The organism is Streptacidiphilus jeojiensis (genome assembly GCF_042510965.1).
Lineage (GTDB): Bacteria > Actinomycetota > Actinomycetes > Streptomycetales > Streptomycetaceae > Streptacidiphilus > Streptacidiphilus jeojiensis.
On the sequence record NZ_JBEUKS010000014.1, the window covers coordinates 114,348 to 228,500 of the forward strand.

At 71.4% G+C, this 114,153-nt stretch carries 104 protein-coding genes, 2 tRNA genes and 4 pseudogenes (1 of these 110 cut by a window edge); 53 read left to right on the forward strand and 57 right to left on the reverse strand.

Features of this window, described 5'->3' with window-relative positions; genetic code table 11:
* The 5 genes from ABUW04_RS31970 to ABUW04_RS31990 form a co-directional block, all read right to left on the reverse strand.
* Positions 1–38: the 5' end (the start) of a hypothetical protein gene (locus ABUW04_RS31970; protein ID WP_380567974.1), read on the reverse strand. 616 nt of this gene lie to the left of the window's left edge; only the first 38 of its 654 coding nucleotides appear in the window; the start codon lies at positions 36–38; the stop codon falls past the left edge of the window.
* 19 nt (positions 39–57) lie between these two features.
* Positions 58–552 carry a hypothetical protein gene (locus ABUW04_RS31975; protein ID WP_380567975.1) on the reverse strand — a complete coding sequence of 165 codons (495 nt, stop codon included), beginning with the start codon at positions 550–552 and terminating at the stop codon, positions 58–60.
* Between the two features lie 172 nt (positions 553–724).
* Entirely contained in the window at positions 725–2,302 is a 1,578-nt protein-coding gene (locus ABUW04_RS31980) for a ParB/RepB/Spo0J family partition protein (RefSeq protein ID WP_380567977.1), read from the reverse strand.
* A gap of 413 nt (positions 2,303–2,715) precedes the next feature.
* Positions 2,716–3,441 (reverse strand): 2'-5' RNA ligase family protein, encoded by a 726-nt coding sequence (locus ABUW04_RS31985; RefSeq protein WP_380567979.1) that lies wholly within the window; start codon positions 3,439–3,441, stop codon positions 2,716–2,718.
* An 11-nt stretch (positions 3,442–3,452) separates the two neighbouring features.
* Positions 3,453–4,844, reverse strand: a complete 1,392-nt coding sequence (locus tag ABUW04_RS31990; RefSeq protein ID WP_380567980.1) for a helix-turn-helix domain-containing protein — start codon at positions 4,842–4,844, stop codon at positions 3,453–3,455.
* 225 nt (positions 4,845–5,069) lie between these two features.
* Between ABUW04_RS31990 and ABUW04_RS31995 the strand changes: the two genes are divergently transcribed.
* Entirely contained in the window at positions 5,070–5,669 is a 600-nt protein-coding gene (locus tag ABUW04_RS31995) for an HAD family hydrolase (protein WP_380567981.1), read from the forward strand.
* Here the strand turns inward: ABUW04_RS31995 and ABUW04_RS32000 are convergent.
* Positions 5,655–6,938, reverse strand: a complete 1,284-nt coding sequence (locus ABUW04_RS32000; RefSeq protein WP_380567982.1) for a helix-turn-helix domain-containing protein — start codon at positions 6,936–6,938, stop codon at positions 5,655–5,657. The genes ABUW04_RS31995 and ABUW04_RS32000 overlap by 15 nt on opposite strands.
* 556 nt (positions 6,939–7,494) lie before the next feature.
* Between ABUW04_RS32000 and ABUW04_RS32005 the strand changes: the two genes are divergently transcribed.
* The 16 genes from ABUW04_RS32005 to ABUW04_RS32080 all read left to right on the forward strand — a co-directional run bounded on the left by ABUW04_RS32005 (position 7,495) and on the right by ABUW04_RS32080 (position 22,401).
* The gene (locus tag ABUW04_RS32005) at positions 7,495–7,950 is read left to right on the forward strand and encodes an ATP-binding protein (protein ID WP_380567983.1); all 456 of its coding nucleotides are present in this window, start codon (positions 7,495–7,497) and stop codon (positions 7,948–7,950) included.
* An 82-nt stretch (positions 7,951–8,032) separates the two neighbouring features.
* Positions 8,033–8,512 carry a hypothetical protein gene (locus ABUW04_RS32010; RefSeq protein WP_380567984.1) on the forward strand — a complete coding sequence of 160 codons (480 nt, stop codon included), beginning with the start codon at positions 8,033–8,035 and terminating at the stop codon, positions 8,510–8,512.
* A gap of 162 nt (positions 8,513–8,674) precedes the next feature.
* Entirely contained in the window at positions 8,675–8,863 is a 189-nt protein-coding gene (locus tag ABUW04_RS32015; RefSeq protein WP_380567986.1) for a DUF5999 family protein, read from the forward strand.
* Positions 8,860–9,519, forward strand: a complete 660-nt coding sequence (locus ABUW04_RS32020; protein ID WP_380567987.1) for a hypothetical protein — start codon at positions 8,860–8,862, stop codon at positions 9,517–9,519. The genes ABUW04_RS32015 and ABUW04_RS32020 overlap by 4 nt, the downstream gene beginning before the upstream one ends.
* A complete protein-coding gene (locus ABUW04_RS32025; protein ID WP_380567988.1) occupies positions 9,516–10,241 on the forward strand; it encodes an HAD family hydrolase in 726 nt (241 codons plus the stop codon). The genes ABUW04_RS32020 and ABUW04_RS32025 overlap by 4 nt, the downstream gene beginning before the upstream one ends.
* A complete protein-coding gene (locus ABUW04_RS32030; protein ID WP_380567989.1) occupies positions 10,238–12,052 on the forward strand; it encodes a hypothetical protein in 1,815 nt (604 codons plus the stop codon). The genes ABUW04_RS32025 and ABUW04_RS32030 overlap by 4 nt, the downstream gene beginning before the upstream one ends.
* Positions 12,049–13,017, forward strand: a complete 969-nt coding sequence (locus tag ABUW04_RS32035; RefSeq protein ID WP_380567990.1) for a thymidylate synthase — start codon at positions 12,049–12,051, stop codon at positions 13,015–13,017. The genes ABUW04_RS32030 and ABUW04_RS32035 overlap by 4 nt, the downstream gene beginning before the upstream one ends.
* Positions 13,014–14,738, forward strand: coding sequence for a carbamoyltransferase family protein (locus ABUW04_RS32040; RefSeq protein ID WP_380567991.1), 1,725 nt, complete (start codon positions 13,014–13,016; stop codon positions 14,736–14,738). Before ABUW04_RS32035 ends, ABUW04_RS32040 begins: the two co-directional genes overlap by 4 nt.
* On the forward strand, positions 14,735–15,802 hold the full coding sequence (locus ABUW04_RS32045) for a glycosyltransferase family protein (RefSeq protein ID WP_380567993.1): 1,068 nt from the start codon (positions 14,735–14,737) through the stop codon (positions 15,800–15,802). Before ABUW04_RS32040 ends, ABUW04_RS32045 begins: the two co-directional genes overlap by 4 nt.
* Before the next feature lie 90 nt (positions 15,803–15,892).
* Entirely contained in the window at positions 15,893–16,396 is a 504-nt protein-coding gene (locus tag ABUW04_RS32050) for a topology modulation protein (RefSeq protein ID WP_380567994.1), read from the forward strand.
* A gap of 34 nt (positions 16,397–16,430) precedes the next feature.
* Complete coding sequence (locus ABUW04_RS32055) at positions 16,431–17,189, forward strand: phosphotransferase (protein WP_380567996.1); 759 nt, start codon at positions 16,431–16,433, stop codon at positions 17,187–17,189.
* Positions 17,186–17,830, forward strand: a complete 645-nt coding sequence (locus tag ABUW04_RS32060) for a histidine phosphatase family protein (RefSeq protein ID WP_380567997.1) — start codon at positions 17,186–17,188, stop codon at positions 17,828–17,830. Before ABUW04_RS32055 ends, ABUW04_RS32060 begins: the two co-directional genes overlap by 4 nt.
* Positions 17,827–18,666: an aminoglycoside phosphotransferase family protein gene (locus ABUW04_RS32065; RefSeq protein ID WP_380567998.1), complete on the forward strand. Its 840-nt coding sequence runs from the start codon at positions 17,827–17,829 to the stop codon at positions 18,664–18,666. The genes ABUW04_RS32060 and ABUW04_RS32065 overlap by 4 nt, the downstream gene beginning before the upstream one ends.
* 32 nt (positions 18,667–18,698) lie before the next feature.
* On the forward strand, positions 18,699–19,673 hold the full coding sequence (locus ABUW04_RS32070; protein ID WP_380567999.1) for an NAD-dependent epimerase/dehydratase family protein: 975 nt from the start codon (positions 18,699–18,701) through the stop codon (positions 19,671–19,673).
* Positions 19,670–20,425, forward strand: a complete 756-nt coding sequence (locus tag ABUW04_RS32075; RefSeq protein WP_380568000.1) for a 3-deoxy-manno-octulosonate cytidylyltransferase — start codon at positions 19,670–19,672, stop codon at positions 20,423–20,425. The genes ABUW04_RS32070 and ABUW04_RS32075 overlap by 4 nt, the downstream gene beginning before the upstream one ends.
* Positions 20,426–20,469: 44 nt before the next feature.
* Positions 20,470–22,401 (forward strand): ABC transporter ATP-binding protein, encoded by a 1,932-nt coding sequence (locus tag ABUW04_RS32080; protein ID WP_380568001.1) that lies wholly within the window; start codon positions 20,470–20,472, stop codon positions 22,399–22,401.
* Between the two features lie 512 nt (positions 22,402–22,913).
* Here ABUW04_RS32080 and ABUW04_RS32085 read toward each other — a convergent pair.
* Positions 22,914–23,561 carry a TetR/AcrR family transcriptional regulator gene (locus ABUW04_RS32085; protein ID WP_380568002.1) on the reverse strand — a complete coding sequence of 216 codons (648 nt, stop codon included), beginning with the start codon at positions 23,559–23,561 and terminating at the stop codon, positions 22,914–22,916.
* A gap of 42 nt (positions 23,562–23,603) precedes the next feature.
* Here ABUW04_RS32085 and ABUW04_RS32090 point away from each other — a divergent pair, with 42 nt between their 5' ends.
* The 6 genes from ABUW04_RS32090 (at position 23,604) to ABUW04_RS32115 (ending at position 29,291) form a co-directional block, all read left to right on the forward strand.
* On the forward strand, positions 23,604–24,764 hold the full coding sequence (locus ABUW04_RS32090) for an ABC transporter permease (RefSeq protein WP_380568003.1): 1,161 nt from the start codon (positions 23,604–23,606) through the stop codon (positions 24,762–24,764).
* Positions 24,761–25,657 (forward strand): ABC transporter ATP-binding protein, encoded by an 897-nt coding sequence (locus ABUW04_RS32095; protein WP_380568004.1) that lies wholly within the window; start codon positions 24,761–24,763, stop codon positions 25,655–25,657. The genes ABUW04_RS32090 and ABUW04_RS32095 overlap by 4 nt, the downstream gene beginning before the upstream one ends.
* Entirely contained in the window at positions 25,654–26,526 is an 873-nt protein-coding gene (locus tag ABUW04_RS32100) for an ABC transporter ATP-binding protein (RefSeq protein WP_380568005.1), read from the forward strand. The genes ABUW04_RS32095 and ABUW04_RS32100 overlap by 4 nt, the downstream gene beginning before the upstream one ends.
* Positions 26,527–26,878: 352 nt before the next feature.
* Positions 26,879–28,213 carry a DUF1254 domain-containing protein gene (locus ABUW04_RS32105; RefSeq protein WP_380568007.1) on the forward strand — a complete coding sequence of 445 codons (1,335 nt, stop codon included), beginning with the start codon at positions 26,879–26,881 and terminating at the stop codon, positions 28,211–28,213.
* On the forward strand, positions 28,206–28,883 hold the full coding sequence (locus tag ABUW04_RS32110) for a GAP family protein (protein ID WP_380568008.1): 678 nt from the start codon (positions 28,206–28,208) through the stop codon (positions 28,881–28,883). Before ABUW04_RS32105 ends, ABUW04_RS32110 begins: the two co-directional genes overlap by 8 nt.
* Positions 28,884–28,895: 12 nt before the next feature.
* A complete protein-coding gene (locus ABUW04_RS32115) occupies positions 28,896–29,291 on the forward strand; it encodes a hypothetical protein (RefSeq protein WP_380568009.1) in 396 nt (131 codons plus the stop codon).
* A 36-nt stretch (positions 29,292–29,327) separates the two neighbouring features.
* On the opposite strand, the gene ABUW04_RS32120 is transcribed toward ABUW04_RS32115, so the two are convergent.
* The 9 genes from ABUW04_RS32120 to ABUW04_RS32160 are packed head-to-tail and all read right to left on the reverse strand — an operon-like array spanning position 29,328 to position 39,171.
* The gene (locus ABUW04_RS32120; protein ID WP_380568010.1) at positions 29,328–29,603 is read right to left on the reverse strand and encodes a hypothetical protein; all 276 of its coding nucleotides are present in this window, start codon (positions 29,601–29,603) and stop codon (positions 29,328–29,330) included.
* 14 nt (positions 29,604–29,617) lie between these two features.
* A complete protein-coding gene (locus ABUW04_RS32125) occupies positions 29,618–30,658 on the reverse strand; it encodes a DnaB-like helicase N-terminal domain-containing protein (RefSeq protein ID WP_380568011.1) in 1,041 nt (346 codons plus the stop codon).
* A gap of 2 nt (positions 30,659–30,660) precedes the next feature.
* Positions 30,661–31,491 carry a hypothetical protein gene (locus ABUW04_RS32130; RefSeq protein WP_380568012.1) on the reverse strand — a complete coding sequence of 277 codons (831 nt, stop codon included), beginning with the start codon at positions 31,489–31,491 and terminating at the stop codon, positions 30,661–30,663.
* Positions 31,488–33,299, reverse strand: a complete 1,812-nt coding sequence (locus tag ABUW04_RS32135) for a type IV secretory system conjugative DNA transfer family protein (RefSeq protein WP_380568013.1) — start codon at positions 33,297–33,299, stop codon at positions 31,488–31,490. The genes ABUW04_RS32130 and ABUW04_RS32135 overlap by 4 nt, the downstream gene beginning before the upstream one ends.
* Positions 33,299–34,798 (reverse strand): VirB4 family type IV secretion system protein, encoded by a 1,500-nt coding sequence (locus ABUW04_RS32140; protein ID WP_380568014.1) that lies wholly within the window; start codon positions 34,796–34,798, stop codon positions 33,299–33,301. The genes ABUW04_RS32135 and ABUW04_RS32140 overlap by 1 nt, the downstream gene beginning before the upstream one ends.
* Positions 34,799–34,800: 2 nt before the next feature.
* Positions 34,801–36,351 carry an SCO6880 family protein gene (locus tag ABUW04_RS32145; protein WP_380568015.1) on the reverse strand — a complete coding sequence of 517 codons (1,551 nt, stop codon included), beginning with the start codon at positions 36,349–36,351 and terminating at the stop codon, positions 34,801–34,803.
* The gene (locus ABUW04_RS32150; RefSeq protein ID WP_380568016.1) at positions 36,348–38,048 is read right to left on the reverse strand and encodes a conjugal transfer protein TrbL family protein; all 1,701 of its coding nucleotides are present in this window, start codon (positions 38,046–38,048) and stop codon (positions 36,348–36,350) included. Before ABUW04_RS32150 ends, ABUW04_RS32145 begins: the two co-directional genes overlap by 4 nt.
* 35 nt (positions 38,049–38,083) lie before the next feature.
* Complete coding sequence (locus ABUW04_RS32155; protein WP_380568017.1) at positions 38,084–38,839, reverse strand: hypothetical protein; 756 nt, start codon at positions 38,837–38,839, stop codon at positions 38,084–38,086.
* Between the two features lie 17 nt (positions 38,840–38,856).
* The gene (locus ABUW04_RS32160) at positions 38,857–39,171 is read right to left on the reverse strand and encodes a hypothetical protein (RefSeq protein WP_370155383.1); all 315 of its coding nucleotides are present in this window, start codon (positions 39,169–39,171) and stop codon (positions 38,857–38,859) included.
* 241 nt (positions 39,172–39,412) lie between these two features.
* Here ABUW04_RS32160 and ABUW04_RS32165 point away from each other — a divergent pair, with 241 nt between their 5' ends.
* Together ABUW04_RS32165 and ABUW04_RS32170 are read left to right on the forward strand one after the other, a co-directional pair.
* Positions 39,413–39,946: a hypothetical protein gene (locus tag ABUW04_RS32165; protein ID WP_380568018.1), complete on the forward strand. Its 534-nt coding sequence runs from the start codon at positions 39,413–39,415 to the stop codon at positions 39,944–39,946.
* A gap of 357 nt (positions 39,947–40,303) precedes the next feature.
* Positions 40,304–41,335 (forward strand): NlpC/P60 family protein, encoded by a 1,032-nt coding sequence (locus ABUW04_RS32170; protein WP_380568019.1) that lies wholly within the window; start codon positions 40,304–40,306, stop codon positions 41,333–41,335.
* Positions 41,336–41,372: 37 nt separating this feature from the next.
* Here the strand turns inward: ABUW04_RS32170 and ABUW04_RS32175 are convergent, their stop codons facing one another.
* Positions 41,373–41,645, reverse strand: a complete 273-nt coding sequence (locus tag ABUW04_RS32175) for a DUF6087 family protein (RefSeq protein WP_380568020.1) — start codon at positions 41,643–41,645, stop codon at positions 41,373–41,375.
* An 85-nt stretch (positions 41,646–41,730) separates the two neighbouring features.
* On the opposite strand from ABUW04_RS32175, the gene ABUW04_RS32180 reads away from it, so the two are divergent.
* Entirely contained in the window at positions 41,731–41,973 is a 243-nt protein-coding gene (locus ABUW04_RS32180; RefSeq protein ID WP_380568021.1) for a hypothetical protein, read from the forward strand.
* A 91-nt stretch (positions 41,974–42,064) separates the two neighbouring features.
* Here the strand turns inward: ABUW04_RS32180 and ABUW04_RS32185 are convergent, their stop codons facing one another.
* Together ABUW04_RS32185 and ABUW04_RS32190 are read right to left on the reverse strand one after the other, a co-directional pair.
* Positions 42,065–42,325 carry a hypothetical protein gene (locus ABUW04_RS32185; protein ID WP_380568022.1) on the reverse strand — a complete coding sequence of 87 codons (261 nt, stop codon included), beginning with the start codon at positions 42,323–42,325 and terminating at the stop codon, positions 42,065–42,067.
* 342 nt (positions 42,326–42,667) lie between these two features.
* A complete protein-coding gene (locus ABUW04_RS32190; protein ID WP_380568023.1) occupies positions 42,668–42,865 on the reverse strand; it encodes a helix-turn-helix transcriptional regulator in 198 nt (65 codons plus the stop codon).
* A 290-nt stretch (positions 42,866–43,155) separates the two neighbouring features.
* Between ABUW04_RS32190 and ABUW04_RS32195 the strand changes: the two genes are divergently transcribed.
* Both ABUW04_RS32195 and ABUW04_RS32200 read left to right on the forward strand, forming a co-directional pair.
* Positions 43,156–43,800, forward strand: coding sequence for a helix-turn-helix domain-containing protein (locus ABUW04_RS32195; protein ID WP_380568024.1), 645 nt, complete (start codon positions 43,156–43,158; stop codon positions 43,798–43,800).
* A gap of 182 nt (positions 43,801–43,982) precedes the next feature.
* Positions 43,983–45,233, forward strand: a complete 1,251-nt coding sequence (locus tag ABUW04_RS32200) for a tyrosine-type recombinase/integrase (protein WP_380568025.1) — start codon at positions 43,983–43,985, stop codon at positions 45,231–45,233.
* A gap of 114 nt (positions 45,234–45,347) precedes the next feature.
* On the opposite strand, the gene ABUW04_RS32205 is transcribed toward ABUW04_RS32200, so the two are convergent.
* The 10 genes from ABUW04_RS32205 to ABUW04_RS32250 form a co-directional block, all read right to left on the reverse strand.
* A tRNA-Thr gene (locus ABUW04_RS32205) sits at positions 45,348–45,421 on the reverse strand.
* A 97-nt stretch (positions 45,422–45,518) separates the two neighbouring features.
* Positions 45,519–46,175, reverse strand: coding sequence for a leucine efflux protein LeuE (leuE, locus tag ABUW04_RS32210; RefSeq protein WP_380568026.1), 657 nt, complete (start codon positions 46,173–46,175; stop codon positions 45,519–45,521).
* A gap of 84 nt (positions 46,176–46,259) precedes the next feature.
* Positions 46,260–47,894: an alpha/beta hydrolase gene (locus ABUW04_RS32215; RefSeq protein ID WP_380568027.1), complete on the reverse strand. Its 1,635-nt coding sequence runs from the start codon at positions 47,892–47,894 to the stop codon at positions 46,260–46,262.
* A gap of 50 nt (positions 47,895–47,944) precedes the next feature.
* Positions 47,945–49,024, reverse strand: a complete 1,080-nt coding sequence (locus ABUW04_RS32220; protein WP_380568029.1) for a hypothetical protein — start codon at positions 49,022–49,024, stop codon at positions 47,945–47,947.
* 166 nt (positions 49,025–49,190) lie between these two features.
* Positions 49,191–50,423, reverse strand: coding sequence for a DNA polymerase III subunit delta' (locus ABUW04_RS32225; protein WP_030253947.1), 1,233 nt, complete (start codon positions 50,421–50,423; stop codon positions 49,191–49,193).
* A 78-nt stretch (positions 50,424–50,501) separates the two neighbouring features.
* Positions 50,502–54,020, reverse strand: coding sequence for a dTMP kinase (tmk, locus tag ABUW04_RS32230; protein ID WP_380568030.1), 3,519 nt, complete (start codon positions 54,018–54,020; stop codon positions 50,502–50,504).
* Between the two features lie 201 nt (positions 54,021–54,221).
* Positions 54,222–57,083 (reverse strand): type I DNA topoisomerase, encoded by a 2,862-nt coding sequence (topA, locus tag ABUW04_RS32235; protein WP_380568031.1) that lies wholly within the window; start codon positions 57,081–57,083, stop codon positions 54,222–54,224.
* Between the two features lie 463 nt (positions 57,084–57,546).
* A complete protein-coding gene (locus ABUW04_RS32240; RefSeq protein WP_157623733.1) occupies positions 57,547–57,966 on the reverse strand; it encodes a DUF3592 domain-containing protein in 420 nt (139 codons plus the stop codon).
* A gap of 146 nt (positions 57,967–58,112) precedes the next feature.
* A complete protein-coding gene (locus tag ABUW04_RS32245; protein WP_380568032.1) occupies positions 58,113–59,741 on the reverse strand; it encodes a DUF7059 domain-containing protein in 1,629 nt (542 codons plus the stop codon).
* Between the two features lie 25 nt (positions 59,742–59,766).
* The gene (locus tag ABUW04_RS32250; protein ID WP_380568033.1) at positions 59,767–60,525 is read right to left on the reverse strand and encodes a small secreted protein; all 759 of its coding nucleotides are present in this window, start codon (positions 60,523–60,525) and stop codon (positions 59,767–59,769) included.
* 219 nt (positions 60,526–60,744) lie between these two features.
* Here ABUW04_RS32250 and ABUW04_RS32255 point away from each other — a divergent pair, with 219 nt between their 5' ends.
* Positions 60,745–61,632, forward strand: coding sequence for an alpha/beta fold hydrolase (locus ABUW04_RS32255; protein WP_380568034.1), 888 nt, complete (start codon positions 60,745–60,747; stop codon positions 61,630–61,632).
* A gap of 42 nt (positions 61,633–61,674) precedes the next feature.
* Here the strand turns inward: ABUW04_RS32255 and ABUW04_RS32260 are convergent, their stop codons facing one another.
* From ABUW04_RS32260 to bldG, 3 genes are all read right to left on the reverse strand, one after another.
* Complete coding sequence (locus ABUW04_RS32260) at positions 61,675–64,122, reverse strand: sodium-translocating pyrophosphatase (RefSeq protein ID WP_084714156.1); 2,448 nt, start codon at positions 64,120–64,122, stop codon at positions 61,675–61,677.
* Positions 64,123–64,429: 307 nt separating this feature from the next.
* Positions 64,430–64,864: an ATP-binding protein gene (locus ABUW04_RS32265; RefSeq protein WP_030253932.1), complete on the reverse strand. Its 435-nt coding sequence runs from the start codon at positions 64,862–64,864 to the stop codon at positions 64,430–64,432.
* A 163-nt stretch (positions 64,865–65,027) separates the two neighbouring features.
* Positions 65,028–65,369, reverse strand: a complete 342-nt coding sequence (gene bldG / locus ABUW04_RS32270) for an anti-sigma factor antagonist BldG (RefSeq protein WP_030253930.1) — start codon at positions 65,367–65,369, stop codon at positions 65,028–65,030.
* Positions 65,370–65,571: 202 nt separating this feature from the next.
* Between bldG and ABUW04_RS32275 the strand changes: the two genes are divergently transcribed.
* A complete protein-coding gene (locus tag ABUW04_RS32275) occupies positions 65,572–67,935 on the forward strand; it encodes a DEAD/DEAH box helicase (protein WP_380568035.1) in 2,364 nt (787 codons plus the stop codon).
* A gap of 62 nt (positions 67,936–67,997) precedes the next feature.
* Here ABUW04_RS32275 and ABUW04_RS32280 read toward each other — a convergent pair.
* The 7 genes and pseudogenes from ABUW04_RS32280 to ssd form a co-directional block, all read right to left on the reverse strand.
* Positions 67,998–68,327 (reverse strand): annotated as a pseudogene (locus tag ABUW04_RS32280) (Rv3654c family TadE-like protein); the annotation flags it as partial.
* On the reverse strand, positions 68,327–68,716 hold the full coding sequence (locus tag ABUW04_RS32285) for a TadE family type IV pilus minor pilin (protein WP_380568036.1): 390 nt from the start codon (positions 68,714–68,716) through the stop codon (positions 68,327–68,329). The pseudogene ABUW04_RS32280 and the gene ABUW04_RS32285, both read right to left, overlap by 1 nt.
* Positions 68,706–68,900: a DUF4244 domain-containing protein gene (locus tag ABUW04_RS32290; protein WP_232242140.1), complete on the reverse strand. Its 195-nt coding sequence runs from the start codon at positions 68,898–68,900 to the stop codon at positions 68,706–68,708. Before ABUW04_RS32290 ends, ABUW04_RS32285 begins: the two co-directional genes overlap by 11 nt.
* 269 nt (positions 68,901–69,169) lie before the next feature.
* On the reverse strand, positions 69,170–69,955 hold the full coding sequence (locus ABUW04_RS32295) for a type II secretion system F family protein (RefSeq protein ID WP_380568037.1): 786 nt from the start codon (positions 69,953–69,955) through the stop codon (positions 69,170–69,172).
* A 23-nt stretch (positions 69,956–69,978) separates the two neighbouring features.
* Complete coding sequence (locus tag ABUW04_RS32300) at positions 69,979–70,950, reverse strand: type II secretion system F family protein (protein WP_380568038.1); 972 nt, start codon at positions 70,948–70,950, stop codon at positions 69,979–69,981.
* Positions 70,947–72,197: a TadA family conjugal transfer-associated ATPase gene (locus ABUW04_RS32305; RefSeq protein ID WP_380568039.1), complete on the reverse strand. Its 1,251-nt coding sequence runs from the start codon at positions 72,195–72,197 to the stop codon at positions 70,947–70,949. The genes ABUW04_RS32300 and ABUW04_RS32305 overlap by 4 nt, the downstream gene beginning before the upstream one ends.
* Positions 72,194–73,321, reverse strand: a complete 1,128-nt coding sequence (gene ssd, locus ABUW04_RS32310) for a septum site-determining protein Ssd (RefSeq protein ID WP_380568040.1) — start codon at positions 73,319–73,321, stop codon at positions 72,194–72,196. The genes ABUW04_RS32305 and ssd overlap by 4 nt, the downstream gene beginning before the upstream one ends.
* 448 nt (positions 73,322–73,769) lie before the next feature.
* Between ssd and ABUW04_RS32315 the strand changes: the two genes are divergently transcribed.
* Positions 73,770–74,633: an HAD family hydrolase gene (locus ABUW04_RS32315; protein ID WP_380523630.1), complete on the forward strand. Its 864-nt coding sequence runs from the start codon at positions 73,770–73,772 to the stop codon at positions 74,631–74,633.
* Between the two features lie 343 nt (positions 74,634–74,976).
* On the opposite strand, the gene ABUW04_RS32320 is transcribed toward ABUW04_RS32315, so the two are convergent.
* Positions 74,977–75,912, reverse strand: coding sequence for an oxidoreductase (locus ABUW04_RS32320; protein ID WP_380568041.1), 936 nt, complete (start codon positions 75,910–75,912; stop codon positions 74,977–74,979).
* 183 nt (positions 75,913–76,095) lie between these two features.
* Here ABUW04_RS32320 and ABUW04_RS32325 point away from each other — a divergent pair, with 183 nt between their 5' ends.
* The 6 genes from ABUW04_RS32325 (at position 76,096) to ABUW04_RS32350 (ending at position 82,982) form a co-directional block, all read left to right on the forward strand.
* Positions 76,096–77,076 carry an ATP-binding protein gene (locus ABUW04_RS32325; protein WP_380568042.1) on the forward strand — a complete coding sequence of 327 codons (981 nt, stop codon included), beginning with the start codon at positions 76,096–76,098 and terminating at the stop codon, positions 77,074–77,076.
* A gap of 124 nt (positions 77,077–77,200) precedes the next feature.
* Positions 77,201–77,869: a carbonic anhydrase gene (locus ABUW04_RS32330; protein WP_030253911.1), complete on the forward strand. Its 669-nt coding sequence runs from the start codon at positions 77,201–77,203 to the stop codon at positions 77,867–77,869.
* Positions 77,870–78,031: 162 nt separating this feature from the next.
* Complete coding sequence (gene acs / locus ABUW04_RS32335; RefSeq protein WP_380568043.1) at positions 78,032–80,017, forward strand: acetate--CoA ligase; 1,986 nt, start codon at positions 78,032–78,034, stop codon at positions 80,015–80,017.
* 123 nt (positions 80,018–80,140) lie between these two features.
* Positions 80,141–81,406 (forward strand): Na+/H+ antiporter NhaA, encoded by a 1,266-nt coding sequence (gene nhaA, locus ABUW04_RS32340; protein WP_380568044.1) that lies wholly within the window; start codon positions 80,141–80,143, stop codon positions 81,404–81,406.
* 101 nt (positions 81,407–81,507) lie between these two features.
* A complete protein-coding gene (locus tag ABUW04_RS32345) occupies positions 81,508–81,978 on the forward strand; it encodes a phage holin family protein (protein WP_380568045.1) in 471 nt (156 codons plus the stop codon).
* 47 nt (positions 81,979–82,025) lie between these two features.
* A complete protein-coding gene (locus ABUW04_RS32350; protein WP_084714147.1) occupies positions 82,026–82,982 on the forward strand; it encodes an alpha/beta fold hydrolase in 957 nt (318 codons plus the stop codon).
* A 395-nt stretch (positions 82,983–83,377) separates the two neighbouring features.
* On the opposite strand, the gene ABUW04_RS32355 is transcribed toward ABUW04_RS32350, so the two are convergent.
* The 4 genes from ABUW04_RS32355 to nth all read right to left on the reverse strand — a co-directional run bounded on the left by ABUW04_RS32355 (position 83,378) and on the right by nth (position 87,135).
* Complete coding sequence (locus ABUW04_RS32355; RefSeq protein ID WP_030253902.1) at positions 83,378–84,076, reverse strand: metal-dependent hydrolase; 699 nt, start codon at positions 84,074–84,076, stop codon at positions 83,378–83,380.
* A 145-nt stretch (positions 84,077–84,221) separates the two neighbouring features.
* Positions 84,222–85,400: a MarP family serine protease gene (locus ABUW04_RS32360; RefSeq protein WP_030253900.1), complete on the reverse strand. Its 1,179-nt coding sequence runs from the start codon at positions 85,398–85,400 to the stop codon at positions 84,222–84,224.
* Positions 85,401–85,489: 89 nt separating this feature from the next.
* Positions 85,490–86,212 carry an NUDIX hydrolase gene (locus tag ABUW04_RS32365; RefSeq protein WP_380568070.1) on the reverse strand — a complete coding sequence of 241 codons (723 nt, stop codon included), beginning with the start codon at positions 86,210–86,212 and terminating at the stop codon, positions 85,490–85,492.
* 95 nt (positions 86,213–86,307) lie between these two features.
* A complete protein-coding gene (gene nth / locus ABUW04_RS32370; protein ID WP_380568046.1) occupies positions 86,308–87,135 on the reverse strand; it encodes an endonuclease III in 828 nt (275 codons plus the stop codon).
* A 127-nt stretch (positions 87,136–87,262) separates the two neighbouring features.
* On the opposite strand from nth, the gene ABUW04_RS32375 reads away from it, so the two are divergent.
* The gene (locus ABUW04_RS32375; protein ID WP_380568047.1) at positions 87,263–88,198 is read left to right on the forward strand and encodes an adenosine kinase; all 936 of its coding nucleotides are present in this window, start codon (positions 87,263–87,265) and stop codon (positions 88,196–88,198) included.
* 18 nt (positions 88,199–88,216) lie between these two features.
* Here ABUW04_RS32375 and ABUW04_RS32380 read toward each other — a convergent pair whose 3' ends face one another.
* Positions 88,217–89,488, reverse strand: a complete 1,272-nt coding sequence (locus ABUW04_RS32380; protein WP_380568048.1) for an MFS transporter — start codon at positions 89,486–89,488, stop codon at positions 88,217–88,219.
* 186 nt (positions 89,489–89,674) lie between these two features.
* On the opposite strand from ABUW04_RS32380, the gene ABUW04_RS32385 reads away from it, so the two are divergent.
* The gene (locus tag ABUW04_RS32385) at positions 89,675–90,484 is read left to right on the forward strand and encodes a hypothetical protein (RefSeq protein ID WP_380568049.1); all 810 of its coding nucleotides are present in this window, start codon (positions 89,675–89,677) and stop codon (positions 90,482–90,484) included.
* Here ABUW04_RS32385 and ABUW04_RS32390 read toward each other — a convergent pair.
* Positions 90,414–90,770: a hypothetical protein gene (locus ABUW04_RS32390; RefSeq protein WP_380568050.1), complete on the reverse strand. Its 357-nt coding sequence runs from the start codon at positions 90,768–90,770 to the stop codon at positions 90,414–90,416. The genes ABUW04_RS32385 and ABUW04_RS32390 overlap by 71 nt on opposite strands.
* A gap of 42 nt (positions 90,771–90,812) precedes the next feature.
* Positions 90,813–91,646: an NAD(P)H-binding protein gene (locus ABUW04_RS32395; RefSeq protein WP_380568051.1), complete on the reverse strand. Its 834-nt coding sequence runs from the start codon at positions 91,644–91,646 to the stop codon at positions 90,813–90,815.
* 995 nt (positions 91,647–92,641) lie between these two features.
* On the opposite strand from ABUW04_RS32395, the gene ABUW04_RS32400 reads away from it, so the two are divergent.
* The gene (locus ABUW04_RS32400) at positions 92,642–93,775 is read left to right on the forward strand and encodes a glycoside hydrolase family 26 protein (protein ID WP_380568052.1); all 1,134 of its coding nucleotides are present in this window, start codon (positions 92,642–92,644) and stop codon (positions 93,773–93,775) included.
* Between the two features lie 188 nt (positions 93,776–93,963).
* Positions 93,964–94,638, forward strand: a complete 675-nt coding sequence (locus ABUW04_RS32405; RefSeq protein WP_030253884.1) for a Crp/Fnr family transcriptional regulator — start codon at positions 93,964–93,966, stop codon at positions 94,636–94,638.
* Between the two features lie 131 nt (positions 94,639–94,769).
* Here the strand turns inward: ABUW04_RS32405 and ABUW04_RS32410 are convergent.
* The 5 genes and pseudogenes from ABUW04_RS32410 to ABUW04_RS32430 all read right to left on the reverse strand — a co-directional run.
* A pseudogene (locus ABUW04_RS32410) lies at positions 94,770–94,865 on the reverse strand (MBL fold metallo-hydrolase); the annotation flags it as partial.
* 147 nt (positions 94,866–95,012) lie between these two features.
* A pseudogene (locus tag ABUW04_RS32415) lies at positions 95,013–95,480 on the reverse strand (MBL fold metallo-hydrolase); the annotation flags it as partial.
* Positions 95,481–95,554: 74 nt separating this feature from the next.
* The gene (locus ABUW04_RS32420) at positions 95,555–96,418 is read right to left on the reverse strand and encodes an NUDIX hydrolase (protein WP_380568053.1); all 864 of its coding nucleotides are present in this window, start codon (positions 96,416–96,418) and stop codon (positions 95,555–95,557) included.
* A gap of 84 nt (positions 96,419–96,502) precedes the next feature.
* Positions 96,503–96,970 carry a RidA family protein gene (locus ABUW04_RS32425; protein ID WP_030253878.1) on the reverse strand — a complete coding sequence of 156 codons (468 nt, stop codon included), beginning with the start codon at positions 96,968–96,970 and terminating at the stop codon, positions 96,503–96,505.
* The gene (locus ABUW04_RS32430; protein WP_157623729.1) at positions 96,970–97,134 is read right to left on the reverse strand and encodes a hypothetical protein; all 165 of its coding nucleotides are present in this window, start codon (positions 97,132–97,134) and stop codon (positions 96,970–96,972) included. The genes ABUW04_RS32425 and ABUW04_RS32430 overlap by 1 nt, the downstream gene beginning before the upstream one ends.
* A gap of 211 nt (positions 97,135–97,345) precedes the next feature.
* On the opposite strand from ABUW04_RS32430, the gene ABUW04_RS32435 reads away from it, so the two are divergent.
* Together ABUW04_RS32435 and ABUW04_RS32440 are read left to right on the forward strand one after the other, a co-directional pair.
* The gene (locus ABUW04_RS32435) at positions 97,346–98,422 is read left to right on the forward strand and encodes an ArsA-related P-loop ATPase (protein WP_380568055.1); all 1,077 of its coding nucleotides are present in this window, start codon (positions 97,346–97,348) and stop codon (positions 98,420–98,422) included.
* Positions 98,419–99,687 (forward strand): ArsA family ATPase, encoded by a 1,269-nt coding sequence (locus ABUW04_RS32440; RefSeq protein WP_380568056.1) that lies wholly within the window; start codon positions 98,419–98,421, stop codon positions 99,685–99,687. Before ABUW04_RS32435 ends, ABUW04_RS32440 begins: the two co-directional genes overlap by 4 nt.
* A gap of 180 nt (positions 99,688–99,867) precedes the next feature.
* On the opposite strand, the gene ABUW04_RS32445 is transcribed toward ABUW04_RS32440, so the two are convergent.
* Positions 99,868–100,185 (reverse strand): WhiB family transcriptional regulator, encoded by a 318-nt coding sequence (locus tag ABUW04_RS32445; protein WP_037595132.1) that lies wholly within the window; start codon positions 100,183–100,185, stop codon positions 99,868–99,870.
* A 379-nt stretch (positions 100,186–100,564) separates the two neighbouring features.
* Between ABUW04_RS32445 and ABUW04_RS32450 the strand changes: the two genes are divergently transcribed.
* Positions 100,565–102,868 carry a transglycosylase domain-containing protein gene (locus ABUW04_RS32450; RefSeq protein WP_380568057.1) on the forward strand — a complete coding sequence of 768 codons (2,304 nt, stop codon included), beginning with the start codon at positions 100,565–100,567 and terminating at the stop codon, positions 102,866–102,868.
* A 153-nt stretch (positions 102,869–103,021) separates the two neighbouring features.
* Here the strand turns inward: ABUW04_RS32450 and ABUW04_RS32455 are convergent, their stop codons facing one another.
* Positions 103,022–103,489, reverse strand: a complete 468-nt coding sequence (locus ABUW04_RS32455) for a GatB/YqeY domain-containing protein (RefSeq protein ID WP_134003158.1) — start codon at positions 103,487–103,489, stop codon at positions 103,022–103,024.
* 164 nt (positions 103,490–103,653) lie between these two features.
* Between ABUW04_RS32455 and ABUW04_RS32460 the strand changes: the two genes are divergently transcribed.
* A complete protein-coding gene (locus ABUW04_RS32460) occupies positions 103,654–104,601 on the forward strand; it encodes a metallophosphoesterase (protein ID WP_380568058.1) in 948 nt (315 codons plus the stop codon).
* A 66-nt stretch (positions 104,602–104,667) separates the two neighbouring features.
* On the opposite strand, the gene ABUW04_RS32465 is transcribed toward ABUW04_RS32460, so the two are convergent.
* Positions 104,668–105,585 (reverse strand): LysR family transcriptional regulator, encoded by a 918-nt coding sequence (locus ABUW04_RS32465; protein ID WP_030253866.1) that lies wholly within the window; start codon positions 105,583–105,585, stop codon positions 104,668–104,670.
* A gap of 129 nt (positions 105,586–105,714) precedes the next feature.
* Between ABUW04_RS32465 and ABUW04_RS32470 the strand changes: the two genes are divergently transcribed.
* The 7 genes and pseudogenes from ABUW04_RS32470 to gltX all read left to right on the forward strand — a co-directional run bounded on the left by ABUW04_RS32470 (position 105,715) and on the right by gltX (position 111,918).
* Complete coding sequence (locus tag ABUW04_RS32470; RefSeq protein ID WP_380568059.1) at positions 105,715–106,128, forward strand: nuclear transport factor 2 family protein; 414 nt, start codon at positions 105,715–105,717, stop codon at positions 106,126–106,128.
* Positions 106,129–106,180: 52 nt separating this feature from the next.
* Positions 106,181–107,101 carry a zinc-binding dehydrogenase gene (locus ABUW04_RS32475; RefSeq protein WP_380568060.1) on the forward strand — a complete coding sequence of 307 codons (921 nt, stop codon included), beginning with the start codon at positions 106,181–106,183 and terminating at the stop codon, positions 107,099–107,101.
* 77 nt (positions 107,102–107,178) lie between these two features.
* Positions 107,179–107,252, forward strand: a tRNA-Pro gene (locus tag ABUW04_RS32480).
* A 102-nt stretch (positions 107,253–107,354) separates the two neighbouring features.
* Positions 107,355–107,630: a hypothetical protein gene (locus ABUW04_RS32485; protein ID WP_380568061.1), complete on the forward strand. Its 276-nt coding sequence runs from the start codon at positions 107,355–107,357 to the stop codon at positions 107,628–107,630.
* Between the two features lie 276 nt (positions 107,631–107,906).
* A pseudogene (locus tag ABUW04_RS32490) lies at positions 107,907–109,313 on the forward strand (alkaline phosphatase family protein); the annotation flags it as partial.
* 705 nt (positions 109,314–110,018) lie between these two features.
* Positions 110,019–110,405, forward strand: coding sequence for a YncE family protein (locus ABUW04_RS32495; RefSeq protein ID WP_380568071.1), 387 nt, complete (start codon positions 110,019–110,021; stop codon positions 110,403–110,405).
* A gap of 148 nt (positions 110,406–110,553) precedes the next feature.
* Entirely contained in the window at positions 110,554–111,918 is a 1,365-nt protein-coding gene (gene gltX / locus ABUW04_RS32500; RefSeq protein WP_380568072.1) for a glutamate--tRNA ligase, read from the forward strand.
* A gap of 21 nt (positions 111,919–111,939) precedes the next feature.
* Here the strand turns inward: gltX and ABUW04_RS32505 are convergent, their stop codons facing one another.
* Positions 111,940–112,743, reverse strand: coding sequence for a L,D-transpeptidase family protein (locus ABUW04_RS32505; RefSeq protein ID WP_380568062.1), 804 nt, complete (start codon positions 112,741–112,743; stop codon positions 111,940–111,942).
* A gap of 130 nt (positions 112,744–112,873) precedes the next feature.
* On the reverse strand, positions 112,874–113,563 hold the full coding sequence (locus ABUW04_RS32510; protein ID WP_380568063.1) for a M24 family metallopeptidase: 690 nt from the start codon (positions 113,561–113,563) through the stop codon (positions 112,874–112,876).
* Positions 113,564–113,707: 144 nt separating this feature from the next.
* Here ABUW04_RS32510 and ABUW04_RS32515 point away from each other — a divergent pair, with 144 nt between their 5' ends.
* A complete protein-coding gene (locus ABUW04_RS32515; RefSeq protein WP_380568064.1) occupies positions 113,708–114,109 on the forward strand; it encodes a nucleotidyltransferase domain-containing protein in 402 nt (133 codons plus the stop codon).
* Positions 114,110–114,153: the final 44 nt, after the last annotated feature.

Below are 114,153 nucleotides of genomic sequence, written 5' to 3' on the forward strand. Positions count from 1 at the left end.
AGCTTACGCCCGGCAGGGGTGGTCAAGACGGTGAACACGGTGCCTCCTGGGTGGCGTTCAGGCCGCGACGCGCAGCGGCGGCGCTTCCGCCTGCGCAGCGGCGATGGAGGCGAGCGGGGGAAGTTCGGGCCAGATTCGGGCGGCGTGCCCGTAGGCCGTGGTCCAGGCGGATGCCTGGCTGATGACGGCGGCGTGGTCCGCCGCGATGATCAGCAGTCCGCCCAGCTGTACCCGGATCTGCGGTGCGCGGGTGGGGCTGGCCTCGGCGGTGAGGCAGTCAACCGAGGTGGTGACCTCCTCCGCGAAGTGCAGGTGCCCAGCGGTCACGCCTCCGGCGGCGGGGACGCGGCCGCCGCCGCCAGAGCTGTCGCCCTGGAACACCCGCGCGGCGAGGGAGAGCGCATCAGACCACGCGGTGTAGGCGGCGTAAGCGGGCTGGGGACAGGTGATCCGGATTCGTGCCGCTGGCATGGCGAGCAGGACGCTGCGGGCCATGCACACCGCCTCGACGGCGTGGCTCCCCTGGAGTTGGACGGCGAGGTCCGCGCGCACCCTTGGCGCAGGAGGTTCCGGGTGCTGAGGCTGAATGGGGTGGAGGTTGAACACTTCGACTCCGAGCGTGGTGGTGACCACGTCCCGGAGGGCTCTGGTCGGAGCCCCCGGGGCGTTCCGGTGATCGCGGCGGGGAGGGCCGGGGCGCTGATTGCGCCCCGGCCCGCTGCCCTTATGCGGCGATCGGCTCGTCAATCTCCGGGTACAGCTCCTCCAGGCTCACCACGTCGCCGGACTCGTCTTCCTCCGTCTCGTCGGCGGCTTCCACGTCCTCACTGCCCGTAGGTTCCGGCTCGGTGCTGGCCTCGGCGTCCTGGTCGCCATCGCCCTCGTCGTCCCACTCTTCCTCTTCCTCCGCGTTGGCTTCGGCCTCCTCTGCCTTGGCCTTTTCCTCCTGCTCCCGGAGGGTGTCCAGCAGCTCGGCTTCGGGGTCGCACAGGGTGTACCCAGCACCCTCCAGCACCTCGAACCACCAGATCACGTTCGGGCGGTGCACACTGCCCCACGCCTGCCCGACCAGGTCGATCTTTTCTTCCATCACTGCGGCTGCCATCGCCACCGCTGCGAGGGGCTGCCGCGCTTCGGCCATCCGGCCAACCTTGATCTTGAAGTCCTGGGCCTGGTCCTCCCCCGGCTTCGCCACCCCCAGGAAGTCCAGCGCCTTACTACGGGTCCGATCGGTCCTCTCGAAACCGAGAACGAAGAGGACTTCGAGCGAGGCCAGCAGCAAGCCCTTCGGCAGCTTCTTCGACTGGCAGAGCTTCTGGACGCCCTCCATCCGGAGTTCCCGGGCGATGGCCAGTGCCTGCCGCCGCTCCTCCTGCTGGCGCTTGGCCTCCTCGTTCCGGGCCGCGTCGGCGGCCTCCTCCTCCGGCGTCTTGTAGGTGTAGTAGGAGGTGACGGTGTGGCCGTACCGCTTCGGGTCACGGCAGATGAACAGCGGCTTGGGGTCGCTGTAGGCGTAGTTCTCGATGCAGGCGGCGTGACCGGGGCAGTCCGCGTGGGTATCCGGGGTGAACTTCTCACCGTCCGGGCCTTCGATCTGGTGGAGGTGGACCTCCTTGCCGCTGCTGTAGCTCAGTCCGATGGGCTTGGGCACCACCTGGACGCCGTCCTTGAGCAGCTTCGCCTTCATCTCGGCAAGCTGAATGTCCCGCTCGCGCTTCTTCTCCTCCTCCTTGAGCCGGTAGTCGAGCTTGTTCTTGCCCTGGGCGGCTGCCTCGCTGAGCCGCTTGTACGCCTTGGGGTCGCTCTCGAAGCTGCCCAAAGCCAGCGCGGTTTCCAGGTCCATCTGGCCTGAGTCCACCGCGTCCTTGGTGGTCTGCGGCATCTGGTGAAGCTTGAGGGAGGCGCGAACGGCCTCGCGCTTCTTGCCCACCTTCTTGGCGATCTCGCCTTCGCTCATGCCGAGATCCATCGCCAGCTGCGCGTACGCAGCGGCGATCTGACTCTCCGTCATGTCCTTGCGGTGGATGTTCTCGATCAGCTGCGCCACGATGCGGAGCGCGTCCGCGCCGAGGTCGTAGCGAACGATCACATCCACGGTGCGCTCGGCCTCGATCGCCGCAACGGTGCGACGGTTTCCGAGGATGACGGCGAGCCCGTCCTCATAGGGTGTCGCCACAACCGGCTGAACCAGGCCGTTCTCACGGATCGACTCCACGAGTTCGGCATCCAGGTCAGCGGGGCGGACATTGCTGGTCCTGATGAGTTCATTGGGGTCCACGTCCAGGATGAGGCGCTTGCTCACCGGGCTGGACTCCTGCCCGCCGTCGGTCTCAACGGGGTTGATTTCAGAGATAGTTGCAGTCAACGCATTCCTCCAGCGTGATCACCGTGGTCTCGTCTTGCTGGCGGGGGTGCCATCCCCTCCAGCAAGAACAATATTACAGTAACTGGGGTTCACGGTCAACTGGAAAGGTGCTCTGAGCTGGGCTTTTCCATGATCACTTACGAGTCGGCGGCGACGGCGGCCAGCCACCACCCTGCGCAGACCGGGAATGCCCCCGGCCCCCCGAGAGCAGTTCTAGGGGCAAGGCGGCGGGAGTCAAGGGCCAGCCGCAGGCTGGTCGCGCAGCGACGCGACGAAGGAGCGCCCTTGATGCCCGCCGGCGTTCCCGCACAATTCAGCGACAGGGGACCGGGCTCGATAGCTTCCGAACCTCAGGCGTCCGTTGGTCCAGCTTGCATCATCGGAATACGGTGCAGAAGATCCCAGGCGTACCGGCCGGGTTCACGCCTCAGCTCGACCAAGTCGACGTGAGCGATGGTGAGGTCGACCGGAGGCAACGCACGGAGGGTGGCCACGGTGTCGATCACTGGCTGCGCCGCGCCCTCGCCACGGCTGTAGGCCACGCCGAGGTGGGGCCGAAACCGGGCGGTCGGCTTTCCCCCCGGGAGACCCAGCTCGTCGTGCAGGGTGCTGAGAGTCGCGTGCAGGGCGATGACCGGCGGCCAAGGGGTGACGGAGTATCGGACGGCCCCTGCGGAGCCGGCCAGGGGGTGGGCGGTCAGCTCGAAGGCTGGGCCGACGCGGCCAGCAGCGATGCTGGCAAGTTTGTCAATCTCAGAGTCGCTGAGCTGGTCTCGCGATCCGGCGCGGGTCAGGGTGAGGTGCAGATCCGCAGTGTCGATCAGGTCGTAGTCGAGTGGCGCGAGCGCGCTCTGGATGTCGGCTGCGGACTTCGTCAGCACCGGGTCCTCATCGAACGTCAGCAGCCAGTAGATGATCCTCGTCTTGTCGGACCAGCCGGGGCGGCTCCAGTGATCTTTGGTCCGCGTGAGCTTGTCGAAGGCGTGCTGGTCCGAGGCGATGATCGCGGCGGGGGAGTCGCTGTCCGAGGGAGGGCTCGGGGGGAAGGCGGCCGGGTGGTAGGCGAGATCGGGCATCGGGGTCCTCGTCATGTGGTGAGCAGGCCGGCGGCAGGGGAGGAACGCCAGGTGGTGAGGGCGGCGGCGTAGTCGCGTACTGCTGAGTGCGTGGACCACGGGGCAGCTGCCTGGTGAAGCTCTTGCGCTCGTTGAAGCACGGAGCGAATCGGAGTGACCTCTCCTGCCCTGAGCGCTTGCCTACCCAACTCCATGGCCCGGTCGACGTCGGGGGACTTCCCGACCAGGCAGGCGGTCGCCTGGTCGAGCCGGACCAGCGCCCGGCTCCAGGCCGAGTCGGAGGAATCCACCAGGCCCTCGATCTGCGATGCGAGTTCGTTCACCTGTCCGGCGTCGCCGAGCGAGAGCCGGGCTGTGACGGCGTTGGCCAGCAGCCGGGCGTGTGAGTACGGCTCGTCGAGCGCGATGCAAGACGTCAGGCCACTGGGGAGTTCGTGCTGCGCGGCGAGGTCGAGGGCCTGCCGGATCGCCTTCTCTGCCCCGTAGCGGTTGTGTAGCCGCCCAAGTGCCCGTGCCCGGCCGTTGACCAGGAGCCGGATGCTCTGGGCGCTGGCCGGAGCGCGCGCGATGCCGGCCGCCGCAATAGCGTCCGCCTGGGCGTAGCTGCCCGCGTAGTACAGGGAGAGCGACCGAGTGCCCGCCACCCAGACCGCGAGGTTCGTGTCGCCGATCTCGTCGGCAAGCGCCGCGGCTTCGACCGCATACGCCTGGCTGGTCAAGAGGGGAGCACCCGCGTTGACGGCCATGTAGGCGAGCAGCGCCGAGACGCGCCCGGCCAGGTGCAGAAGATCGCGGCGGTCGTTGGCGCCGAGGCCGCGATCGGCGAGCAGCTGGTGGGAGAGCGCTCGGAGGCTCCGCGCCTCCGGGGCTAGTGCCTGGGGGCCGCGGGCCTCGTAGGACTCGACCAGGGCGATGATCGAGGAGTCCACGATCTCTGCGGCACCCATGATGGTTGCACCGGTCAGGGCACGTACCTGGGAGAAGACCTGTTGAGGATCATCCCAGCCACCTTCTGGCGGAGATGCAGCGAAGGCATGGGCCTCCAAGGTCACCTCCCTGGTCGGCTGCTTGCCGTCCAGCTTGCCGCGAGGCCGGGGAGACGGGCTGACGATTCTCCGTCTGTCCGCTTCGATTCTTCGTTTGTCCGCTTCGGCCTTGGCGAAGGGCCGGAACCGGGCCAGAATGCCGCCGGTGCGCAGTTCCTGGTCCATCTTGCCGGCGTGCTCGGCTGAGAGCAGTCGGTCGCCCTTCTCGATCTTCTCGACGGCGTCTGGACTGAGGCCGACTAAATCCCCCAGTTGTTTCGGGGTCAGGCCGCGCAGCTCGCGCCAATACCTGATCTCGGCGCCGAACCAGTCCACCGCCGACCGGTTGGGTTGAAGCGGTCGTCTCGGCTGCGGCACGATCCCCGTCCTTCGTATGCAGGCTGAGGCGCCAGAGCCGACTGGCCAGCAGCCTCGGCACTATTAGACCGTGCAGGCGGGAGGCAGGGAGCCACTTCGGACTTATGCGATCGGTTCAATCCCCACCACGCAGTGAGGGTTTCGGTGAGACGCACCAGAGAGCGGTTGGCAGTTGCCGCACCTGGATAGGCTTGCAGGATGGCGACGGCATCAAGGTTCCGCGGTGTGGTCTTCGACTTCTTCGGGGTCCTGACCTTCAACATGGTTGAGGTGATCTCGGGGTTCGAGGACCGGGAGAAGATTCGCCGGGGTACCTTCCTGAGGGCCTGGGCCGACGAGCGAGGGCAGGAGCTGTTCCGCCGCCTGGAGCTGGGAGAGATCAGCCAGGCGGACTGGAATGCCGGGTTCGCTGCCCTGATGGGGGTGGCCTCCGAGAACCTCCTCGCCCGGTACCTGCACGACGCTTTCCCTGCCCACCTCGTCCTGAAGGTGGCGAAGGAGGCCCGCGCCGCAGGTGTGCGGACGGCCGTGGTCTCTAACAGCCTCGGTCAGGAGCCGTACAACCCGTACGCCGGCTTCGACCTCGCTGGCTCCTTCGACGAGGTGGTGCTCTCGGCTGAGCACGGAGTGCGCAAGCCGGACCCGGCGATCTTCGAGCTGGTCCTTGACCGGCTCGGCCTCCGCCCTGGGGAGTGCCTGTTCGTCGACGACAGCGAGGTGAATCTTGTGGCAGCGCAGCGTCTGGGCTTCAGCACTCTGCACGCCCTGGATGAGCGGGTCGTCGCCGCGCAGCTCCGGGGTGCCCTCGGGCTACCCGATCTCTAGGAACTCGCGCACTCCTCGGTGCCCGGTGTGGGCGGCGAGCAGGGAGCGCAGGCTGGCGAGTTCGGAGGCCGAACGGGCGGAGTCCACGACCCCGAGGCACCGTGCGGCGTGCCATGCGCTGGCGACGGCGGCGTCCAGGTCGTGTCGGGCGAGGTGGGCCTCGGCGGCGCGGGCGAGGTAGATGGCATGGCTGCGCGGGTACTCGTCGTCCCCGGGGTAGGCGGCACCCATGGCCGCCTCGAAGCAGCGCAGGGCCTCGTCGGGGTCGCCGAGCTGTAGTGCGGAGGAGCCGGCGATCATCTCGATCTCGCCGTAGTCGACCCAGTACAAAGTCTTGGGATCGTCGTCGTGGACTCCCCGGTCCAGGGCCGCTCGGGCGATGGCGAGTTGGCGGGCGCACGCCTTGCCCTCGCCGGCCTTCGACAGGGCGCGGGCGGTGCGGGCGGCGAGCATGGCCTCCATCCGCGGGGTGGCCGTGTGCTTGACCTTCTCCCGGGCGGTCTCCAGCAGCGAGACGGCGCGCTGTGCCTGGTGCGGGGTGGAGTAGCACTGGATGGCGGCGAAGGAGAGCGCGTAGGCGCCGCTGAGCGGGTCGCCGGCGATGGCGGAGGCGCGCAGGGAGCCGTCGAAGTATCGCTGGGCCGTGCCGGGTCGGCCCTGGTCGAATGCGCTCCACGCCACCTGGCGTGCCGCCTCTGCGGCCATGCTGAACAACCGGTCCAGGGAGGTGCCGGAGTAGCGGCCCGTCTTGATCAGGGTGACGGTGTAGTGGAGTTCTCCGCGCGCGAGCCGGTGGACTTCTCCGCTGCCGAGTTCGTCGTCCAGACGGCGGAGATCATCCAGGCGTCCCTCGATCCGTGCGAGCTGCGCGGGATCGTCCGACGGGGATGGGAGCGGCGAGCCCGTGGGGATGGCCTTCTCCCAGTTGGCCGCTGACAGCGATAGTGCGATCCCGGATGTGAGGAAGCTCCGGCGGTCCACATTGCTCCCATTCACCAAGTCGGTCAGTACGGCGATGCCTCCGTCTCTGTTCCACGCCGTTTCCTTCGCGCCAGCGGCGGGCGTCGCCGCCAGCTCGGCGGCGAAAGTGCCGCCGGTGTGGAGGACGCGGTCGTAGGCGGCCACCACTTCCGGTGTGATCTTCCTGTTCCCGTTCTCCACGTTGCGCAGGTACGGCGCGGCGAAGCCGGCTTCGCGGGCGAAGGTCGACCAGGGCAGGCCCGAGGCCCGTCGGCGGTCGCGCATATCCTCGCGCAGTTGATCAGGCACAGGCACCCTCCTCCAGCCATGGGATCGGTCCTGGATCGCCCTAAGTCATTGTTCCCCGGCCGGTACCGGTGTGTGATCGATTCAAGCCAGAACGTGCAGGAACGCGGCCGAAGACCGCAGCCGACACAATCGAGAGGGCCGACCCATGGGATTCGCCTGCGGCCCTTCGGCGGTGACGCGGTTGCTGCTCAGCGGCACTCGGCACACGGTGAGGCGGCAGCGTGCCACTCCGGGTGCTGTCCGCTTCGCACCGGCTCCTGTCCGCTTCGAGCGCGAGCCCGCTGAGGGTTTCCGCTGGTGGCGCAGGTCTGGCCGTGCGCCGCCGAGCTGCTGAAGCGGACTGCTCGATCCGTCCGCTTGGGTACCGCCACTTTCGGCCTCGTCCAGCGCTTAATGGGACGGAGCCGCTGGCGGAGCCTTCCTGGCCCCAGCATCAACAACCCCGGAGAGGAGGAGCGCAGTGGGGACTTCCACAGCACTACTTGTCGAGGACATGACTATTGCGGCGAGTCGGCCACCGGCCCTGCCCATCCGCGACCGCCAGCATCTGAGGCTGGTGGCCAACGAGACGGCCCCGCGACTCACCCGGGCGCTGGCGGATCAGGCCCTCCAGCACTGGGGGGTGCCGCGCAGTGTCCGGCCGGATGTGCGGCTGGTGGTCATGGAGCTGGTGACGAACGTCCTCCGGCATGTCAAGGGCGGGGCGGACCGCATCCCGGTGTTCGACATCGCGCTCGACCTGCTTGCCGATTCCACAGGCGACGCCGCGGTGCGGGTGCTGGTGTTCGACGAAAGTGCGCAGATGCCGATCCGCCGGACGCCCGCACCCGGCGCGGAGGACAGCCGGGGGTTGCTCGTGGTGAGCGGCTTGACCAGGGACTGGGGCGCCTTCCCGCTGCCCGTTGCCGGTAAGGCGGTTTGGGCGGACATCGCTGTGGCCGCCGAGCCGCCGAGGAGCGGCACGGACGTGCGGATCGTGGCCCGGGTGCTCGGGGCGGTGAGGGACCTGTGACCGCACTCGCGGCGCGCACGGCGACCAGGTTCCCCGAGGCCGACGGCTTACCTGCGGACAACTCCGCTGAAGGAGAACGGTGATGATGCAGATCCAGACGTGGTTCTTCCCCGCCGACCGGACGAGCGGGCAGATCTTCGACGCGGTCAGCCGCCAACTGCGCCACTGGGGAGCCTCGCTGACCACGGAGCAGATGGAATGCCTCGCCGCGGTGATCGCGGTCCTTCGTCGCGCGGTCGTGGCGAGCACCCGCTTCGTCCAGATCGAGGTCACCGTCTCCTTGAATGCGGGCAACGCCGTCACCGTGGAGATGGTGGACCGCGCCAGCAACGAGCCGCCCTCCCAGTTGCTGGCGTCCCTCGACAGCAGCACGTGCCGGTGGGGGATGACGTCGAGGCCGAACGGTCCCGGCCGCGTGCTGTGGGCAGACGTGGAGCTGCGCGGCGCGTCTCGCGTCTCCGAAGCCGCGGTGCGACTGGCCCGCACCAGCCGCGGGCGGGCGCTGCGCAGAGCGCTGCCCGCCCCGCTGGAGCGCACCGCGCGGCGCTGGCTTGCCGCTTGAACTTCCCCGCGGCCGGTGAGATCTGCTCCCGGCAGCGGGGAGCTGCACCTCGGTCGGCCCTGAACTTCTGTCCTGGGCTCCCCCAGCCCGATCCGGGGCCGACCGAGCACCCCCTGTCCAGGCCAGCTTCCGCCCGCCTCCTCACGTCCTCGGAGTCTGATGATGTGCCAGCACAAGCCTGTTTGCCCGCCGGCCGGAAGCCCCGACCAGCAGGCCGCCGTCGCGGTCGTCAGCTACCCCGAGCAGGGATGGACGCTGCTGTGCAACGGGGTCCTGGTCTTCGAGGACACCGGCGCGGTACTGCCCGACGGACGCTGCCTGGACCCGGTCGGCCGCGGGGCTGCGGGATGAGCGGCAGGCCGACTGCGGTGCCGTTCATCACCGCCCGTGCGGGCGAGGACCCCAGCCGTGCACGCCTCGTGGCGCTGTCGGCCGGGCGCGGCATCGGCTACCAGGACGAGCACCCGGAGGACCGCGACGAGCGAGGCGTGCTCTGGGGCCGCGTCCCTCAACTGCCGATAGGCCGACCGCGGTGGAAGGACGTGCACCCCCAGCGCCAGCGGATCTGCATGGAGAGACTGCTGTGCCAGGTGTGCACCAGGCCGGCCGACCGCAACCACCAGGGCTGGCTGTTCCTGCGCGGGTCCTTGGAGAACACGGTCAGCGAAGGCGTCCTGACCGCGCAGCCGCCCCTGTGCCTGGCCCACGCGCTGCTGTCCGCAGAGCAGTGCCGCTACCTGGCCGACGGCTTCCAGGCGATGCGGGTGCTGCACCCGCTGCTGTTCGGGGTGCTGGGGACCTCCTACATCCTCGACCGCTTCGCTGAGCCGATGGCGCTGCCGCCGGGCGATCCCGTGCCGTACACGCACCCGCGAGTGCCATGGGTGCTTGCCAGCCAACTGGTCCGTTGCCTGCTCGGCGTCACCGACGTCGACCTGGAGCAGGAGTCCGCCCGCCCTCGCGTAGGGCTTCGCTACCCGGGTCCCGCAGAAGGAGCCCTCTCATGATCGACGCCACGAACATCCGCGTCACCATACCGACGGCCCGGCACGGCGACGGCCGACCGGTGAGCTGCCCGATCCCCGGTGCTCAGGTGCTGCTCCTGGACCTGGACGGCACGCTGGTCGACACCCTGCCGGTCATGCAGAGGGCCTGGTCGGCAGTACAGCAACGGCACAGCGTCGCGGTGCCCTTCGCGCACTACCGCCAGCACCTGGGTCGCCCGTTCGAGGAGATCCTTGACCTGCTGGGGGTCGGGCCGGCACCGGAGATCCACGCCACCTACGACGAGGCCGCCCTGGAGAACGCGGAGCTGGCCACCGTCTTCGACGGCGTGGAGGGGGTGCTGCGGGCTTTCGCCTCGGCGGGGTGGGTGCTGGGGGTGGTGACGTCCAAGCCGCTCCACCGGGCCTTGCCGCTGTTGGGGCGGCTCGGCACGCCGTTCGCCGTGGTGCGGGCGCTGGGGGACGGGCGCGGCAAGCCGGCCCCTGATCCGCTTCTGCGCGCGGTGCTGGAGCTGGGGGTCGACCCCGCCCAGGCGGTGTACGTCGGGGACATGGCGGTGGACCAGGAGGCAGCCGAGCGGGCGGGGATGCATTTCGTCCTGGCGGCCTGGGGCTACGGCGATCTGGGGGCGGTCCCGCCGCTGACCGCGCGCACTCCGGCCGACCTGCTGCACCTGCTGGAGCAGGCGGCCCCTTGCCCGACGGCTGCGGGGAGGCCGAGGTGAGCGCGGCGAGCGAGCTGTTCTGGCTCGGCGAGGCCGGTCATTCGGCGGGGCGTTGGGTGCTGGCCCGCCCGGGGGCCAGCCGGCGCAGGGGGGCGGTGAGCACGGCGGCGCTGGAGCAGCGCGGGGTGGACCGGGCGCTGGTGCGCCAGGTGACCGCCGAGCTGATGGGCCGCATGGAGGTGTCGGGCGCGCAGTTGCGCACTCCGGGCGGGGTGGGCTGGCTGGACGTGCACCATGTGCCGGTGCGGCGGCTGGTCGCCCAAGTGGTGCGCAAGCTGTTGCAGTTGGGGACGCACCCGGCGTTCGCGGCGGTCCCGGGAGCCGTTCGGCCGGTCGCCGGGGAGGCGCTGGTGACGACGCGGCGCGGCAGCGCGCGCGAGTACCGGTACTACACGGTCACCTGGTCCGCCGTGGCCTACCTGCTGGGGGGTTCGCTCCACAGGAACCACGTCTACGACGTCGGCCTTTCGAGATCCGACGCCATCGTCCCGGTGAGCGGCCCGGCGCAGGAGCGGGCAGCGGGGCCGGCGGAGGTGGTGGGTGTCTCGTGGTCGTCGCGTCACGCGGCGACGCTGGTGCCGGTGCTCGCCGAGGTGCGCCGCCGCGGCCACAGCACGGTGCTGCTGGACCTGGCGACGGACCCTGGCCAGCAGGTCCGGGCCGAGGCCGCGGGGCGAGTAGCGGCGGTGCCGGGTTGGAGGCTTCGAGTGCCCGGCGGGCCTGATGCCTGCCCCGAGGCGCCGACGGCCTGGGGCCGGGTTGCGACGGTGGCCGGCGTGCAGGTGTCGCTGGAGCGCCTGGAGTTCCTGGCGTCGCTGGTGGTCGGGCTGAGCGCCGGGTGCACGCAGCCGTCCTGGCGCGCGAGCGGTGAGGTCGAGGGCTGGCTGGAGCAGCAGCTCGCCGCCGCGCAGCCGTCGGCGGTGGTCGTCGCCAGCGACATCAACCCGCTGGGAGTGCTGGCGATCCGAGCCGCCGAGCGTGCCGGCGTGGCGGCGTTCAACGTCCAGCACGGCGCGTGGCTGCCCGGCAGCGTCTCGCGGCCGGCGCTGCTGGCCCGCTACCAGGTGGTGATGGGCGAGCGCGACGCCGTCCTCGCCAGGCAGTGGGTGGAGCGCCCGGACGCCGAGGTGCATGTCTTGGGCCAGCCGCGGTTCGACTCCTTGTCCGGAGCCGACCGCGAGGGGCAGCGGGCTTACCTCCTGGAACTGCTGCTGAGGGCGGGCTGGTTCGGGGTGCGCAGGGTGCTGGTGTTCGCCGCGCAGCCGGTCTCCCCTGGCCGGCTCCGGGAGCAGATCCAGGTGCTGGCTTCCGGTGTGCGGGCCGCGGGCGGCGGCTGGGGTCTGGTGGTGGCCCCGCATCCGGCGCAGGACGCGGACCTGGTGGAGCTTGCCGCCGCGGCCGGAGGGGTGCCGCTGGCGGTCGCGGATGCGGAGATCGGGGCGCGCGGCTGCCTGGCGGGGGCGGACGCGGTGGCCACGCTCGCCTCCACCTGCGGCCTGGAAGCGGTGCTGCTGAACATCCCGGTGCTGGAGCTCGCGTTGCCCGGGGCGGAAACCCTCGCCCTGGCCGAACAGGGCGCCGCCACGGCCTGCGCCACCGCGCAGCAGGTCACGGCCGCGCTGAATGCCGTCGAAGGCGGCAGCGGTGGTCCTGGCCGGGAAGCGCGCGAGGCGGTGTGCCGCTGGAGCGGCACCAGCGCCGCCGACATCGCCGAACTGATCATCGACCGCGCAACCCCTGGGGCGGCGACCACCGCCCCGGGCGAGTGCAGCCCGCACGCGCGGGCTGCGGAAGGAGTCCGTCCCTTATGACCACGAAGACCGCTGAGAGCGTCGCCGACCTGTTCGAGCAGGCGATCACCCTCGCCCGAGACGGCGACAAGGCCAGCCCGCGCGGCCTGCCCACCCGCGAGGCCCTGGGCGTGACGCTGCGGCTGACCCGGCCGCGCGCACGCCTGCTGCTGCCCGCCGCCGGCGGCGGCCGGGTGCTGAACACCGCGTTCGCCGCAGCCGAGTGCGTGTGGATCTTGTCCGGGTCGAACGACCCGTGGATCTACGACTACAACGCCCGCATGCGCCAGTACACCGACGAGGGGGTGCTGCGCGGCGCCTACGGTCCACGGATGCGCTCCTGGCGCGGTGAGGTCGACCAGCTCGCCCACGTGGTGGAGCTGCTGCGCCGCGACCCCGACTCGCGCCAGGCCGTGATCCAGCTCTACGACCCGCAGGCCGACGCGCCCGGCCACAAGGACATCCCCTGCACCCTGGGCTGGCGCTTCCAGTTGCGCCAGGGGCGGCTGCACATGGCCACCACCATGCGCAGCCAGGACGTCTGGACCGGGCTGCCGTACGACCTGTTCACCTTCACCGTGCTGCACGAGCTGGTGGCCGGCTGGCTCGGCGTGGAGCTGGGCGAGTACCGGCATCACGTGGACTCGCTGCACCTGTACGAGACCGATCTGGACCTGGCCGATGCCGCGCTGGGCAAGGTGGCCAGCCCGGAGATGGACTCCCTGGCCACCCCGTGGTCCGGCTTCGACGCGATGCTGGACCGGGTCAGCGGCTTCGAGCCCACCGTCCACCCGGCCTGGGACTCCTTCACCGCCGTGATGGCCGGCTACCGCTGCTGGAAGGAGGGCCGGTACGACAAGGCCCGCACCTTCGCCGCGCTGGCCACCGGGCCGATGCGGCAGGGGTTGGAGGCGTGGTTCGAGGAGCTGGAGCAGCGCCGACACCGCGGCACCCAGTCGGCGACCGCCGGGGCGGTGACGCGGTGAAGCCCCCGAACGTGGTGCTGGGCCTGTGCTCCTTCACCCACGACTCCTCCGCCGCACTGCTGGTCGACGGGCACCTGATCGGGTTCGTGGAGGAGGAGCGGCTGGTCGAGCGCAAGCACACCAAGGAGTTCCCGCAGCGCGCCGTCGAGTGGCTGCTGGGCGACGCCGGCCTGACGGCGGGCGAGGTGACGGCGGTCGGCTACAACTTCCGCCCCGGCGACTACCTGGCCGAACTGCCCCGGGCCTTGGCCATGGCCGCCGACCCGGTTCGCCGGGACCGGGCGGTGGCGCGGGCCGCCGGGTTCGCCAAGGTCGCCGCCCGCACCCGCCACCGGTTGAGGGAGATCGGGCAGCGGTTCCCGGCCGCGCGGGTGGTGGCGGTCAAGCACCACCGGGCACACCAGTTGGCGGCGTTCACCGCCTCCGGCTGGTCGTCCTCGGCGGTGCTGGTGGTGGACAGCCTGGGCGAGCGGCAGACCACCACCATCGCCCACGCCTGCAACGCCGAACAGCCCAGGTTGCGCCAGGTGCAGGCGGTCGACGACCCTGCCTCGCTGGGCTACGTCTACGGCGCGGTCACCGAGCACCTGGGCTGGCGGCGCGGCGACGAGGAGGGCACCGTGATGGCCCTGGCGGCGCTCGGCGACCCCGCTCGCTTCCGCTCCCTGTTCGCGCAGGCGCTGCCGCTGACCGACACCGGCTTCGCCGTGGACCCGGCGCTGTTCCCGGTGCGCGTGCTCACCTCCGGCTGGGCGCGGACCTCGCCAGCGTTCCGGCAGGCCACCTGCACCCCTCGCCGCGACCGGGAGCCGATCGAGCAGTTCCACCAGGACCTGGCCGCTGCCCTCCAGGAACGCACCGAGCAGGTGATGCTCCACCTGGCCCACCGGGCGAAGGCGCTGACCGGGTCGCGCAGGCTGTGCCTGGGCGGCGGGGTGGCCACCAACTGCGTGGCCGTCGGCCGGATCATCGACTCCGGCCTGTTCGAGGAGGTGTTCGTGCCGCCCGCCCCGGGCGACGCCGGCACCGCCCTCGGCGCCGCGGCAGCCGTCCACACCCGTGTGGACACCGCGCACCCGCTGACCGGGATTCGCGGAGCCTGCTACCTCGGCCCCTCCTACGGCGAGCAGGACATCGACCAGGCCCTGGCCGTCCACCCGCTGCTGGACGGCAAGCTCCTGGAGGAGGGCCACCTCGCCCGGTTCCTGGCAGAGCGACTGGCCTCCGGGATGGTGGTCGGGGTCTTCCGGGGCCGGGTCGAGGCCGGGCCGCGGGCGCTGGGCAACCGCTCCATCCTGGCCTCGCCGCTGCTGCCGAACGTGGTGGAGCGGCTGAACAAGGTGGTCAAGTTCCGCGAGCCGTTCCGCCCGTTCGCGCCGATGGTCACCGCCGAGCGCGCCGAGGAGTTCTTCGCGCTGGGCCAGCAGGCTCCGTTCATGTCGATGGCCGCCCGAGCCACCGAGACTGCCCGCACCCTGGTGCCCGCCGTAGTCCACACCAACGGCACCGCCCGCCTCCAGACCGTCACCGCGGACCAGAACCCCTTCATCCACGCGCTGCTGGAAGCGTTCGCCGAGATCACCGGCGTGCCGGTGCTGATCAACACCTCCCTCAACATCAAGGGCAAGCCGATGTGCGGCACCCCGCAGATGGCCCTGAACTGCCTGACCGAGTCCGGCCTGGACGCGCTGCTGCTCGAAGACCGGTGGGTGGTCCGATGAGGATCGGATACAGCTGCTGGGGATTCCTGGGCAACGGCATCACCGACACCCCCGACGGCGGACGCAGCCACCGCCGCCCCCTCCTCGACGCCCTCGCCGGCCACGGCCACGACCTGGTGCTGCTCCAGGCCGACCGCGACCGCGCCGAGGCCCACGACTCCGCGCCCGGGGAGGCGTTCCGCTTCGACCCGTCCGGGTTCCCTGCGCTGGACGCGCTGGTGCTGGAGTGGCGCTGGCCAATCGCCGGCCGCAACACCACCGTGTGCGGCTCGCCGGGCCACACCTGCGACCTGCACCGGCAAGAAGACCTCCTCGCCCACTACACCGCCGACCGGCAACTGACCACCATGGTGTGGGACAAGGACCGCAAGCTGCCCGCCGACAGCCACTGGCGCCGGGCACGGGCCGTCACCGTCTGCGAAGCATCGCTGACCGTGACCCCCGGCGCGCATCGCCTGCTCTTCCCCGCCGACGACCATTTGCTGGACGCCGCCGACCCACAGGGCCTGGCAGCCCTGCCGCGACCCATCACCCTGGCCTACGCCGGGAACCAGTACGAGCGCGACGCCGCGTTCTCCCGCTACTTCGCGCCCGCCGCTGCCGACGTCCACCACCAGGTCGCCGGGAAGTGGACCGACACCGACCGCTGGCCCGGCCTGCGCTTCACCGGCCGACTGCCGTTCAGCGAGGTCGACTCCCTGTATCGGCGCTCGCTGGCCACCGTGCTGCTGCTGCCCGAGCGCTACGCCGCGGCCGGGCAAATGACGCAGCGGATCTTCGAGGCGGTGCTGGCCGGCTGCCTGCCGCTGGCTCCGGCGGACATCGCCGGCGCGCACCTGTTCGTGCCCCGCCCGCTGATCGTCCGCTCCGGCGCCGACGTGCGGGAGAAGCTGGAGTGGCTGCGACAGATCGAAGGCACCGACGACCACGCCGAGCTGATCAGCGCCAGCCTGGACCGGCTGGAGCTGTTCCGCCTGAGCACCCAGGCCGCCACCCTCGACCGGCTGCTGCGCCGGCCCGCCGGGAACGCCGCCACAACGAGCCTGTGGCGGGTGACGGCATGAGGCCCCCGAACCAGCAGGCTCCGACCGCAGTTGTGCACATCGGGGCGAGTAGCCCTGCCGCCCCGTCCGACCCCGTTACCGTGGAGAACCGTGAACAAGGTCTCGATCGTCGGCTGCTCCGGCTCCGGCAAGTCCCACCTCGCCCGGCTGCTCGCCGAACGGCTGAACGCGCCGGTCACGCACCTGGACGCGGTGTTCTACGACGACGACTGGAACGAGCTGCCGAAGGAGAAGTTCGCCCAGAAGCAGCAGGAGCTGGTCGCCCAGCCGCGCTGGGTGATCGACGGGAACTACAACTCCACCCTGCCGATCCGGCTCGCGGCCTGCGACACCGTGGTGCTGATGGACGTCTCCACCCTGGCGTGCCTGCGCGGCCTGCTCGGACGCCAGCTCCGCCACGGCAGCGGCCACAAGGGCAACGGGGTGCACAACCGCATCCACTGGGGGCTGGTCAAGTACGTCCTGGGCTACCGCCGCAGCATGCGGCCCCGGGTACTGGCCAAGGTCCACGAGCACGCGCCGCACGCCCAGGTGGTGCTGCTGACCAGCCGACGAGGCGCCCAGCGCTGGCTGGCCCAGGTCACCCCCGGCTGACCCTTCGCCCCGCCGCCGGGACGGAGGCGGTCCGGTGAACCAGGTGCCGTTCACCAAGCAGTACCGCACCAAGGCAGAGCGCCAGACCGCGGAGCGCAACTACTACTGGCTCTGGAAAAAGGCCCCGGAGCTGGGGCTGCCGCTGCTGCTGAAGGTCAGCAACACCAGCCTGGACTTCGAGCCCCTGCCAGGACGCCACGCGCACCCCAGCGACCTGCCGCAGTTGGCCGCCCTGCTCGGCGGCGTCCACGGCCGGGCATGGGCGGTCGAGCTGCGCGGCGCCCGACTCGACCAGCCCTGGCGGACCGCCGACAGCCGGATACCGGACTACCTCCAGACCCGGCAGGAGGCGCTGCACCGCCGGGCCGAGAGCGGGTACCTGCCCCCCGACGGCTCGCTGCTGCGGCTCCTGCGCACGCTGGAGACCACCGCCACCGGGCCAGCGGCGTTCTACAAGGACAGCAACCCCCGCAACTTCCTGCTGACCACCGCCGGCGAGGTACGCACCGTCGACTTCGACGACCTCACCCTGGCCCCCTTCGGCTACGACCTGGCCAAGCTGCTGCACACCCTCGCCCTGGCCCACGGCCGCCTGTCCCCCGCACGCCTCCACACTGCCCGCGACGCCTACAACGCCGCCGCCAGCCGCTACGGCCCGGGACTGACCGTGAGCGAGGACGCCCTGGTGGCACACCTGCAACTGCACCAGGCCCTCACCGCGCCGTACCACGACCGCCCCCACTACCCGTATGCGCCGCGTCCGGCGCAACCCGCCTCCGGGAGCACCCCGTGATCGAGACCGAACTCGTCCTGCTGCGCCACGGCCAGGCCCAGTGCAACCGCGACGGCGTCGTCGGCGGCCCGCTCACCTGCACCGGCCTGACCGACCAGGGCACCATCCAGGTCGAACGCGCCGCGCGCCGCCTGGCTGCCGAACACGCCGAGCGCCCGTTCGACGTCCTGCTGGCCGGCCCGCGCCTGCGGCTGCGCCAGACCGGCCAACTCCTCGCGGACTCGCTCAACCTGCCGCTGACGATCGAGCCGGTCCTCGACGGCCCGGTGCACGGCGCCGCAGACGGCCACCCCTGGCGCACCGTCAAGGACCAGCACGGCGGCGGCCCCCACGCCCACCCCGACCAGCCCTGGGCCGAAGGCTCCGACACCTGGAACGGCTACCTCCACCGCGCCGGCCTCGCCTTCGACCAGCTCATCGAGCAGCACCGCGGCACGCGCGTCCTGCTGGCGGTCCACGGCGAAAGCGTCCAGGCCCTGCACACCCTGCTCCTCGGCCCGATCGACCAGGCCGCGGTCGGCTTCACCGTCGACCACGCCTCCCTCACCCGCTGGCAGCACCACCGCAACACCCGCGGCCAGCGGCGCTGGCTGCTGGAGCGGCACAACGACACCGCCCACGTGGGGGAGCCGCAGCCGTGACCGCCTCGCTGACCGACCCCCGCCTGGAACTGGCCCGCATCGTCGCTGGCGAGGTCACCGTCCACCCCGACCCGCGCCTGCCCGAGCGCATCCTGCACCTGACCGACGCCCAGGGCCGGGGCTTCTACGCCAAGCAGCACCAGCAGCCCGCCCGCTTCGCCCAGGAACTGCGCGCCTACGCCAACTGGTCGCACCACCTCGGCGCGAAAGTCCCCGCCCTCAAGGCCCACCACGAGGCCAGCCTCACCCTGCTCCTGAGCGAAGTGCCCGGCACCCCCGTCACCGCCCTGCCCTTGGACCACCCGGACCAGCCCCGGATCTACGAGGCAGCCGGCGCGGCCCTTCGCGCCCTGCACGCCGCCACCCTCACCCCGCCGGCGTCCGAACTCGGCCGACAGCTCGCGCTCCGGCTCACCGGCTGGGCCGACCGCGCCCACCAGGCCGGCCTGACCAGCGCCGCCGCCCGCGCGTTCCTGCACGCCGCCGCAGCCGACCTGGCCGAGGCCGAACTCGAAGCAGCCGCCTGCCACTTGGACTACCAACCCCGCAACTGGTGCTGGTCACCGGACACCGGGCTGGCGGTTGTCGACTTCGAGCACATGCGCCCCGACGCCCGCCTGCGCGACCTCGCCCGCCTGCACCACCGGCACTGGCCCACCGCCCCGCACCTGCGCGACGCCTTCCACCGCGGCTACGGCACACCCACCACCGCCGAGAGCGCCATCCTGCACACCTTCGGCGCCTACGAGGCCGCCACCGCCCTGGTCCGCGGACACGAGACCGGCGACCAGACCCTCCACGACTACGGCACCAACCTGCTCGAACGCCTCATGTGACCGCGCACCCACTACCCGAACGGAGACCGAACGTGAACACCAGCACCAGCCCCCGCAGGGTCGTCGTCACCGGAGCCGCCGGATTCATCGGCTCCCACCTGACCGACGCCCTGCTGAACAACGGCACCACCGTCATCGCCGTCGACAAGCGCGACCACAACGACCCAGCCGCCGCCGCCAACCTCGCCCCCCTGCACGGCCGCCCCGGCTACCACCCCGTCACCGCCGACCTGCGCGACTGCGCCCTGCAACCGCTCCTCCTGGACGCCGACGCCGTCTTCCACCTCGCCGGCATCCCCGGCGTCCGCCCCTCCTGGGGACCGCAGTTCAGCGAGTACATCGACGCCAACGTCCTGGCCACCCAGCGCCTGATGGACACCGCCACCGCGATGCGCGTGCCGCGGGTCGTCGTCGCCTCCTCCTCCAGCGTCTACGGCGTCACCGACGGCCTGCCCAGCATCGAGAGCGACCACCCCGCCCCCGCCTCCCCCTACGCGGTGACCAAACTCGCCGAGGAACAGCTCAGCCTGGCCCACGCCGCCCGGCACGGCAGCGCCACCACCGTCGTCGCCCTGCGGTACTTCACTGTCTACGGCCCCCGCCAGCGCCCCGACATGTTCATCCACCGCGCCCTGCACGCCGCCGCCACCGGCCAGCCCCTGCGCCTGTACGGCGACGGGCACCAGCGCCGTGACTTCACCTACGTCACCGACGCCGTGGCCGCCACCATCGCCGCCGCGACCACCGAGGAGGCCAACCTCGTCATCAACGTCGGCAGCAGCGCCAACACCTCCCTGCACGAGATCATCGCCCTGGCCGAACAGCTCACCGGACAGGCGATCGACCTCCAGGCCCAGGGCACCCGCGACGGCGACATCCCCAGCACCTGCGCCGACCGCACCCGCGCCAAGCAACTCCTCTCCTGGATGCCCATGACGGACCTGCGGACCGGCATGCGCGAGCAGCTCAACGCCCTGGTCGCCCGCCAGCAGCCGGCCGCCGCATGAGCGCCGCCCAGACGCCGGACCACCTGGCGATCATCCCCGCCCGCTGGGGCTCCACACGGTTCCCCGGCAAGCCCCTGGCCGACCTCGGCGGCCACCCCCTGTTCTGGCACGTCCACCAGCGCTGCCTCCGGGCCAAGCTCATCGTCGGCGCGGTCGTGGCCACCGACGACCCTCGCATCGTCAAGGCGTGCGAGACCTACGACGTGCCCTGTGTCCTGACCGGACCCTGCGCCACCGGCACCGACCGCGTCGCCCAGGCCGCCCAACAGCTCACCGCCGACGGCTACATCAACGTCCAGGGCGACGAACCCTTCATCGACCCCGGCGCCATCGACGCCGTCTCCTACGCCCTGGCCAACGACCCGCTGGGCGCCGACGCCGTCAACGCCTGCACCCCCATCGACCACCCTGACGACGTCAACGACCCGAACATCGTCAAGGCCGTCGGCGACAGCGAGAACAACGCCCTGATGTTCTCCCGCCTCCCCATCCCCTTCGCACGTGGACAGCACCCCGGATACCTGCGGCAACTCGGCCTCTACGCCATGACCGGCAGCGCCCTTCTCACTTTCGCGGAACTACCCCAAAGCCCTCTCGAACGGGCCGAATCTGTAGAGATGCTGCGCCTGATCGAACACGGACACCGGGTCCGGCTGCTGCGCACCCGCGACGGCGGCCCCGCCGTCGACACCCCCGCTGACCTCGACCAGGCCCGCCAGTACCTCCGGCAATGGGCCGAGCCCCACCTCTGACCGGACCTGTATCAGCTGCGTGCCCCAGGGAGAGGTAGAGAGCCGTGACGACGACGGTGACGGAGCAAGAGGAACCGCAAGAGCCCGAGGAGACGCCCGCTGCCGCGCAGAGCGAGGTGCTGCGGTGGGCGCACCCCGGCGGAGACAGCGACGAGATCCCCGAGCACATCAACCTGGGCGCGATGCGCCGGCGGCTGCCGCGGCTGGTGCGGACCTCGTTCGCGCTGGCGTGGCAGGTCGACCGGCGCCGGACCGCGTTGCTGATGTTCTGCCAACTGGCGTCGGGGCTACTGTCGGCGCTCGGTCTGTTCGTCACCACCAAGGCCCTCCAGAGTGTGATCGCCGCGGCCTCGCAGCCCTCGCGGCTGCATCAGGCTCTGCCGTCAGTGATCGTGCTGGCAGCGGCTGCCGGGGTGCGGGCGCTGCTGGGCATCGTGATCCAGGCCCAGTCGCAGCGCCTCTCGCCGCGCATGCAGCGCGAGGTCGGGCACCGGCTGTTGGCAGCCGGCACCCGCACCGAGATGGCCACCTACGACCGCCCCGGCTTCGCCGACAGCTACGACCAGGCCGAGCGCGGCGTCGACCAGGCGCAGATGGCGATCGGCCAGACCCAGAACCTGGTCTCCTCCACCGCCACCCTCGTCTCCGCCGCCGTCGTGGTCGGGACGCTCTACCCGCTGCTGCTCCCGCTGCTCGCCCTCGCCGCCGTACCGCAGATCGCCACCTCGCTGCGCGCGGAGCGGGTCACCTATGTGGCCAACGTCGCCACCTTCCGCGACCGGCGGGTGCTGTACCTCCTGCGCTGGTACATGGTCGCCAAGGACCAGGCCGACCAGATCCGCACCGACACTCTCGTCCCCTTCCTCCTCGGCCAGTACCGCGCCGCCGGCGAGCGGGTCGACCGCACCACCGACAAGGCCGTGTCCCAGCGCGCCCGCATCACGCTGACCGGTGCACTGGCCAGCGGCGGAGCCTCCGCAGTGCTCTGGGCGGCGCTGTGGCTGCTGCTGGACACCGGCCGCATCAGCACCGCCGTCGCCGGCACCGCCGTCTTCGCCCTGCGCAGCGCCTTCGGCGGACTTCAGGGCATCGTCGGCTTCGGCAGCGACCTGCTGCGCACCGGCTTCTACCTGGACGACGCAGAGCGCTTCGTCGAGCAGGCCCAGCGAGAACAGATCGGCGCGGTCCGCGGCACGATCAAGCCCGAGCGACCGCACTGCATCGAACTCAAGGACGTCACCTTCCGCTACCCCGGCTCGGAGAAGGCGACGCTGCACGGCATCAACTTCACCGTGCGCCGCGGCGAGGTCGTCGCCGTGGTCGGAGAGAACGGCAGCGGCAAGACCACCCTGATGAAGCTCCTGTGTGGGCTCAACCTGCCCACCACCGGCAACGTGACCTGGGACGGAACACCGTTGCAGGAGCTGGACGCCGACGCGGTGTGGCGACTGTGCAGCATCGTCCCGCAGGAGTTCGCCCGCTGGCCGCTGACCGCCCGCGACAACATCACCCTCGGCCAGCCCCGCCCCGACGGCGACGACGCCGTCCACCGTGCAGCGGAGGCCAGCGGCGCCGACGACGTCATCGCCACCCTACGCTCGGGCTTGGACACCCTCCTCGCCCGCGAGATGTGGGGCGGAGTCGCCCTGTCCTCCGGCCAGTGGCAGCGCCTCGCCGTCGCCCGCGCCGACCACCGCGACGCCGCGCTCATGGTCATGGACGAACCCACCAGCGACCTCGACGCCCGCGCCGAACACCGCATCTTCACCGGCCTGCGCGCCCTGGCCGCCGACCGCGCCATCGTGCTGGTCACCCACAACCTGACCAACACCGCCGTCGCCGACCGCATCGTCTGCATCGAACGCGGCCGCATCGTCCAACAGGGCACCTACCGCGCGCTGACCACCGAGCCCGGCTTGTTCCGCGACCTATGGCAGCTCCAGCAAGACCGGCACTTCGGCGCAGCGTCTTCCTAAAGGCGAGCCACCACATCCCCAAACTGTGGCCGGCTACGTGTTCATCGCCAGCCCGCGTCCTTCCCAGGCAACTTGCTGCGGCCCACGCTCCCAGAACCGAAGAGAGGCTAGTCACCTTGAGTCACTACACCATCGGGCTCGCTCAACGCGAAGGAACTGCGGGACCGATTGCGGACGCCGCAGCCGTCTACAAATCCCGTGGCACCGGCAGCACCGCCGTCCCGTGGTGGACGGGATGGGTCACGACCCGGACATCATCCGCTTGGCACCCATCCTCGCCGAGACTGCCGTCCGCGTCGGCGCGGCCCGTGGTGCACTGGCCGGAGCGCTGTCGGCCGGAGCGCTGGCTTTGTTCACGAGTGCCGACAGCAGTTGCTCACGAGATTGGTCAGCAGGCCGGGGCCTGGATTTTCGAACAGCCGAGGGCAGCGCTCGGGCAGGGCGTTGGCGTGACCTGAGTGCTACCCGCGCCTGTCCGGCCGGGCATGGCCACGGGCTGGTGGTGCCGGGGGCTATCGCGGTGGGGTGGGGAGGGGGTCGGTGAGGTAGTGCTGGAGGACGGGGGCGATGCAAGCGACGAGGTGGTCGACCTCGGCCTTGGCGAGGGGGGTGATGCCGAGGATGTGGCGGCCGATGGCCATGCCGATGAGCTGGCTGGCGACCAGGGAGATCCGCAGCTGGGGCTGGTCGCGGCCCATGGCGGCGACGACGGGGCCCACGAGGGCGGCGGTCATGAACTGGCCGAAGGCTTCGGTGGCCTCGGTGTCGGAGATGACCGAGCGGACCATGGCGGCGATCGGGGCGCGGGTGACGGGGTCCTGCCACAGGCCCAGGTACAGGCGGGCCAGGCGGTGGCCCATGTCTGCGGCGTCGGTGCGGATCAGGTCGGCGATCTGCTGGTGCAGGTTCGCCGGGACGTGCAGGGTGGCGACGAACAAATCGCGCTTGCTGCCGAAGTGGTGGATCACCAGCGCCGGGTTGACTCCGGCCTCGGCGGCGATGGCGCGCACCGTGGTGGCGCTGTAGGAGCCCTGCGCGAACTGGCGCCGCGCGGCCTTGAGGATCTGCTCGCGCGCGGGGCTGTGCCCGGTGCGGCTGCCCGCCGGACGCCCGACCCGCCGGGGCTGCGATGGAGGGGCCGGATGGGTGGATTCGTTCACCTGCTGAGCCTAACTTAATTAAACACTCGTTGTATTTATGCGATGGTCCCTCCTACTCTGGCCGCGCCCGCCGCAGGCCGCGGACGGGCGTCGACCGGCGGCACCGGTACGGGTGCCCGGAGCAAGGCGGTGGGCCCTGTGTGGGCGATGATCCTCAAGGAGTTCCTGGAACTGCGGCGTGACCGGCGGACGATGGCGATGATCATCGCGTTGCCCCTGCTGCTGCTGGTGGTCTTCGGCTACGCGGCCAACTTCCGGGTCACCGACGTGCCCACATACGTCTACGGCCCGCAGGCCAGCGCGGTGGCCGCCCAGCTCAAGGCCCCGTTCGACGTGAAGAAGGTCGACCCGGCCGGGACCGAGGCACAGGCCCGCGACGCGCTGCGCTCGCAGGACGCGGGCGCGGTGGTGCTGACCCCGGCGGCCGGCCAGAAGACCTCGACGGTGCTGATCGACGGCTCGAACCTGTTCTCCGCCCAGGCCGCCGCCTCGGCGTCGCTGGCCAGCAACGGGGTCCTCAAGCCGGACGTGCTCTACAACCCGCAGCTGAAGACCTCGTGGGTGATGGTGCCCGCCCTGGTCGGCATGATCATGGCGTTTATCGGCACGATCATCACCGCGATCGGGCTGGTGCGCGAGCGCCAGGCCGGAACGCTGGAGCAGCTGGCGGTGATGCCGTTCAAGGCGTCGGACGTGATCGTGGGCAAGATCGCCCCGTACTTCGTGCTGGCGGCCGTGGACATGGTCCTGGTCACCGTGCTGGGGTGCCTGCTGTTCGGGGTGCCGTTCACCGGCAACGCGGCGGTCCTCGCGCTGGGGGCGGCGCTGTTCCTGTTCACGGTGCTGGGGATCGGGGTGCTGATCTCCTCGGTCTCGCAGAACCAGGGCCAGGCCATGCAGATGGCGCTGCTGACCCTGATGCCGCAGATCCTGCTCTCCGGGATGATCTTCCCGCTGGCGGCGATGGCCCCGGGCGTGCGCTGGATCGGCTACCTGTTCCCGCTGACGTACTTCAACATGATCTCCAACGGCGTCATGCTCCGGAACGCGCCGATCAGCTCCCTGGCGCTGCCGCTGGGCGTGCTGGCGGGAATGGCCGTGCTGGTGTTCACCGCCGCGGTCCTGCGCTTCCGCCGCGACCTGGCCCCCGCCGCCCCCAAGGCCGCCGCCCGCAGGGCCGTCCCCGCCGGGAGCGCGCGATGACCCCCGCCCCGCACGGAGCCACCCCCTCCGGCTCCGCCAACCCGGCCACGGGCACAGGCGGGGGCGGGTGGGGTGCGTTCGAGGTCACCGTCGCGTTCGGCACCACCACCGCCCTGGACCGCACCACTTTGGCCGCGGTCCCGGGCGAGGTGGCCGCAGTGGTCGGAGGCGACGGCGCGGGCAAGACCACCCTGCTGCGGACCCTGGTGGGCCGCATCCGCCCCGCCACCGGCCGCGTCTCCAGCCCGCCCACCGTGGACTGCGGGTTCATGCCCACCGGCGCCTCCGGCGTCTGGCAGGACCTGACGGTCGAGGAGAACATCGCGTTCGTGGCCGCCGCCCACCACCTGGCCGGCACCGACCTGGACGCCCGCCGAACCGAACTGCTGCAAGCCGCCGGCCTGGAGCACGCCACCGACCGCCTGGCCGGGGCCCTGTCCGGGGGCATGCGGCAGAAGCTCGCGTTCTGCCTGGCCATCCTGCACCGCCCCCAGCTGCTGGTCCTGGACGAGCCCAGCACCGGCGTGGACCCCGTCTCCCGCGTGGACCTGTGGCGCCTGATCTCCCGGGCCGCCGCCGACGGCACCGCGGTCGTCATGGCCACCACCTACCTGGACGAAGCCGAACGCGCCTCCACCTGCCTGGTCCTGGACCAGGGCCGCACCCTGGCCACCGGCACCCCCGCCGACGTCCTGGCCCACGCCCCCGGCACCCTGACCACCGGCGACGCCCCCGCCGGACCACGCGAACTGTCCTGGCGCCGCGGACGGGCCACCCGCTCCTGGCACCCCGGCCCGCCACGCCCCGGCGAAGGCCCCGTTACCGCGGACATGGAAGACACCGTGATCGCCCTGACCCTCGCCGCCCAGCAGCAGTCGGAGACCCAGCCATGACCGACACCGTCCTGATCAGCTCCGACCAGGTCACCAAACGCTACGGCTCCTTCACCGCCTGCGACACGGTCACCATGGACGTGCGCCCCGGCGAGATCGTGGGCCTGCTCGGGGCCAACGGCGCGGGCAAGACCACCCTGATCCGCCTCCTGCTCGGCCTGGTCATCCCCACCGAGGGCAGCGTCGCCGCCTTCGGCACCACCCCCGACCGCACCACCCGCAGCCGCCTGGGCTACGTCCCCCAGGGCCTGGGACTGTGGCAGACCCTGACCGTCGCCGAGAACATCTCCTTCGCCTGCGCCGCCTTCCAAGCCCCCGCCCCCACCCTGGAACCCGCCCTGGCCGCCGTCGAGCACCGCCTCGTCGGCGAGATCGGCCTCGGACTGCAACGCCAGCTCGCGTTCACCATCGCCCTGGCCCACCACCCCGAACTCCTGGTCCTGGACGAACCCACCTCCGGCGTGGACCCCCTGGCCCGCGCCCGCCTGTGGGACGCCGTCCACGACCAGGCAGACCAAGGCACCGGCGTCCTGGTCACCACCCACTACATGCAAGAAGCCCAGCAGTGCGACCGCCTGATCCTCATGTCACGTGGACGCCGCGTCGCCACCGGCACCGAAGCAGAGATCATCGGCGACACCACCGCCTGCGAAGTCGAGACCCCCCGCTGGGCCGACGCCTTCGCCGCCCTCGACGCAGCCACCCTGCCCGTCACCCTCAACGGCACCCGCGTCCGCCTGGCCGACACCCCACCCGACACCGTCCACCAAGCCCTCACCAACGCCGGCATCAACGCCCGGGTCCGCGAAGTCCCCGCCACCCTCGAAGAGAAGATGACCGTCATCGACCGCCAACCCACCACCACCTAGCACCACCAACCGACACTCCCCCCAGCCAACCGGTCCGGCGCACCTACCAACCCCACCGCGCCGGACCGACTGTCGGACACAGGAACCAAACAACACGAACAGGCCCTGCCGCCCAAACTCGTGAACAGAGCCTGGCTTTGTTGCCGAGAGCGGGAGTCGTTGTGATGCGGCTTCGGGAGTCGCTGGGCGGCCGGGGGTGCCGTGTCAGTGAGTTTGGGTGTCGGTCGAGGGCTTGCCGTTCGGCATGTGCTGTGGCAGGGAGGGGCGGGCGTCGTCGGGCGGGGTCGCGGGAGCCTGCCTAGGATCTGACCGAGGGGCCAGATGATCATCCTGCTAGGTGAGGCGGCAGCGTATGAGCGGTGCGGGTCAGGATCTGGACGCGGTGCGGCGGACGGCGGCGCAGGGGTGGGTGTACGGGCATCCGTTGCTGGAGAACTACCGCACGATGTACGCCCAGGCCGTCGATGCCGCCGACCCGCGGTACGTGGGCGGCTTCGGGAGGTTCCGGCACTATCCGCAGCCGTCGCGTCCGCAGAACACCGACATCGTGACCCCGAACAACGACACCCCGTACTCGTGGTGCTGGCTGGACCTGCGGGCCGAGCCGTGGGTGGTGTCGGTGCCTGCGGTGGACCGCTACTACGTCCTGCCGTTCCACGACCTGGACACCACCTACGTCGGCTACATCGGCGCCCGCTCCACCGGCCAGCAGCCCGGCCACTACCTGATCGCAGGCCCCGGCTGGGACGGCGAGGTTCCCGCGGGAATCGACGGGGTCCTGCGTGCGGACACCCAGCTGCTGGGCTGCCTGGGCCGCACCTACCTGGCCGGCCTGAGCGAGAAGGACGTCACCGAGCTCAAGGCCATCCAGGACCAGTACCGGCTGCACCCGCTGTCCGCCTTCACCGGCGCCACCGCACCGCCGCCTGCCCCGGTGCCGGCGTGGCCGCGCTGGCGCGAGGAGGACAGCGACGGCATCGGCTTCCTCGCGGTGCTGGACTTCCTGCTCGGCTTCTTCCCCGTCCTGCCCTCGCAGCAGGACCTGCGCGAGCGCCTGGCCGCCCTGGGCGTCGACGGCACCGGCACCTTCGACCCAGCCGCACTCGACTCCCAGGTCCGAGCCGCGATCGAGGAGGGTCTGGCCCAGGGCCGCGCGCAGGTCGAGGACGCCAAGGCGCACGCGGAGGGCTCCACCGGCCTGTTCGGCACCCGCGATCAGCTGGGCGACAACTACGTGGCCCGGTGCGTAGGCGCGGACAAGGGCCTGTACGGGCTGCCCGAGGAGGAAGCCTGGTACGGCGGCTGGATCGCCGACAGCGCCGGCCACCGCCCCCCGAACGCCGCGACCCGCGACTACACCGTCCACTACCGGCCCGACCAGCTCCCCAAGGCCCGGTTCTTCTGGTCCGCCACCCTGTACCGGCTGCCCGAACGCCTGCTGGTCGACAACCCCATCGACCGCTACTCCATCGGCGACCGCACCCCCGGCCTGGTCTACGACCCCGACGGCGGCCTGACCCTCCACATCCAGCGGGACCGGCCCGCCGACCCCGACCAGGCCGCAAACTGGCTCCCCGCCCCGGACGGCCCGTTCACCGTCATCACCCGCGTCTACGGCCCCGACCCCGCCGTCCTGGACGGCAGCTGGCACCTACCTGACCTGACTGCCGGCCCCGACCGTGGGTGACGCGATCGGGCAGATGCTGCCCTCCGCCGTCGGCATCGCCATCAGCCCGCTGCCGCTGATCGCCGTCATCCTGATGCTCGCCACCCCGAACGGCCGAACCAACGGCATCGCCTTCGCCGCCGGCTGGACCGCCGCCCTGGCACTGACCACTGCGGCCCTGGTCCTGCTCGGCTCCGGAGCCGACGCCTCCAGCGGCGACGACACCCCGGCGACCTGGGCCAGCTGGCTCAAGCTCGCCCTGGGCCTGCTGTTCGCCCTGCTCGCCGTCAAGCAGTTCACCGGCCGCCCCCGAGACGGGCAAGAGACCCAGGCCCCGGGCTGGATGAAGGCCATCGACCAGTTCACCCCGGCCAAGGCCGCCGCGCTGTCCGCCGCACTCGCGGTGGCCAACCCGAAGAACCTGGTCCTGGTCGTCGGCGGAGCCCTCGCCATCGCCGGCAGCACCGCAGGCACCGGCGGCAAGACGGTCGCCGCCGTGCTGATGGTGCTGATCGCCTCGCTGTGCACCACCGTGCCGCTGGCCGTCTACCTCTCCGGCGGCCAGCGCGCCGCCACCACCCTGGACAGCTGGAAGGCATGGATGTCCGCCCACAACGCCGCCATCATGACCGTCGTCCTGGCCGTCCTGGGCGCCAAATACATCGGCGACGCCATCAGCGCCCTCACCTGACGCACCGTAGAGGTGACATCAACTCCCACGAACATCGGTCATCGGAAGCCCCTGGGCTGGCGACTGCCGTGCCTACCACTGCTGACCACCGATCACAACCTTGCCGCCTACCTGACCAAATCCGCCCGAGAGGCGGCCGAGGTGCCCGTGACAGCGCTGGCTGACTTCGCACAGATCACGCTCGGCCTGGCAATCCCTGCCACCGTCGGCGGCGTCTTCTTACGCGCCGGCGGCCAGTTGATCCTCACCAGCGACGGCATCCATGACTTCGTTTCCTCCGAGACGATCGAAGCTCTGGTCCGCGAGCACCACGCAGCTCCGCAGTCTCTGGCGGAGGCTCTTGTATCCGCCATCGAACCAGACGCCGATGGACAGCGCGATGACGCTACAGCCGTATTTGTCAGCTGATCAGTCTCGGCAAATGCGTGGCGTACCAGAGGTCGGCTACCTCGCCTTTCGCTTCACATTGGCATCCAACATCCGCATGGTCTCAGCTGCCGCATCGAGGCTGGCAATTAGCTCCTCGTCGTCGGCCAGAAACCACAGGTCGCGGTCGAGGAGCCACCATGCGCCCTTGTAGCGGACGAAGTCTCTGATGGTCGCACTGAGGTACTGCGCCCGGCCGCTGGCCAGGGCGTCGGTCATCGCTGTGGCCTTGATCTCCCGGACGCCGCCGGATGTCGAACCAGCGGTTGCTGCGGGAAGCGTGCTGTCGATCATGCTTGTGCTCCCCTTCACGGCCGGATCTTGGGCTGGGCTTCGACCGTCGGCTGTGCAGGTGGCACCTGCACAGCTGTGGGCATGGGCTGCTCTTGGAGCGCCTGCTCAGCACGCGCCCGGTGGCCTTCGGCTGCCGTGCCCGTGACGGGACTGACCTGCTCCCCCTGCTTCACGTCGGCGATGACGCGCGCAGCATCTACCGCCAGGTCAGCTCGAAGCGTGTCCACGAGCAGGTCACGGCCGATCTCGACGGCTGTGCCGACGACGACCTCTGTGGCCAGGAGGCTTGCGAGGTAGCCCTCCATCGTGGCGTCGTAGGTGGTTCCGTCGGCGCTGTACTGCCGGCTCAGCTCCCAGGCGACCGTCAGCTCGGTGACCGGTTCGCCCTGATCGGAGACGGTGACGATGGCCTCGTAGACTTCGCGCCGCGGACCGTCCTCGAAGGTGTCGGCCGTCAACCAGACCTCGACCTCTACAACCTGCTCTCGATTCTGCAGCAGGTCCGCCAGGACCTGGTCCTCTCGCCACTGCCGGCTGCCGACGATGGGGGTCGCTGCAACCTCCACGGCGACAGCACCAGCTGCGGAGGCGCGCACCTCGGTTTCGGCGGGTGCGAGCCGAGCGACGGCCTTCGCCAGCCGGTCCAGGTGGTCCAGGTGGTCATCGACTCCACGCAACGGCCCCGCACTGGCGGCTATCCGCTCGGCCTGCGCAGCCAGCTGCCTGCGGACGAAAGCCTCCTGCACCATCCGGGCGTACACCCCGAGGTCGGCTGCGTCAGGGCCGGTCGCAGCCAGGTCCCGCAGGTAGGCGGCATCGACTCCGGGCAGGTTGAGCCGTTCCGCGAGCCTGGAGGAGAAGTCGGCTTCTCGGCCGACGCCAGTCTGCGTGACCTGTTCGGCGAGGCCGTTGACGATGGCGGCGTAGGTGGGGTTGGTGAAGCGGTCCGGAGTGAGGACGCGGCGGTAGCCCTCGAACCAGGTGGGGTCGCGAAGGAGGGCGGAGACGAGAGCCTGCTCAGCCCGCTCGCTCAGGGAAGGGGTGGGGTGGGTCATCGTCAGTTCCTTGCGTCACGATCATGGTCTGCTCGGGCGTCCCCGAACAGCCCCTTGGCTGCCCGGCGGCGTTGAGTTGCTGCGGTCGCTGCCTCCATTGCCGCTGCGGAAGCGTCCAGCTTCTCCGCGAAGGCGGCGTCCGTCACCAGAACCCAGGTGTCCTCTCCCGCGTCCAGCCACCAGGCCCCCTCGTGCCGGACGTACTCGGGGATGGCGGGGCTGAGCACGCTGGCCGCCCCGGAGGCGAGTGCTGCCCGCATCGCTTCGGCGGGCATCGTGCCGGGTGCCCCTGCCAGTGCAGCGTTCTCGGTGGGCAGCATCTCCTTCGGGATGCCGAGAGCCGGGTCGGCTCCGTTCCACCTCTTCTGGAGCTCCTGGTCGTCCGCTGCCTTGGCGTACTCCTTGCGGTGCCCGGTACGGCAGTTGGACGCGTAGTAGCTGGCGGCGTTGGCCGTGACCACCCGCAGTTCGGTGTGCCAGTACCTCGCTGCCTGCCCGGCGGGCAGCTCGGAGCCGTATATCTCGAAGCGCCACACCATCAGGGCCCACAGCTCCTCGATCATGCCGGGGTGTTCCGCCCAGCATTCGGGGAGGCGGGACTCGACGGAGAGCTCGTAGCGGTCGTAGAGCCAGGTCACCCAATTGCAGAGCTTGGCCCAGTTGGCGGCGCGCTCACTGGGGCTCATGTCGTGCCACTCGACCAGGCCGCCGGCTGCGATCTTGCCGCGACCGGCAGACGACTGGGTGCGGGTGCGGGTGCGGGGCAGCTTGGGGCGGCGGACTCGGGGGTGCCCCTTGATCCGGCCGATGGGCTGGTAGTCGGTATCGGTCATGCTGCGGCCTCCTCAGCTGCCGCCTGCTGGCGATAGGCCCTGGCCCACTCGACGGACTTGGTGAAGTCGGCAGCGTCCTTGCCTTCGTAGTGGCGCTGCATGACGACCTTCGTCGCCGGGGTCGTGGCGTGGATGATCAGCGCTTCGCGCCGCTCCTCGTTGAGAGTGCGGATCTCGTCGGCTGTGACCGTCTTCCGGTCCTGGAGCGTGGTCTGCATAGTCGTGCCGTGGCTACCGGACTGGTAGGTCGTCAGCGCCTCGCGGTAGATACCGGCGAGCTGGCTGAAATCCTCTAGCTCCTTGCCGGCGAGACCGCCAAGGGCGATCTTCACGGTCGAAGCTCCCCAGATCATGTCCGCGCCCTCCTGGCCCCAGCGCTTGCGGAGCTGGGCCATGTTCTGGGCGATGGCGGTGATGAAGATGCCGGAGCCGCCCGCGAAGGAGAGCAGTTCAGGGAGATGCGGAAGCGGCGACACGTTCGCCACCTCATCGAGGATCATGCCGAGCGGCGGGTCGAGACGACCGCCGGGTGAGCGGTCGGCCAGCCGCTTCGCAGTCTCGGTGAACTCGTCGATGAAGGCGGTGATCAGCGGCGCCAGCGAGCGCGACTCCTGCTCCCCCACGAGAAGGTAGAGGGTGCCGTTGTCCTTGAGGAACGTCTCGATATCCAGTCCCTGGCCGGCGGCCGGGGCGAAGGTGGCGCGGGCCATCGGTGCGAACAGCGGCGTCAGCGCCGTCTGCACCGTGGCAAAGAGGTTCGCCCTGGTGTCGCCGGGGTTCCGGTAGAGGCTGTCCATCATGGCGGCAACCCCGTGCTCGGCCCGGTCCGAGTTGGCCAGCAGCTTGATGGGTTCCTCAATGCTGGGGTTGAAGCCCCAGGTCAGGACGTCGTCCATCGTGCGGCCGGTGAGGGCCGCCGCGTGCAGCCAGCCAGCCAGGAGGCTGGTGGCGGTCGCGCCGAAGAAGCCCGCTCCGCTGCTATCGGAGGTCTCGGACTTCCCGATCTGCACCATGAGGTCGGCCCGCTGCATGGCCTTGCCGAAGTCCTCGCAACCGGAGGTCGGGGACCACTGGGCGATGTCCGGCCAGTCCACCATTCCCGTGGGCACCATGACCGCTACCGGACCGGCAGCCCGGCGGCTCAGAGCGGTGGCGTCCAGGACGTCGCCGCGGAGGCTGGTGACGAGCGCCGGCCCCGTCCAGGCGTGCAGCCAGGGGATGATGATCTGGCTGGTCTTGCCCTGGCGCGGTGCCGCGAGCACCAGGACGCTGCTCTCCACAATTGCCCACAGGGCCAGGCCGGCCAACGTCCGCCCCAGGCTCACCGCGACGTCGGTGACCTTCATCTTTGTGCCGCGGAGGGAGGGCCGCACGGTCGGGCCTCGCCGCACGACGGCCTTCGCGGAGAGCGTTCGGGCCAGCTGGTTGTGCGAGGCGAAGCCGCGCACCGACCTGCTCCGGCGGCTGTTCCTGATCACCCAGGCTGCGGCCGTCGCCATCAGCGTCAGCACAAGGACCGCGGAGACGGCGAAGCCGACCTGTCCGGGCAGGTCACCCCGTGCTGCGACCGGCCACGCCTGCTTGGGTTCGGCCAGGTGCTGCGGCAGCTGCCGCGCGATGGCGAAGGCCGAGCCGAAGCTGACCGGTGGCCAAGCCGCGTGGGTCAGCAGCCCGGCGAGCTGGCCGGTGGCCCACGTACCCATCGTCACGGCGACCACCACGACGACCAGGACCACAATGAGGTAGTCCGCCGGGCCGTCCAGGATCGGTCGCCGTGCGACCGTGCTGTTGCTGGTGGAGGCTGCCATCAGACGGCCATGCGCTCGTTGGTGTAGTACAGCTGACGCTCCAGCGGGCTGAGCACCGTCTGCACGACGTGGCTGGAGGTCCGGCCGATCTTCCAGATGGCGCGGCCGATCTGCTCGCCACTCCAGGAGGCGATGTGCGCGCACTCGGTGTCGGTCAGTCCGATGGCGTCGCGGGTCATGGCCAGGGGGGCGGTGTCCTGGCGCAGGCAGATCCGGACGTCGCAGCTGGCGATGAGGTTCTTGGCGATGCTGACCTCTTCGCTGCCCTGCGCGCCGACGGCCTCGAAGTCGGCGAGACGGTGGGTGCTGAGGACCTGGATCGTCCCCTGAGCGCGGGAGAGTCGGAGGTCCGAGTCCAGCTTGCGGATCATCGCCGGGACGCGCATCGCCCGCCAGAGCTCGTCGCGGACGACCAGGCGGACCGGGCCACCGGGCTCGTCGATGGCTGCCTGGCCCCAGCTACTGACGCAGGCCAGGGTCATCGCCACGGTTTCGTCACCGCGGCCGTCGATGCGGCTGAGGTCCACCGTCTGGATCGGCGCGTTGAAGTCGGGGCGGACGGTGGTGGGCCGGTCGAACAGGCCGCTCAGGCTGCCGCGGACCATGTTGCCCAGGGCGTCTGCTGCTGGCCGGATCATCTCGCGCAGTTCGCTCACGTTGGCGTCGCGGACGCGCAGCTCCTCCGCCATTTCCGGCAGCGGGTCGCGCAGCAGCGCCCACACGTCGGGGATGGTGGGGTCCACCAGCTCGCTGTTTCCCACCGCCTGGCCGGAGGCGTGCTGGATGGCGAGGCTGAGCGCGGCCTCCTCGGTGGGGGTGAGGTCCCGCCCCAGGCGCATGACCAGCAGCGACGAGAGCAGGGTGATGCGGCGGCGGTGGATTTCGTCCAGGCGCTCGCGCAGCTCCTCCTTGTCCGTGGGCAGGTTGGCACCGAGGGGGCCGGCATCCAGCGGGTTCAAACGGGCGCGGAGGCCGGGGCCGAGTTCCACCGGGGAGACACCGAAGGCCCGTGCCAGCGGGGCGTACTCGTTCTTGATGTCGCCGAGGACGAAGGTGCGGACGCCGTACGCGGCCAGGCGCGTGGACAGCGCCTTGAGGGTCGCGGACTTGCCCGCGCCGGGGACTCCGGTCACGAGGATGTTGGGGTTGGTGATCAGTCCACGGTGCAGCCACTCGATCGGATGGCAGGAGAACGCGCCGCCGGCCAGGCAGTCAACACCCATGTAGACGCCCACCGGCGGAATCGACGCACCGTACAGCCAGGGGTAGAGCCCCTGGACCTGGCCGGTGCTGCCGCGGAACACCGGAACGGCGGGCATGACCGGGGCACGGCCTCCGTAGGGGCGAGCCCATCCGCGCCGCGGCGCGACCGGCTGCCGCCGTTCCTTGGCCCGCTTCGTGGTATCCGGTGCGGCAGTTGGCGCTGCGGGGGTGCCGAGGACCTGGCCGAGGTCGAAGGCAGGGAGGTCTGCGGCCTTCTTGCGGGTGAGGATGCTCATGGTCACCACCGCTTCTTCGGCAGGCCCATGCCGACCGGCAGGGCACCGCAGGCGAAGCCGACGTCCTGGGCGAACCACAGGCGCTGGAGTTCGATGCGGGCGCCGGAGGCGTCGGCCTCAAGCGCCGAGCAGGCGTCTTCGAGGTCGGCCGGGTCGGTGACGGTGACGGTGACGTAGGCGCTGAACCGCACCAGCCCGTGGCCGGCTGCCCGTTCGGCGTCCTGTGCCTCGGCGCGGTGCAGCGCCGCCTTTTCGTGCTCGGGAACGATCTGGCCGCTCTTGTGGCGCATGCTGACGGCCACGTGCCGAGCCGTGCGTTCCCGCATGACCTCGCGCTCGGCGGCGCGGGGCGTCAGGGGTTCGACGTGGAGCGAGAACGCGCGGCGGTGCTCGCCCTCCCCGAGCAGCGGAGCCAGTGCCGTCGAGTAGACCTTGTTCCGGGGCCACTCGGCGACCCAGTAGGTCACTGACTGCGCGCCGTCGTGGGAGTAGTAGGCGCGTGCGCTCTCAGCGGCGACCGGACCTGCGACACCGACGGAGACTCCGGGCTCAGCGGTCGGCTCCAGTCCGCGGACCGCCGCCGCGTTGGCCTTGGCCCGGCGTTCGGCGAGCATCCGCGCGCTGTGCGGGTCGAAGGCGGTACGCAGTACCTCGGCCAGGTCGCGGGGGGCGAGCCAGCCCTCCACCTGGAGGTCGGCGGAGCCGATCGAGGTGGTCAGCGCCCGCAGGTGGCGGACGAGGACGGCGGCGGCGCCAACGGTGCCGCCGCCTGCGTTCTTGATCGGGCCGGCTGCGCGGGCGGAGTCCATCGTGAACACGAGGTACGCCTCGCGCTGGGAGGTGGCCAGGGTGGCGGTGCCCAGCAGTGACGAGGTGATCTCGACTGCTGCGGCCGGGGCGGTGTCGGCGAGGTGGTCCTCGTGCCAACGGTGCAGCGCGGCCCCGGACTCGGGCACCAGCCGCTGGAGGGCCTGGACGCGGATGATCGGACTGCCCTCGGAGCACAGGCCGGAGAGCAGCTGCCCCCAGCCGGCCACGCGCTGGTCGCGGCGGCTGGAGTCCACCAAGCCGATGCCGGGGAAGCGGATGCGGGCAACCGCGCTGAACGTGCGGTCGGCCCGGTTGTGGATCACGGCCATGGTCTGGCCGTTGCCGGTGTCGGCTTCGAGGATGGTGAGCGGGGCGAGGATGCCCGGCAGGTCCATGCTCGGGCTGGCGTCGCCCCCGGCCTTGGTGGCGGGGTTGAACGGGCCGGAGAGGAAACGATTCTGCTGCCGGTTGCGGAGCAAGCTGAAACTCACGTAGGCGACCGCCCATTCATCTACGGTGCGTCCGGCGATCCGGACGTAGGCCAGAGCGACCAGGAGGAGGGAGAGGGGCCAGGTCACGAGCCCGGCTTGAAGTCGAGATGCCGCGAGTGGCCAGATGGCGAGGAGGACGCCGCCGCCGAGCATGGCCGCCCGCTGGGCGGACATGCCGAACATGAACGCCACCTTCTCCTGCTGCCAGCCGAAGTACGTGCGCGAGGTCGATGTGCTCTGAGTGTCGCTCACTTCGTTCCTCCTCCCTTGGGTGAGTTGGTGTCGGGTCCGCTGGGCCTCGGGCCAGGTGGCGGCGCGGTGCTGCTGGAACTGGGGCCAGCCGGGGGTGCTCCGGGCGCGGGCGGCGGTGTCGCCGGGGAGGCCGCGGGCGGTGCCCCGGCTGGTGCCGACCCTCCCGGGGTGGAGCCCGGGTTAGCGGCTGGTGCAGGAGGCTGTGCCTCCTGCGCTTCGGCGGGGCTGGGGCCGGACGTCGATTCCACGTCGGAGGGGACGACCGGCATCTCGATGGTGGGCGGGTCGGACGGTGCCGCCGACTCGCTCCCCGTGGCGTCTGGTTGCGGCGTCCCGGTGACCGGCAGTTCCGGAGTGCCCTCGGTGCGGGCCTGATGGTTCTCCTGGCCAGGTGCCTCTGCGGGCGGCTGGGGCGGTGTTCCGCCTGTCGGTCCCTGTGTGGCGGAACCGTCACCGCCACCGCTGGTACTGGGCAGGGGTGCCTGGTTGCCGTACCGGGAGACGTAGCCTGCCGGCTGGGCTCCGGGGGCGGCCTGCATTCCGGCGTGGCCGGCCATCTTGTCCATGCCGCCTGCAAGCGAGTTGACCGCTTGCTGGGCCAGACGGACGCCTGCCGCGGCGATCAGTCCGGCGGGGCCGGCTGCGGCAGCAGCACCGGTTGCCCCGGAAGCAGCACCAACTGCCTGCCCACCACCCGATACCGCCCCGGCGACCTGGCCGCCGCCCTTGCTGGCGAAGCTGCTCATGGTGCGGTCCGCGGCGGAGGAGCCGAACTCCTCCGGGGAAACGCCGGAGGGGCCGCCAGCGCCTTGGGCGCTGAGGCGGCCTCCCGCGAAGCCGAGCAGGGCACCGAGGCCCGCCCCGCCGCCAGCCTGGATGTTGGCGAAGGAGAAGAACCGGGCAATGGAGGGCCAGGCGAGTGCGGCGAGCAGCAGCACGAGCATCCCGGCGAGGGTGGTCTCCAGGTCCTGGGAGTCGCCTGCGAGGTTGAAGCCGAGCGCGAAGACCAGGGCCACGATGGGCTTGAGGATGATCAGCTGCACCGTGGAGGTGACCAGCTTGGACCACCACCCCTTGGTGCCTTCGGAGATCATGCCTGCGGCCGAGATCGGCGAGGTGGCGATCAGCACGGCGATGGCGGCGTTGCGGAGCAGCATCTCGAACCAGAGCACGACGGTCAGCAGGATGCCGAGGATGCCGAAGATCAGGAGCAGGCTGCCGCTGGTCTGGGGGTCCCAGGCGACGAGCTTTGCGATCTTGTCGCTGAATGCCTGTGTTCCGCCGAGGCTGTTGTCCACGATCCACTTCGTGAGCTCGTCGCTGGCTAGCAGGCAGGTGGAGGCGATGGACAGGGTGAGCATGAAGGCGAGCGCGGCCTTGCCGACTCCGACGATGCCGGTCGCCAGGGCGGAGCCGTCGTGCGTGACGGCGGTGCGGATCACCTGGCCGAGCAGCAGGAGGACCGCGACGAAGCTGGCCAGGCCCAGCGAGATGGCGTAGACGTTGCGCAGTCCGGTGGAGGTGAGGTCCACGTTCGGGATCGCCACGAACGCCTTGGCGAAGCTGGTCAGCACGGAGGTTGCGGCGTCCGCGAAGCTCTTGCAGATGCTGTCCCAGGCGCTGGAGACGATGCTGTCCACGCCGTCGCCGACGATCGGGCCGGCGACGCAGCTGATGGGGTCGGTGATGCAGGACATCTCTCATACCCCCGCGGTGGTGGTTCGGTGGTTCATCAGTGCTTGAGCTCCTGCCAGCCCTTCGCCGAGGCATCCGGGGAGTCCGGCTGGGCGGTCAGGTTGCTGTAGTTCGTGTTGTCGCTCGGGGCGAGGACGTGCCAGTCACCGGCGGACCAGTGCATGTCGAGGGGGTAGACCCCCATGCGCGTGGAGATGCCCTGGCCCGGCGAGCTCGTGGTGTAGGTCGCCAGGAGCAGCACCGTGGCGTCATCCGGGGTTGCGGATCGGACCTGATACTCAACGGGGGCCAGCACAACGGAGGCGCTGGCCGGGACCTGCCCGCTGGTGGGGAGGCCGAGCTGCTTGCGGGTGGCGGTCGGCCCCTGCGCCAGCTGCTGCGGGGCGTCGGACCAGGATGCGTCGGCGATCAGGCGGCCCACCGCGGCGGCCCGGTCGGGGTCGAGAGTGGAGCCAATCTGGCGCATGTACTCGACGCCGGCCGAAACCGCGCCCACGGTGGAGTGCGGGTAGCCCAGCCTGACTCCGTTGACCAGCTCGGTCCCCTGCACCAGTTGCAGGGCGCCGGTGAGGGCGGCCGATGCGCTGGGCGACGGAGTCAGCGTCGGGCTCTGCGACGTCGATGCGCCGGGGAGCGGGATCGCCGCCGGCGGGGTGTAGGTCTTCGGGGCGCGGGGGCCGAGCTGGGACTCGACCGCGACGCCCACCGCTACGGCGGCCAGGAGCGCAACGACGGCCGCCAGCAGACGCGGGAAGATCCGTCGCCGCTTGGGCGCAAGGAACGGGTTAGCCACGGTGGAGTCCCTGCTGGTTACGCCGAAGCGCCGAAGACGGTGTTGATCATGGGGATGGCGCACGCGGTGACGATGACGCCGCCGAGCGACCAGATCAGCGCCCTCTTGCCCTTGTCGGCCGAGTCGGGCCGGTTGCTGAGGTGACCTATGCCCATGAGGCCACCGGAGACCACGGCCGCCACGGCACAGGCGATCAGGCTGCCCCACTTCGCGTAGCTGAGCAGGAGGTTGGTGCCCTTGCTCCCGTTGGTCGGGTCGGCCGGGGCCGGGTTGCTGACCGCTCCGGCCAGCAGAGTGTGCGCAGCGTGCGCGACGTGCAGAGGAAGAGACATGTGGGCTCCAAAGGCAGCGGATCGGTAGAACCGCCCCGGATCGGCCCACGCCGGTCCGGTCGGCCACCCCCGCGCCGTGATCTTGCTGACAGGAAAGCCCGTTCGTCCCACAGTGCGCCCGACTGGCGTGTTCACTCTGGCTAATGAGCTGTGGGCAAACAATAGTCAGAAATAAAGATGTGCCGTCAACTGGAATTCATGTGATCGAGGTCACATCTATACAAAGCGTAGTCCATGGCGGGTGGCCATCACTGTGCGCAACGATGTCCCGATGGCGATCGAGGGGAGAAGAACGCCGACCATGACCACAGAGGACCAGGAAGACTTGCGCGAAGACGGCAGCGAGCACGGATTTCTTGCCGCGAAGCTCAACCATCTGTTCAGCAACGTGCACCCGAAGGACCAGAAGCCGTACACCAACCCCGAGGCAGCGAAGCGTATGAACGACCGCGCCGGCCGCTCGGTCATCTCGCCCACCTACCTCTGGCAACTGAGGACCGGGAAGCGCACGGACCCGACCTTGAGCCGGATCACGGCCATTGCCGCCCTGTTCAACGTGCGCCTGGACTTCTTCAACGAGGCCAGGCATGAGGCACCCTCACGCGCCGAACTGCACTTGGCCCAGGCGCTCCAGAAGCCCTCGATACGCGAGCTTGCCCGCCAGGCCGACGGCCTCTCGCCCGCCAGCAGCGCCGCCCTGCTCGACTTGGCGCGGTCCCTTCGCAGGATCGAAGGTCTCTATGGCGAGGAGGACGAGCCGGAGCAGTCCGCGTAGAGTCCCGCTTGCCCACTATGTCCGTTTGACTGGTTTTGTCGAGGAATACGTAGAGCCCCCCACCTGGGGGGCTCGTCTGTTTTCAGATCGTTATCGCTCCGCTCCGCCGCCCGCTATCACTGGCCTCCGGCCACGCAGCACCCCTATCACCAGTGGTGCAATCCGGACATTGCGCAGTATTTCAATCTCCCGCTGCTGAACACCAGCGCATGGAAGTCCATATTTCGAGAAACTTCAGTTGACTTCTCTGTTCGCATCCTGCCTATCTTTACTGCCCCACGCCTTAGCTGTGGTGAATCAGGCTGCGCCACTCCGCCGAGGCGGTGGTCGTGCGTGGCCTGGCTGTGAAGGGGGCTCATGAACAAGGCTGCGCTCGGCATCGGGGCTGGGATCGCAACGCCGATCGTGTTGGTGATGACGATCGCGCTCGCCGCGGGTGGGGCGACAGCGGTGACTCCTGACGCCGTGGCCGGCACGAGCAACTGCTCGACACCGGTCACTGTGGGATCGCCTGCGGCCGGCGGCGTCAGCCTGACCAGCGAACAGGTCAGCAACGCCCAGATCATCTACCAGGTCTCCGCCGACCTGAATCTTCCCCAGCAGGCCGCGGTGATCGCCATCGCCACTGCCATGCAAGAGAGCAGCCTCGTCAATCTGCCGAGCGGCGACCTCGACTCCATCGGACTCTTCCAGCAGCGGCCCAGCCAGGGGTGGGGGTCGCCATCGCAGCTGATGGACCCGGTGTACGCGAGCAAGGCGTTCTACAGCCGCCTCGTCCAGGTCTCGAACTGGCAGAACCTGCCTGTGGGCCAGGCTGCTCAGGACGTGCAGCAGTCTGCCTATCCCGACGCCTACGCCAAGTGGGAGTCCCTGGCGCGCCAGCTGGTCGCCACAGCCAGCGGCGGAGCCACGAACTGTTCCGGGGGCGACGGTGACGGCAACGGCGGAGCGATCACCAATCCCGTCAGGCTCCCCGAAGGGTTCACCCTGCCGACCGGCACTCCCGTCGCCGTGGTGACGGCCATCAAGTTCGCCGTCTCGAAGCTGGGCCTGCCGTACCAGTGGGGCGGCACAGGAGACCCGAGCTACGACTGCTCCGGCCTGATGATGATGGCCTACCAGGCCGCAGGCGTCACGATCACCCGGACCACCTACACACAGGTCAATGACGGCACCCCGGTCTACAACGCCTCCGACCTCAAGCCGGGCGACCTGATCTTCACCGCCGGCAGCGACGGCACGGTGACGAACCCCGGTCACGTCGGCATGTTTTTGGGGGATGATCTTGTGATTGACGCCCCCCGGACTGGCAAGGACATCGAGATCACCAAGTTCGATGACGGCTACTGGAACAAGGAGGCCGTGGCCTTCCGCCGCATCGTACAGTGACGAGAACTGCGGGTGGGCTGATGCCGCGGGGCCGAACTCACACGCCCTTCGACACCCACTTGTGGGCTTCCGCCAGGCTGATCGCGACTCCGCCCGGTTGGTAGGCGAAGCCGTCCCATTCAAGCAGCAGCCTGGCTTCGTCGGGACGTACGTGGCCGGCGCCGCCGTTGATCGGGTGGTGGATTCGCCGTCCAGCAAGCGGGGGTCGGCGGCGGCGGATATAGGGGTAGAGCAGCGCCTCATCGGCCGGGTCAACGTCGTCCGGCAGTTCTGGCTCGTGGCGCGGGTCCGGCCGGGAGTGCTTGCCCATGCCCGCCAGAGTAGCGGCGGCGTGCCGCCCCCCGCGGCGCTCTGCCCGGCGTGCGGAGGCGCGGAGTGGGGGTGAAGCTGATGCTGTGGACGAGCAAGGAACCCAAGACGCCCCGACCAACCCGCCGGTGGTTGTTCACCCTGTGCAGCCGCACCCTATGTTCGGCGACCGCAGCGCGCGCCGAGTCGAGGTGCGGCATGAGTTGGTGGGGTACGCGTTTCAACGCGGCGATGTAGAGGAGTTCCTGCGGCGTGCCGGCTTGGATGACCCAGACGTGGCCGATCCCGACCTGGTTCGCTGGATGGGCGGCGGCATCGAGGTCTGGTGACCACGAGGGGCCCCGCGAGCATCACCTGCTCCCCACTGCGCCACCTCAGCACAGCAGGCCGCCAACCCCTCAAGGGGTTGGCGGCCTGCTTCTACTCAAGTGGGGTCGGTGGTGCGCCGTCCAAGAAGTCCTTGACTGCCGATCGGCTGATCGTCCCCTGGTCCGTGCTCACCCACTGCGGGGAACGCCGGCCGGAGCCGAGCCAGTGCACGAGTACGCGGCCGGGGGCCACGTCGAGGATCTTGCCGCGGGCGTAGAGGCCGGACTTCTCCCTCCACGTGGCGTTCCAGATGTGCCCAACCCAGGCGCGGGGCGGTTCCTTGGCGTAGCGGTCAATCGGGTTGATGTTCACGGAGTTCCTGCTCTCGGGAAGTGCGGGCGGTCTGTCTGCTCTGTGCTGGCACCGAGCGGCGGCCCACGGGGCGGCAGTCGGCTACTCCGCTGACAGATCCGGCTCTCCGCCCAGCTCCGCTTCATCGCCCCACCTCTGCCGCACTGCGGATTCCGAGCGACGCCCACACCCGGACGTCAGCGGGCCGGTACCTCCTACTGCACCCGACCCTCACGAAGCGCGGCCCCCAGCCCATGACCCCCAGTTCGCGCAGGTCGTGAGGGGATATGCCGAGCGCGTCAGCCGCCTGGGACGTGGTCCACCAGGTGTGCCGGGGAAGCGCCTCCGCAGCGCGCCTGCGCTTCACCTTGCGGCCCCGGTCGCACCCGAGCGGTCTTCAACCCAGCTGACAACATCCGCCGGGTTGTACCTGCGGTACTTCCCGATCCGCGCGCTCCGCGGGCCGCAGCCCTTCCAGTTGAGCTGGTACAGCGTGGACGCCGAGATGCCGAGGTATGCGGCGGTCTCCTTGTGACTCCACAGTCGATCACTGTCGATCATGCGCACTCATCTTTCGCCTATGTCGTTTCGACAGATTTTCCTGTCGCTTCGACTCATGGCTAGAGACTGACTTGCCGTGCGCACTTCTGTCAAGAAGACATTTATTTCTGTCGATTCGACAGACAAGAACCCTGGATGACAGCAGGGTCGCAGCAAAGACGGCAACTCAGGCCCGGTGTCACTGCCTGTCGATTAGACATAGGAGATTGCTCGTCGTTTCTTTCGTCTGTCGATTGCACAGACAGCGCCGCTTGCGTACTGTGGTCGATACGACAGACAAGGAGGTTCGCGTGACCACCGGAGCAGATCCAGCCGGACTGTCGGTCAGCGACGCCGTTGCGCGGCGAATCAAGGAGGCCCGCGGGCGGCGCGGCTGGACGGCGAAACAACTGGCCGAACAGTGCGCGGCCCGAGGACTTCCTCGCCTGACTCACTCAGTGCTCAACAACATCGAGTCGGGCCGCCACAACGCAGCCGGCGAACGCAAGCGCGACGTCACGGTTGATGAACTAGTGGGCCTCGCCATGGTTCTGGACGTCGCACCGCTCCACCTGCTGGCTCTCCCAGAAGGTGCCGACAAGGACACCGCAGTCAGGCTCTTGCCCGACGTTGCGGTATCCGACAATCAAGCACTCGTCCTCTGGATGCGGGGTGAGAAGGCGCTTCCAGCGAACGACGCACGCCTCTACTACTCCTCAACCATGGAACGCCTACCGGCGGTTGACTCTCAGCGCACAACTGCCGACTTCGCTCGCTCAGTGCTCCAAGACCGAGCCAAGGAGATTGTCCAGGGCTTCAACGAGCAGACCGCTCAACTCGCGGCGAGTGCCGCCGCGAGGATGCAGTCGCTGATCACCGAGGCGGAACAAGCACTGGGCGAGGGAGCAAGCCCCGAAGAAGTGATGGCCCTCCTCAAGCAGGCCAGCGAGAGCTAGCCTCTCCCGGCCACTCCTAGGGCAGGCGCGCCCCTGCCCCTGCGCGGCTTACGAATTCGCCGCCGCGCCATCTTGGCGATCCCGCACGCTCGCGTCGCCCAAGGTCACTTACGCCATCCGAGCGGGCGTGCCCTAATTGCCATCCTGTCATGCCCACGTAACATCAACGAACTGGTGCAGCCATGTCCCGAGTGTGGATAGAAGACCGAATCAACCAGGCCGACTACAAGCAGGCCGTGAAGCGTGCCAAGTCCAGCGGCAGAACCCCCCCGGGCCGCTTCCGGGTCCGCTGGTATGACCTCTCCGGAGACCCCCGGTCGCTCACGTACCTCAAGAAGATCGACGCCGAGCACAAGCGTGCAGAGCTCCAGACCAAACTGAGTGACGGGAGCTACAGCGACCCCGCCGCAGGGCGCACGAAGCTGGCGGAGGTTGCCGAGTCCTGGTTCGCGTCCAAGGTCGACATCAAAGTCACCACACGCAACCGATACCGGGAACTGCTCGACCTCTACATCCTGCCGCGATGGGGTACTACTGCCGTAGCCCGCGTGCGGTACGAGGACATCGTGACTTGGATGGGCGACCTGCTGACCGACACGGTGAAGAGCGGGCGTCCCATGTCCCCCGCCAGCCTGCGCAAGATCCACATCGTGCTTCGCGCGGTCCTGACGTTCGCCATCAGAAGCAAAAAGATCACAACCAACCCAGCCGTCGGAGTTCCCCTCCCTCGCCTTGTCGCGCCCGAGCATGTGTACCTCAACCACATGCAGGTCGAAGACCTCGCCGACGCCTGTGGGGACTACCGCACCTTCGTCCTGTTCCTCGCGTACACAGGGGTTCGCTGGGGCGAGGCAACCGCGATCCGCATTGGCAGAGTCGATCTCAAGGCACGGCGGGTTCGGATCGCCGAAGCCTGGTCTATGGACAGGACTACGCCGATTATCGGCACACCAAAGACCCACGAACGGCGCTCGGTGCCAGTCCCGCCCTTCCTCGCCAAGGATCTCGCCGCACTGATGGAGGGCCGCGGCCCTGAGGACTTCCTGTTCACCGCGGAGAAGGGTGGCATCCTCATTAACCGGAACTTCGTCCGGCGCATCTTCGCCCCGGGCCTGGCCACTGCTGGCCTGAGCGAACTCGGTGTGACACCTCACGTGCTGCGGCACACTGCCGCTTCCCTCGCCATCGCCAGCGGCGCCGATGTGAAGGTCGTGCAGACGATGCTCGGGCACAAGTCGGCGACCCTCACCTTGGACACGTACGGTCACCTCTGGCCGGACCGGCTAGACGAGGTCTCCGGCCGTCTCGACCTCGAACGAACCAAGGCCCTTGCCAAGGCACGGAAGAAGGCGGAGAAGGCGGTTCGTAAGGCCCAAGAGCTGGCAGCAGAGCTCGCCGCCCTGGAGGCCGGCGGGGGTGCTCTCGCGGCCTGATGTGTACTGAATGTGTACTGGAGGTCCTGACGGTGCGTCATACAGGCACTCGCCGTATCTCCCTCTCATGACAAAGGCCCAGGTCAGACGGTGTCTGACCTGGGCCTTCGAGTGAGCCGCCTTCGGGATTCGAACCCGAGACCTACGCATTACGAGTGCGTTGCTCTGGCCAACTGAGCTAAGGCGGCGATGTCGGCGGTCTGTGACCGGCAACGGGGGTTAGTCTACACAGTCCGCAGGGGTGATCCTTACGGGGTTTTCGGGTGCTGCGGGTGGTGGGGCGGGTCAGCTGGTGGAGGCGGTGGCCAGCTTGGCAGCGAAGCCTATGAAGAGGGCGGCGACGCCGGTGGTGAGCGCAGCGGAGAGGCGGCGACGGCGGCGGAAGGCGTTGGCCAGGGCGGTGCCGGCGAGTATCAGCGTGGTGAGGTAGAGCACGCTGCAGAGCTGGAGGGTCGCGCCCAGGATCGTGAACGAGAGCGCGGGCCGGCCGTAGCCGGGGTCGACGAACTGCACGAAGAAGGACAGCAGGAAGAGGATCGCCTTGGGGTTGAGCAGGCTGATCACCAGGGCCCGGCGGAACGGGCGCTCGCGCTCGTCCACGGGGGCGGCGGGCTCCTGGACGTCGGGGTCGGCCCTGCGTTCGCGCCACATCTGGCGGGCCGCCTTGAGCATGCCGTAGCCGATGTAGACCAGGTAGGCGGCGCCGACCAGCTTCACCGCGTCGAAGACGATCGGGGTGGCCTTGAGCAGCGAGGCGGCGCCGAGCGAGGTGAGCACGATCAGGGTGGTGTCGCCGAGGAACACCCCGCAGGCCGAGCGGAAGCCGGTGCGGACGCCGCGGCGGGCGGCCACCGAGAGCACGTACATCGAGTTGGGCCCGGGGAGCAGGACGATCAGCAGGGCGCCGACCGCGTAGGTGCTGTAGTGGACAACTCCGAACATGCCTGCCGCCTCATCCTTTCATCGCACCACCGCCTGGTGCGATGAAAGGATTGTGGCATTGATTGGGTCCTTACTTGTACCCGTTTAGTTGCACATGGTCCCCTTCGCCGGGGTGCGGCCGGTCAGCAGGTAGGTGTTGACGTCGGTGTCCACGCACGAGCTGCCGCGCTCGTAGGCGGTGTGGCCGTCGCCGTTGAAGGAGAGCAGCGTTCCCGAGTCGAGCTGGGCCGCCAGCGCCTGGGCCCAGGCGTAGGGGGTGGCCGGGTCGCGGGTGGTGCCGACGACCAGGATCGGTGCGGCGCCCTTGGCCGGGATGGTGTGCGGCTCGCCGGTGGGCTTGACCGGCCAGGAGGCGCAGGACAGGCCGGACCAGGCCAGCGTCGTGCCGAAGTGCGGCGAGGCCTTGCGGTAGGTCGGGAGCTGCTGCTCCACCTCCTGCGGCGTGGTCGCCGCCGGGGCCAGGTCCAGGCAGTTGACCGCGGCGTTGGCGGCCATCAGGTTCTGGTACTGGCCCGAGGCGGACCGCTCGTAGTACTCGTCGGACAGCGCCAGCAGACCGCTGCCGTTGCCGGCGACGGCCTGGTTGAGCGCCGCGCGCAGGGTCGGCCACTCGCCCTGGTCGTACATGGCGGAGATCACACCGGTGGTGCCCAGCGCCTCGTCCAGGGGCCGGGACGGGGAGTCGGTGCTGAGCGGGTGCTTGTCCCAGGCTGCGAACAGGGCGTCCAGCCTGGTCCCGGCCTGCTGGGTGGTCGAGCCGAGCGGGCAGCTGCTCTGCTTGACGCAGTCGGCCGCGAAGGCGTTGAACGCCGTCTCGAAGCCGCCGGCCTGCTGGCTGTCCAGCTGCAGCGCGTCCAGCGAGGGGTTCATGGCGCCGTCCAGCACCAGGTGGCCCACCCGGGAGGGGAACAGCCCGGCGTAGGTGGCGCCGAGGAAGGTCCCGTAGGACTTGCCCAGGTAGTTCAGCTTGGCGTCGCCGAGCAGGGCGCGCAGGACGTCCATGTCCTTCGCCGCCTCCACCGTGCTGACGTGGCCGAGCAGGGCGCCGGAGCGCTGCTCGCAGCCCTGGGCGAAGGTCTTGTCGGCCGCCAGCAGGGCGTTGATCTCGGCCGATGAGTCGGGGGTGGTGTCGGTGGCCGCGAAGGTGTCCATCTGCTGGTTCGTCAGACAGGTCACCGGGGTGCTCCGGTTGACCCCGCGCGGGTCCATCCCGACGATGTCGTAGGCGTTCCGGATCACCGACGGGAAGCTGGTCGCCGCGTACTCGGCGTAGTCGATCGCGGAGCCGCCGGGGCCACCGGGGTTGACCAGCAGCGATCCCAGGTGCTGGGAGCCCTGGCCGGACGATGTGCGGCGGACCACCGCCAGCGAGATGTCGTCGGAGCCCGACCCCGGGTTCGCGTAGTCCAGCGGGACCTTCATGGTGGTGCACTGGAAGCCCGCGTCGCAGCCGGCGCTGGTCCAGGTCAGCTTCTGGCTGTAGTAGCGCTGCAGGTCGGCCGGGATCGCGGCCGGCAGCGGCTCCAGCACCGGCGCCGCGGCCGTGGAGGCCCCGGCCGACGCGGAGGCCGAAGCCGTGGAAGCGGCGGCGGACGACGCCGCGTCCGAGCCGGAACCGGTGCTGCGGGGAGGAGCAGGTGCGGGCGAACTGCACCCGGCCACCACGACCAGGCTCGCGGACAGCACCGTCGCTGTGGCGAACCGCCGTACTACGTTCATCCGGACCTCAACTCTCTCTGCACGCAGAGGGTACCGTTCGACGCTGACAGTCACTGCCCGGTCGCCCGCACGGATGGTGCAGCGGACGCCGGCCCGGTCGGCTGCGCAGACCCCTGCGCGGCCAGAAGCTCCGTCAGATAACCGGCGGCCTGGCGGACGAGGCGGAAGCGCTCCCGGTCCGGGCTGAAGTCCTGGGCGGTCGCGGCGGTCCGCAGGTCGGTGCGCGGACGGGCGGCGAGGGCGGTGCGCAGCCGCGCCGTCGACTGCTGTCCGGCCGTGTCCGCGGCGGTGTCGGCGACCAACAGATGGGCGGTCCCGGGTGCCGCGGCGTTCGCCCCGCGCAGCGGGAGCAGTGCCTCGTAGCGTCCCGAGAGTCCGGCCGCGGCGGTGAAGAGCGGCGGGTGCGCCAACTCCTCGGCCACCGCGCAGGGTGCGCCCGCGCCCAGCCCCAGCAGGGCCCAGCCCTGGGCGTCCTTGCGTACGTGGAAGCGGGCGGCCATGGCCCGGCGCAGCGCATCGGCCGGCAGTTGGGCGGTGGGGTCACAGCCCGCCAGCGGCACCACGGCGACGAAGGGATTGGCCCGGCTCAGCTCGGCGGAACTCTGCAGACCGTCGAAGACCGACCCGAGCTGGGCGGCGTCGGCCCGCACCACCAGCACCTGGAGCGGCGTGGCGCGCCCCTGGTACTGCTTCGGCAGCCACACCCGGTACCGGCCGGGGACTCCGGGGAGCGCCCCCTCCAGCAGTTGGCCGCCGGAGGGGTGACCAACCGTCAGCAGCCCGATCGAGGACGGGGACAAGGATGGGGACGGGGCGGCCGCAGCAGGACCGGTGTGCCTGGCGGCAGGTGTCCGGGCCGGCCCCTGCGGACGGGCCGAGGTCGCCGCGGCCCGGAGCGGGCGGGCAGCCACCGGCCCAGAGCCGGTGCCGGGGTGCGGCGACAGCCCCACCGCGACACCACCCGCGCAGACGCAGCCGACCGCCGCCACCGCTGCCGCACCCCGCAGCGCCGTGCCCCGGTAACAGGGCGTCAACTCGTACACCAGTCCGGCCCGCTGCTCGCGCCAGGCGGCCAGGGCGCTTCCGCCCGCCCATACCGCGGCCACCACTCCGAACAGCGCGAGTCCCACCCACCACAAGATCATCCAGAGGCCATCCCCCGCCTCCTCCGGCAACCCTCACCGGGGGCACCAAGTGTCACCCGAAGGAAGCAGCGCGCGGCCGTTCGCCGACTGCGCCCCCTGGACCGCGCCCACGGACCCGGACCCCGGCCCGCGCGCCATCAGGGCCGGGCAGCTACCCCGCTCGCAGCGCGACGGCCATGGCCTCGACCGCCAGCAGCGGGGCGACATTGCGCTCCAGCGCCGTACGGCAGGCCAGTACGGCCTCGATCCTGCGCAGCGTCCCCTCCGGGCGCGACTCCCCGGCGACCCGCTCCACGGCCGCACGCATCTCCTCGTTGGAGAGCTCGCCCGCGGCGCCGAACTGCACCGCCAGCACATCGCGGTAGAAGGAGGAGAGGTCGATCAGTGCGCGGTCCAGGCTGTCCCGCTGGGTGCGGGTGGCCCGGCGCTTCTGCCGGTCCTCCAGCTCCTTCATCGCCCCCGCTGTACCGCGCGGCATCCTGCCGCCGACCCCGGCCGCGGCGCCCAGCGCGGCCCGCAGGTCCTCGGTCTCCTTGGCGTCGACCTCCTCGGCGACCTGCTTGGCGTCCGCGGCCGCCGCGTCGACCAGGCTCTGCGCACCGGCCAGGCAGGCGCCGAGGTCGGCCACGCGCAGCGGCAGCTTCAGCACCTCGGCCCGGCGCTCGCGCGCCCCCGCGTCCAGCGCCAGCCGGCGGGCCCGTCCGATGTGGCCCTGGGCGGCGCGGGCGGCGAAGGCCGCCATCTCCGGCTCGATGCCGTCCCTGCGCACCAGGACGTCGGCCACCGCCGCCACCGGCGGGGTGCGCAGCACCAGCAGCCGGCAGCGGGAGCGGATCGTCGGCAGCGCGTCCTCCACCGAGGGGGCGCAGAGCAGCCACACGGTCCGCTGGGCCGGCTCCTCGATGGCCTTGAGCAGGACGTTGGCAGCGCCCTCGGTGAGCCGGTCGGAGTCCTCCAGGATGATCACCTGCCAGCGTCCGCCGGCCGGGGACATCGACGCGCTGCGGACCAGCTCCCTGGTCTCCTTCACCCCGATGCTGAGCACATCGGTGCGCACCGACTCCACATCGGCATGGCTGCCGATCAGCGCGGTGTGGCAGCCCTCGCAGAAGCCGCAGCCGGGTACCCCGCCGAGTTCCAGGTCCGGCGAGGTGCACTGGAGCGCGGCGGCGAAGGCCCGGGCGGCGGTGGCCATGCCGGAGCCTGGTGGACCGGTGAACAGCCAGGCGTGCGTCATTCCGGTGGTGCCGGCCGCGGCGGGAGCGGCCTGCTCCTCCGCGCCGCTGCTCCGGCCGCCCTCCAGGACCGCCCGCGCCGACCTGGCGGCGGCGACCAGCTGCTCCACCACCTGTTCCTGGCCGACCAGGTCGTCCCACACGCTCACGATGTCTCCGGTCCGGTCGTGCCCCTACTGCTGTGGGACGAGCCTAACGGGCGGCACCGACAGCCCGGATCCGTTCGTTCAGCCCTTGCCCTTGCCCGGGCCGTCCTCGGGGCCTCCCGGCCGGCCCTCGGCTTCGCGGCCGTCCCACTGGGACCACTCGTCACGGGAACCGAGCAGTTCGTCAGTGAGGCTGGGCAGGTCGTCCAGCGGGGTGTCCTCGGCCCAGTCGTAGCGGCCGTGCGTGGGCGCCGGCGCGTCGGGGTCGACGACGGGCAGCTGACGGGTCCGCTCCACCGGCGAGACCGGCGGCTGCGGCGATCCGCCGTCCTGCGGGCGGAACAGCCACTCCGGGACCTTGTCCTGGACGCTCTCGTCGCTGCGCGGCCTGGCCGCCCGCCAGGACCTGGGCAGTTGGCGGGTCCGGTCGGGATCCTCCGGCTGCGGCAGGACTGCCGTCGGCTCGTCGGGAGAGGCCGGGTCCTGCGGGGCGGCCGGCTTCACGGCGGCACGCCCGCGGCGCGGCCTCGGGTCGTCGGTGATCCGGGGCAGCTTGGTGGTCTCGTCGGCGGCGGAGGTGGAGGCGGTCGTGGAGGACGCAGAAGCCGTCGGCGGGGTCGCCGGGGGCGTGGACGGCTTCGGCGGAGCCGCCTCGGCGGCGGCCGCAGCCGCGCGCTCGGCGTCGATCGCCTCGGCGCGACGGACCGCTTCGGCGCGCTCCTCCTCGCTGATGACCTGGGTGGGCTCCTCCGGCTCGACCGCAGCGGGCTTGGTGGCAGCGGGCTCGGCGCCAGTGGGCTGGGCGGCAGCGGGCTTGGCCGCAACCGGCTGGGCCGCAGCGGGCGCGGCCGTCCTGGACGCCGCCTCCTCGTCGGCCGCGGTGCCGGGCGTGGTGCCCTTGACGACCGGCATCCTGGTCGTCGCATCGCCGGACCCGGCGGTCGCAGCAGGCTTGGCGTCGCTGCCGGCACCGGCCGCCTCCGCCAGCGGGATCTCCCGGGTCTCCGCCTCCCGCGCCTCGGCGGCGGCGGCGAGCCTGGCCTCCTCGGCACGGCGCAGCGCGTCCTCCGCGCGGCGGCGCTCCTCGGCGCGCCGGACCTCGCGCTGCCGCTCCAGCTCGGCCAGCCGGGCCGCCTCGGCCTCGACCCTGCGGCGCTCCCTGGCCTCGGCCTCGCGGCGCTCCGCGTCCTCGGCCGCCCTGCGCGCCGCCTCCGCCTCGGCCTGCTTGCGGGCCTCCTCAGCAGCGAGGCGGGCGGCCTCGGCGGCCTTGCGGTCCTCCTCGGCCTGCCGGGCCTTCTCCTTCTCCTCTTCCTCCAGGCGCAGCCGCTCCAGCAGCGCCTGCTTCTCCCGCTCCGCCTTCTCGGCCTCGGCCTTCAGCCGGGCCTCCTCGGCGAGCCTGCGCTCCTCGGCCTCCCGGGCCAACCGTTCCTGCTCGGCGCGGGCGGCCCGCTCCTGCCCGGACAGCGGCAGCTCCCGGTCCAGCCGGTGCCGGATCGCGGTGCTGACGGAGGCGGGGGGCTGCGCGGCGTTGACGACCAGGTAGCGCACCGGGTCGGCGGCGGCAAGCGCCAGGAAGCCGGCGCGCACCCGGGCGTGGAAGTCCTCGGGCTCGGACTCCAGCCGGTCCAGCGCCTCGGTGAAGCGCTCGCGCGCCACGGCCGGGTCCAGGTCCAGCAGTACCGTCAGGTCGGGGACCAGTCCGTCGGTGGCCCAGCGCGAGATCCTGGCGACCTCGGTGGCCGCCAGGTCGCGTCCGGCGCCCTGGTAGGCGACCGAGGAGTCCAGGTAGCGGTCGGTGATGACGACGGCGCCGCGCTCCAGCGCCGGACGGATCACCGTGTCCACGTGCTCGGCCCGGTCCGCCGCGTACAGCAGGGCCTCGGCGCGGTGCGAGATGCCGGTGTTGCCGACGTCCAGCAGCATCGCGCGGAGCCGCTGGCCGATGGCGCTGCCGCCGGGCTCGCGGGTGACCACGACCTCGTGGCCCTTGCTGCGGATCCACTCGGCCAGGGCCTGCGCCTGGGTGGACTTGCCGGAGCCGTCGCCGCCCTCCAGGGCGATGAAGTAGCCGGTGCCGGCCCGGTGCGGGACCGTCACCGGGCCGCCGCGCAGCCCGTCCCAGACGTCCCGGCTCAGCGACGCGCTGGCCCGGCGGTCGTCGGTGCGCAGGAACAGGACGACCGCGAAGACCAGCAGCAGCAGGCCGACGACCGCGAGCGCCAGGCCCGCGCCGCCATGGTCGAAGTCGACCGAACCGGCGGTCTGCCGGCCGAAGGCCGCGGCCAGCAGCGGGGCCGCCAGCAGGCCCGCGGCCGCGGCGACCCTGACCATCGACCGCAGGTGCTCGGCCACCAGCGGCTGCCGGGCCTCCTCGGTCTCCAGGTCCAGCAGCACCCGGCCGGTGCGGACGGCGATCCCGGCGGCCAGGCCGGCGACGCCCACCAGCACCAGCGCCAGTACGAAGTCCGGGACCAGCCCGGCCAGCAGCAGCGCCAGCGCGGCTGTGCCCAGCGCCAGCGGCAGCAGCCGGCGGCGTCCCAGCACCGGCAGCACCGAAGCGGCGAGGTGCGCGCCCAGCGCGGGCATCGCCCCGGCGGCGAGCACCAGCAGTCCGAAGCCGACCGGCCCCGCGGAGAGGTCGTAGGCGTGCGGCAGGGCGATGCCGACGACCGACGCCATCGCGGCGACGGCCCCGGCGACCGCGAAGCTGAACATGACCGAACTGCCGGTACGGCCGCGCGGCCCCTGCGCGGAGGCGGCCCCGCCGGACTGCACGTCGGCGGGGGCCCGCAGCGCCGCCAGCGGGGAGCGCGGGGCGCTCGAACCCGCCGGGACGCCGGGCAGTTCCTCGAGGTAGAGCAGCACCGCGGCGGCGACCAGGAAACCGGCCGCGCCGAACGCCGAGACGGTGCCGACATGGTGGGCGAGCCAGTCGCCGCCCGAGGCGAGGCCGTTCTCGATCAGGCTGAACCCGGCCAGCGCCGCGGCGGCCAGCGGCAGCGCCGCATAGCCGGTCCGCCGGTCGATGTGGCGCAGCACCGGGGCCTGGTCGGCAACGGGGACGCCTGGCGCCGACGACGGCAGCAGCCGGGCCGCCACGGCCTCGCGGGCGATCGCGCCGATCCGCTCGGCCGCCCCCAGCACAAAGGCGCTGACGACCAGCCAGATCGCGGCGGTGGAGTGGACCCACACCGTCCAGAACGGGGCCACCCCGATCAGCACGGCGGCCAGCACGTCCGTCCCGAACAGGCTCCAGCGGCGGTCCGCCTTGTCCAGCAGCCGGTGCACCGGCCCCAGCAGCAGCACCCCGACCACCAGGGATGCGAGCAGTCGGGCGGCCAGCACGGCGGCGATCCCCAGCAGCGCGTGCCGGTAGATCTGCGCGGAGGACGACCCGGTCACCGCGACCTGGACCACCAGCACCACCAGGACCAGCAGCGCCAACCGGTCACCGACCGCGCCCAACAGCTGGGTGCGCCACAGCTTCTGGTACGAGCGCACGCGGAGCAGCGCGCCGGCCCGCTCCGGCAGGCTCCCGCCGGGGACGACGGTGAGCGGCGCTGTCGCGACAGGTTCGATGGGCTGCTCCGCACTGGTCATGTGCGCCAGCCTATCCGGAGGGCCGGACACCGAACGGACGTCCACCGTAAGTGCACGGGGTCATGACACATCTGTGACCCCAGTGCGACGCGGAGGGGGCGACGCGGAGGGGGCGACGCGGAGGGGGCGACGCGCGAGGGCGGCCGCGTCCTCAGGGACGGGGCCGCCCTCGGGCGCCGGTGCGGTTACTCCACCACTCCGCTACTCCGCCGAAGCAGAGGCCTTCTCGGCGACGGCCTTCTTCGCCGGAGCCTTCTTCGCGGCGGTCGCCGTGGTGGTCTTGGCGGCCGTCTTGGCCGCCGTCTTCTTCGCGGCGGTCTTCTTGACCGTGGTGGTCTTCTTGGCCGCCGTCTTCTTCGCCGGGGCCTTCTTCGCGGGAGCCTTCTTGGCGGTCTTCTTCACCGGGCCCTTGGCGCGCTTCTCGGCCAGCAGCTCGTAGCCGCGCTCCGGGGTGATCTCCTCGACGCTGTCGTCGCGGCGCAGCGTCGCGTTGGTCTCCCCGTCGGTGACGTAGGCGCCGAAGCGACCGTCCTTGACCACCACCGGACGCTCGCTGACCGGGTCCACGCCCAGTTCCTTCAGCGGCGGCTTGGCGGCGGCGCGTCCGCGCGCCTTGGGCTGGGCGTAGATCGCCAGCGCCTCGTCCAGGGTCACCGTGAACATCTGCTCCTCGTTCTCCAGGGAGCGCGAGTCGGTGCCCTTCTTGAGGTACGGGCCGTAGCGGCCGTTCTGCGCGGTGATCTCCACGCCCTCGGCGTCGGTGCCGACCACCCGGGGCAGGCCGAAGACCTTGAGCGCGTCCTCCAGGGTGACGGTGTCCAGGTTCATCGTGGACAGCAGCGACTGGGTCCGCGGCTTGACCGCGTTCTTGCCGGTCTTCGGCGTGCCCTCGGGCAGCACCTCGGTGAAGTACGGGCCGTAGCGGCCGTCCTTGGCCACGATCTCGTTGCCGCTGACCGGGTCCTGGCCCAGCTCGCGCACGCCGCTGGGCTTGGCCAGCAGTTCCTCGGCCAGTTCGACGGTGAGCTCGTCGGGGGCCAGCTCGTCCGGGACGTCGGCGCGCTGCTCGCCGCGCTCCACGTACGGGCCGTAGCGGCCGACGCGGAGCATGATGCCGCTGTCCTCGATCGGGAAGGAGCTGATCTCCCTGGCGTCGATCGCGCCCAGGTCGGTGACCAGTTCCTTGAGCCCGCCGAGGTGGTCGCCGTCGCCGTTGCCGGCGTCGGCGGCGGAGGAGGCCGCGGCGCCCTCGGCGGCCTCGCCATAGTAGAAGCGGCGCAGCCAGGGCACCGACTCGCCCTCGCCGCGGGCGATGCCGTCGAGGTCGTTCTCCATCTTCGCGGTGAAGTCGTAGTCGACCAGCCGGCCGAAGTGCTCCTCCAGCAGCCGGACCACGGCCAGCGCCAGGAACGACGGCACCAGCGCCGTCCCCTTCTTGAAGACGTAGCGGCGGGCCACGATGGTGTCGATGATCGCGGCGTAGGTGGAGGGACGGCCGATCTCGCGGTCCTCCAGCTCCTTGATCAGCGAGGCCTCGGTGAAGCGGGCCGGGGGCTTGGTGGCGTGGCCGTCGAGGTCGATCTCCTCGGCGCTGAGCGCGTCGCCCTCGGCGACCGGCGGCAGCCGGCGCTCACGGTCGTCCAGCTCGGCGTCCGGGTCGTCGCGGCCCTCGACGTAGGCCTTGAGGAAGCCGTGGAAGGTGATGATCTTGCCGGTGGCGGAGAACTCCGCGTCCCGGCCGTCGGACGAGGTTCCGGCCACCTTGACGGTGACGGACTGGCCGACCGCGTCCTTCATCTGCGAGGCGACGGTGCGCATCCAGATCAGCTCGTAGAGCCGGAACTCGTCGCCGCGCAGCCCGGTCTCGGCCGGGGTGCGGAAGCGGTCGCCGGAGGGGCGGATCGCCTCGTGCGCCTCCTGGGCGTTCTTGACCTTGGCGCTGTAGACCCGGGGCACGTCCGGCAGGTACTCGCGGCCGTAGAGCTGCTCGACCTGGGCCCGGGCGGCGCCGATCGCCGTCTCCGACAGCGTGGTCGAGTCGGTACGCATATAGGTGATGAAGCCGTTCTCGTACAGCTTCTGCGCCACGTCCATGGCCCGCTTGGCACCGAAGCCCAGCTTGCGCCCGGCCTCCTGCTGCATGGTCGTGGTGCGGAACGGCGCGTACGGGGAGCGGCGGTAGGGCTTGGCCTCGACGCTGCGGACCCGGAAGGCGGTGTCCGCGAGGGCTGCGGCCAGCGCGCGGGCGTTCTCCTCGTCCAGGTGCAGCACCTGGGCCTGGGCGGAGGCGGCCTTCAGCTGCCCCAGCGAGTCGAAGTCGCGGCCGGAGGCGACCCGGCGGCCGTCCACGGCGGAGAGCCGGGCGCCGAAGGTTCCGGGGTCGCCGCCCTGGGTGCCCTTACCCGACTCAAACACCGCAGTCAGGTCCCAGTAGGAGGCCGAGCGGAAGGCGATCCGCTCCCGCTCGCGCTCGACCACCAGGCGGGTCGCCACGGACTGGACCCGGCCCGCCGAGAGCTTCGGCATGACCTTCTTCCAGAGCACCGGGGAGACCTCGTAGCCGTAGAGGCGGTCCAGGATGCGGCGCGTCTCCTGGGCGTCGACCAGGCGCTGGTTCAGCTCGCGGGGGTTGTTGACGGCGGCCTGGATGGCGTCCTTGGTGATCTCGTGGAACACCATGCGGTGCACCGGCACCTTGGGGCGCAGCACCTCCTGGAGGTGCCAGGCGATGGCCTCCCCCTCGCGGTCCTCATCGGTGGCGAGGAAGAGTTCGTCGGCGTCCTTCAGCAGCGACTTGAGCTTGGCGACCTGGGACTTCTTGTCGGCGTTGACGACATAGATGGGCTCGAAGTCGTGTTCGACGTCGATACCGAGCCGGCGCACCTCGCCGGTGTAGCCGTCCGGCACCTCGGCGGCCGTGCCGGGGAGGTCGCGGATATGCCCGACGCTCGCCTCGACCACATATCCGGGGCCGAGATAGCCCTTGATCGTCTTCGCCTTGGCCGGCGACTCGACGATCACGAGTCGCTGACCTTCGCGTGCGGTCTCGCTGGTCGGGGACACCTTCGCTCTTCTCTCCCGGTCGAGTGGGGATGGTGGGGCCGCTCGCGTCGATGAAGCCCTGAGAGCGGAGTGTGACCGCACTCAGGTCCCCCTTGTCAAACGGACGAATCCCGATTTGTTGCCTGCGCCGTCCGACCGACGCCCCTCGAACGGTAACCCGACGGCAAGGGTTCCTGCCGTGCAGATCACCGCCAAAGGCTGGCCGAAAGCGGCCCACGGCAGCACACCGGCGGTTCAGAACGCCTGGTCGGAGCCGTTCCGGCGGCCCGGCGGCGCTGTCGGCGAACCACCCGCAGGTGACCGTCGACGGACAGACCGGACAAGCCGGATGATAGGACTGCGTCACCTCGGCGTGTCGGACAGGGGTCCACCTTCGGCGTGTTCTGCGGCCATCCGGCTGCACGCGAACCGATCGGTCTGGTACTCCGCCCCGGGGGCAGACCGGAGCAGCCCAGGCACGGTGCTAGAACGCGCCGACGAACAGCGCCACCCCGGAGCCGGCGAACGCCAGTCCCAGCAGCAGCCAGAAGACGTCGCTGCGGGACTGCCCGCCGCCCTCCACCGCCACCTGCTCCGGGGCGGCCGGGTCGTAGAAGACCGGGACCAGGGAGTCGACGGTCAGCCCGCTGGTCCGGCGGATGGTGGTCCAGCCGCGCGGGCGCGCCACCACCTCGCCGTGGCCGTCCACCAGGTAGCCGAGCACCGGGGCGGTGTCGGCATGGTCCGTGAGTCCGTCCGGATCGGGCAGCACCCTGGCCATCCCGGAGACACCGCTGCGCCGCAGCCGGCGGCGGATCCGGACCTCGCCGGCGCACCAGACCAGGACCCCGGCGCCGAACAGGGCGAACCACACCCCGGTGAACACGCTCAATGGAGTACCCACGCTGCTTCCCCGCCCCGCCCGTTCCAAGCCCAGTGGTCAATTCATACGAACGTCACACTGGCAGCGGTCCAGCAACGCCCGGCGCCCTACCGGCGTACGCCGGGCGGCGTGAGGGTGAACGGAGGCTCGGAGAACGGGGTGGCGGGTCAGCCCCGCGGATCCGGCTCGGCGGTGAGCGGCTCCAGGAAGCCCTGTTCGACCAGCATCCGGATCTGCTCCGGGGTGCGGTCCCGCAGCAGCACCGGGTCCTCCTCGATCAGGGCGGCGATGGCGTCCAGGATCTCCCCGGCCGTCAGCTCGCCGTCGCAGACGCCGACGAAGCCGGCCCCGACCGTGTCGACCTTGGTGGCCCGGCGCATCCCCCGGTTCTGACGCAGGATCACATGCTCGGGGTGCTCCGCGCCCGGGGCGCCGACCTGCTCCTGGACCACCTCCTCGGTGAGCCGGTAGCGGGTCGCCAGCAGGGCGGCGTCGTCGTGGCCGCGCAGGAAGTCCTGGCGGGCGAACCAGCCCTCGATGTGCGGGCCGAGCGGCTGCTCCACGGTGTGCGGCCACTCCTCCAGGTGCAGCACCGGGGTGCGGCCGGGCCCGGCGTCCCCGGCCGTGACCGGCTTGCGCAGGGTGATCCAGCCGAAGCCGACGCCCTCGACCTTGGCCGCCTCGAAGGCGTCCAGCCACTCCCCGTAGCGCCGGTCGTAACTCTCCCGCGACTCGCGGTGGTCGCCGCCATCGCGCAGCCACAGCTCGGCGTACTGGGTGACGTCCTGGACCTCGCGCTGCACCACCCAGGCGTCGCAGCCGGTGCCGGCGATCCAGCCGGACACCCGCTCGCGCCAGTCCTCGCCGCGCACATGCTGCCAGTTGGCGAGCAGCTGGCAGTACCCGCCCGGTTCCAGGTACTGCCCGGCCCCGGCGACCAGGCTGCGGCACAGCTCGTCGCCGTCCATGCCACCGTCGCGGTAGGTGAAACGACCGGACGGGGAGATCACGAACGGCGGGTTGGAGACGATCAGGTCGAAGGTCTCGCCGTCCCCCGCCGGCTCGAACAGGCTGCCCCGGCGGGTCTCCACCTGGGTCAGCCCGGACAGCGCCATGGTCAGCGCGGTGAAGTGCAGCGCACGCGGGTTGACGTCGGTGGCGACCACCTCGGCGCTGTGGCGGGCGGCGTGCAGGGCCTGCACGCCGGAGCCGGTGCCCAGGTCCAGCACCCGGCGCACGGGGCGGCGCACGGTGATGTTGGCCAGCGTGGTGGACGCGCCGCCCACCCCCAGCACCAGCTCCGAGCGGGGCACATCGCCCTGCTCGGCGCCGGCCCCGATACCGCCGGCCCCGCCGACGGCGCAGCCCAGGTCCGAGACGATCCAGGCGTCGGCGCCGCCGGCGTCGGTACGCCCCGCGATCTCGGCGGCGTACGGCCGCACGTCCACCGTGGCGCCGACCTCCTCCTCGCCGCTGCGCACCAGCCAGCCCCCGGCGAGGCAGTCCTCGACCGGCAGTGCCGCCGCCGCGGCCGCGTACGGCACCGGGCGCTGCAGCAGGAACAGCCGCAGCAGGGTCTCCCGGGGGCTGCCGCCGCCGGTGGCCCGGAGCGCGGGCACGGTCTCGCTGCGGGCGAGCGCGGAGTACGCGGCTGCGCCGAGCAGGTCCAGGCAGCCGTCGGCGGTGAAGTCCGCGGCGAGGAACGCCGCGCGGAGCCGACCCGCGAGCTCGGGGTCGTACGCCGGGCGCGGGGCGGCGGTGCTGGTGCTCGTGCTGGCACTGTTGCTGGTCGTCACGGGGCCATTGTCCCCCGCTGCGGGGTCAGTGGGCCGACGCTGAGGCCGACGGTTCGGTGGAGGACGAGGCGGAGGTAGAGGCGGACTTCGAGGCGGACTTCGAGGCGGAGGCAGAGGCGGAGGCCTTGGCGCCGGCCGACGCTCCGGCCGCGGCGCTGCCGCTGGGGCTCGCCGAGGCCGCGGACGAGGCTCCGCCGGTCGCCGCGCCCGCGGACGTCGCCGACGTCGCCCCCGCTGTCGCGCTCACGCTCTTGCAGCCCGGCTGCTTGGCGAGCGCGGTCCCCAGGTCACCGGTCTGCAGCTTCTGCAACGCCGCCGTGGACAGCTCAGCGAGCTGCTGCACCTGGTCGCTCACCCCCTTCAGCCCGGCCGCGAACTTGGCCTGGTCGCCGGACGGCAGGGACTGCACTGTCTGCTGCACCTTGGTGTAGCCGCCGGCTGCCTGGTTCAGCTCGGTGACCGCGTCCGCCTGCGTCTGGGCGCCGTTGTCCGTCGCGGGCGCGCCGGCCTGCTGCACGGCCTGGGCGATCCCGGTGTTGGCGGTGGCGAGCGAGCCGAAGTCGGCGGCCAGCCGGGCCTGCAGGGCCTTGGGCGTCTCCCCCGTCCTGACCGCCCCGGTGTCGGCGAGCGCGGTGTTGGACTGCTGCACCGGGGCCTGCAGTCCGCCGCAGACCGTCTTCGCCCAGGCGTCCAGCTTGGCCCCGTTGCCGCTGCTGCAGGCGGTGGCGCCCAACGCGAGCAGGGCGGCGGGGGCCGCGAGCCTCAGCCACTTCTTCGTCACCACGGGGTCCTCTCCATCACACGGGTCCTTGGGAACCTACACGGCGGGCGAGTGCGGACTGCCGGGAGGAGGTGATTTGTGGAGGTTCGGTGGGGAGTTGGGAGTCGCGGACGGGGGAAACGGGAAGGCTCCCGGCGTCGTCCCCCTGTCCTCCCGCCGTGGGCCCGACTACCGTACCGACCAGTCGGTCTGCCATATGCCAACCCTTCGGAGGTCGGACCCATGCCCCGTACCGCTGCCAACACCCAGGGCGTCGAGCTCGAGTACGACTGCTTCGGCTCCCCCGACGACCCGGTCCTGCTGCTGGTCATGGGCCTGGGCGCGCAGATGACGGCCTGGCCGGAGGGGCTGTGCGCGGCCATCGCCGCACGCGGCTTCCGGGTGGTCCGCTTCGACAACAGGGACGCCGGACTGTCCACCTTCATGGACGCAGGTCGGCAGCCCGACCTGGGGGCGATCCTGCACGGTGACCCCTCCAGCGCGCCCTACCTGCTCGGCGATATGGCCCTGGACGCGGTGTCGCTGCTGGACGCGCTGGGGGTGGACCGGGCGCACATCGTCGGCGCCTCGATGGGCGGCATGATCGTGCAGCAGCTGGCGATCGACCGTCCGGAGCGGGTGCTCAGCCTCTGCTCGATCATGTCGCTGCCCGGCGACCGGGTCAGCGGAGGGTCCACCCCCGAGGCCGGCGCCGTGCTGATGCGGGCCCGGCCGGAGAACCGGGAGGAGGCGATAGCCGTGGGGGTGTCGGCCTCGCAGGTGATCGGCTCGCCCGGCTACCCGGAGGACCCCGACGAGCTGCGCGAGCGGATCGCCGCCGCGCTGGAGCGGCAGAGCCGCTCGGACGGCTTCGGACGGCAGTTCGCGGCGATAGTGGCCTCGCCGGACCGCACGCCGGGACTGCGCGAACTGGACCTGCCGACGCTGGTGATCCACGGAGCGGACGACCCGCTGGTGGACCGCAGCGGCGGCGAGGCCACGGCCAAGGCCGTGCCCGGCGCGGAACTGCTGCTGGTGCCCGGGATGGGGCACAACCTGCCGGAGCCGCTCTGGCCGGAGGTGGTCGACGCCATCGCCGCGAACGCCGGGCGGGCCAAAGCCCTGGCGTAGGCGGCGACGGCGTCCGGAACGGCGTCCTGGACCGAGGGACCGTCAGGCGACGGCGGAGGGGGTGTGCGTGCTCTCCCCGTCGCCGTCCCCCTGCTTGACCACGGTGGCGACAGCCTCCGTCGGCTCCGCGCCGACGGCGATGCCGCGCCGCTTGGAGATCCACACCGCGGTGACGATCACCACGATGCAGAGCACCCCGATGCCGACCCGCAGGCCCACATTGGCGTCCTTGCCGAAGCTGAACTTCACGATGGCCGGGGCGACCAGCAGTGAGACCAGGTTCATCACCTTGAGCAGCGGGTTGATGGCCGGGCCCGCGGTGTCCTTGAACGGGTCGCCCACCGTGTCGCCGATGATGGTGGCCTCGTGGGCGGAGCTGCCCTTGCCGCCGTGGTTGCCCTCCTCCACCAGTTTCTTGGCGTTGTCCCAGGCGCCGCCGGAGTTGGCCAGGAAGATCGCCATCAGCGTGCCCGCTCCGATCGCCCCGGCCAGGTAGGAGCCGAGCGAGCCGACGCCGAGCAGGAAGCCCACCGCGATCGGGGCCAGCACCGCCAGCAGGCCGGGGGTGGCCAGCTCGCGCAGGGCGTCCCGGGTGCAGATGTCCACCACCCGCCCGTAGTCCGGGAGTTCGGTTCCCTCCATGATCCCGGGCTTGGTGCGGAACTGCTCCCGCACCTCAAACACCACCGAACCGGCCGAACGCGAGACCGCGTTGATGGCCAGACCGGAGAAGAGGAACACCACAGCCGCCCCGAGCAGCAGCCCGACCAGGTTGTTGGGCTGGGAGATGTCCAGGCTGAGGCTCAGGCCGTGGGCCGCCGGCCCCACCTGCGCCTCGGCGGTGGATATCGCGTCGGTGTAGGACCCGAACAGGGCCGTGGCCGCCAGGACCGCGGTGGCGATGGCGATGCCCTTGGTGATGGCCTTGGTGGTGTTGCCGACCGCGTCCAGCTCGGTCAGCACCTGGGCGCCCGCGCCGGTCACGTCGCCCGACATCTCGGCGATGCCCTGGGCGTTGTCCGAGACCGGGCCGAAGGTGTCCATGGCGACGATCACGCCGACGGTGGTCAGCAGTCCGGTTCCGGCCAGGGCGACCGCGAACAGCGCCAGGATCAGCGAGCCGCCGCCGAGCAGGTAGGCCCCGTACACGGCCGCGCCGATGACGACGGCGGAGTAGACGGCGGACTCCAGGCCGAGGGAGACACCGGCCAGGACGACGGTGGCGGGGCCGGTGAGCGAGCTCTTGCCGACGTCGGTGACCGGCCGCCGGTTGGTCTCGGTGAAGTAGCCGGTGAGCTGCTGGATCACCGCGGCCAGGACGATGCCGATGGCGACGGCGGCGAGCGCGAACACCCGCGGGTTGCCGCTGTGCTGGCTGATCGCCTCGGGGACGCCCTTGAGGTCGCTGAAGCGGCCCGGCAGGAAGGCGAAGACCGCCGCCACCACCAGGACCAGGGAGAACGCCGCGGAGATGAAGAAGCCCCGGTTGATGGCGGTCATCCCGCTGCGGTCCCGGCTGCGCGGGGAGACCGCGAAGATGCCCAGGACCGCGGTGATCACCCCGATGGCCGGGACGACCAGCGGGAAGGTGAGCCCGTCGTCGCCGAAGGCGGCCTTCCCCAGGATCAGCGCGGCGACCAGGGTGACCGCGTAGGACTCGAAGAGGTCCGCGGCCATGCCGGCGCAGTCGCCGACGTTGTCGCCCACGTTGTCGGCGATGGTGGCCGCGTTGCGGGGGTCGTCCTCGGGGATGCCCTGCTCGACCTTGCCGACCAGGTCGGCGCCGACGTCGGCGGCCTTGGTGAAGATGCCGCCGCCGACACGCATGAACATCGCCAGCAGGGCGGCGCCGAAGCCGAAGCCCTCCAGCACCTTGGCGGCGTTGTCCTTGTAGATCAGGACCACCAGGGCGGCCCCGAACAGGCCGAGGCCCACGGTGATCATGCCGACCACGCCGCCGGTGCGGAAGGCGATCCGCATGCCCTGGTGCGAGACGGCCCGGATGTCGGGCTCCTGCCCGGCGCCGGCGGGACTGTCGGGATCAGGGGTGGCGGCGCGGGCGGCGGCGGCGACCCGGACGTTGCTGCGTACCGCGAGCCGCATGCCGATGTAGCCGGTCAGGGCCGAGAACCCGGCTCCGACCAGGAAGAAGATGGAGCGTCCGATCCGCTGCGACCAGTTGTCGGCGGGCAGCAGGAGCAGCAGGAAGACCACCGCTGCGGCGAACACCCCCAGGGTGCGGAACTGCCGTGCCAGGTAGGCATTGGCGCCCTCCTGCACGGCAGCGGCGATGCGCTTCATGGACTCGGTGCCCTGGTCGGCGGCGAGGACCTGACGGACCAGCAGCCAGGCCACCCCGAGGGCGGCCAGGGCGATGACGGCGACGACGATCACGATGGTGCGGCCGCCGCCGGTGAGCACGGCCGAGACCGGCGCAGGGGCGGCGGATAGTGCGCTCGATGGAGCACCGGAGAAGATGAGCCCGGCCATTCGTCCTCCTTGACGTCTGGCTCGTGCGCCGGGCAGGGCTGTGGAGACGGTTGGGTCCACTCGGCGCGCGGGCGAGGTGGGGCCGTGTCTCTCCGACGGTGTTTCCGTGATGCCTGGTGTGACTTGTTGCAGACACGGCAGGCCGCGATTCTAGGAATCGCGGCCTGATCAAAACAGGGTGTGCGCAGCAATCAACGCGGAATGGTGCGGGAGTTGTCTCGTGGGACTCCTGAGGCAGCGTCAGGGAGGTGTGCGGGGCCGGACGTCAGGGCAGCGCGTCGCAGCGCGGTGTGTATCGGGCGGTGCGTCAGGGCAGCACCGGGTGGACGGCGACCGGCCAGCTCATCCTGACCACACCGCCGTTCTCGTCGCTGCCGATGTCCAGGTCGTCGACCAGACCGCTGATGACGGCCAGGCCCATCGCGGCCTCGGCCGCGTCCTCGCCGGCCGACCCGTCGATGGCGTGCGAGCCGGCTTCGGCCCCGGTGGCGCCGGGGACGCCGTCGCCCACCTCGATCAGGAACCGCTTCTCCTGCTCGACGAGTTTCACCCGGACGGCGTCGTCGATCCCGCTGCGCCGGTGCAGTCCGACCGCACGCGAGCAGGCTTCGCCCACGGCGAGGCGGACCTCGTCGAGGACGGACTCGTCCACTCCGGCCCGGCGGGCTACGGCGGCGGCAACCAGCCGCGCGGTCCGTACATGCTCCGGCAGGGCACTGAATCGGAGTTCGACGGTGGCCATGGCTGTATCCCCCTCGAAGAATCGTGTCGGCCTCGGAGAGCCGTGTCGGCGTGTTGTCGACACTGGTCCTGTCCGGGCCGGCCCGGGGTCCGGTCAGGGACCCCGGGAAGTCGCGACGAACCAGACCGCTCACGGCCTGTCACCAACGGCGGGAACCGGTGGATCAGTCGGTCGCGGCTACGGCCTCGTCCACGGAACTGTGGATGGGGAACACCTTGGTGAGCCCGGTGATACGGAAAATCTTGAGGATGCGCTCCTGGTTGCAGACCAGACGGAGCGAACCCTCATGGGCGCGTACCCGCTTGAGCCCTCCGACGAGGACGCCCAGCCCGGTCGAGTCCAGGAAGTCCACGCCTTCCATGTCCACGATCAGGTGGTAGTGACCCTCGTTGACGAGCTCGACGAGCTGCTCACGCAGCTTCGGCGCGGTGTACACATCGATCTCGCCCCCCACCTCGACGACCGTGCGGTCGCCAACGGTACGGGTCGACAGGGACAGGTCCACGGAACCTCCAGCACCTTGCTCTCACAGCATCACGCCCCCCGGGACGGGAGACGCACTGCAGCGATGGCATCGTTGCGATTCTTGGCCGACGGAGGGGCAGACGCCCCGATGCACGGCCGCGATGGCATTCAACCACTTACGACCAGCGCAGCACGACGCCTTGAGGCGAATCTCCACCGGTGTGATGACAGACTGACTGCCGATGAAGCCGCTTCCGGACCCGCCCGCGGCCGTTCTCGACAGGCTCACGGGAGCCCGAGGACGGCAAGATCGGCTCACTCATACGGAGCACCTGCCCGCCCGTCCCGCCCGCTATGCGGACTGGCCGCAAGAAATTCGTCCGGAAATCGCCGTTGCCGTCGAGGGCATCGGAATCGCCCGTCCCTGGACACATCAGGCAGAAGCGGCGAGTCTGGCTATCAGCGGACAAAATGTGGTAATCGCCACAGGAACCGCCTCGGGCAAGTCGCTCGGCTACCTCGCCCCGGTCCTCAGCACCCTGCTGGACGGCACCGAGGCGCCCAACGGGCGCGGGGCGACCTGCCTCTACCTCTCCCCGACCAAGGCACTGGCCGCCGACCAGCTACGCCGTCTGGGCGAGTTGCGCAAGGCCGGGGCCGGCGGTCTCGACCTGGTCCGCGCCGCCGCCTACGACGGGGACACACCGTTCCAGGAGCGGGAGTGGGTGCGCCAGTACGCCTCGCTGGTGCTGACCAACCCGGACATGCTGCACCGGGGCATACTCCCGGCCCACACCCGCTGGGCCTCCTTCCTGCGGGCACTGCGCTATGTCGTCATCGACGAGTGCCACACCTACCGCGGCGTCTTCGGCTCCCACGTCGCCCAGGTGCTGCGCAGGCTGCGCCGGCTGTGCGCCCGGTACGGCAGCGAACCGGTGTTCCTGCTGGCCTCCGCCACCGCGGCCGACCCCGGACGGACCGCCGGACGGCTGACCGGACTGCCGGTGGCCGAGGTCACCGAGGACGGCTCGCCGCGCGGCGAGACCGTCTTCGCCCTCTGGGAGCCGCCGCTGACCGAGCTCCAGGGCGAGCAGGGCGCTCCGGTCCGCCGCTCGGCCACGGCCGAGGCCGCCGACCTGCTCACCGACCTGGTCCTGGACCAGGTCCGCAGCGTGGTCTTCGTCCGCTCGCGCCGGGGGGCCGAGCTGGTGTCGGTGATCGCCCAGGAACGGCTGGCCGAGGCCGCCGGGTACACCACCGCCCGCCGGGTGGCCGCCTACCGGGGCGGCTACCTGCCGGAGGAGCGCCGGGCCCTGGAGCGGGCCCTGCACTCCGGCCAGCTGCTCGGCCTAGCCGCCACCAGCGCCCTGGAGCTGGGCGTGGACGTGGCCGGGCTCGACGCCGTGCTGCTGGCCGGCTACCCGGGCACCAGGGCCTCGCTGTGGCAGCAGGCCGGACGGGCCGGACGGTCCGGCCAGGGCGCGCTGGCCGTCCTGATCGCCCGCGACGACCCGCTGGACACCTACCTGGTGCACCATCCCGACTCCCTCTTCCGCCAGCCGGTCGAGTCGACCGTGCTGGACCCCGACAATCCGCACGTGCTCGCCCCGCACCTGTGCGCGGCCGCCGCCGAGCTCCCGCTGACCGACTCCGACCTGGAGCTCTTCGGCCCCTCCACCGCGCCGCTGCTGCCGCAGCTGGAGCGGCGCGGGCTGCTGCGGCAGCGCCCCGGCGGCTACTTCTGGACCCGCCGGGAGCGGGCCGCGGACGCGGTGGACATCCGGGGCGGCGGCGGGGACCCGGTGCGGATCGTGGAGGCCGACACCGGACGCCTGCTCGGCACCGTGGACGCCGGGTCCGCGCACACCTCGGTGCACACCGGGGCGGTCCATCTGCACCAGGGCCGGACCTACCGGGTCCGCGAGCTGGACCTGGAGGACTCGGTCGCCCTGGTCGACGAGGCCGACCCGCCGTACAGCACCGTCGCCAGGGACACCACGTCCATCCGGGTGCTCGACACCGACCGTGAGGTGGCCTGGGGCGAGGCCACGCTCTGCTTCGGCTCGGTCGAGGTCACCAACCAGGTGGTCTCCTTCCTGAAGCGCCGACTGATCACCGGCGAGGTGCTCGGCGAGACCAAGCTCGACCTGCCGCCGCGCACCCTGCGCACCCGGGCCGTGTGGTGGTGCGTGACGGACGGTCAACTGGAGGACGCCGGACTACTGCCGGAGGAGCTGCCCGGGGCGGCCCACGCCGCCGAGCACGCCTCCATCGGCCTGCTGCCGCTGTTCGCCACCTGCGACCGCTGGGACATCGGCGGCGTCTCGGTGCCGCTGCACCCCGACACCGGGCTGCCCACGGTCTTCGTCTACGACGGCCACCCGGGCGGCGCGGGCTTCGCCGAGCGCGGTTTCCAGCGGGCCGAGGAGTGGCTCGGCGCCACCCTGGCCGCCATCACCGCCTGCGAGTGCGAGCGCGGCTGCCCGTCCTGCATCCAGTCCCCGAAGTGCGGCAACGGCAACGAACCGCTGGACAAGGGCGGAGCGATCCGGCTGCTGCGGCTGCTGCTGGCCGGGAGCACCGCGCCGGGGGCCGAGTCGATGTAGACCGGTCCGGCCCGGGCCCGGCCCCGGGCCGGCGGCAGCCCTGGGAAGAGGTTCCCGGCCATCGGGACCTCGACGGAGACCTCGACCGCGTCCTCGCCACCGTCGGCCTGCACCGCGCAGCTCAGCATCCGGGCGTGCTGGGCCGCGGCGATCCTGGCCGCCTCGGCACAGGCGCCCTCCGGCTGCCAGAGCAGCTTCCCGGCCGCCGCCAGCGCCGCCAGATCGGCCGCCGCCCCGGCCCGGTGCCGCGCGGTGACGGCCGCGCCGAGCCCCAGCGCGGCCACCAGGACACAGCCACCGAGGGTGAGCAGCGCGACCAGCCAGATCGAGGCCGACCCGGCGTCAGAACGCCCGCGCCGAGGGGCGATGGTGCGAAGGATCCCAGCGGCCATCACCGGTCACCTTCGCCCGTGGTCCCCGGCTCGCGCACCGCCGAGGCCGTCGCCGCGACGTCGATCGCCAGCAGCCCGCCGAGCCCGCCCGGCGCCCGGGAGGTGGCCGAGACCCGGACGCTGACGGTGTCCCCGCCCTCGCTGACGGAGACCGTCGCGCCCCGGGGTCCGGCGTTGCGGGCGGCGTCCAGCACCCGCCCCTGCGGATCGCCGCGAGCCGCGGCCCGCGCCCCCTCCCGGGCCGCGTCCACGCAGCGCAGCTGCGCCGCCCCGACCAGCACCCCCCACACCAGCACCCCGGTGAGCAGCACCAGGACCGGCAGGGCCACCGCGGTCTCCGCCGTCACGAAGCCCTCGTCCCGGGCCCCCGCCGCCGGTTCAGACCGCACCGAGGGCTCGCCTGATCAGGCCCTGCAAGGCCGACGAGACCGCTCCGCTCGTCACGACCTTGTAGAGCAGCGCGGCGAAGCCGCAGGCCGCGACGGTTCCCACGGCGTACTCCGCCGTGGTCATCCCGGCGTCGGGGCCCCGCCGGGCCGCCCGTTGCCGGAGCCGGTGGACCCCGCAGAGCAGCCAGGCCTGGGCCACCGCCACGGCGAGCAGCAGCAGCGCCCGGACCCGGCGGAGGCAGTACCCGGCGACGGGCACGAACGGCGCCCCGGGCGCGGCGAAGGTCTCGTCGAACACCGTGTCGAAGCGGTGTCCGGGTGCGGCGAGGACGGCGGTGTCACTCATGAGTGGTTCTCCTTGCATGGGTCGGTCTGCATCGGTTGGTCTGCATCGGTTGGTCTGCATGGGTCGGTTGGAATGTCTCTGCTGTTTGACGTCGTGTCAGTAGCCGCTCAGATCCGCAGCAGGAAGCTGCCGGCCAGGCCGGTCACCACCGGCACCACCCCGACCAGGACGAAGGCCGGCAGGAAGCACAGCCCGAGCGGGGCCGCGGCCAGCACTCCGGCCCTGCGCACCCGGCCCTGCGCGGCGGTGGCAGCCGCCGCCCGGCTTCCCTCGGCGAGCCTGGCCAGGCCGGCTGCCGGGGGTGCGCCGCTGGCGGCCGCCCGGGCCAGGCAGCGGGCCAGCGGCGCCAGCTCGGGCTCCGCGCCGAAGCGCCCCCAGCTCTCCTCCGCGTCCGCGCCGGTACGGATCTCTGCGGCGACCGTGGCCAGCCGGCCCGCCATCGGCTCGCCGACCGCTTCGGCCACCGCCTCCGCCGCCTCGGCCGGGGCGCACCAGGAGGCCAGGCAGCCGGCCAGTAGATCGGCGGTGAGCGGTACCTGCGCGCACAGCGCGGCCCGTTCACGCCGGCGCAGGCGCTGCTGCGGCGAGGACGGCTCCGGCAGGTAGCGGTGTCCGGCCGCCCCGGCCAGCACCCCGAGCAGCAGCCCGGTCAGCCCGGCCACCGAGAGGGCCAGGGCCGCCCCCAGCAGCAGCGCGGTGCCCGTCCTGAGCTGCCCCGGTGTGGGGCGCCGCCGCGGACCCGCACGGGCCCGTCCAGGCCGTTCCAGCGGCACCCCGGCCGCCCTCGCCCTGCCCCGGCACCGACGGAGGGCCCGGCTCCGCCGAGCCCCCAGCAGGCCCGCCGTCCCCCCGCTCAGCAGTGCGGCCGCGATCTCGATCCCCTGTGCTCCCACCGTTGCTGACCTCCTCCGCTCGACTACGCCGGTACGGCTTCCGCGCCGCCGGCGATCCGCGCCGTCCAGGCCAGCCCGGCCCACTCCAGCAGCGCTCCGCCGAACAGGCAGACCAGCCCGCCGGGGGTGTGCAGCAGCATCCGCAGCGGATCGGCGCCCAGGGCGATGCCGAGCAGCAGGCCGAACAGCGGCAGCGCCGCCAGCAGCCCGGCCGTGGACCGAGGACCGGCCAGCTCCGCCCTGATGCTCTCGGCCAGCGACCGCTCGGCACGCAGCCCCTCGGCGACCCGGTCCAGGCCGTCCGCCAACCCCGCGCCGCTGGACGAGGACACCTGCCAGCAGGCAGCGATCCCGGCCGCCCCTTCGGCCCCGGGGAGTTCCGCCAGCGCCTGGAACGCCTCCGGGACGCTCCCGCCGTAGCGCACAGCGGCCAGCAGCACGGTGCAGTCGAGCGCCTGCGCCTCCGGGACGGTGCCGTCCGACACCGCCGTCTCCACCGCCTGGTTCGGTGTCGCCCCGGTGCGCAACTCCCCCGCCAGCGCGGCGCACAGCCCCACCACCGCCCGTCGGCGGCTCTCCTCCAGTCGTGCCCCCCGCCGTCGGCGGCGCAGCCGTATCGCCGGGACGACCGCGCCTGCCGCCACCACCGCCACCAGCGGCGAGTGCGTCGGCCAGGCCGCCAGCAGCCCGAGCGGGAGCAGCAGCAGTTCCGGCGGCGGGCGCGTCCCTCCGCGCGGCTTCATCCCCAGCCTGTGGACGAGCCCGCGCTCCGGCCTAGGGGACTGCTGCGAGCGGGGGAACAACCACCCCTGCCGCCGCCGGGTGACATCGCGCTCGGCCAGGCGCCAGGCGCCCCAGCCCAACAGGCAGAGCAGCGCTCCGGCCGCGGTGGCCCGCAACACCGGCGCCGGCAGCCCGAGCACCGCCGCGGCCGCACCGGTCCACTCCGCCGTCGCCCCCGACCCGTATTCGAGTCCGTATCCGAGTCCGCTCATGACACCGTCCCTCCATCGATCCCGCTGTCGATCCCGCCGCCTCCGCCGCACATCCAGGCCAGCCGCGCCCAGGCGGGGCCCTCGCGCATCCGGCCGTCCGGGCCGAACACCGCCGCGGTCTCGGTGCCGACCAGCCCCTCCGGGCCCCGGGTGAACAGCCCGATCTCGGCCACCCTGCGCCGCCCGTCCGGGCCGCGGACCAGATGGACGACCGCGTCCAGGGCGGCGCCGAGCCTGCTGTGCAGCCCGGCGCGGTCCAGGCCGGCCCCGGCCGCCAGCGCCTCCAGCCGGGCCGGGACATCGGCCACGGAGTTGGCGTGAACCGTTCCGCTGCCGCCCTCATGACCCGTGTTCAGGGCGGCCAGCAGCTCCAAAATCTCGACGCCACGGACCTCGCCCACAACCAGCCGGTCCGGCCGCATCCGCAGCGCCTGCCGGACCAGGTCGCGGAGGTCGACCGCGCCGGCGCCCTCCTGGTTGGGCAGCCGGGCCTCCAACCGGACAACATGCGGATGGTCCGGTCGCAGCTCGGCCGAGTCCTCGACGACGACCAGCCGCTCGGCCGGCCCCACCAGCCCGAGCAGCGCCGCGAGCAGCGTGGTCTTGCCGCTGCCGGTACTGCCGCTGACCAGGTAGGACAGCCGGGCCTGGACCATGCCCCGGAGCAGCGCCGCCCCCTGTTCGGTGACCGTTCCTGCGCCGACCAGTTCGGGCAGGGTGAACGCCCTGGACCTGCTGGTGCGCAGCGAGATGTGGGTGCAGCCGACCGCGACCGGCGGCAGCACGGCGTGGAACCTGGTCCCGCCGGGCAGCCTGGCGTCGGCCCAGGGTCTGGCGTCGTCCAGCCGCCGGCCCGCCGCGGTGGCCAGCCGTTGGGCCAGCCTGCGCACCGCCTGCCGGTCCGCGAAGCGGATGCCGGGTACCGGTTCCAGGCCCGCACCCCGGTCCACCCAGACCTCGTCCGGGCCGTTCACCAGGACGTCGGTGACCCTGGGGTCACTGAGCAGCCGGTCCAGCGGGCCCGCGCCGACCATGTCCGAGCGCAGCTGCCGCACCAGTTCCAGCACCTCGGCGTCCCCGTAGGGCCGCCCCTGCGCCCGCAGTGCCTCGGCCACCCGGCTGGTGGTGGGCTCGGCGCCGGCCTCGGCGAGCCTCAGCCGGACCGCGTCCAGCAGCCCGGCCGTCCGGGCGTACGGCGAGTCCGCGGCCCTCGGCCCGGCCCCACTGACTGGCCTCCCCGAGCTCATGCGGCCGACCCGCTGCCGGCCAAAGCCTCCGTCAGGAAGGCGGAGCAGAACCGGCCGAGCGGCCCTCTGGCCCGCAGGCCGGGCGGTCGCCCGCGCTCCAGGTCGGCGACCAGGCCCGGCTCGGCGGCGAGCTCGCCGGCGAGCGGCAGCCGCAGCCCCCGGGCGATCTCGGCGCCGTCCATCCCGCTGGGGGCGGGGCCGCGGACCACCGCCCGGAGGTCGGACAGCCGCATCCGCGCGGCCGCCGCAACCCGTGCCGACGCCGCCATCGCCCGCAGCTCCGCCGGGATCACCAGCAGCCCCAGATCGGTCTGGTCCAGGGCCTCACCGGCCGAGTCGTCGATCCGGCGGGGAAGGTCCAGCACCACCACCCCGCCGCGTCTGCGGGCCGCGCCGAGCACCGTCCGCATCGCCTCGGGCGGGATGGTGAGCGCGTCGCCGCGGTCCCAGCTGAGCGCGGACAGGGCGTGCAGCCTGGGCAGCGAGCGCTCCAGCTCCACCGCGTTCACCCGGCCCCGGGAGCCGGCCAGGTCGGGCCAGCGGAGCCCGACCGCCGCCTCACCGCCGAGCAGGACGTCGAGTCCACCGCCCAGCGGGTCGCCGTCGATGAGCACCGCCCGCATCCCCTCCCGGGCGGCGGTCACCGCCAGGGCGCAGGCCAGGGTGGAGGCACCGGCGCCGCCCCTGCCGCCGAGCACCGCGACGGTGAGCGCCTGCACGCCCACCCCCTCGGCGGCGTCGGCGATCCGGTCCAGCAGCCAGGACTCCGCGTCCGGCAGGAAGACCACCTGCCGGGCGCCGATCACCACGGCCCGCCGCCAGACGTCGACATCGTCCAGGTCGTCCCCGACCAGCAGGACGTCGGACCGGCGGCTGAGGCCGGCCATCCGGTCCGCGACATCGTCGCCGACCACCACCAGCGGGGCGGACTCCCACAGCTGACGCGGCGGCGGGGCACCGCAGACCAGCTGCGGCTCGGCGCCGGCGGCCGCGCAGATCCGCAGCAACTGCTCGATCAGGCGCTCGTTCTCGGTGACCAGCAGCGGCCCCGGGGCGAGCCCCTCGGTCCGGCTCGCGGGCCCCGTCTCCCCCGTCGGTGGTTCCGCGGACGACGTCCCGGCCATGACAGCCTCCCCGTGCTCTGGAGCGGTGCGCCGCGCGGGGTGTCCGGCCGCGCGGATTGCTTCGTGACAGCAACGGTGCCGCTTTTACGGAAGGGGGCCGGACAAAGTGCCGTGAACTGTGGAGAACTCGGAGGGTGTGGAAAATCCGACCACTCCGGCGAATGACTTATGCGGCGTCAGATTGACATAACAGCCGGAAAGAGCCCACTGCGGCCGCCATCAGCAGCCCTATCGGGAAGGCCATCGGGACCACCATCTGAAAAGGTGCCCGGACATGCGACGACCCCCGCCGGGGGGAGAGCGGGGGTCGTCCTCCACAGCCTGACTCGGGGGGGAGGAGCCAGACCGGGGCAGCACGGTCGCGAACGAGCCGTGACTTCCATGGTGTACCCGAGCCCCTTCTCAAGCAAACCCACGCGCCTGCCCTTGGGCCGAATGGTGGGCGCATATCCTCGTCCTTGTGGACAACCACCGGCAGCCCTCGCCCACGCCCTCGTTCCAGCCGCCCAGGCCGCTGCGGACCGCCGCGTTCTTCGACCTCGACAAGACCGTGATCGCCAAGTCCAGCGCACTCGCTTTCAGCCGCCCGCTGTACCGCGGCGGCCTGATCAACCGTCGCGCCGTCCTCAAGAGCGCCTACGCCCAGTTCGTGTTCCTGGCCGGCGGCGCCGACCACGACCAGATGGAGAAGATGCGCGAGTACCTCTCCTCGCTGAGCCGCGGCTGGAACGTCCAACTGGTCCGGGAGATCGTCGCGGAGACCCTGCACGACCTGATCGACCCGCTGATCTACGACGAGGCGGCCTCGCTCATCGAGGAGCACCACCTGGCCGGCCGCGACGTGGTCATCGTCAGCAGCTCGGGCTCCGAACTGGTCGAGCCCATCGGGGAGATGCTCGGCGCCGACCATGTCATCGCGACCCGGATGGCCGAGGCCGACGGCTGCTACACCGGCGAGATCGACTTCTACGCCTACGCCGGGAACAAGGCGAGCGCGATCCGCGAGCTGGCCGCCGTCGAGGGCTACGACCTGGAGCACAGCTACGCCTACAGCGACTCGATCACCGACCTGCCGCTGCTGGAGGCCGTGGGCCACCCCTTCGCGGTCAACCCGGACCGGTCGCTGCGCCGCGAGGCGACGGCCAGGGAGTGGCCGGTGCTGGTGTTCGACCGCCCGGTCCAGCTGAAGCAGCGGAGCCCCGGCCTGCGGGTCAGCAGCCGCCCGGTGCTCGCCGCAGCCGCGGTGGGCGCGGCCGCCACCGCCGCGGGCATCGTCTGGTACGCGGCCCGCCGCCGCAGCGCGACCGCCTGACCCGGCAGACCCCCCGATCCGGCAGACCAGGCCGACCTTCTGACCAGGCTGTTTCCAGGAAAAGAGAGCCCCCGAGTTCCGCTTTGCCCGAAACAGGACTACAAAGGAAGGAGACGGCCCGCGAGACCGGATGGACCAGCAGCCAGGATCCATCGGAGTATCAGGCCCCACGGACCGAGCACAACGACTCAGCACCCACGTGCAGCCGACCCGCGATCGGGCCGCCGCACCCGGCCGACGGACATGGTTCCAGCCGGATGCGCAAAGAAATGGCGCACGCATGGTCACTGGGAAGCTGTGCCAGCGGCGGCACCGGTACGCAGGTGCCGCCGCACTCCTGTGTTCAGGCCATCCCGCGCTGCATCGCCTCGCACACCGCCGTGCTCTCCCGCACCCCGAGCCGCAGCGCGGCCCCGCAGTGGGTGATCCACAGCGCCATCCCCTCCGCCGTCCCCGAGGCGTAGCCGCCCAGCGCGTTGCGGTAGGCCTCGGTGCCCAGTTCGGCCAGCCCGACCTCGACCGGGCAGATCGCCTGCGGGTCCATCCCCTCGGCGATCAGCACGATCCGCTGCGCGGCGCGGGCGACCAGCCCGCTGTGCCGGGCGAAGGGCTGCAGGGTCATCAGCTCGCCGTGCACCACGGCGGCCACCACCAGCGCCGGGGCGGTGCGCTCATTGGGGTTCTTCTTGCCGCCCCGGGCGGCGAGCAGCTGCGCCAGTCCCTCCAGCCGCGCCACGGCCTCCTCGGCCGGTGGCGGCGGTGCCAGGTCGAAGACCGGCACCGGGGCCGGGGGTTCGGCGGCCGGGTCGGACGGCTCGTCGGCCAGGGCGAGCGGCAGCAGCTTGCCGAAGCGCTCGGCCGCCGGCTCGCCGGCCCGCCGCGGGCGGCCCGCCGCGGCGTCGTCGTCGCCGCAGGCCAGCAGGTGCAGCCGGGCCAGCACCTGGAGCGGCGAGTGCCGCCAGGTGCCCAGCAGCTGCCCGGCCTCGGCGTTGACCCGCAGCACGCCCCCGACCGTACGGGCCTCCGGGTCGGTGCCGAAGTCGGTGCGCCGGCGGACCTCCTCCAGCGGCCAGTCGGCGTCCTCCAGCGCGGCGGAGGCGCGGGCCCCGCGCAGCGCCGACTCGGAGGTGACCTCGGCGGCCCGGCGGCGCATCACCCGGTGTCCGTAGAGGCGGTCGACGGCGCGGCGGGCCTCGGCGACCGCCGCGGGCACGCCGGGCAGCAGCCCGAGCGGGGCCAGGGGGTCGTCGGACGGCTGGGCCGGGGTTGGTGTGCTCACGGGACCGAGGGTACGTAACTCGCGAGTAAGGGCGCTCCCCGGGTCGCTCTCACCCGAAAGAGTCAACAGTGCACAAAAGCCGATCACCAGAGGGTCCGGAGTCGCTAGCATGACCGCATTCGGTGACGATAACGATTACCAATAAGCGCGCCGACCGGTGCGCCCCTTCGCATGGAGCACCCCATGAAGATCGCCTTCGTCGGCAAGGGTGGGAGCGGCAAGACAACGCTGTCCTCCCTCTTCGTCCGACACCTCGCCCGGACCGGCGCCCCGGTACTGGCCGTGGACGCCGACATCAACCAGCACCTGGGCACGGCGATCGGGCTGAGCGAGCAGGAGGCGGCGGCGCTGCCGTCGATGGGGGCGCACCTGCCGGAGATCAAGGAGTACCTGCGCGGCAGCAATCCCCGGATCGCCGACGCCGAGTCGATGATCAAGACCACCCCGCCCGGCAGCGGCTCGCGACTGCTGCGGATCGCCGAGGACAACCCGGTGTACGCGCTGTGCGCCCGCGAGTTCCAGGTGGACGGGGCGCCGCTGCGGCTGATGGCCACCGGCGCCTTCACCGAGGAGGACCTCGGGGTGGCCTGCTACCACTCCAAGGTCGGCGCGGTGGAGCTCTGCCTCAACCATCTGGCGGACGGCCCCGGGGAGTACCTGGCCGTCGACATGACCGCGGGCTCCGACTCCTTCGCCTCCGGCCTGTTCACCCGTTTCGACATCACCTTCCTGGTGGCCGAGCCGACCCGCAAGGGCGTCTCGGTCTACCGGCAGTACAAGGACTACGCCGCCGACTTCGACGTGAACCTGCGGGTGGTCGGCAACAAGGTGCAGGGCCAGGAGGACGTGGACTACCTGCGCGACGCCGTCGGCGAGGACCTGCTCACGGTCTTCGGCCAGTCCGACTGGGTGCGGCGCACCGAGCAGGGCCGCGCGCCCCGGCTGGACACCCTGGAGCCGGAGAACCAGCGGGCGCTGGACGCCCTGCTGCGGGCCGTGGACGCCTCGTACCCGCTGCGGGACTGGGACCGCTACACCCGGCAGATGGTGAGCTTCCACCTGCGCAACGCCGAGAGCTGGGGGAACGCCAGGACCGGAGCGGATCTCGCGGGCCAGGTCGACCCCGGCTTCGTGCTCGGGGAGGCCGTACCGATGACCGCCTGACACTCGGACCGACACCCGGCCCGGCAACCGGGCCTGACACTCGGTCGGGTGAAGTTCGGGGTTTACGTCTCTCCTTCAGGTAAAGGATTCATTACTCTTCATTTACCTGATCTTGGGAGGCGCGATGATCCACGACCACCTGCGCGGGGTGCGGGACTTCCAGCAGTTCACCGCTCCCGGGCTGCGCCCCGAACTGGCCCGGCTGGCCCGGGAGGGCCAGTCGCCCTCCCAGTTGTTCATCACCTGCGCGGACTCCCGGCTGGTGCCCAACGTGATCACCAGCAGCGGGCCCGGCGACCTCTTCACCGTCCGCAACGTCGGCAACCTGGTGTCCCAACCCGGCGCCTCCCAGCCCGACGACTCGGCGGCCGCCGCCATCGAGTACGCGGTGGACGTCCTGGAGGTGAGCACCGTCGTGGTCTGCGGGCACTCCGGCTGCGGGGCGATGCAGTCGCTGCTGCGCGGGGCGCACCGGCGCGAGGGCCAGGCCGGCACGCCGCTGACCCGCTGGCTTCGGCACGGCCAGGACTCGCTGCAGCGGGTGCGCCACGCCCCGGCCCGGATCCGCGGCTCCGCGCTGTCGGAGGACCCGCTGGAGCGGCTCTGCCTCACCAATGTGGCGCAGCAGTTGGACAACCTGCGGGCGCACGCCTCGGTGCGCCGCGCGCTGGACTCCGGCAGGCTGCGGCTGACCGGGCTCTACTTCGACTTCGCCACGGCACAGGCGTACCGTCTCGCTCGCAACGGGCGCACCTTCAGCCCCGTCCGACCGCGACTGGCCCCAGCCGCTTGACCTGCCCGGATGCCCGCCGCTCGGCAGAATCCAAATAGGTCTACACCAATTTTCCGAGGCCCCTTGTCAGCGCGCCCTCATCCTGGTGAGCTAGGTCACGACATAACGGGTCGGCGGGGATGATCGGGACGCCCGCACCCAGATCTTGATGAGGAGTGCGCGTTGAGCAGCAATGAGAGCCTGGCCAACCTGCTCAAGGAAGAGCGTCGATTCGCCCCGCCTGCTGAGCTCGCCGCCGCCGCGAATGTGACCGCCGAGGCGTATGCCGAGGCCAAGGAGGACCGGCTGGCCTTCTGGGCGAAGCAGGCCCGCCGGCTGAGCTGGGCCACCGAGCCCACCGAGACCCTGGACTGGTCCAACCCGCCGTTCGCCAAGTGGTTCGCCGACGGCGAGCTCAACGTCGCCTACAACTGCGTCGACCGCCACGTCGAGGCCGGCCACGGCGACCGGGTCGCCATCCACTTCGAGGGCGAGCCCGGCGACAGCCGCGCCATCACCTACGCCGAGCTCAAGGACGAGGTCTCCAAAGCCGCCAACGCCCTCACCGAGCTGGGCGTGCAGAAGGGCGACCGGGTCGCCGTCTACCTGCCGATGATCCCCGAGGCGGCGGTGGCGATGCTCGCCTGCGCCCGGATCGGTGCCGCGCACTCCGTGGTCTTCGGCGGCTTCTCCGCCGAGGCCGTCGCCTCCCGGGTGCAGGACGCCGACGCCAAGCTGATCATCACCGCGGACGGCGGCTACCGCCGCGGCAAGCCCACCGCGCTCAAGCCGGCCATCGACGAGGCCGTGCTCAGCTGCCCCACCGTCGAGCACGTCCTGGTGGTCCGCCGCACCGGCCAGGACACCGCCTGGGACGACAGCAAGGACGTCTGGTGGCACGAGATCACGGACCGTCAGTCCACCGAGCACACGCCCCAGCCGATGAACGCCGAGCACCCGCTGTTCATCCTCTACACCTCGGGGACCACGGGTAAGCCCAAGGGCATCCTGCACACCACCGGCGGCTACCTCACCCAGGCCAGCTACACCCACCACGCGGTCTTCGACCTCAAGCCGGAGACCGACGTCTACTGGTGCACCGCCGACATCGGCTGGGTCACCGGGCACTCCTACATCGTCTACGGGCCGCTGGCCAACGGCGCCACCCAGGTGATGTACGAGGGCACCCCGGACACCCCGCACCAGGGCCGGTTCTGGGAGATCATCCAGAAGTACGGGGTGACCCTCCTCTACACCGCGCCGACCGCCATCCGCACGTTCATGAAGTGGGGCGACGACATCCCCGCCAAGTTCGACCTGTCCTCGCTGCGCATCCTGGGCAGCGTCGGCGAGCCGATCAACCCCGAGGCGTGGATGTGGTACCGCGAGCACATCGGCGGCGACCGCACCCCCATCGTGGACACCTGGTGGCAGACCGAGACCGGCGCCATGATGATCAGCCCGCTGCCCGGCGTCACCGCCGCCAAGCCCGGCTCGGCGCAGACCCCGCTGCCCGGCATCGCCGCCACCGTGGTCGACGACGAGGGCCACGAGGTGCCCAACGGCGGGGGCGGCTACCTAATTCTCACCGAGCCGTGGCCGTCGATGCTGCGCACCATCTGGGGCGACGACCAGCGCTACCTGGACACCTACTGGTCCCGCTTCGGCGCCGGTCACGACGCCGCCGAGACCGACTGGCGCTACTTCGCCGGCGACGGCGCCAAGAAGGACGAGGACGGCGACCTCTGGCTGCTCGGCCGGGTGGACGACGTGATGCTGGTGTCCGGGCACAACATCTCGACCACCGAGGTCGAGTCGGCGCTGGTGTCGCACCCCAAGGTCGCCGAGGCGGCCGTGGTCGGCGCGACCGACGCCACCACCGGGCAGGCCATCGCGGCCTTCGTGATCCTGCGCGGCACCGCCCACGACGACGCCGAGCTGGTCACCGACCTGCGCAACCACGTCGCCAAGGTGCTCGGCCCGATCGCCAAGCCCAAGATGATCAAGGTGGTCAGCGAGCTGCCGAAGACCCGCTCCGGCAAGATCATGCGTCGGCTGCTGCGTGACATCGCCGAGGGCCGGGCGGTGGGCGACACCACCACCCTGGCCGACTCCACGGTGATGGACCTGATCCAGAGCCAGCTGCCGGCGGCCGGCGAGGAGGACTGACCCTCCGCCAGTACGCCTAAGAGGCCGTTCCCGCGTCCGCGCGGGGACGGCCTCTTTCCTGCTCGCCGGTTAGCATCGGACAAATGTGACAATCCGTCCGCCAGCTTCCGGAGGAGCCAGCGCGTGAGTGACAGCCCCACGCCCCGCCGCCCGTTCCTGGGCCGGCTCCCGCTCCCCGAACGGAAGTTCCTCGCGGACGCGCTGCGCGCCGAGACCGTCGGCGGCATCCTGCTGCTCGGCGCGGCCGTGGTGGCACTCGTCTGGGCGAACGCCTGGCCGGCCGGCTACCAGAGCGTGCTGGACACCACGGTCGGCCCCTCCTCCCCGCTGCACCTGGACCTCTCGCTGGACGCCTGGGCCAAGGACGGGCTGCTGGCGGTCTTCTTCTTCGTGGCCGGGATCGAGCTCAAGCGCGAACTGGTCGCCGGGGAACTGCGCGACCCCAGAGCAGCCGCGCTGCCCGTGGTCGCGGCCGTCTGCGGGGTCGCCGTGCCCGCCGCCGTCTACGCCGTCGTCAACAGCGGTCCGGGCGGCCACCTGGCGGGCTGGGCCATCCCCACCGCCACCGACATCGCCTTCGCCCTGGGCGTGCTGGCCGTCGTCGGCTCGCACCTGCCCTCCGCGCTGCGGGCCTTCCTGCTCACCCTGGCTGTGGTGGACGACCTGATCGCGATCCTGATCATCGCGATCTTCTACAGCACCGGCATCAAGCTCTGGGCGCTGGGCCTCTCCCTGCTGGGGCTGGTCCTGTTCTACGTGCTGCACCGGATGCGGGTGCGAGGCTGGTACCTCTACGTCCCGCTGGCCGTGGTGGTCTGGGCGCTGATGCACGAGAGCGGCATCCACGCCACGGTGGCCGGCGTCGCCATGGGCCTGCTGCTGCGCTGCACCAAGGACCCCGGCGAGGAGCACTCCCCCGCCGAGCACATCGAGCACCTGGTGCGGCCGTTCTCGGCCGGGTTCTGCGTCCCGGTGTTCGCCCTGTTCGCGGCCGGGGTGTCGGTCAGCCCCCGGGCCCTGGGCGAGGTGTTCACCCAGGCCTCGCCGCTGGGCGTGGTGCTCGGCCTGGTGGTCGGCAAGTGCCTGGGCATCTTCGGCGGCACCTGGCTCGCGGCGCGGTTCACCCGGGCCGAACTCAACCCCGAGCTGGAGTGGGGCGACCTGTTCGCCGTCTCGGTGCTGGCCGGGATCGGCTTCACCGTCTCGCTGCTGATCGCCGAGCTGGCCTTCGCCGACGACCACGGGCTGTCCGAGCGCGACAAGGCCGCGGTGCTGGCCGGCTCGGTGATCTGCGCGGTGGTGGCCTCGGTGCTGCTGCGGCTGCGCAACCGCAAGTACCGGCGGCTCTACGAGGCCGAGCTGGCCGAGGAACGCGCGGCGGCGGTATGACGCACCGTAAGACGAGTCGAGTGGTGCGCTACCGCAGGCACGAGGCATGATCTGAGACAGTGACATGATGCCGTGGACCCATACACGCGAGGAGACCCCCGATGTCAGCTGCTGACAGGTACGAGGCCAGCCCCACGAACGGCGGAGCCGACCGTACGGTGGGCCAGCTGTTCGCCGCAGCGACCGCCGACCTGTCCGCACTGGTGCACGACGAGATCGCGCTGGCCAAGCAGGAGATCAAGAAGGACGTCTTCCGCGGGGTCTCCGGCGGAGGCGCCGGAGCGGTCGCGGCCGTGGTGGCCCTGGCCTCCATCCCGATGTTCAGCTTCGCGGCCGCCTACGGCATCCACGCGCTGGGGATCACCCTCGGCTGGTCCTTCCTGATCGTCGCCGGGGCCTTCGTCCTGATCGCGGCCGTGCTCGGACTGGTGGCCTTCCGCTTCTTCAAGAAGATCTCGCCGCCGGAGCGGACCATCGCCTCCACCAAGGCGACCGTCGACGTGCTCAAGGGCACCAAGCCGCACCCGGCCGCGCCGATCACCGCCGACGGTCACAAGGTCCTCACCCGGTGACCGACTCCGGAAACCTGATCAAGGCTCGGATGTGACACGCTCTCCCCATGTCGTCTGACAGAACCCCCGGTGGAGCCCACAGATCCACCGACTCCTTCGATCCGCGCATCGAGGGACCCTGGAACCACCGCGACGTGTCCGCCAACGGCGGGCGCTTCCACATCGCCGAGCTGGGCGAGGGACCGCTGGTGCTGCTGGTGCACGGCTGGCCGCAGTTCTGGTGGACCTGGCGGCACCAGCTGACCGCGCTCGCCGAGGCCGGCTTCCGCGCCGTCGCCGTGGACCTGCGCGGCGTCGGCGGCAGCGACCGCACCCCGCGCGGGTACGACCCCTCCAACATGGCCCTGGACCTGACCGGGATCATCCGCTCGCTCGGCGCCCCCAACGCCGCCCTGGTCGGCCACGACCTCGGCGGCTTCCTGGCCTGGACCGCCGCCGTGATGCGCCCGGCCCTGGTCCGCCGGCTGGCCGTGGCCTCCAGCGCGCACCCGCGGCGCTACCGCCGGGCGCTGATGACCGACCGCAAGCAGATCACCGCGGCGGAGCACCTGCTCGGCTTCCAGCGCCCCTGGGTGCCGGAGCGGCAGCTGGTCGCCGACGACGCCGCCCTGGTCGGCGAGTTCCTGACGGACTGGACCGCCCCCGGGCACCACCCCGACGAGAAGGCGCTGCTGACCTACCGTCACGCCATGCAGCTGTCCAACACCAGGCACTGCTCGATCGAGCCCTACCGCTGGCTGATGCGCTCCATGGGCCGTCCGGACGGCCTGCAGTACTCGCGCCGGATGCGCCGACCGGTACGGGTGCCCACGCTGCACCTGCACGGCGCGGCGGACCCGGTGCTGCTCGCCAGGACGGCCGCAGGGTCGGGCGAGTACGTGGAGGCTCCGTACCGCTGGCGGCTGCTGGAGGGCATCGGGCACTTCCCCCAGGAGGAGGACCCGGAGGGGTTCTCCCGGGAGCTGGTGAACTGGCTCCGCGACCCCGAACCGGACCGTCGCTGAGCCCTTCGCCGGACCGCCGCCGATCCCGCCACCGGACCGCCGCTGACTGTTCGTCATGACGCTGTCATAAGCGGAATCCGGTGAAGTGAAAATATGCCAGAAACGGGCCGATTGGCCGCCCCGCACGGGATTACACCCGGTCCCGTGCGGGCAGTCCTCTACCTATGAGCTGGATGCACGACCGCGCTTTCGCGCCACGTACCCGTCGCCGCCCGCCTCAGCAGACAGCGGCCACGAGCTCGTTCAACGGCACCACCGGCGCCGCCCCCGAAGCCCCCGCGAGCAGCGGGGACCTCCTGGTCCATGTAGGGATACCGCACATCATCACCCGCCGGGCGCGCTGGGTCACCTCAAGACTCCGCCAGCGCTGAACCCCGGCCCCGAACCGCCCGCCCTCAGAACGTGTTGGGCGAGAGCGCGGTGAACCACAGCAGGACGACGGTCGCTATTCCCATGATCGGGACCAGTATCTCCGTCTCCAGCTTGTTGCCGCTGCTCTTGATCACCACGATCTCGTAGCGGGTGCGGATCGGCCACAGCCACGGTGCGCCCTGCTTGGTGATCGAGTCGCCGAGCAGGTGCGCCAGGCAGCCCAGGCCGACCGCGTACGGCAGCCAGCCCGGCGCCGACGGGATGAACTTGTCGATGATGCCTGTCCCGAGCAGCGCCATCGCCACGATGGTGCCCCAGGCCGAGAAGCCGTGCCCGGGCGGGCACAGGTTGAGCGCCCGCACGGCCATGGCCAGTAGGAAGAAGGTCAGGCCCAGGGTGAACCAGCGGCCGACGTAGCTCACCCCGGCCCAGGTCCCCGCCGTCATAAAGGCGATGAAGAAGATCGAGTGGGTGGCGTGCCGGTGCCCGCCGGAGATCCAGGCGACGAACCGGCACAGCAGTTTGGACACCGGGCCCAGGAAGTTGGCGATCGTCCCGTCGTGGTGGTCCAGGTCGGGCAGCAGTGCGGCGCCCGCGCACAGCACCGTGCCCATCAGGATCTCCTGCGGGCTGAGGTGATGGTGCATCACCAGCGGTGGCAGGTACGGAGCGGTGGCTGCGAAGAGCAGCGCCCCGCTGACCGCGTGCGAGTGACCCATCATGGCGTGGACGTCCTCCCCCTCGTGATGACGGCACCGTCAAGATCCGTCCGACTGAAGCGTCCCAGACGGTACCAGCAGATACCGACACCTCCCGACGGAGGCTCAACTACTGGGGACCTGCTGCCGGGGAGGGTGCCGGCGGGACTCAGAGCGCGCAGGACTCGCTGTCGACCTTCTGGGTCGCGTTCGCACCCTGCTCGGCGTCCGACCGCACCTCGGCGGCGGTGAGCGCGTACCCGGTCTGGGCGTCGTCAAGCGACTTGGCGAAGACCACCCCGTAGACGTCGCCGTCGGGGTTGAGCAGCGGGCCGCCGGAGTTGCCCTGGCGCACCGTGGAGCGCAGCGAGTAGACGTCCCGGCTGACGGTGCCGCGGTGGTAGATGTCGGGGCCGCTGGCCTGCAGCCGGCCCCGGATCCGGGCCGCCTGGACGTTGAACGGGCCGTTCTCCGGGAAGCCGGCCACGATCGCGTCGGCGCTGGTCTTCGCGTCGCCCGCGAACACCAGCGGGGTGGCGTTCAGGCCGGGGACGTCCAGCACCGCGATGTCCCGCTTCCAGTCGTACAGCACCACCTTGGCGGCGTAGATCCGGCCGCCGAGGTTGACCGTGGGCGCGGAGACGCCGCCGACGACATGGGCGTTGGTCATCACCCGCTGCGGCGCGTAGACGAAGCCGCTGCCCTCGATGACCTTGCCGCAACTGGGGGCGGTGCCGACGACCTTGACGATGCTCTTGTGCGCCTGGACCACGGCGTCACTGCTGGCCAGCGCCGGGTCCGGGGCCGGGACGTCGGTGATCGGCTCGCTCTGGAACGGGTTGAACACCTGCGGGAAGCCGTTGCGGGCCAGCACCGAGGTGAAGTCGGAGAACCACTCGGGCGCGTCCGCGGGCAGTGCCTTCTGCACGTCGCCGAGCACCTTGGAGGTGCGGACCTCATGGGCGATGGTGGGCAGCGAGGTGCCCGCCAGGGCCGTCCCGATCAGCCAGGCGACCAGCAGCATCGAGACCACGTTGACGATCGCGCCGCCGGCCGCGTCCCAGATCCGGGCCCGGCTGCGGTCGATCGGGCCGCGCAGCTTCCAGCCCCAGTGGGTGGTGAAGGCCTGCCCGACCGAGGCGAAGACGATCACGACCACCACGGCGATCACCGAGGACATCGTCCCCGGGGAGAGGTGGTTCAGCAGCAGCGGCAGGAGCTGGACCGCTATCAGGCCGCCGCCGAGGAAGCCGACCAGGGAGAGCGCACCGACGACGAAACCCTGCCGGTAGCCGGAGACGGCGAATCCGACAGCGGCGGCGACAAGCAGGATGTCGAGGACGTTCACGGCGGCTTCCTGGTGGTGAAGGGCGACGGTCTACCATCCCACGCCGGGACTGCAGGAACGTGCCTCCTAGGGAGGACCTTGTCTCCTTCTCACGCCGGCCGACCCGAAATGGTTCCTTCGCCCGCCCCGGCCGGGTCGGCTCCGGTACGTTGCTTCGCTCGGGCGCGGTCCTCGGCGGCGACCACCACCGCGTCCTCGGACAGCTCGATCTCCCGGCTGGTGTCCCAGGGCCGCTCCAGACCGGAGTGGTGCAGCAGCCGGTCGATCACCCCGGCGGTGAAGCCCCAGACCAGGCGTCCCTCCACCAGGAAGGCCGGCCCGCGGAAGCCGCTGGGGTGGCGCAGCCTGGCCCGGCGGTCGGGGTCGACCAGTTCGTCTACCGGGACCCGGAACACCGCGGCGACCTCCGCCGGGTCCACCGGACCCACCGGGCTCGGGCTGCGCCACCAGCCCAGCACCGGGGTGACCACGAAGTCGCTGACCGGGATGTAGAGGTCGGGCAGCACCCCGAACACCTGTACCCCGGACGGGTCCAGGCCGGTCTCCTCCCGGGCCTCGCGCAGGGCGGCGTTGACCGGCCCTGGGCCGCGCGGATCGCCGTCCTCCGGGTCCAGCGCGCCGCCGGGGAAGGAGGGTTGTCCCGCGTGCGAGCGCAGCGAGCGGGCCCGCTCGATCAGCAGCAGGTCGGGACGGCCGTCGGCGCCGGTCCCGAAGAGCACCAGCACCGCGGAGCGCCGGCCGCCCTCGGCCGGCGGCAGGAACCGGCTGAGCTGCCTGGGCTCGATCCGCTCGGCGGCGTCCCGCACCGGCATCAGCCACTGCGGCAGGCCGTCCCGCCGCACCTGGTGCGCCCCCGCCGGTTCCGCCGCTTCCTGCGTCACCTCCTGCGTCGGCTCCGGTTCCGCCATCAGGCCGCCCCGCCCGCCGCGGGGGCGGGCTTGCCGGGGTAGTCCGGCGGGGGGCTGAGCCGCTGTCCCGGCTGGCCGCCCTTCTCGTACTTGAGCAGCTTCTCCGCCTTCACCGGGTCGATCTCGCCCTCCCCGTAGGAGGGGCACAGCTCCGCGATCGGGCAGGCACCGCAGGCGGGACGGCGGGCATGGCAGATCCGCCGCCCGTGGAACACCACCCGGTGCGACAGCATGGTCCACTCGCTCTTCGGGATCAGCTCGCCGACCTCGTGCTCGACCTTCACCGGATCGTCGGATTCGGTCCACCCGAACCGGCGGGCGAGCCGCCCGAAGTGGGTGTCCACGGTGATCCCGGGCACGCCGAAGGCATTGCCGAGGACCACGTTGGCGGTCTTGCGGCCCACCCCCGGCAGCGTCACCAGGTCCTCCAGCCGCCCGGGCACCTCGCCGTCGAACCGGTCCCGCAGCGCCGCGGACAGGCCCAGCACCGACTTCGCCTTGGCCCGGAAGAACCCGGTCGGCCGCAGGATCTCCTCCAGCTCCTCGGGGTTCGCCGCCGCCATCGCCTCCGGCGTGGGGAACTTCGCGAACAGCGCGGGCGTGGTCTGGTTCACCCGCAGGTCGGTGGTCTGCGCCGACAGCACGGTCGCGACCAGCAGTTCGAACGGGTTCCTGAAGTCCAGCTCCGGATGCGCGTACGGGTAGACCTCCGCCAGCGCCCGGTTGATCTTCCGCGCCTGCCGCACCAGCCCGGTATGCGTCGTCGGGACCTTCGCCTTCTTGAACGCCGGTCGCCCCGCAGCCTCACCCACGCCACTCTTCGCCATACGGATCAGCCTACGGGCCACCACCGACAGCCAACGGGGGATCCACGGGTTCGGCACCCGACCGGGTTCGACTACTGCTGCAATACATTGCAGATATTTTCTGAAAATTATTGCCCGAGGAGCACCGATGAGCGCCGAGAGAGCTGAGACAGCGGAGACAGCTGAGACGGACGTCCTGGTCCTGGGTGGTGCGGGCGTCGACACCATCGTGTACGTCCCCGAGCTGCCGCTTCCGTACGCGGACAGCTACATGGTGCCCAGGGTCGAGACGCGGGCCGGGCAGACCGGGAACTTCGTCGCCCTGGGTCTGCACGCGCTGGGACTGCGCACCCACCACCTCGACATGATCGGCGACGACGACGCGGGCGACCTGGTCCGCGCGCTGTGCGCGGAGCGCGGCGTGGCGTTCACCGAGGTGCACCAGTCGGGCGGTACCAAGCGGGCGGTGAACCTGGTCGGACCGGACGGGCGGCGGCTGTCGCTGTACGACAACAGCCGTTCCCTGCCGGAGGACCGGCTGCCGGAGGCGACGGTCCGGGAGCTGGCGGCGGTGAGCCGGCACGCCCATGTCTCCATCACCCATCCCTGCGGCTACGCGCTGCCGGTGCTGCGTGCGACCGGGGTGACCGTCTCGACGGACCTGCACAACTGGGACGGCGAGCAGGAGTACCACGAAACCTTCGCCCACCAGGCCGACCTCGTCTTCCTGTCCACCACCGCCCTGGCTGACCCGGAGCGCACCATGCGCCGCGTGGTCGAGCGGGGCCGGGCGCAGGTGGTGGTCGCCACCGCCGGGGCCGAGGGTTCGTACCTGCTGGTCGAGGACCGGCTGACCCATGTGCCCGCCGTCGCGCCGCCGACCCCGGTGGTCGACTCCAACGGCGCCGGGGACGCCTACGCGGCCGGCTTCCTCTTCGGGTGGCTGGCCGGGGAGCCGCCGCTGCGGTGCGCCCAGTACGGCGCGATCGCCGGTGCCTTCGCCTGCACCGTGCCGGCCACCGCGAGCGACTCCATCGGCCGCGACGAACTGCTGGCCCGGGCGGCGGAGCTGGAAACCGCCTGAACCGACACCTGGCCGGGGTCATCCCGATGTGCGTACCGGTCGGCGGATCGCGGGCAGCAGGAGCAGCACGACGACGGCTCCGAGCAGCCAGAGCGATCCGCCGGCCAGTACCGGACCGACGCCGATCACGGCGGCGACCGGTCCGGCGGCGGCCAGGCCGAGTGGGCCGAGGCCGAAGGCCCCGAGGGTGCCGTAGGCCGCGACGCGGCCCCGGAACTCGACCGGGATCACCTGCTGCTCCAGGGTGTCGATCAGCGTCCCGTAGAGGGACGAACCGACGCCCGCGACCAGTGCACCCGCGCAGACGCAGGCCAGCGGCAGCCCGACGGCCAGCGCCCCGGTGGGGAAGGCCCAGCCCAGTGAGGCGACCACGGCCACGAGCAGGGGACGGGAGGGTCTGCGTCCCAGCAGGACGAATCCGCCGGTGATGGCGCCGCAGCCGTAGCAGGCCATGATCGCGCCCCAGGCGCCCGCTCCGCCGAGCCGGGTGGCCGAGACCACCGGGCCGAGCACCAGGAACGGTCCCCAGACCAGCAGGTTGAACAGGCAGATGTGCAGCGTGGTGACCCACAGCCAGGTCTCCGAGCGGAACAGCGACCAGCCGGCCCTGAGGTCGGCGAACAGCGAACCGCGCCCGGCCGACGCAGCTGGCCCAGGGGCGCCGGCGCCGGCGGGAGGCAGGCTGAAGACGACCAGGACGCTCACCGCGTAGCTGGCCGCGTCCAGCGCCAGCACCAGCGCGGGTCCGCCGGTCGCGACCAGCACCCCCGCGAGCGCCGGCCCGGCCACGGTCGCGCCCGAACGGGCGATCTGCAGCAGGGAGTTGGCCTGGGTGAGCCCGTCCCGGGGCGACAGCCGGGGAATGAGTGCGGACAGCGACGGACCGAACAGGCCCTCGCCGATCCCGGCCAGCGCCGACAGCACCAGCATCACCCACAGGTCCGGACGGCCCGTCAGCAGCAGTACCGCGAAGGTGACCTGGGCACCGCAGCGGAGCACGTCCGCGACGATCATCACGATCCGGCTGCCGAACCGGTCCGCAGCCACTCCTCCGAAGAGCAGAAGGAGCACCAGCGGCAGGATCCTGGCCGTCATCACCGCCCCGAGCGCCGAACCGCCGCCCCCGGTCGCGAGCACGGCGAAGGCCACCGCCACCCCGGCCATGGACGAGCCGAGGACCGAGGTGGTGTAGCCGACGAAGAACCGGCGGAAGTCGCGTTCGCCGAGCACCAGCAGGCGCCGGCGCAGCCCGAGGAGAGGGCCAGGGCGGCCCCGGAGGTCGGTGGTCATGTGAAGCAGACTGCCTCGGCCGGCGCGGGTTCTACAAGGCTTTCCGAGGCTAAAGTTGAGTCAATCAGAGGCAATTGTTTGAAGGGCAACATCTGCCGCAGTAAATTGTTGGTGGTACGGCTCTGACACTGGGTTTTACTGCGCCAGTGCCGAACATTCGGGCCGGATTTTTACTGCGGAGGATTGATGGTTGAGCCGGTCGAGTACGCGGTCGCGGTGGAACGTCGGCTGGAGGCGGCAGGGCTGTCCGAAAGCTCGCGGCGGATCTACCGGATCGCCTTGGTCTCCTGGGCCTGGCCGATGGTCGGCCGGACCACGCCCACCGGTGCCGCGCGGCGCGGCGCCAGCCCGCCGGTGGTACCGCTGAACCTGCTGGACGACCCCGCGTGCGCGGCCCGGCTGCGCGCTGCCTGCGCGCAACGCGCGACGGTGACCGATCCGCGCACCCTCAACCGCGAGTTGTCCATCCTGCGCGGCGCACTGCGCTGGTGGCGCGAGCAGGGCTGGATCAGCACCGATCCGCTCGCCGCGGCCGAACCCCCGCCGCCCGGTGCGCCTGCTGCGGCAGCGGCCCGGCTCGGCGGCGACCAGGTCCGCGCGGTGCTCGCACTCCGCGCGCCGCTGCGCGAGCAGGCCCTGTGGCATCTGCTGCACGACAGCGGAGCGTCCATCGAAAGGGTGCTCGCACTGAACATCGTCGACCTGGACCTGAACCGCCGTCGGGGCAGGACAGGCAGCGGCACGGGCCGTGCCGAACTGCACTGGGGGCCGCGCACCGGGCGGCTGCTGTCGCTGCTGCTGCTCAGCCGGACGGCGGGGCCGGTCTTCCTCACCGACCGCCGCGCCCCGGTCGGCACCCCGGCCGCGGACCGCTGCCCGCTGACCGGGCGGGCCCGGCTCTCCTACCGCCGGGCCGCCGAGGTGTTCACCGACGCCACCCGCGCCCTCGATCCGTCCGGGTCGGGGTGGACGTTGCGTCAGCTCCGCGCCGGATGACCGCGGTCGCGGCGGCGCCGGCCGCCATCAGGCCCAGGGTCGAACGCCAGGACAGGACCGACCACCGCGACTGGGCGGACAGCAGCGATCCCACGCTCAGCCAGGAGCCCACCGAGAGCAGCGACGCCGCGCTCCCGACCGATCCGACCGAGAGCACCGACCCCACGGAGCCGATGGACAGCACGGATCCGGTCGAGCCGATGGAGAGCACGGAGTCCCGGGACCACAGGGACAGCGGCGAGTCGGAGGAGTGCAAACGCGTCAGCGCTGTGCGCGGATTGGCCATGCCCGCCATCCTCCCCCGGAGCCGGGGTCCCGGCACGGCGTGTCAGCTCTGGGCGAAGCCGTCGGCGTGCGCCGCCGCCCACTGCGCGAAGGTGCGCGGCGCCTGCCCGGTAACCTCCTGCACGGTCGGCCGCACCTGGGACTCGTCCAGGGTCCCGTCCACGTAGAAGCGGAAGAAGGCGTCGACGTAGTCGGCCGGCATGGTGCCGCTCATCTCGGCCCTGGCCTCCTCGTCGGACTGCGGCACGCACTCCAGCTTCCGGCCGAGGACCTCCCCCAGCGTCCTGATCTGCTCCTCCGGGAGAAGCGACTGCGGCCCGGTGGGGTAGTACACCCGCTCTTCGTGACCATCCGTCAGCAGCGCACGTGCGGCGACCCGGCCGATGTCGTAGGGGTCGACGGTCGCGGTGCGCACCGTGGCGAAGGGGACCCGGACGACGTCGCCGGCATCGAGTTGGGGCAGCCAGCGGAAGGCGTTGGACATGAAGGCTGCCGGGCGCAGGATCGTCCACGGCAGGCCGGAGTCCCGTACCGCGATCTCCGAGAGGATCATGTAGCGGGAGACCGCGTTGGTCATGTCGCCGTCCCCGGCCGAGCCCCCGGAGAGCAGCACCACCCGCTCCACCCCGGCCCGCGCCGCCTCGGCCAGCAGGCCGGGCATGTCACGGTAGCCGGGCAGCAGGAACAGTCCGCCGACGCCCGCGAGCGCGGGCGCGAGGCTCTCGGGCTCGTTGAGGTCCCCCACCACGCCCTCTGCCCCGGCGGGCGCGGGCCGGTCCGCAGTCCTGACCAGCGCCCGGACCTGCTCCCCCGCCTCGGACAGCGCCCGGACGACCTCCGCTCCGACGTTCCCGTTCGCACCCGTCACCAGAATCATGCGGTCCCCCTCCCGTTCGACGCCGCCCCCGCGGCACCGCCGCGCTTCACGCTACGGCACGACGGGAGCCGGAAAGCCACACTTTCGGAGCAGAGTGATCGTCAGGGTTCCGGCGCGCCGCGATTACTGACAAATCGTCATAACTTAGGCTCTATTTCATGTCGCAGCGCCGTCTGGCACCTATCGCCTGTCTCGCGATCGCGATGCTGACGGTAGCCCTGCCAGTGATCGCGCTGCTGATCCACGCCCCGGACCTGCGGGAGGCGGCCGCCTGGCGGTCGTCCCACGGTGACGCGGTCACAGCTGGGGAGGCCCCCACCGCGGGGGCCTCAGCCGGCCCGGGGGTCGGCGTGAGCGCGAGCGCTGGGAGCAGCGCGGGGGCCGGGGGGAGCCCGAGCGCAGGAGTGAGCGCGGGCGCGGGGAGCAGTGCGAGTGCGGGGGCGAGCCCTGCAGTGAGCGCCAGCGTGGGGGCGGGAGCGGGGGCTAGCGCGGGGGCTAGCGCCGGGATCAGCGCGAGTTCGAGCGCCGGAGCCGGTCCGTCCGCCGGGGCGGTGCCGAGTGCGACGGCTGCCGGTGCGAGTCCCAGCGCGGGCTCGGGACAGGGCGGCACGGTGCCTGTTGCGGGGGTGAGTCCCAGCGGTGCGGCGGTCCCCAGTGTGGTGCCCAGCCCGGGACCTGGGCCGAGTGTTCCGGGGCCCGCGCCGAGCGTGGGTTCCAGCGTCGGTCCGGTGCCCAGCGCGAGCGGGGTACCCAGCGCTGCGCCCAGCCCTGGCCCGATCCCGACATCGAGCCTTCCCGCCGTGCCCACTGCCAGTCCCTCACCGGCGCCGTCGCCGGCGGCATCCGTGTCAGCCTCCGCATCCGCATCCGCATCCGCATCCGCATCCGCCGTACCGTCGCCATCGGCCTCCCCATCGCCGTCCCCGTCCCCGTCGCCCTCGCCCTCGCCGAGCGTCCCCGCTGCGCCGCAGCCGATCGTGCTGCCCTCGCACCCCGTGCCGTTCGGGGCGTTCCTCGGTTCGGACCAGTCGAACGACCGGATCAACGAGTTCTCCAGCTGGCTGAACCACGCCGAGATCCAGGTCGGCCACACCTACCTCCCCGGCAACCACTGGGAGGACATCGAGGGCAGCGTCACCCTGCTGGCCCCCTGGGCGGCCTGGCGGACCGCGGCGACCGACCGGATGCTGATCCTCGGCGTTCCCATGCAGCAAGCCAACGAGGGCGACCTCGACGACGACAGCGTGCGCTACCTGCTCGCCCAGGGCGCGGCGGGGGCCTTCGACGGCCACTTCCTGGAGCTGGCCCGGCGCCTGGTCGCACTGGGCGTCCCCGACACCGTCATCACCCTCGGCTGGGAGATGAACGGCACCACGTACAGCAGCCGCTGCCATCCGGACCCGGCCGACTGGCGGACCTACTGGCGCCGCATCGTCACCACCATGCGCAGCATCCCCGGCCAGCGGTTCCGTTTCGACTTCGACCCGACCCGCGGACCCGACGACAACCCCTGGACCGAGTGCTACCCCGGCGACGACGTCACCGACGTGATCGGGATGGACAGCTACGACATGGAGCCGGGGAGCACCTTCCAGGACTTCGTGACCGAGCCGTACGGACTCCAGCAGCAGGTGACCTTCGCCGCCGCCCACCACAAGCCGGTCTCGTACCCCGAGTGGGGCCTCTACCACTACGGCGACGACCCCGACTACGTGCGACAGATGCTGGCCTGGATGGCCACCCACGACACGCTCTACCAGACGGTCACGGACTACTGCCCGCACGGCGTCTGGGAGTGCGACGCCAATCCCGGGTCGAGCGAGGCCTACCGCGATTTCCTCTCGGCAGTAGCCAGCCCGAGCCCTTCGCCGAGCCCCAGCCCCAGTCCGAGTCCTTCGGCTCCCCCCAGCCCGTCCCCGAGCCCGTCCCCCACTTCGAGCCCGTCCCCGACACCCTCCCCGCGCCCCTTCCCGTCACCTCCCGCTCACCCGGTGCCCCTCCCGGAGAGCCCGAGCACCGCCCCCGCAGCCGTCACGACCCCCACCCCGGCCGCGCCGGCCGCCCCGGCCACGCCGACCCCCGCCCCGGCCACCCCCGCGCGCTTCCGTCCCGTCCACGACCGTCTCTAGGAGTCCGGGCAAAGTCCGGCGACATCGAGCCACCATGCCCGATCATGGCTGAAGGGCACTCCGACGAGCACCCCCGTGCAAATCGCCGGTTTCCATACGCCACACTTGTTGTGATTGATCGCACTGTTTCCCGGTCGGGCATGATGGGGATCGCACCTCAAGCCTGCACGGCCGACAAGGAGGACCGAGTGGACGACGTTCTGCGGCGCGCCCCGCTCTTCACTGCTCTGGACGACGAGCAGGCTGCCGAGCTGCGCGCCTCCATGACGGAGACCACGCTCGCGCGCGGCGAATCCCTGTTCCACGAGGGCGACCCGGGCGACCGGCTGTACGTCATCGTCGAGGGCAAGGTGAAGCTGCACCGCACCTCGGCGGACGGGCGCGAGAACATGCTGGCCGTGGTCGGCCCCAGCGAGATGATCGGCGAGCTGTCGCTGTTCGACCCCGGACCGCGTACGGCCACGGCCTCCGCGCTGACCGAGGTCAAGCTGCTGGGCCTGGGCCACGGCGACCTGCAGCCCTGGCTGACGACCCGTCCCGAGGTCGCCATCTCGCTGCTCCGGGCCATCGCCCGCCGCCTGCGGCGCACCAACGACGTCATGTCGGACCTGGTCTTCTCCGACGTCCCCGGGCGTGTCGCCAAGGCGCTGCTGGACCTGTCGCGCCGCTTCGGCGTCCAGTCCGACGAGGGCATCCACGTGGTCCACGACCTGACCCAGGAGGAGCTGGCGCAGCTCGTCGGCGCCTCCCGGGAGACCGTCAACAAGGCCCTCGCCGACTTCGCCGGTCGCGGCTGGCTGCGGCTGGAGGCCCGCGCGGTGATCCTGCTGGACGTGGAGCGGCTGGCCCGGCGCTCGCGCTGACGCCGGGAACAGCTGACGACGCCAGGAACGCAGAAGGGGTGCGGCCACTCGGCCGCACCCCTTCACCTGTTCGAGTAGTTCCTCGTACTGTCGGACCAGGCCGTCGCTCCGGGTCAGATCAGCCCGTGCTCCCTGAGGTACTCCAGCTGTGCCCGGACCGACCACTCCGCCGCCGGCCACAGCGCGCGGTCCACGTCCGCGTACACCCGGGCGACGACCTCCGCCGGGGTCCGCAGGCCGGCCTCGACCGCGGTCTCCACCTGGGCCAGCCGTGCCGCCCGGTGGGCCAGGTAGTACTCCACCGTCCCCAGCGCGTCGGCCAGCACCGGACCGTGTCCGGGCAGCACCGTGGCCACCCCGTGCTCGGCCGCGAGGGTGCGCAGCCGCCGTAGCGAGTCCAGGTAGTCGCCGAGGCGCCCGTCCGGGTGGGCCACCACTGTCGTCCCGCGGCCCAGGACGGTGTCGCCGGTCAGCACCGCCCGGTCCGCCGGGAGCTGGAAGCACAGCGAGTCCGAGGTGTGGCCCGGCGTGCCGACGATCCGCAGCTCCAGGCCGCCGACCTCCAGCACCTCGCCGTCCCGCAGCCCTTCGTCGCCGAGCCGCAGCGCCGGGTCGAGGGCCCGTACCCCGCTGCCGGTCAGCTCGGCGAAGCGGGCGGCGCCCTCGGCGTGGTCCGGATGGCCGTGGGTGAGCAGGGTGGCCGCCACCCGGCGACCGCTCTGCTCGACGCGGTCCAGGACGGCCCGCAGATGGCCCTCGTCCAGCGGCCCGGGGTCGACCACGACGGCCAGCTCGGAGCCGGGCTCGGCGAGGATCCAGGTGTTGGTGCCGTCCAGGGTCATCGGCGAGGCGTTGGGGGCCAGCACGCAGTACGCCCGCTCGGTGGCCTGACCTGCGATGCCGCCCGCGATCTCGCTCACTTCCCGGCCCCAGTCCCCGCGTGCACGGTCAGCTCCGGGTACCCGGGCCAGCGCAACGTCACCCCGCCGTCCTCCCGCAACGCCGCCTCGGCCATCACCGCCTCGACCCGTCGCCGGCCCGCCGCCGCCAGCGCCGTGCCGGCATCGGCGTACGGGGACAGCTCGCGCAGCGTGGTGACGGTCGGCGGCAGCATCCGGTAGGCGCCGCTCTCCACCCGGCGCACCGCCTCGCCCGGGGCAAGCCACTCCACCCGGTCGGCCTCCCCCGGCACCTCCGCGGTCCGCTGCCCCTCGGGCACCGCGGCAACGAAGAACCAGGTGTCGTAGCGGCGCTCCTCGAACTCCGGGGTCACCCAGCGGGCCCAGGCGCCCAGCAGGTCGCTGCGCAGCACCAGCCGCCGACGGGTGAGGAACTCGGCGAAGGTCAGCCGGTGCGCCTCCAGCGCCGCCCGGTCCTCGCGCCACCGGTCGCCGCTGACGTCGGCGACCACCGACGTGGAGTCCGCGCCGGCCAGCAGCACCCCGGACTCCTCGAAGGTCTCCCGTACCGCGGCGCAGACGATGGCACGCGCGGTCTGCGGCGCGCAGCCCAGGCGCGCGCCCCACTCCTCGGCGGTCGGCCCGGCCCAGCCGAGGTCCGACGCACCGTCATGCAGGTCGACGCCCCCGCCGGGGAACGCGTACATCCCGCCGGCGAAGGCCATCGACGTCCGGCGCCGGAGCAGGTACCCCTCCGCGCCGGAGGCGCCGTCGCGCAGCAGCACCACCGTCGCCGCGGGCCTGGGCGGCACCGGCTCCAGCTCCCCACGTCCCAACGCGGCAATCCGCTCGGCCCAGCCCGAAGGCAGCTCAGCACTCATGGGCGGATCGTACGGGGCCGCTGCCCGCGCCCCCATAGGGGCGCGGGGAACTGCGCAACAGCAACCCGCCACCAACGTGGCGCCCTACTCCGAAACCCGAACCTGAATCTCCACCTCGACGGGCGCGTCCAGGGGCAGGACCGCCACCCCCACCGCGGACCGTGCGTGCACGCCCGCGGCGCCCAGCACCTCGCCGAGCAGCTCGCTCGCCCCGTTGACGACGCCCGGCTGCCCGGTGAAGTCCGTCGCCGAGGCGACGAAGCCGACCACCTTGACGACCTGCTCGATCCGGTCCAGATCGCCGACCACGGACTTCACCGCGGCCAGCGCGTTCAGCGCGCAGATCCGGGCCTGTGCCTTGGCCTCCTCCGCGGTGACCTCGGCGCCGACCTTCCCGGTCAGCGCGAGCTTGCCTTCCACCATGGGCAGCTGCCCCGAGGTGAAGACGAACTCCCCCGCCCGCACGGCGGGGACGTACGCGGCCAGCGGCGGCACCACCTGCGGCAGCTCCAGCCCGAGCTCGGCGAGCTTGGCCTCGACCTTTCCGGCCATCAGGACTTCCCCTGCTTCTCTCGCTTGAGGTAGGCGACGAGCTGCTCGGGGTTGGGCCCGGGCACGACCTGGACGAGCTCGTAGCCGTCCTCGCCCCAGGTGTCCAGAATCTGCTTCGTCGCATGCACCAGCAGCGGCACGGTCACGTATTCCCACTTGGTCATGAGGGGACTCTAACCGGTCGCCGCCCCCGCGATGTCCCTGTGATCTGCGACACAAAGAGGTGCAAACGTCTCGCCGTGGCAAGGCGTCTCCCGACGGCCGGGACGGCTCCTGGTTACGCTCGCCAGAAGACGCACAGCACGACGGCCACCGAACAGCCACCGATTGCCCATGAACCGATTGCCCAAGAACAGCCAGCGGACGGAGACGCACATGCCGGACTGGGAAGGGGTACGGCTGCATGTCGTCAGCGGTAAGGGCGGAACGGGCAAGACCACCGTCGCCGCCGCACTGGCCATGGCCCTGGCCGCCGACGGCAAGCGCACCCTGCTGATCGAGGTCGAGGAGCGGCAGGGCATCGCCGAACTGTTCGGCATCTCCGCGCTCCCCTACGAGGAGCGCCGGGTCGCGAGCGTCGGCCCCGGTGCCCTGGGACGGAGCGGGGCCCGCACGGGCTCGGCGAAGGGCGGGCGCGAAGGCGGGCGCGAGGGCGAGGTCTTCGCGCTGGCCATCGACATCGAACAGGCCCTGCTGGAGTACCTGGAGATGTTCTACAAGCTCGGCCGGGCCGGGAAGGCCCTGCGCAAGGTCGGCTTCATCGACTTCGCCACCACCATCGCGCCCGGGCTGCGCGACGTCCTGCTCACCGGCAAGGCCTGCGAGGCGGTCCGCCGCAAGGGCCCGGACGGGAAGCGGCACTACGACGCGGTGGTGATGGACGCGCCGCCGACCGGGCGGGTCAGCCGCTTCCTGAACATCAACACCGAGGTCGCCGGGCTGGCCAGGTTCGGGCCGATCTTCACCCAGTCGCAGGCGGTGATGCGGGTGATCCGCTCCCCAGAGACCGCCGTCCACCTGGTGACGCTGCTGGAGGAGATGCCGGTCCAGGAGACCGTGGACGGCGTGGCGGAGCTGCGCGCGGCCGGGCTGCCGGTCGGCGGGGTGTTCGTCAACATGGTGCGCCCCCCGATGCTGGACGAGGCGGCGATACTCGCCGCCGACGGGGACCATCGCGAGGAGCTGGGGATGGCTCTTGCCGACGCAGGGGTCGGCGCCCGTCCCGGCGGCGGGGCCAGGAAGACCGTCCCCGCCGCGACGAAGAAGCTGGTGGAGCCGCTGCTGGCGCAGGGCCGCGAACACGCGGCCCGGGTGCTGCTGGAACGCGATCAGCGCGCCGACGTCCAGGCGCTGAAACTGCCCACCTACGAACTCCCGCTGCTGAGCGGCGGGGTGGACCTCGGCGGGCTCTACCGGTTGGCAGCGGCGTTGAAGGAGGAGGGGGCGGCATGACGGCAGCGACGACACCGACGGCAGCGACGGCAGCGACGGCAGCGACCGGAAAGCAGACCGCTGGACGGCAGCAGAGCGCTGACCCGCTGGCGGGCGTGGCGCTGGACGTGGACGCGCTGATCGACGACCCCGCGACGGCGATCGTGGTCTGCTGCGGCTCGGGCGGCGTGGGCAAGACCACGACCGCCGCCGCGCTGGGGCTGCGCGCCGCCGAGCGCGGCCGCAAGGTCGTGGTGCTGACGATCGACCCGGCCCGCAGACTGGCCCAGTCGATGGGGCTGACCGAGCTGGACAACACCCCACGGGTCGTCAAGGACGTCGCCGGACCGGGCGAGTTGCAGGCGATGATGCTGGACATGAAGCGGACCTTCGACGAGGTCGTGCTCGCCCACGCCGACCCCGAACGGGCCCGGCAGATCATGGAGAACCCCTTCTACCAGTCGCTCTCCTCCGGCTTCGCCGGCACCCAGGAGTACATGGCGATGGAGAAGCTGGGCCAGCTCCAGGCCACCGGCAGCTGGGACCTGATCGTCGTGGACACCCCGCCGAGCCGCTCGGCGCTGGACTTCCTGGACGCGCCCAACCGGCTCGGCTCCTTCCTGGACGGCAAGCTGATCCGGGTGCTGATGGCGCCGGCGAAGGTCGGCGGCCGCAGCGCGATGAAGTTCCTCAACGTCGGGATGACCATGTTCACCGGCGTGCTCGGCAAGATCCTCGGCGCCAATGTGCTGCAGGACGTGTCGACCTTCGTCGCGGCGATGGACTCGATGTTCGGCGGCTTCCGCGAGCGTGCCGACCGTACCTACCAGCTGCTCCAGGCGCCGGGCACGGCCTTCCTGGTGGTGGCCGCCCCCGAACGGGACGCGCTGCGCGAGGCGGCGTACTTCGTGGACCGGCTGGAGACGGACCGGATGCCGCTGGCCGGGCTGGTGCTGAACCGGGTGCACCGGACCGGCGCACCCCAGCTCACCGCGGAGCGGGCTCTGGCGGCCGCGGAGACCCTGGAGGGGGATGCGGACACCGACTCCTCCGACGGTGGCGAGGCAGGGGGGAGTGCCTTCGCGCAGGAGTCGGAGGTGCTGGCCGCCGGGCTGCTCAGACTGCACGCGGACCGGGTCAGGACCATCACGCACGAGCGCCGGATGCGGGACCGCTTCGTCTCGATCTACCCGGACGTGCCGCTGGTCGAGGTGCCCGCCCTGGCCGGTGACGTGCACGACCTGGAGGGCCTGCGGGAGATCGGCGAGCGCCTGGCAGCGGGCTGACCCTCGGCCCGGCGGTGGCCGGCCAGGGTCCGAACCAGGTCCGGGTTCGACCAGGTCCGGTTCCGAACGTGACGGCACGACTCCGCCGCCCGTGGCCCGGCCCGTTGCGGCCGGACACGGGGCGTGGAGTAGCCGTGCGGGACTGCGCGTGCTCGGACCGCCGCGGCGGCAGAGCCCGGCTCAGCCTGCTTCGGCGTAGTCCGGATCTCCGATGGAGAAGGTCTGCTCGTACTCGGTACGAGCCGTCTCCAGCAACCTTCGCCAGGAGATCACCGTTGGTCTGCGGCGCAGCAGAGCCCTGCGCTCGCGCTCCGTCATTCCCCCCCACACGCCGAACTCGACGCGATTGTCGAGGGCATCCGCCAGGCACTCGGTGCGGACCGGGCAACCGGTACACACCGCCTTGGCGCGGTTCTGTGCCGCCCCCTGAACGAACAGTTCGTCCGGATCACTGGTGCGGCAGGCTGCCTGCGCACTCCAGTCGTCAACCCAGCCCATGCTGGTGCCGTCCTCTCCCGAATCGAGGCTCCCCCACGGCGGCAACGGCATATTCGCTGTTGCCAGTTGAGGACGTTACGGAAGAAGAGCAGGTTGCAACAGCCCCTTGGGGCCCAATCCTGTATGGCCCGTTCGGACTATGCGTGCGGAATAGATCACCCACTGGAGTGAGTGCAGGTTGGAGGGCCGTACAGGCTTCGGGGACCTGGACGACACTGCCCTTCCTGGCTCAGTTCCTGGCATATGACCGCGATCCGGACAGATCTCATCACCCACAAGAGTGAAGTGAGTGAGCGCTCGGGAACTTGTCGCAAGCTTGTGACAAGAGTAGGCGAACAGATGCCCGCCTGTCCGGCTAACGCGTCGTAAGGTGCTGCCCATGGCGAAGCGCTCTCGATCTCCGTTGTACAAGGTGGGTCTCGGTCTGAACCTGGTCGGCGCGAGTGTGCTGGCCGGAACGCTGGTCGCCGGACTGGCCCTGCCCGCCGTGGGCGCCCTCGGGTTCGGCGCGAAGTCGGCGACGACCTCCTTCAACGAGATCCCGGCGGAGTTCACCGCACCGACCCTGTCGCAGGCGTCGACCATCTACGACGCCAACGGCGGAGTGATCGCCAAGGTCTACGCCCGCGACCGCACCGTGGTGCCGATCAGCAAGATCGCCCCGGTGATGCGGCAGGCACTGGTCGACATCGAGGACAACCGCTACTACCAGCACGGTGCGATCGACCTCCAGGGCACCCTGCGCGCGCTGACCAAGAACGCCTCCTCCGGCGCCTCCCAGGGCGGGTCCACGCTGACCCAGCAACTGGTGAAGAACATGAACGTGGAGCTGGCCGGCAACGACCCGACCAAGGTCCGCGAGGCCCAGGCGCAGACCATCGGGCGCAAGATCTCCGAGCTGAAGGTCGCCATCAAGCTCGAGGAGACGCTCACCAAGGACCAGATCCTCACCGACTACCTCAACATCACCTTCTGGGGCGAGCAGGCCTACGGCATCGAGGCCGCCTCCGAGCGCTACTTCAGCGTCCACGCCAGCCAGCTGACCGTCCCCCAGGCCGCCATGCTGGCCGGCATGGTGCAGTCGCCCAGCAACTACGACCCGCTGCTCTACGCCCCCGCGGCCACCACGCGCCGCAACGAGGTGCTGGACGCGATGGCGAAGTACGGCTCCATCACCGCGGCCCAGGCCGCGGTCTACAAGGCCAAGCCGCTGGGGCTGAAGGTGAGCCGTCCCAAGGAGGGCTGCATCACCGCCAGGAACGGCGAGCAGTTCTTCTGCGACTACGTCGAGCACATCTTCCTGAGCAACCCGGTCTTCGGTCAGACGGCGCAGGCCAGGCAGGCGCTGTGGGACCGCGGCGGGCTGGACATCCACACCACGATCGACCCCAAGGTGCAGACGGCCCTGCAGAAGTCGGTCACCTCGCACGTCCACGCCGACGAGAAGGCCGCCACGGCGATGACCATCATCCAGCCGGGCACCGGCAAGATCATGGGCATGGGGCAGAGCCGCCCGTACGGCAACGGGACCAGCGCCGGCGTCACCACGCTGAACTACAACGTCGACCGCACCATGGGCGGCGGCGGGGGCTTCCCGACCGGGTCGACCGTGAAGCCGATCACCGCGGCCGCCGCGCTGGAGAACGGCATCGGCATGGACCAGACGTACGACTCGCTGTACCAGGAGCCCTACCCGGCGATGACCGACTGCAAGGGCAACCACCTGCGCGAGGTGACCGACCCGCCGGACCAGAACGACTCCACCACCCTGGTCGGACCGTTCAACATGCCGACCGCCATGGCCAAGTCGGTCAACACCTACTTCGTGCCGCTGGAGAAGGACGCCGGGCTCTGCAACGTCGTGCAGATGATGGCCAAGATGGGCATCACCTCGCAGGCCACCTACTCCCCCGGCACGCACACGCTGGCCCCGATCGAGCAGGTCCAGTCGCTGACGCTGGGCACCAACAGCCTCACCCCGATGCAGATGGCCAACGTCTACGCCACCTTCGCCGCCCGGGGCGTCTACTGCTCCCCGACCGCGATCACCGCGGTCACCGACGTGAACCACAAGAGCCTGCCGGTGCCCTCCGCCAACTGCCACTCGGTGATGCAGCAGAGCACCGCCGACGCCATCACCACCATGCTCAAGGGCGTGGTCGAGGACGGCACCGGCGCACAGGACGGCTTCGCCGACGGCCGTCCCAGCGCGGGCAAGACCGGTACCACCGACTACCACAAGCAGGTCTGGTTCGTCGGCTTCACCCCGCAGCTCTCCGGCGCCACCGTGGTCAGCGACACCGGCACCAAGATCACCCCGCTCTACGACGGCCAGACCATCGGCGGCACCTCCTACGGTCAGAACGAGGTGTTCGGCAGCACGATCGCCGGCCCGATATGGCATGACGCCATGGACGGGGCGCTGAGCGGCGTCGGGTTCAGGTACTTCCACACCGTCAGCCTCCCTGCGCCGGTCAAGACCAAGGCCCAGCAGGCCAAGGACAAGAACAAGAACAAGACCGGCGGGACCACCGCGGGCACCACCACCGGGACCACGGCGGGAACCACCGCGGGCACCGGAACCACGACCGCCGGCACCACCGGGACCACGGGGACCACGGGCACCACCGGCACGAACCTGATCGGCGGGCTCACCGGGGGCACCGGAGTCACCGGCCGCTGAGGCTCCGCCCACAGGCCCGCACAGCAACGCCGAGGGGCGCCCGGTCAACTCCCGGGCGCCCCTCGGCGCGTCGTCGTACTGTGCCGGCGGTCTGGGCTCCGGCGGCTCTGCAGTCGTGCCGTGCCGTCGGCGCTCGGCGCTCGGCGCTCCGCCTCAGCCCGCCAGGGCCTGCCGCACCGCCGCGGCCACCCGGCCGCCCTCGGCCAGCCCGGCCACCTTCGGGTTCACCAGCTTCATCACCGCACCCATCGCGCGCGGCCCCTCGGCGCCCGCGGCCCTGGCCTCGGCGACGGCCGTGGCGACGATCTCCGTCAGCTCATCGTCCGTCAGCTGCTTGGGCAGGTAAGCGGCCAGCAGCTCGCCCTCGGCCCGCTCGCGCGCCGCCGACTCAGGACGTCCGCCGGCCTCGAAGGCCTCGGCCGCCTCACGGCGCTTCTTCGCCTCACGGGTGATCACCTTGAGCACCTCCTCGTCGGAGAGCTCGCGCGCCACCTTCCCGGCCACCTCCTCGGTGGTGATGGCGGACAGGGTGAGCCGGATCGTGCCGGAGCGCAGCTCGTCCCTGGCCCGGATCGAGGCCGTGAGGTCCTCCTGCAGCTGCTTCTTGAGCGTCGTGGTCATGTACGCAAGTCTCGCATCCCCGACAAGCCGACGCGCTGCCAATTAACACCGCCGCCCCGAGCCGCCGACCCGGGCCGACGCGCCGTGTCGCCGACCCCCACCGCCGACCCCCGCCGCGCCACACCGGTGCTCGCCGTACGGACGCACTCTGCGACCATGGACGGATGCGACCGCTCTACGCCGTACCCCTGGGAATCGCCGCCACCGGCGCGGCCTGCGTGGCCTACGCCGCCGGTTACGAAGTGCGCTCGTTCCGGCTGCGCCGGGTGACCGTACCCGTGCTGCCGGCCGGAGCGCCGCCGCTGCGCGTGCTGCAGCTGTCGGACATCCACATGGTCAACGGGCAGGGCAAGAAGCAGCGCTGGCTGCGTGAGCTGGCCTCGCTCAAACCGGACCTGGTGGTGAACACCGGCGACAACCTCTCCGACCCGGAGGCGATCCCGCAGACCCTGGACGCCCTCGGCCCGCTGATGGACTTCCCGGGCGTCTACGTCTTCGGCTCCAACGACTACTACGGGCCGGTCCCGAAGAGCCCGACCCGGTATCTGGGCGCGATGCTGAGCGGCGACCACGGCATGAACGGGGCGGACGGCACCCCCCGCCGCGGCATCGTCGGCGCGGTCCACAACCCGTGGGAGGACCTGCGGGACGGCTTCGACCGGGCCGGCTGGCTGAACCTGACCAACACCCGCGGCCGGCTCAAGATCGAGGGGCTGGACCTGGAGTTCACCGGCCTGGACGACCCGCACATCCGCCGGGACCGCTACGCCCAGGTCGCCGGCGGTCCGGACGCCGACGCCGACCTCTCCATCGGCCTCGTGCACGCCCCGTACCTGCGGGCCCTGGACGCCTTCACCGCCGACGGCTACCCGCTGGTGCTGGCCGGGCACACCCACGGCGGGCAGCTGTGCGTGCCCTTCTACGGCGCCCTGGTCACCAACTGCGACCTGGACCGGGGGCGGGTCAAGGGCCTGTCCCGGCACTCCGCGGGGGGCCACGAGTCCTATCTGCACGTGTCGGCGGGCTGCGGCACCAACCGCTACACCCCGGTGCGCTTCGCCTGCCCGCCCGAGGCCACCCTGCTGACCCTGACGGCCGGCCCCGCCACCTGAGCCGTCGGACCGCCTGAGCCGTCGGCCCGCGGGCCCGCCTGCTGCGGGGCCGTGGGCCCCGGCCGGCTAGACCGGCGGCTGCAGCCACCCCTGCTGGCGGGCGGTGTCCGCGGCCACCTTCAGCAGCCGCTCGATCGCGGGCGAGCGGTTCGGTCCCCGGGTGATCAGGTGGACCTCCACCGTCGTCGCGGGGACCAGCGGCAGCCAGAGCAGCCCGGCCGGCAGCCCCACCCGCCCGGTCTCGCCGACGATGGTGACCGCGGCGCCGGAGGCGACCGGGGTGTAGGAGGCGTCGAAGTCCAGCCCGCGCACCAGCACCTCGGGCTTGGCCCCGGCCTTGGCGCAGATGTCCATGATCTGGTCGTAGTGGCCCGGGTTGTGGTCCCGGGCGTGCAGCAGCAGCTTGACGCCGTCCAGCTCGGCCGGGTCCACGCCGCCCGCAGCCCCGCCCTGGGCCAGGGGGTGGTCCCGGCTGACGATCAGCCCCTGCCGCTCCAGCCGCAGCAGGGTCAGCACCAGCTCCTGCTGCGGCGGCGCGCAGCGCACCAGACCGACGTCCAGGGTGCCGGCCGCGACTCCGGCCACGATGTCGGCGAAGGACATCACCCGGGCCGACACCTCGATGCCCGGCGCCTCCTCGCTCATCGCGAGCAGCAACTGCGGCGCGGTCTCGTACCCGGCGCTCATGCCGTAGCCCAGGCTGATGCTGCCCAGGCTGCCGTCCGCGAAGCCGCGGACCCCGCGCCACAGGCTGTCGGCGGCGTCCAGCAGCGCGGGACCGCGCTCCAGCAGCATCAGACCGGCCTCGGTCGGCTCCACCTTGTGCGTGGTTCTGCTGAGCAGCTCCACGCCCAACTCCCGCTCCAATTCCCGTACTTGGCGACTCAGTGCCGGCTGGGCAATATGCAGTCGCTCGGCGGCGCGGGTGAAGTTCCGCTCCTCCGCGACAGCGAGGAAGTAACGCAAGCGACGCAGTTCGGACATGCACCCATCCTAGGCGTGCGGTCATGCCGTGTCGGCATGGACCGATGGAAAACAAGTCTTTCCCTACCCCGGGAGCCGCTCAGTAGATTCGAGTCAACAGCAGCGAGAAGGAATTGCGAAGGAGTGGAAATGGACACGAACACCACCGAAATCAGCCGGAACGTCGTCGAGGCCTATATCGAGGCGTTGAGCTCCGGGCGGATCGACGACGCGAAGGCGATGTTCGCCGAGGACGCCACCTGGACGCTCGGCGGCGACCTGCCGATGTCGGGGACCTGGCACGGTCGCAAGGGGATCTTCGAGGACTTCCTCGGACTCGCCTTCGGACGCCTCGACGCCACCACCGTCGCCCTGAACACCACCAACCTGGTCGCCGTCGGCGACACCGTGGTGGTCGAGTGGACCTCGGACGCCACCGCCCGCGACGGCGGCCACTACCACCAGCAGTGCGCCGGCTTCTTCATCGTGCGGGACGGACTCATCGCCGCCGTTCGCGAGTACTTCGACACCGACCACGCCCGCCGCGTCCTTTTCGCCGCCTGACAAGACATCGCAACAACACATCGCACCGGAACAGAGAGGGGGATGCAACACCATGAAGGCCATGATTCCCACCGGGGACATTTCCAGCGCCGTGGAATTCGGCGAGGTCCCGGAGCCCGAACCGCGTGCGGACGAGGCCGTGGTCGCCGTCGAGGCGTACTCGGTCAACCGCGGCGAGACCTTCCTGCTGGAGCACCCGCGGGACGGCTGGCGTCCCGGCAAGGACATCGCCGGGAGGGTGGTCCGCGCCGCCGCCGACGGCAGCGGACCGGCCGAAGGGTCCAGGGTGGTGGGCCACCCTGCCGCCGCCGGCTGGGCCGAGCGGGTCGCCGTACCCGTCCACAGCCTGGCCGCCCTCCCGGACCGGGTGGACAGCACCACCGCGGCCGCGCTGCCGCTGGCCGGGCTGACCGCGCTGCGCCTGCTGCGCGCGGCCGGCCCGGTCGCCGGCCGGCGGGTGCTGCTCACCGGCGCGAGCGGCGGCGTCGGCCACTACCTCACCGAGCTCGCCTCCGGCAGCGGCGCGCAGATCACCGCGGTCAGCGCGAGCCAGGAGCGCGGCGTCCGCCTGCTGGAGCTCGGCGCGACCGAGGTCGTCACGGATGTGGAGAAGGCGACCGGCCCCTTCGACATCGTGCTGGAGTCCGTCGGCGGCACCTCGCTCCCAGCCGGCCTGGCCCGGCTCGCCCCCGAGGGCCTGCTGGTCTGGTTCGGCCAGGCCAGCCGCACCCCGGTCACCCTCAACTTCTTCGACTTCTTCAAGACCGCGGTCGGCGGCTCCATCCGCCACTTCGACTACACCCGCAGCGACCGCAGCTACGCCGACGACCTGGCCGTCCTGGTCCGCCTCGTCGCCACCGGCCGGCTCCACCCCGAGATCGGCCTCCGCCAGGACTGGTCCCACACCGCCACCGCCATCACCGCCCTCCGCACCCGCAACATCCGCGGCAACGCCGTCCTGGTCACCTCCTGACCTGCACGGTCGCCGCCCCCCGAAGAAACGCGATTTCGTCCCACGCCCCGGGTCCGCTAGAGTAATCCTCGTTGCACCGGGGTGTGGCGCAGCTTGGTAGCGCGCTTCGTTCGGGACGAAGAGGCCGTGGGTTCAAATCCCGCCACCCCGACCCAGGTCAGAGGCCCAGTCGAGATCATCGACTGGGCCTCTGCGTGTCCATCTGCGTGACGAAGTCGCTACATTCGAGACCGGCGCGGGCCATGCTGAGGACATGAGCATGCATCTCCAGCAGGTCAGAGAGCATCCGGAGCGCCCGGTTGTGGTGCGCGACCATGACGTCTCAGCCCTTGTCGCGGTGCTCGCCGGGGTCGAGAACGCGGTGCGTCTGCAGGATTCGCAGGGCCTTGTCGAGTTCCTGCATCGCCGGTTCACGGCTCTCGATCTTGTCTCGGACGAAGGGGTAGATCGAGATCAACTGGCGGATGCGCTACTCGCGTTGAACCATCGCCTCCGGGAGGCCAGGGGTGAACACGAGAGCATCCCGTAGCCGAGACCAGAGCCACGGACCAACTGCAGGCAGCCCGACCGATGCCCGGCAACTGGAGAAGCTGCAACTCACGGAGCGGTCGCACGCGCGGTAGCAAGATCGGTGCCCTGACTGATCCCCGACCGCTCATTGCCTCGCGCAGGTCCTGACCACAGACTGCTCCGGCGTTCTTCGTGTTCACGACACATTGAGGTTGGCGCCAGCTCAGTCTCTCCCGACGTACGACCGCGTGGTGTGTCGTGATGGCCGTTCACAATCTCCAGCAGTGAGGGTGACATGGCTGATTTCTCGCGTAGGCGGATCCTGCAATCCACGCTCGGTGTCGGCGGCGCCGCGGCGGCGGCGACGTTGCTTCCGCCGAACCTGCAGCGGGCGATGGCGGAGTCGGCCAAGAGTCCGGGCCCCGGGTCCATCGACGACATCGAGCACGTCGTGATCCTGATGCTGGAGAACCGCTCGTTCGACCACTACTTCGGCACCCTGCGCGGGGTCCGCGGCTTCGACGACCCGGACGCGGTGACGCTGTCCACCGGACGGTCGGTGTTCTACCAGCCGGACACGGTCAACCCGGACGGCTACCTGCTGCCGTTCCACCTCGACACCAAGAGCACCAGCTCGCAGGCGATCCCGTCGACCAGCCACGCCTGGGCGGTGCAGCACGCGGCGGTCAACGGCGGCCGGATGGACCAGTGGCTGCCCGCCCACCGGGCGGCCGACGGTCAGGCCAACGGCCCGTACACGATGGGCTACTACAAGCGCGACGACATCCCGTTCCACTTCGCGCTCGCCGAGTCGTTCACCGTCTGCGACGCGTACTTCTGCTCGCTCCTCGGTCCGACCTGGCCCAACCGCCTGTACCACTGGACCGGCACCATCGACCCCAACGGTCTGGCCGGCGGCCCGGTGACCAGCAACGTGATCCCCTCCCCGTTCCGCTGGACGACCTACCCGGAGCGCCTCACCCAGGCGGGTGTCTCCTGGCACGTCTACCAGCAGGAGGACGACTACGCGACCAACCCGCTGGAGTGGTTCCAGTCCTTCCAGGACTCCAAGCCCGGCGACGCGCTCTACGAGCACGGCCTGACCATCGGCCCGGCCGACCAGTTCGCCCGGGACGCGGTCAACGACCGCCTGCCGACCGTCTCGTGGATCATCCCGACCTCGGGCCAGAGCGAGCACCCCGACTACACCCCGGCGGCCGGCGCCGACTTCCTGGCCCGCCAGCTGGACGCGATCGCGGCCAACCCCGAGGTGTGGCGCAAGACCGTCTTCATCATCAACTACGACGAGAACGACGGCCTGTTCGACCACATGGTCCCGCCGATGCCGCCGGCCGGTACGCCGGACGAGTTCGTCGGCGGGGTGCCGATCGGCGCCGGCGTGCGGGTGCCGTGCCTGATCGTCTCGCCCTGGACCCAGGGCGGCTACGTCGCCGGCGAGCCGTTCGACCACACCTCGGTGCTGCGCTTCCTGGAGCGGATCACCGGGGTGCGCGAGCCCAACATCAGCGACTGGCGCCGGAAGACCTTCGGCGACCTCACCTCGGCCCTCGGCTTCGCCAAGCCCCGTCCGTTCCCGAAGCTGCCGAACACCAAGGCGCAGTTCTGGGCCGCCGAGCACGAGGTCGCCACGCTCCCGCCGACCACGATCCCCGGCGCCGACCAGACTCCCCCGCACCAGGACACCACCGGTGCCAAGGCCGTGCCGGTCCCCGCAGCGGCACCCGCCACCGAAACCAAGGCGCTCGCCGGCACCCGCCCGTACGCCGTCAGCCGCATCGTCGAGAACGCCACGACGCACCGCTCGGACTTCCCGAACGGCACCGCGGGCACCGTCTTCCCCGGTATCCAGGAAGCCGTCCCCAGCACCGGGCCCACCAGCGGCACCCACGTCTACACCGTCGGTGTGGTCAGCTTCACCCTCGCGGTGATCGACGCGGCCACCCGGCAGCTGGTGGCCAGCATCAGGGCCGGGGTGAGCCCCTACGGCCTCGCGAAGACGGCCGACGGCAGCAAGCTCTACATCAGCAACTCGGGCGAGAACGCGGTCACCGTCTACGACACCGCCAAGGGCGCGATCACCGAGAGCATCGCGGTCGGCCCCTACCCGCACGGCCTGGCGACCTCTCCGGACGGCAGCAGCGTCTACGTCGCCAACACCGGACCGGACACCGGCTTCGGCGGCTCGCAGACCCTCTCCGTCATCGACACCGCCTCCGACAAGGTCACCGCCACCTGGACGACCGGGGACACCCCGCACTCCATCGCGCCGAGCACGGACGGCAGGACCCTCTACGTCTCGTGCTACGACGGCCTGTCCGTGCTGGACACCGGCACCGGCAAGCAGCGCACCCTGCTCGCCGACCAGGCGGAGTCCAACGGCGTCGCGGTGCACCCGGACGGCACCCGGCTGTACGTGGTCAACACCTGGCACAACACCCTGTCGGTGATCAGCACCCGCACCCACCGGGTGCTGAACCGCGTCCGGGTCGGCCGCACCCCGTGGCAGGTCGCCGTCAGCCCCGACGGTTCGCGGGTGTACGTCACCAACTCCAAGGACGACACCGTCTCGGTGATCGACGCGGCCCACGACCGGGTGATCGCCACCGTCGGCGTCAAGCACGTCCCGACGACGGTCACCGCGACCGCCTCCACCATCTGGGTCGCCACCAACGCCTCGGCGACGATCGACGCGATCGACGCCAAGTCCCTGGAGTTCCTGGGCAGCACAGCCCTGGGGCTGACCACCGGCCCGACCGGCCTGATCGTCGCCTAGCCCTCACGCTCCCTCTTCCGAAAGCCCGGAGGCTCAGAGGCCCGGCCGAGATCGTCTACGGCCGGGCCTCCGCGCCTCCACGGATCGGTAGGCTTCCGCCATGTCTGCCGCTCCCGTCCGCGTTCGCTTCGCCCCTTCCCCGACCGGCATGTTCCACGTCGGCGGAGCCCGTTCGGCCCTGTACAACTGGGCGGTGGCACGACAGTCCGGCGGTACCTTCGTGCTGCGGATCGAGGACACGGACGCGGCACGCAACCGGCCGGAGTGGATCGACGGGATCATCGGCGCGCTCGCGGCGATCGGCATCAGCGACGCGGACCCGGCCTTCGAGGGGCCCTACTTCCAGTCCGAGAACGCCGGACGGCACCGCGAGGCCGGGCTGCAACTGCTGGCGGCCGGTCGTGCGTACTACTGCGACTGCACCCGCGAGCAGCTCGCCGAGCGCACCGGCTCCGCCCAGCTCGGGTACGACGGCTTCTGCCGCGACCGCGGCCTGGCGTACGAGGCCGGACGGGCGCTGCGGTTCCGGACGCCCGACGAGGGCAGCACGGTCGTGGTGGACCTGATCCGGGGCGAGCCCGCCTTCCCCAATGCCGCGATCGAGGACTTCGTCATCGCGCGGGGCGACGGCTCACCGGTGTTCCTGATCGCGAACGTGGTCGACGACCTCGACGAGGGCATCACCGCGGTGATCCGCGGCGAGGAGCACCTGTCGAACACCCCCAAGCAGCAGTTGCTGTGGCAGGCCCTGGGGGCGGAGCCGCCGGTCTGGGCGCACCTGCCGGTGATCGTGAACGAGAAGCGGCAGAAGCTGTCCAAGCGCCGCGACAAGGTCGCGCTGGAGGACTACCTGGCCGAGGGGTACCTGCCTGCGGCGATGGTCAACTACCTGATGCTGCTGGGCTGGGGGCCCGGCGAGGACCGTGAGATCCGCCCGTACGCCGAGCTTGAGCAGTTGTTCGACATCAAGGCCGTCAACGGGTCCTCGGCCTTCTTCGACGTCAAGAAGCTGGCGGCGTTCAACGCCGAGTACATGCGCGCCCTGGCCCCGGTCGAATTCGCGGAGGCCTGCGCGCCATGGCTCAGGGCCCCGTACGCGCCGTGGTTGCCGGAGGCGTTCGACCAGGCGGTCTTCGACACGGTCGCACCGCTCGCACAGACCCGCATCACGGTGCTCTCGGAGATCACCGCGTACGTCGACTTCCTCTTCCTGGACCAGGCGGTGCACGACGAGGCCGCGTGGGCGAAGGCGATGAAGCCGAGCGCGGCCGACATCCTGCGTGACGCGCGGGCGGCGCTGGAGAGCACGACGTGGCAGGCCGAGAAGATCAAGGACGAGCTGACGGCCGTCAGCGAGACCAACGGCCTGAGGCTGGGCAAGGCCCAGGCCCCGATCCGCGTCGCTACCACCGGCCGCACCGTCGGACTCCCCCTGTTCGAGTCACTCGAGGCACTCGGTCGCAAACGGGTCCTCGCCCGGATCGACGCAGCCCTGCGACGTCTGGCCGCCTAGGGAATCCCCGCGCCCGACGGGTCAGCCGATGGCGATGACGGGGTGGGCCGTCGGCTTGATCCATTTGATGATCTCGGTCATGACGGTCGCCGGGAGGGCGACGCAGCCGCCGGTGGGGCCGGCCTGGGGGCCGAGGTCGTGGAGGAAGATGCCGGCGCCGCGGCCCTTGACGGCGGGGTTCATGTTGAAGTTGATGACCAGGGCGTTGTGGTACTGGGTGGGGTACTCGATCAGGTGCTCGCTGCCGTCGGCGCCGGACTGGGTGAGGTGGAAGCCGCCCAGGGTGTCGGTGCGCATCTGGTTGTAGTAGGCCGAGGTCGGGTCCTCGACCCACCAGTCGTGGGTGTTGACCTGGTGGTAGGGCATGGCGGTGCCGGGGTTGGCGCCGACGCCGAAGCCCTGGGTGATGGTGTACGTCCCGGTGGGGGTGGTGTTGGTGTTCTGCACCCGGGTCGCGCCGTTGGTGATGCCGTTCGCGCCGATGCGTGCACCGCTGGTGGAGTAGACGGCCTGCCAGGCGTTGTTGCTCAACTGCCAGGCGGTCACGGTCGCGTGGGAACCGCTGGCCTTGACCGTGATCACCTCGGTGGCGCTGCCGACCGCGACCGCGACCGGGAACGGCAGCACCGGGGGCCGCAGCGGGGCGAGCGGGTACGAGGTCACGGGTACGGGGGCAGCCAGGGCCGGCACCGTGGCCGCCTGCGCCATGGTGCCGCCGAACAGTGCACAGGTGAGGCCGGCCAGCGAGGTGGCGGCCGCGACCGCGACCGTCCGGTAGCGGAAGGGCGTGCGGGGACGGAGACGGCGGCCGGACTGTGCGGACATCGAGCGGTACTCCTTCGCTGGGGCGGAAGTTGATGCCTCGGGAGCCGGACGCGGGACGCAGATCGTCAGGGCACACCGTTGCTGACCGACGCTCGGAGACCGCTCCGCGGTTCCCTGCTCGCGGCGGAGTTCAGCCGAGGTCGAGCAGTTCCTCGTAGAAGCCACCGAAGCCCCGTTCCAGGTCGACCAGGTGGATCTCCAGGATCCAGTGGCAGCGCCGGCCGGCGCGGTCGTCGCGGCGCAGCGGCGTGTCGTTCGCCGGGGCGATGCGCGCCTCGGCGTCAGCCCACTCGTCGTTCTCGGGCGGGAACTCGCCCACCAGGTGGCCCGCGTGCCAACCGCCCAGCCCCCATCCGGCCTGCGCCGCCAGCTGTTCCACCACGGCGTACAGCTGCTTGCCGGTGATGTCCGGATCGGCTTCGAAGGCGCGGCGGCCGGCGGCGAAGACCTCTGGCAGGTCGTTCCTGAGCCGGTGCTTGACCGGGTCGTCGCCGAGGACGAAGGTCCGCCCGAAGTCGGCCTCGAACTCCTCGAAGATCGGTCCGAAGTCCGCGAAGGCGATGTCGTCGGCAGCGATGACGCGGTCCGGCGGGTTCTCCTTGTACGGCAGGAGGGTGTTGGCCCCGGACCGCACGATCCGCTTGTGCCAGTAGTGCGTCGTGCCGAACATCTCGTTGGCGAGATCACGGATGCGGTCGCTCACCTCGCGTTCGCCCCGGCCCGCCGCGACCAGACTGCGCTTCTCGATCTCGGCGAACAGGTCGGCTGCTTTGGCTTGAGCGTCCAGCAGCCGCGCCACGCGCGTGGATTCATCCGACATACGGGCGACCCTATGTGCCCCGCCTACGTCCCGGCAACGGGGTTCGGGAGCGGGTTGCGGGGCTGTTGTCCCAGGTCAGGCCAGTAGGGTCGGCGATCGGGAAATGGATTCGCCCGGGTGGCACAACCGGGGCAGAGTGCGTGCATGACTGCTGAAGGGCTGGACGAGGACGGATTCATCGCCCGGGAGGGCTCCCTCGGGCGCGTGCAGGAGGAGTTCGCGCCGGTGGTGCACTACGCGCGCACGCTGATCGGCGAGGTCTTCGGCGGTGGCGGCCCCGACAGCGACCGGCAGCTGCACAGCGCCTACCTCTACGGCAGCATTCCGCGCGGCACCGCGGCCCCCGGCGTGTCCGACCTCGACCTGCTGATCGCGCTGCGCCGCGAGCCCGGCAAGGACGACCGGTCCGCGGCGGACGAGCTCGAAGCCGCCATCGACAGTGCGTTTCCACAGGTCAATGGGGTCGGCGTGCTGCTCTTCGACCTCGGCCCCTGGCTGGCGGCCGAGTACGCAGCTGTCCACGGAATGAAGACAACTCGGGGCTGAGCTGAGCCGGGGCTGGTGAACTCAGTGCCCCATTCGTCAATTTG

Bases quoted from the DNA above. Each gene is read 5' to 3' on its own strand.
- ABUW04_RS32260 (WP_084714156.1), bottom strand. From the start codon at position 64,122: ATGGCCGGGCTCATCTTCTCCGGTGCTCCATCGAGCGCACTATCCGCC.
- ABUW04_RS32425 (WP_030253878.1), bottom strand. From the start codon at position 96,970: ATGGCCGGAAAGGTCGAGGCCAAGCTCGCCGAGCTCGGGCTGGAGCTG.
- ABUW04_RS32350 (WP_084714147.1), top strand. From the start codon at position 82,026: ATGTCGTCTGACAGAACCCCCGGTGGAGCCCACAGATCCACCGACTCC.
- ABUW04_RS32420 (WP_380568053.1), bottom strand. From the start codon at position 96,418: ATGAGTGCTGAGCTGCCTTCGGGCTGGGCCGAGCGGATTGCCGCGTTG.
- ABUW04_RS32200 (WP_380568025.1), top strand. From the start codon at position 43,983: ATGTCCCGAGTGTGGATAGAAGACCGAATCAACCAGGCCGACTACAAG.
- ABUW04_RS32090 (WP_380568003.1), top strand. From the start codon at position 23,604: ATGGTCCCTCCTACTCTGGCCGCGCCCGCCGCAGGCCGCGGACGGGCG.
- ABUW04_RS32515 (WP_380568064.1), top strand. From the start codon at position 113,708: ATGACTGCTGAAGGGCTGGACGAGGACGGATTCATCGCCCGGGAGGGC.
- ABUW04_RS32430 (WP_157623729.1), bottom strand. From the start codon at position 97,134: ATGACCAAGTGGGAATACGTGACCGTGCCGCTGCTGGTGCATGCGACG.
- ABUW04_RS32160 (WP_370155383.1), bottom strand. From the start codon at position 39,171: ATGTCTCTTCCTCTGCACGTCGCGCACGCTGCGCACACTCTGCTGGCC.
- ABUW04_RS32100 (WP_380568005.1), top strand. From the start codon at position 25,654: ATGACCGACACCGTCCTGATCAGCTCCGACCAGGTCACCAAACGCTAC.
- ABUW04_RS32275 (WP_380568035.1), top strand. From the start codon at position 65,572: ATGAAGCCGCTTCCGGACCCGCCCGCGGCCGTTCTCGACAGGCTCACG.
- ABUW04_RS32510 (WP_380568063.1), bottom strand. From the start codon at position 113,563: ATGTCGGATGAATCCACGCGCGTGGCGCGGCTGCTGGACGCTCAAGCC.
- ABUW04_RS32265 (WP_030253932.1), bottom strand. From the start codon at position 64,864: ATGGCCACCGTCGAACTCCGATTCAGTGCCCTGCCGGAGCATGTACGG.
- ABUW04_RS32170 (WP_380568019.1), top strand. From the start codon at position 40,304: ATGAACAAGGCTGCGCTCGGCATCGGGGCTGGGATCGCAACGCCGATC.
- ABUW04_RS32485 (WP_380568061.1), top strand. From the start codon at position 107,355: ATGAGCATGCATCTCCAGCAGGTCAGAGAGCATCCGGAGCGCCCGGTT.
- ABUW04_RS32150 (WP_380568016.1), bottom strand. From the start codon at position 38,048: ATGTCCTGCATCACCGACCCCATCAGCTGCGTCGCCGGCCCGATCGTC.
- ABUW04_RS32390 (WP_380568050.1), bottom strand. From the start codon at position 90,770: ATGGCCAATCCGCGCACAGCGCTGACGCGTTTGCACTCCTCCGACTCG.
- ABUW04_RS32465 (WP_030253866.1), bottom strand. From the start codon at position 105,585: ATGTCCGAACTGCGTCGCTTGCGTTACTTCCTCGCTGTCGCGGAGGAG.
- ABUW04_RS32345 (WP_380568045.1), top strand. From the start codon at position 81,508: ATGTCAGCTGCTGACAGGTACGAGGCCAGCCCCACGAACGGCGGAGCC.
- ABUW04_RS32470 (WP_380568059.1), top strand. From the start codon at position 105,715: ATGGACACGAACACCACCGAAATCAGCCGGAACGTCGTCGAGGCCTAT.
- ABUW04_RS32300 (WP_380568038.1), bottom strand. From the start codon at position 70,950: ATGAGCGGACTCGGATACGGACTCGAATACGGGTCGGGGGCGACGGCG.
- ABUW04_RS32140 (WP_380568014.1), bottom strand. From the start codon at position 34,798: ATGAGCATCCTCACCCGCAAGAAGGCCGCAGACCTCCCTGCCTTCGAC.
- ABUW04_RS32385 (WP_380568049.1), top strand. From the start codon at position 89,675: ATGGTTGAGCCGGTCGAGTACGCGGTCGCGGTGGAACGTCGGCTGGAG.
- ABUW04_RS32105 (WP_380568007.1), top strand. From the start codon at position 26,879: ATGAGCGGTGCGGGTCAGGATCTGGACGCGGTGCGGCGGACGGCGGCG.
- ABUW04_RS32395 (WP_380568051.1), bottom strand. From the start codon at position 91,646: ATGATTCTGGTGACGGGTGCGAACGGGAACGTCGGAGCGGAGGTCGTC.
- ABUW04_RS32375 (WP_380568047.1), top strand. From the start codon at position 87,263: ATGAGCGCCGAGAGAGCTGAGACAGCGGAGACAGCTGAGACGGACGTC.
- ABUW04_RS32330 (WP_030253911.1), top strand. From the start codon at position 77,201: ATGATCCACGACCACCTGCGCGGGGTGCGGGACTTCCAGCAGTTCACC.
- ABUW04_RS32445 (WP_037595132.1), bottom strand. From the start codon at position 100,185: ATGGGCTGGGTTGACGACTGGAGTGCGCAGGCAGCCTGCCGCACCAGT.
- ABUW04_RS32450 (WP_380568057.1), top strand. From the start codon at position 100,565: ATGGCGAAGCGCTCTCGATCTCCGTTGTACAAGGTGGGTCTCGGTCTG.
- ABUW04_RS32125 (WP_380568011.1), bottom strand. From the start codon at position 30,658: ATGACCCACCCCACCCCTTCCCTGAGCGAGCGGGCTGAGCAGGCTCTC.
- ABUW04_RS32120 (WP_380568010.1), bottom strand. From the start codon at position 29,603: ATGATCGACAGCACGCTTCCCGCAGCAACCGCTGGTTCGACATCCGGC.
- ABUW04_RS32475 (WP_380568060.1), top strand. From the start codon at position 106,181: ATGAAGGCCATGATTCCCACCGGGGACATTTCCAGCGCCGTGGAATTC.
- ABUW04_RS32135 (WP_380568013.1), bottom strand. From the start codon at position 33,299: ATGGCAGCCTCCACCAGCAACAGCACGGTCGCACGGCGACCGATCCTG.
- ABUW04_RS32355 (WP_030253902.1), bottom strand. From the start codon at position 84,076: ATGATGGGTCACTCGCACGCGGTCAGCGGGGCGCTGCTCTTCGCAGCC.
- ABUW04_RS32215 (WP_380568027.1), bottom strand. From the start codon at position 47,894: ATGAACGTAGTACGGCGGTTCGCCACAGCGACGGTGCTGTCCGCGAGC.
- nth (WP_380568046.1), bottom strand. From the start codon at position 87,135: ATGGCGAAGAGTGGCGTGGGTGAGGCTGCGGGGCGACCGGCGTTCAAG.
- gltX (WP_380568072.1), top strand. From the start codon at position 110,554: ATGTTCCACGTCGGCGGAGCCCGTTCGGCCCTGTACAACTGGGCGGTG.
- ABUW04_RS32305 (WP_380568039.1), bottom strand. From the start codon at position 72,197: ATGAGCTCGGGGAGGCCAGTCAGTGGGGCCGGGCCGAGGGCCGCGGAC.
- ABUW04_RS32460 (WP_380568058.1), top strand. From the start codon at position 103,654: ATGCGACCGCTCTACGCCGTACCCCTGGGAATCGCCGCCACCGGCGCG.
- ABUW04_RS32255 (WP_380568034.1), top strand. From the start codon at position 60,745: ATGCCCCGTACCGCTGCCAACACCCAGGGCGTCGAGCTCGAGTACGAC.
- ABUW04_RS32015 (WP_380567986.1), top strand. From the start codon at position 8,675: ATGTGCCAGCACAAGCCTGTTTGCCCGCCGGCCGGAAGCCCCGACCAG.
- ABUW04_RS32435 (WP_380568055.1), top strand. From the start codon at position 97,346: ATGCCGGACTGGGAAGGGGTACGGCTGCATGTCGTCAGCGGTAAGGGC.
- ABUW04_RS32365 (WP_380568070.1), bottom strand. From the start codon at position 86,212: ATGCCGGTGCGGGACGCCGCCGAGCGGATCGAGCCCAGGCAGCTCAGC.
- ABUW04_RS32325 (WP_380568042.1), top strand. From the start codon at position 76,096: ATGAAGATCGCCTTCGTCGGCAAGGGTGGGAGCGGCAAGACAACGCTG.
- ABUW04_RS32045 (WP_380567993.1), top strand. From the start codon at position 14,735: ATGAGGATCGGATACAGCTGCTGGGGATTCCTGGGCAACGGCATCACC.
- ABUW04_RS32455 (WP_134003158.1), bottom strand. From the start codon at position 103,489: ATGACCACGACGCTCAAGAAGCAGCTGCAGGAGGACCTCACGGCCTCG.
- ABUW04_RS32505 (WP_380568062.1), bottom strand. From the start codon at position 112,743: ATGTCCGCACAGTCCGGCCGCCGTCTCCGTCCCCGCACGCCCTTCCGC.
- ABUW04_RS32380 (WP_380568048.1), bottom strand. From the start codon at position 89,488: ATGACCACCGACCTCCGGGGCCGCCCTGGCCCTCTCCTCGGGCTGCGC.
- ABUW04_RS32035 (WP_380567990.1), top strand. From the start codon at position 12,049: ATGACCACGAAGACCGCTGAGAGCGTCGCCGACCTGTTCGAGCAGGCG.
- ABUW04_RS32075 (WP_380568000.1), top strand. From the start codon at position 19,670: ATGAGCGCCGCCCAGACGCCGGACCACCTGGCGATCATCCCCGCCCGC.
- ABUW04_RS32130 (WP_380568012.1), bottom strand. From the start codon at position 31,491: ATGACCGATACCGACTACCAGCCCATCGGCCGGATCAAGGGGCACCCC.
- leuE (WP_380568026.1), bottom strand. From the start codon at position 46,175: ATGTTCGGAGTTGTCCACTACAGCACCTACGCGGTCGGCGCCCTGCTG.
- ABUW04_RS32010 (WP_380567984.1), top strand. From the start codon at position 8,033: ATGATGCAGATCCAGACGTGGTTCTTCCCCGCCGACCGGACGAGCGGG.
- ABUW04_RS32020 (WP_380567987.1), top strand. From the start codon at position 8,860: ATGAGCGGCAGGCCGACTGCGGTGCCGTTCATCACCGCCCGTGCGGGC.
- ssd (WP_380568040.1), bottom strand. From the start codon at position 73,321: ATGGCCGGGACGTCGTCCGCGGAACCACCGACGGGGGAGACGGGGCCC.
- ABUW04_RS32025 (WP_380567988.1), top strand. From the start codon at position 9,516: ATGATCGACGCCACGAACATCCGCGTCACCATACCGACGGCCCGGCAC.
- ABUW04_RS31985 (WP_380567979.1), bottom strand. From the start codon at position 3,441: ATGCCCGATCTCGCCTACCACCCGGCCGCCTTCCCCCCGAGCCCTCCC.
- ABUW04_RS32440 (WP_380568056.1), top strand. From the start codon at position 98,419: ATGACGGCAGCGACGACACCGACGGCAGCGACGGCAGCGACGGCAGCG.
- ABUW04_RS32095 (WP_380568004.1), top strand. From the start codon at position 24,761: ATGACCCCCGCCCCGCACGGAGCCACCCCCTCCGGCTCCGCCAACCCG.
- ABUW04_RS32190 (WP_380568023.1), bottom strand. From the start codon at position 42,865: ATGATCGACAGTGATCGACTGTGGAGTCACAAGGAGACCGCCGCATAC.
- tmk (WP_380568030.1), bottom strand. From the start codon at position 54,020: ATGACCAGTGCGGAGCAGCCCATCGAACCTGTCGCGACAGCGCCGCTC.
- ABUW04_RS32175 (WP_380568020.1), bottom strand. From the start codon at position 41,645: ATGGGCAAGCACTCCCGGCCGGACCCGCGCCACGAGCCAGAACTGCCG.